At 54.0% G+C, this 115343-nt stretch carries 103 protein-coding genes and 2 pseudogenes (1 of these 105 running past the window's edge); 86 read left to right on the plus strand and 19 right to left on the minus strand.

Annotation, left to right across the window (positions count from 1 at the left end):
* Positions 1-44: 44 nt before the first annotated feature.
* Complete coding sequence (locus KVT34_RS04065) at positions 45-866, minus strand: MBL fold metallo-hydrolase (protein WP_217556806.1); 822 nt, start codon at positions 864-866, stop codon at positions 45-47.
* A 174-nt stretch (positions 867-1040) separates the two neighbouring features.
* On the opposite strand from KVT34_RS04065, the gene KVT34_RS04070 reads away from it, so the two are divergent.
* From KVT34_RS04070 to KVT34_RS04165, 20 genes are all read left to right on the plus strand, one after another.
* Positions 1041-2336 carry an MFS transporter gene (locus KVT34_RS04070; protein WP_217556808.1) on the plus strand — a complete coding sequence of 432 codons (1296 nt, stop codon included), beginning with the start codon at positions 1041-1043 and terminating at the stop codon, positions 2334-2336.
* A gap of 264 nt (positions 2337-2600) precedes the next feature.
* Positions 2601-4271, plus strand: coding sequence for an ABC transporter substrate-binding protein (locus KVT34_RS04075; protein WP_217556809.1), 1671 nt, complete (start codon positions 2601-2603; stop codon positions 4269-4271).
* 15 nt (positions 4272-4286) lie between these two features.
* A complete protein-coding gene (locus KVT34_RS04080; RefSeq protein WP_217556810.1) occupies positions 4287-5213 on the plus strand; it encodes an ABC transporter permease in 927 nt (308 codons plus the stop codon).
* A gap of 43 nt (positions 5214-5256) precedes the next feature.
* On the plus strand, positions 5257-6165 hold the full coding sequence (locus tag KVT34_RS04085) for an ABC transporter permease (protein ID WP_217556811.1): 909 nt from the start codon (positions 5257-5259) through the stop codon (positions 6163-6165).
* Between the two features lie 33 nt (positions 6166-6198).
* Positions 6199-8280 (plus strand): ABC transporter ATP-binding protein, encoded by a 2082-nt coding sequence (locus KVT34_RS04090; protein WP_217556812.1) that lies wholly within the window; start codon positions 6199-6201, stop codon positions 8278-8280.
* A gap of 31 nt (positions 8281-8311) precedes the next feature.
* Entirely contained in the window at positions 8312-8890 is a 579-nt protein-coding gene (locus KVT34_RS04095; RefSeq protein WP_309244058.1) for a GNAT family N-acetyltransferase, read from the plus strand.
* A gap of 17 nt (positions 8891-8907) precedes the next feature.
* Positions 8908-10551 carry an ABC transporter substrate-binding protein gene (locus tag KVT34_RS04100; protein WP_309244059.1) on the plus strand — a complete coding sequence of 548 codons (1644 nt, stop codon included), beginning with the start codon at positions 8908-8910 and terminating at the stop codon, positions 10549-10551.
* A 15-nt stretch (positions 10552-10566) separates the two neighbouring features.
* Positions 10567-11979 carry an amidohydrolase gene (locus tag KVT34_RS04105; protein WP_217556813.1) on the plus strand — a complete coding sequence of 471 codons (1413 nt, stop codon included), beginning with the start codon at positions 10567-10569 and terminating at the stop codon, positions 11977-11979.
* A gap of 148 nt (positions 11980-12127) precedes the next feature.
* Positions 12128-13138, plus strand: a complete 1011-nt coding sequence (locus KVT34_RS04110) for an ABC transporter ATP-binding protein (RefSeq protein ID WP_217556815.1) — start codon at positions 12128-12130, stop codon at positions 13136-13138.
* Positions 13135-14154 carry an ABC transporter ATP-binding protein gene (locus tag KVT34_RS04115; protein WP_217556817.1) on the plus strand — a complete coding sequence of 340 codons (1020 nt, stop codon included), beginning with the start codon at positions 13135-13137 and terminating at the stop codon, positions 14152-14154. Before KVT34_RS04110 ends, KVT34_RS04115 begins: the two co-directional genes overlap by 4 nt.
* A gap of 49 nt (positions 14155-14203) precedes the next feature.
* The gene (locus tag KVT34_RS04120) at positions 14204-15157 is read left to right on the plus strand and encodes an ABC transporter permease (protein ID WP_217556819.1); all 954 of its coding nucleotides are present in this window, start codon (positions 14204-14206) and stop codon (positions 15155-15157) included.
* A 12-nt stretch (positions 15158-15169) separates the two neighbouring features.
* Entirely contained in the window at positions 15170-16084 is a 915-nt protein-coding gene (opp4C, locus tag KVT34_RS04125) for an oligopeptide ABC transporter permease (RefSeq protein ID WP_217556820.1), read from the plus strand.
* 217 nt (positions 16085-16301) lie between these two features.
* Complete coding sequence (locus tag KVT34_RS04130; RefSeq protein WP_217556821.1) at positions 16302-17027, plus strand: response regulator transcription factor; 726 nt, start codon at positions 16302-16304, stop codon at positions 17025-17027.
* On the plus strand, positions 17024-18079 hold the full coding sequence (locus KVT34_RS04135) for a sensor histidine kinase (RefSeq protein ID WP_217556822.1): 1056 nt from the start codon (positions 17024-17026) through the stop codon (positions 18077-18079). The genes KVT34_RS04130 and KVT34_RS04135 overlap by 4 nt, the downstream gene beginning before the upstream one ends.
* A gap of 82 nt (positions 18080-18161) precedes the next feature.
* A complete protein-coding gene (locus KVT34_RS04140; protein WP_042225731.1) occupies positions 18162-19082 on the plus strand; it encodes an ABC transporter ATP-binding protein in 921 nt (306 codons plus the stop codon).
* Positions 19075-19809, plus strand: a complete 735-nt coding sequence (locus KVT34_RS04145; RefSeq protein WP_217556823.1) for an ABC transporter permease — start codon at positions 19075-19077, stop codon at positions 19807-19809. The genes KVT34_RS04140 and KVT34_RS04145 overlap by 8 nt, the downstream gene beginning before the upstream one ends.
* 15 nt (positions 19810-19824) lie before the next feature.
* Entirely contained in the window at positions 19825-20652 is an 828-nt protein-coding gene (locus KVT34_RS04150; protein WP_217556824.1) for an undecaprenyl-diphosphate phosphatase, read from the plus strand.
* A 106-nt stretch (positions 20653-20758) separates the two neighbouring features.
* Positions 20759-21718: an alpha/beta fold hydrolase gene (locus tag KVT34_RS04155; RefSeq protein WP_217556826.1), complete on the plus strand. Its 960-nt coding sequence runs from the start codon at positions 20759-20761 to the stop codon at positions 21716-21718.
* Between the two features lie 166 nt (positions 21719-21884).
* A complete protein-coding gene (locus KVT34_RS04160) occupies positions 21885-22997 on the plus strand; it encodes a DUF3626 domain-containing protein (protein ID WP_217556827.1) in 1113 nt (370 codons plus the stop codon).
* A 409-nt stretch (positions 22998-23406) separates the two neighbouring features.
* Positions 23407-24480 (plus strand): bifunctional 3-deoxy-7-phosphoheptulonate synthase/chorismate mutase, encoded by a 1074-nt coding sequence (locus tag KVT34_RS04165; RefSeq protein ID WP_217556828.1) that lies wholly within the window; start codon positions 23407-23409, stop codon positions 24478-24480.
* Positions 24481-24571: 91 nt separating this feature from the next.
* Here KVT34_RS04165 and KVT34_RS04170 read toward each other — a convergent pair whose 3' ends face one another.
* Together KVT34_RS04170 and KVT34_RS04175 are read right to left on the minus strand one after the other, a co-directional pair.
* Positions 24572-24745, minus strand: coding sequence for a hypothetical protein (locus tag KVT34_RS04170; protein WP_217556829.1), 174 nt, complete (start codon positions 24743-24745; stop codon positions 24572-24574).
* 96 nt (positions 24746-24841) lie between these two features.
* Positions 24842-25816, minus strand: a complete 975-nt coding sequence (locus KVT34_RS04175) for a copper amine oxidase N-terminal domain-containing protein (RefSeq protein WP_217556830.1) — start codon at positions 25814-25816, stop codon at positions 24842-24844.
* Positions 25817-26248: 432 nt separating this feature from the next.
* Here KVT34_RS04175 and KVT34_RS04180 point away from each other — a divergent pair, with 432 nt between their 5' ends.
* The 13 genes from KVT34_RS04180 (at position 26249) to KVT34_RS04240 (ending at position 40514) form a co-directional block, all read left to right on the plus strand.
* A complete protein-coding gene (locus KVT34_RS04180) occupies positions 26249-27673 on the plus strand; it encodes an RtcB family protein (protein ID WP_217556831.1) in 1425 nt (474 codons plus the stop codon).
* A 5-nt stretch (positions 27674-27678) separates the two neighbouring features.
* Positions 27679-28233 carry an RNA 2'-phosphotransferase gene (locus KVT34_RS04185; protein WP_217556832.1) on the plus strand — a complete coding sequence of 185 codons (555 nt, stop codon included), beginning with the start codon at positions 27679-27681 and terminating at the stop codon, positions 28231-28233.
* A 100-nt stretch (positions 28234-28333) separates the two neighbouring features.
* Entirely contained in the window at positions 28334-29527 is a 1194-nt protein-coding gene (locus KVT34_RS04190) for an MFS transporter (RefSeq protein WP_217556834.1), read from the plus strand.
* Between the two features lie 404 nt (positions 29528-29931).
* Positions 29932-30351: a DUF6985 domain-containing protein gene (locus KVT34_RS04195; RefSeq protein ID WP_483311421.1), complete on the plus strand. Its 420-nt coding sequence runs from the start codon at positions 29932-29934 to the stop codon at positions 30349-30351.
* A gap of 383 nt (positions 30352-30734) precedes the next feature.
* Entirely contained in the window at positions 30735-31397 is a 663-nt protein-coding gene (locus tag KVT34_RS04200) for a TetR/AcrR family transcriptional regulator (protein WP_217556835.1), read from the plus strand.
* 72 nt (positions 31398-31469) lie between these two features.
* Positions 31470-32663, plus strand: a complete 1194-nt coding sequence (locus tag KVT34_RS04205; protein ID WP_217556836.1) for an MFS transporter — start codon at positions 31470-31472, stop codon at positions 32661-32663.
* Between the two features lie 435 nt (positions 32664-33098).
* Positions 33099-34733: an AraC family transcriptional regulator gene (locus KVT34_RS04210; RefSeq protein ID WP_217556837.1), complete on the plus strand. Its 1635-nt coding sequence runs from the start codon at positions 33099-33101 to the stop codon at positions 34731-34733.
* Positions 34734-34901: 168 nt separating this feature from the next.
* A complete protein-coding gene (locus KVT34_RS04215; protein WP_217556838.1) occupies positions 34902-35702 on the plus strand; it encodes an alpha/beta hydrolase in 801 nt (266 codons plus the stop codon).
* Between the two features lie 6 nt (positions 35703-35708).
* The gene (locus tag KVT34_RS04220; RefSeq protein WP_217556839.1) at positions 35709-36689 is read left to right on the plus strand and encodes an ABC transporter substrate-binding protein; all 981 of its coding nucleotides are present in this window, start codon (positions 35709-35711) and stop codon (positions 36687-36689) included.
* Between the two features lie 28 nt (positions 36690-36717).
* Positions 36718-37725 (plus strand): FecCD family ABC transporter permease, encoded by a 1008-nt coding sequence (locus KVT34_RS04225; protein WP_042225754.1) that lies wholly within the window; start codon positions 36718-36720, stop codon positions 37723-37725.
* On the plus strand, positions 37718-38740 hold the full coding sequence (locus KVT34_RS04230; protein WP_217556840.1) for a FecCD family ABC transporter permease: 1023 nt from the start codon (positions 37718-37720) through the stop codon (positions 38738-38740). Before KVT34_RS04225 ends, KVT34_RS04230 begins: the two co-directional genes overlap by 8 nt.
* 15 nt (positions 38741-38755) lie before the next feature.
* Positions 38756-39610 (plus strand): ABC transporter ATP-binding protein, encoded by an 855-nt coding sequence (locus tag KVT34_RS04235; protein WP_217556841.1) that lies wholly within the window; start codon positions 38756-38758, stop codon positions 39608-39610.
* Position 39611: 1 nt separating this feature from the next.
* A complete protein-coding gene (locus KVT34_RS04240; protein ID WP_302695019.1) occupies positions 39612-40514 on the plus strand; it encodes an alpha/beta hydrolase in 903 nt (300 codons plus the stop codon).
* Positions 40515-40712: 198 nt separating this feature from the next.
* Here the strand turns inward: KVT34_RS04240 and greA are convergent, their stop codons facing one another.
* Positions 40713-41186 carry a transcription elongation factor GreA gene (gene greA / locus KVT34_RS04245; protein WP_217556842.1) on the minus strand — a complete coding sequence of 158 codons (474 nt, stop codon included), beginning with the start codon at positions 41184-41186 and terminating at the stop codon, positions 40713-40715.
* Positions 41187-41479: 293 nt separating this feature from the next.
* Here greA and KVT34_RS04250 point away from each other — a divergent pair, with 293 nt between their 5' ends.
* A complete protein-coding gene (locus tag KVT34_RS04250; RefSeq protein ID WP_254634521.1) occupies positions 41480-41881 on the plus strand; it encodes a dihydroorotate dehydrogenase in 402 nt (133 codons plus the stop codon).
* Positions 41882-41998: 117 nt separating this feature from the next.
* On the opposite strand, the gene KVT34_RS04255 is transcribed toward KVT34_RS04250, so the two are convergent.
* The 3 genes from KVT34_RS04255 to KVT34_RS04265 form a co-directional block, all read right to left on the minus strand.
* Entirely contained in the window at positions 41999-42472 is a 474-nt protein-coding gene (locus KVT34_RS04255) for a L,D-transpeptidase family protein (RefSeq protein WP_217556843.1), read from the minus strand.
* Between the two features lie 206 nt (positions 42473-42678).
* The gene (locus tag KVT34_RS04260; protein WP_217556844.1) at positions 42679-42933 is read right to left on the minus strand and encodes a helix-turn-helix domain-containing protein; all 255 of its coding nucleotides are present in this window, start codon (positions 42931-42933) and stop codon (positions 42679-42681) included.
* A complete protein-coding gene (locus KVT34_RS04265) occupies positions 42870-43232 on the minus strand; it encodes a sigma-70 RNA polymerase sigma factor region 4 domain-containing protein (protein WP_217556845.1) in 363 nt (120 codons plus the stop codon). The genes KVT34_RS04260 and KVT34_RS04265 overlap by 64 nt, the downstream gene beginning before the upstream one ends.
* Positions 43233-43397: 165 nt before the next feature.
* On the opposite strand from KVT34_RS04265, the gene KVT34_RS04270 reads away from it, so the two are divergent.
* Entirely contained in the window at positions 43398-43616 is a 219-nt protein-coding gene (locus KVT34_RS04270; protein WP_217556846.1) for a hypothetical protein, read from the plus strand.
* A gap of 105 nt (positions 43617-43721) precedes the next feature.
* On the opposite strand, the gene KVT34_RS04275 is transcribed toward KVT34_RS04270, so the two are convergent.
* From KVT34_RS04275 to KVT34_RS04285, 3 genes are all read right to left on the minus strand, one after another.
* Positions 43722-44198 carry a YbaK/EbsC family protein gene (locus KVT34_RS04275; RefSeq protein WP_217556847.1) on the minus strand — a complete coding sequence of 159 codons (477 nt, stop codon included), beginning with the start codon at positions 44196-44198 and terminating at the stop codon, positions 43722-43724.
* Positions 44199-44231: 33 nt separating this feature from the next.
* A complete protein-coding gene (locus KVT34_RS04280) occupies positions 44232-44798 on the minus strand; it encodes a helix-turn-helix domain-containing protein (RefSeq protein WP_309244060.1) in 567 nt (188 codons plus the stop codon).
* Between the two features lie 85 nt (positions 44799-44883).
* Positions 44884-46710 (minus strand): ABC transporter substrate-binding protein, encoded by a 1827-nt coding sequence (locus tag KVT34_RS04285; protein ID WP_217556848.1) that lies wholly within the window; start codon positions 46708-46710, stop codon positions 44884-44886.
* A gap of 240 nt (positions 46711-46950) precedes the next feature.
* Here KVT34_RS04285 and KVT34_RS04290 point away from each other — a divergent pair, with 240 nt between their 5' ends.
* The 5 genes from KVT34_RS04290 (at position 46951) to KVT34_RS04310 (ending at position 51252) form a co-directional block, all read left to right on the plus strand.
* Positions 46951-47190, plus strand: coding sequence for a helix-turn-helix domain-containing protein (locus KVT34_RS04290; RefSeq protein WP_217557272.1), 240 nt, complete (start codon positions 46951-46953; stop codon positions 47188-47190).
* Between the two features lie 30 nt (positions 47191-47220).
* Positions 47221-47739 carry a peptide deformylase gene (gene def, locus KVT34_RS04295; protein WP_217556849.1) on the plus strand — a complete coding sequence of 173 codons (519 nt, stop codon included), beginning with the start codon at positions 47221-47223 and terminating at the stop codon, positions 47737-47739.
* A 200-nt stretch (positions 47740-47939) separates the two neighbouring features.
* Positions 47940-49724, plus strand: coding sequence for an RNA polymerase sigma factor (locus tag KVT34_RS04300; protein ID WP_217556850.1), 1785 nt, complete (start codon positions 47940-47942; stop codon positions 49722-49724).
* A gap of 176 nt (positions 49725-49900) precedes the next feature.
* Positions 49901-50479, plus strand: coding sequence for a TetR/AcrR family transcriptional regulator (locus KVT34_RS04305; RefSeq protein ID WP_217556851.1), 579 nt, complete (start codon positions 49901-49903; stop codon positions 50477-50479).
* Positions 50480-50544: 65 nt separating this feature from the next.
* Positions 50545-51252, plus strand: a complete 708-nt coding sequence (locus tag KVT34_RS04310; RefSeq protein ID WP_217556852.1) for a YqeB family protein — start codon at positions 50545-50547, stop codon at positions 51250-51252.
* Between the two features lie 171 nt (positions 51253-51423).
* Here KVT34_RS04310 and KVT34_RS04315 read toward each other — a convergent pair whose 3' ends face one another.
* Positions 51424-52206 (minus strand): ABC transporter ATP-binding protein, encoded by a 783-nt coding sequence (locus KVT34_RS04315; RefSeq protein ID WP_217556853.1) that lies wholly within the window; start codon positions 52204-52206, stop codon positions 51424-51426.
* 151 nt (positions 52207-52357) lie between these two features.
* Between KVT34_RS04315 and KVT34_RS04320 the strand changes: the two genes are divergently transcribed.
* From KVT34_RS04320 to KVT34_RS04445, 26 genes and pseudogenes are all read left to right on the plus strand, one after another.
* The gene (locus KVT34_RS04320; protein WP_217556854.1) at positions 52358-53158 is read left to right on the plus strand and encodes a helix-turn-helix domain-containing protein; all 801 of its coding nucleotides are present in this window, start codon (positions 52358-52360) and stop codon (positions 53156-53158) included.
* A gap of 253 nt (positions 53159-53411) precedes the next feature.
* On the plus strand, positions 53412-54680 hold the full coding sequence (locus tag KVT34_RS04325) for a chitinase (protein WP_217556855.1): 1269 nt from the start codon (positions 53412-53414) through the stop codon (positions 54678-54680).
* Positions 54681-54977: 297 nt separating this feature from the next.
* Positions 54978-55991, plus strand: a complete 1014-nt coding sequence (locus KVT34_RS04330; RefSeq protein WP_217556856.1) for an ABC transporter ATP-binding protein — start codon at positions 54978-54980, stop codon at positions 55989-55991.
* Positions 55992-55999: 8 nt separating this feature from the next.
* Positions 56000-56779, plus strand: a complete 780-nt coding sequence (locus KVT34_RS04335; RefSeq protein ID WP_217556857.1) for an ABC transporter permease — start codon at positions 56000-56002, stop codon at positions 56777-56779.
* Positions 56780-56848: 69 nt separating this feature from the next.
* Positions 56849-57580, plus strand: coding sequence for an ABC transporter permease (locus tag KVT34_RS04340; protein WP_254634609.1), 732 nt, complete (start codon positions 56849-56851; stop codon positions 57578-57580).
* A gap of 175 nt (positions 57581-57755) precedes the next feature.
* Complete coding sequence (locus KVT34_RS04345) at positions 57756-58457, plus strand: response regulator transcription factor (RefSeq protein WP_217556859.1); 702 nt, start codon at positions 57756-57758, stop codon at positions 58455-58457.
* On the plus strand, positions 58454-59446 hold the full coding sequence (locus tag KVT34_RS04350) for a sensor histidine kinase (protein ID WP_217556860.1): 993 nt from the start codon (positions 58454-58456) through the stop codon (positions 59444-59446). The genes KVT34_RS04345 and KVT34_RS04350 overlap by 4 nt, the downstream gene beginning before the upstream one ends.
* Before the next feature lie 232 nt (positions 59447-59678).
* Positions 59679-60449: an ABC transporter ATP-binding protein gene (locus KVT34_RS04355; RefSeq protein ID WP_217556862.1), complete on the plus strand. Its 771-nt coding sequence runs from the start codon at positions 59679-59681 to the stop codon at positions 60447-60449.
* Positions 60424-62367: an FtsX-like permease family protein gene (locus tag KVT34_RS04360; protein WP_217556863.1), complete on the plus strand. Its 1944-nt coding sequence runs from the start codon at positions 60424-60426 to the stop codon at positions 62365-62367. Before KVT34_RS04355 ends, KVT34_RS04360 begins: the two co-directional genes overlap by 26 nt.
* 4 nt (positions 62368-62371) lie before the next feature.
* Entirely contained in the window at positions 62372-63376 is a 1005-nt protein-coding gene (locus KVT34_RS04365; protein ID WP_217556864.1) for a DUF418 domain-containing protein, read from the plus strand.
* A gap of 284 nt (positions 63377-63660) precedes the next feature.
* A complete protein-coding gene (locus KVT34_RS04370) occupies positions 63661-64422 on the plus strand; it encodes a DeoR/GlpR family DNA-binding transcription regulator (protein ID WP_217556865.1) in 762 nt (253 codons plus the stop codon).
* An 88-nt stretch (positions 64423-64510) separates the two neighbouring features.
* On the plus strand, positions 64511-65605 hold the full coding sequence (locus tag KVT34_RS04375) for an alcohol dehydrogenase catalytic domain-containing protein (RefSeq protein WP_309244061.1): 1095 nt from the start codon (positions 64511-64513) through the stop codon (positions 65603-65605).
* Between the two features lie 345 nt (positions 65606-65950).
* On the plus strand, positions 65951-67003 hold the full coding sequence (locus KVT34_RS04380; protein WP_217556866.1) for an ABC transporter ATP-binding protein: 1053 nt from the start codon (positions 65951-65953) through the stop codon (positions 67001-67003).
* Positions 66996-67875 (plus strand): annotated as a pseudogene (locus tag KVT34_RS04385) (carbohydrate ABC transporter permease). The gene KVT34_RS04380 and the pseudogene KVT34_RS04385 overlap by 8 nt, the downstream one beginning before the upstream one ends.
* A gap of 97 nt (positions 67876-67972) precedes the next feature.
* Positions 67973-68758, plus strand: a complete 786-nt coding sequence (locus KVT34_RS04390; protein ID WP_217557276.1) for a carbohydrate ABC transporter permease — start codon at positions 67973-67975, stop codon at positions 68756-68758.
* A 45-nt stretch (positions 68759-68803) separates the two neighbouring features.
* The gene (locus tag KVT34_RS04395) at positions 68804-70105 is read left to right on the plus strand and encodes an ABC transporter substrate-binding protein (protein ID WP_217556867.1); all 1302 of its coding nucleotides are present in this window, start codon (positions 68804-68806) and stop codon (positions 70103-70105) included.
* 30 nt (positions 70106-70135) lie between these two features.
* Positions 70136-70912 (plus strand): glycerophosphodiester phosphodiesterase family protein, encoded by a 777-nt coding sequence (locus KVT34_RS04400; protein WP_254634523.1) that lies wholly within the window; start codon positions 70136-70138, stop codon positions 70910-70912.
* Positions 70909-72000 carry a phage baseplate protein gene (locus tag KVT34_RS04405; protein ID WP_217556868.1) on the plus strand — a complete coding sequence of 364 codons (1092 nt, stop codon included), beginning with the start codon at positions 70909-70911 and terminating at the stop codon, positions 71998-72000. Before KVT34_RS04400 ends, KVT34_RS04405 begins: the two co-directional genes overlap by 4 nt.
* A 170-nt stretch (positions 72001-72170) precedes the next feature.
* Positions 72171-72278 (plus strand): annotated as a pseudogene (locus KVT34_RS04410) (DinB family protein); the annotation flags it as partial.
* A 178-nt stretch (positions 72279-72456) separates the two neighbouring features.
* Entirely contained in the window at positions 72457-73170 is a 714-nt protein-coding gene (locus tag KVT34_RS04415) for an AAA family ATPase (protein ID WP_483311427.1), read from the plus strand.
* A 164-nt stretch (positions 73171-73334) separates the two neighbouring features.
* Positions 73335-74396, plus strand: a complete 1062-nt coding sequence (gene rlmN / locus KVT34_RS04420) for a dual-specificity RNA methyltransferase RlmN (protein ID WP_217556871.1) — start codon at positions 73335-73337, stop codon at positions 74394-74396.
* 138 nt (positions 74397-74534) lie between these two features.
* Positions 74535-74714: a hypothetical protein gene (locus KVT34_RS04425; protein WP_217556873.1), complete on the plus strand. Its 180-nt coding sequence runs from the start codon at positions 74535-74537 to the stop codon at positions 74712-74714.
* Positions 74715-74893: 179 nt separating this feature from the next.
* Complete coding sequence (locus KVT34_RS04430; RefSeq protein ID WP_217556875.1) at positions 74894-75946, plus strand: FecCD family ABC transporter permease; 1053 nt, start codon at positions 74894-74896, stop codon at positions 75944-75946.
* Between the two features lie 31 nt (positions 75947-75977).
* Complete coding sequence (locus tag KVT34_RS04435; protein ID WP_217557282.1) at positions 75978-76997, plus strand: FecCD family ABC transporter permease; 1020 nt, start codon at positions 75978-75980, stop codon at positions 76995-76997.
* Between the two features lie 54 nt (positions 76998-77051).
* On the plus strand, positions 77052-78827 hold the full coding sequence (locus KVT34_RS04440; RefSeq protein WP_217556878.1) for an ABC transporter ATP-binding protein: 1776 nt from the start codon (positions 77052-77054) through the stop codon (positions 78825-78827).
* Positions 78828-78999: 172 nt separating this feature from the next.
* Positions 79000-79803 carry an ABC transporter ATP-binding protein gene (locus KVT34_RS04445; RefSeq protein ID WP_217556880.1) on the plus strand — a complete coding sequence of 268 codons (804 nt, stop codon included), beginning with the start codon at positions 79000-79002 and terminating at the stop codon, positions 79801-79803.
* A gap of 53 nt (positions 79804-79856) precedes the next feature.
* On the opposite strand, the gene KVT34_RS04450 is transcribed toward KVT34_RS04445, so the two are convergent.
* The gene (locus KVT34_RS04450) at positions 79857-81584 is read right to left on the minus strand and encodes an ABC transporter substrate-binding protein (RefSeq protein ID WP_217556882.1); all 1728 of its coding nucleotides are present in this window, start codon (positions 81582-81584) and stop codon (positions 79857-79859) included.
* Between the two features lie 155 nt (positions 81585-81739).
* Entirely contained in the window at positions 81740-82738 is a 999-nt protein-coding gene (locus KVT34_RS04455) for an ABC transporter substrate-binding protein (RefSeq protein ID WP_217556884.1), read from the minus strand.
* A gap of 308 nt (positions 82739-83046) precedes the next feature.
* Here KVT34_RS04455 and KVT34_RS04460 point away from each other — a divergent pair, with 308 nt between their 5' ends.
* From KVT34_RS04460 to KVT34_RS04475, 4 genes are all read left to right on the plus strand, one after another.
* Positions 83047-83946: a DMT family transporter gene (locus KVT34_RS04460; protein ID WP_217556886.1), complete on the plus strand. Its 900-nt coding sequence runs from the start codon at positions 83047-83049 to the stop codon at positions 83944-83946.
* Between the two features lie 125 nt (positions 83947-84071).
* Positions 84072-85304, plus strand: a complete 1233-nt coding sequence (locus KVT34_RS04465) for a family 16 glycosylhydrolase (RefSeq protein ID WP_254634524.1) — start codon at positions 84072-84074, stop codon at positions 85302-85304.
* A gap of 252 nt (positions 85305-85556) precedes the next feature.
* On the plus strand, positions 85557-86399 hold the full coding sequence (locus KVT34_RS04470; RefSeq protein ID WP_217556887.1) for an aldo/keto reductase: 843 nt from the start codon (positions 85557-85559) through the stop codon (positions 86397-86399).
* Positions 86400-86612: 213 nt separating this feature from the next.
* Complete coding sequence (locus KVT34_RS04475) at positions 86613-88121, plus strand: sensor histidine kinase (protein ID WP_217556889.1); 1509 nt, start codon at positions 86613-86615, stop codon at positions 88119-88121.
* Between the two features lie 274 nt (positions 88122-88395).
* Here the strand turns inward: KVT34_RS04475 and KVT34_RS04480 are convergent, their stop codons facing one another.
* Together KVT34_RS04480 and KVT34_RS04485 are read right to left on the minus strand one after the other, a co-directional pair.
* Positions 88396-88563 carry a hypothetical protein gene (locus KVT34_RS04480; RefSeq protein WP_217556891.1) on the minus strand — a complete coding sequence of 56 codons (168 nt, stop codon included), beginning with the start codon at positions 88561-88563 and terminating at the stop codon, positions 88396-88398.
* 99 nt (positions 88564-88662) lie between these two features.
* Complete coding sequence (locus KVT34_RS04485; RefSeq protein ID WP_217556894.1) at positions 88663-89823, minus strand: oxalate decarboxylase family bicupin; 1161 nt, start codon at positions 89821-89823, stop codon at positions 88663-88665.
* A 227-nt stretch (positions 89824-90050) separates the two neighbouring features.
* Here KVT34_RS04485 and KVT34_RS04490 point away from each other — a divergent pair, with 227 nt between their 5' ends.
* The 6 genes from KVT34_RS04490 to KVT34_RS04515 all read left to right on the plus strand — a co-directional run bounded on the left by KVT34_RS04490 (position 90051) and on the right by KVT34_RS04515 (position 96862).
* Positions 90051-91043: an AraC family transcriptional regulator gene (locus KVT34_RS04490; RefSeq protein WP_217556897.1), complete on the plus strand. Its 993-nt coding sequence runs from the start codon at positions 90051-90053 to the stop codon at positions 91041-91043.
* A 327-nt stretch (positions 91044-91370) separates the two neighbouring features.
* Complete coding sequence (locus KVT34_RS04495; protein WP_217556898.1) at positions 91371-92576, plus strand: MFS transporter; 1206 nt, start codon at positions 91371-91373, stop codon at positions 92574-92576.
* A 137-nt stretch (positions 92577-92713) separates the two neighbouring features.
* A complete protein-coding gene (locus KVT34_RS04500; RefSeq protein ID WP_217556900.1) occupies positions 92714-93262 on the plus strand; it encodes a GNAT family N-acetyltransferase in 549 nt (182 codons plus the stop codon).
* 214 nt (positions 93263-93476) lie between these two features.
* Positions 93477-94967: an FAD-dependent oxidoreductase gene (locus tag KVT34_RS04505; RefSeq protein WP_217556902.1), complete on the plus strand. Its 1491-nt coding sequence runs from the start codon at positions 93477-93479 to the stop codon at positions 94965-94967.
* Between the two features lie 46 nt (positions 94968-95013).
* A complete protein-coding gene (locus tag KVT34_RS04510; protein ID WP_217556904.1) occupies positions 95014-95610 on the plus strand; it encodes a TetR/AcrR family transcriptional regulator in 597 nt (198 codons plus the stop codon).
* A 304-nt stretch (positions 95611-95914) separates the two neighbouring features.
* On the plus strand, positions 95915-96862 hold the full coding sequence (locus KVT34_RS04515) for a chitosanase (protein ID WP_217556906.1): 948 nt from the start codon (positions 95915-95917) through the stop codon (positions 96860-96862).
* A 204-nt stretch (positions 96863-97066) separates the two neighbouring features.
* Here KVT34_RS04515 and KVT34_RS04520 read toward each other — a convergent pair whose 3' ends face one another.
* Complete coding sequence (locus tag KVT34_RS04520) at positions 97067-97927, minus strand: DMT family transporter (RefSeq protein WP_217556909.1); 861 nt, start codon at positions 97925-97927, stop codon at positions 97067-97069.
* Positions 97928-98256: 329 nt separating this feature from the next.
* Here KVT34_RS04520 and KVT34_RS04525 point away from each other — a divergent pair, with 329 nt between their 5' ends.
* Positions 98257-99027, plus strand: coding sequence for a DeoR/GlpR family DNA-binding transcription regulator (locus KVT34_RS04525; RefSeq protein ID WP_217556911.1), 771 nt, complete (start codon positions 98257-98259; stop codon positions 99025-99027).
* 290 nt (positions 99028-99317) lie between these two features.
* On the opposite strand, the gene KVT34_RS04530 is transcribed toward KVT34_RS04525, so the two are convergent.
* Positions 99318-100592: an MFS transporter gene (locus KVT34_RS04530; protein WP_217556913.1), complete on the minus strand. Its 1275-nt coding sequence runs from the start codon at positions 100590-100592 to the stop codon at positions 99318-99320.
* Positions 100593-100788: 196 nt separating this feature from the next.
* Between KVT34_RS04530 and KVT34_RS04535 the strand changes: the two genes are divergently transcribed.
* The 5 genes from KVT34_RS04535 to KVT34_RS04555 all read left to right on the plus strand — a co-directional run bounded on the left by KVT34_RS04535 (position 100789) and on the right by KVT34_RS04555 (position 108935).
* On the plus strand, positions 100789-101688 hold the full coding sequence (locus KVT34_RS04535; protein WP_217556915.1) for a winged helix-turn-helix domain-containing protein: 900 nt from the start codon (positions 100789-100791) through the stop codon (positions 101686-101688).
* A gap of 356 nt (positions 101689-102044) precedes the next feature.
* The gene (locus tag KVT34_RS04540) at positions 102045-103862 is read left to right on the plus strand and encodes an APC family permease (protein WP_217556917.1); all 1818 of its coding nucleotides are present in this window, start codon (positions 102045-102047) and stop codon (positions 103860-103862) included.
* Between the two features lie 262 nt (positions 103863-104124).
* On the plus strand, positions 104125-104736 hold the full coding sequence (locus KVT34_RS04545; RefSeq protein WP_217556919.1) for a biliverdin-producing heme oxygenase: 612 nt from the start codon (positions 104125-104127) through the stop codon (positions 104734-104736).
* Positions 104737-104758: 22 nt separating this feature from the next.
* On the plus strand, positions 104759-107314 hold the full coding sequence (locus KVT34_RS04550; RefSeq protein ID WP_217556921.1) for a diguanylate cyclase domain-containing protein: 2556 nt from the start codon (positions 104759-104761) through the stop codon (positions 107312-107314).
* A 343-nt stretch (positions 107315-107657) separates the two neighbouring features.
* Positions 107658-108935 carry an Nramp family divalent metal transporter gene (locus KVT34_RS04555; RefSeq protein ID WP_217556924.1) on the plus strand — a complete coding sequence of 426 codons (1278 nt, stop codon included), beginning with the start codon at positions 107658-107660 and terminating at the stop codon, positions 108933-108935.
* Positions 108936-109110: 175 nt separating this feature from the next.
* Here the strand turns inward: KVT34_RS04555 and hflX are convergent, their stop codons facing one another.
* Entirely contained in the window at positions 109111-110403 is a 1293-nt protein-coding gene (gene hflX, locus KVT34_RS04560; RefSeq protein WP_217556926.1) for a GTPase HflX, read from the minus strand.
* Positions 110404-110874: 471 nt separating this feature from the next.
* On the opposite strand from hflX, the gene KVT34_RS04565 reads away from it, so the two are divergent.
* The 4 genes from KVT34_RS04565 to KVT34_RS04580 all read left to right on the plus strand — a co-directional run bounded on the left by KVT34_RS04565 (position 110875) and on the right by KVT34_RS04580 (position 114082).
* Complete coding sequence (locus tag KVT34_RS04565; protein WP_217556928.1) at positions 110875-111927, plus strand: acyl-CoA dehydrogenase family protein; 1053 nt, start codon at positions 110875-110877, stop codon at positions 111925-111927.
* A 179-nt stretch (positions 111928-112106) separates the two neighbouring features.
* Complete coding sequence (locus KVT34_RS04570; protein WP_217556930.1) at positions 112107-112628, plus strand: TetR/AcrR family transcriptional regulator; 522 nt, start codon at positions 112107-112109, stop codon at positions 112626-112628.
* A gap of 72 nt (positions 112629-112700) precedes the next feature.
* Positions 112701-113663: an SDR family NAD(P)-dependent oxidoreductase gene (locus tag KVT34_RS04575; RefSeq protein ID WP_217556932.1), complete on the plus strand. Its 963-nt coding sequence runs from the start codon at positions 112701-112703 to the stop codon at positions 113661-113663.
* An 86-nt stretch (positions 113664-113749) separates the two neighbouring features.
* Positions 113750-114082, plus strand: coding sequence for a DUF3892 domain-containing protein (locus tag KVT34_RS04580; RefSeq protein WP_217556934.1), 333 nt, complete (start codon positions 113750-113752; stop codon positions 114080-114082).
* A 58-nt stretch (positions 114083-114140) separates the two neighbouring features.
* Here the strand turns inward: KVT34_RS04580 and KVT34_RS04585 are convergent, their stop codons facing one another.
* Positions 114141-115343: the 3' portion of an Ig-like domain-containing protein gene (locus KVT34_RS04585; protein ID WP_217556936.1), read on the minus strand. It continues 162 nt past the right edge of the window; only the last 1203 of its 1365 coding nucleotides appear in the window; its start codon lies off the right edge, out of view — the gene reads right to left on this strand; it ends in the stop codon at positions 114141-114143.

Below are 115343 nucleotides of genomic sequence, written 5' to 3' on the forward strand. Positions count from 1 at the left end.
CGCCAGGTCGCCCGCGCCAGGTCGCCCGCGCCAGGTCGCCCGCTCTATCCGCCGGCGTACTCGCTGCGGACGATCCGGACGTTCTCGTCGTGGCAGCCGTCCGTAAAGGCGGAGCGGTAAGCGTGCGAGTCCCGGAGCGCGAGCAGAGCGTCGCCGTCGTCAGCCTGAACGGCCGCGATCAGGCTTGCGAGGTAGCGGTCCGCGAGCTCCAGTCGGCGTTCCATTTCGGGGACGTCCCCGGTCGCCTCCCCGTGGCCGGGGACGAGCAGCTCCAAGTTATGGGCGCCGTAAATGTGCCGGACCGTGTCCAATGTCCCTTCATACGCTTTGGCGCTGTCATAAATGAAAGGAAGCTCGAAGTCCGACAAATAATCCCCCGCAATCAGTACGCCTAACGGCTCGACCACGGTCATCAGCCCGTCAGCCGTATGACCGGGCGCGAGATAGAAAGTCAGGCGGGTTTCCCCGAGCTGGAACACCTGGCCGTTTCCGGCCGCTGCGATATCAACATGCGGAAACTCCACAGGATAGCCTCTGTCGATATAGTGGCCGGCATCGAACGAAGTGATGAGGGCCAGCTTGTTTTCTTTGTCCGGGTGGTCGCGCAGTCCCTCGCTTCCGATCGTGACTGCTCCCGGGAACGCCTTATATCCGATGATATGGTCGAAATCGCCGTGGGTAAACAGCACATAAACCAGCCGGTCGCCCCGCACAGCTTCGACATGCTGCCGGATTTCTTCGATCTCCCGGGGCAGCCAGTTCGGATCGGCGATCAAGACAAGATCGTCTGTCACGATTACGGTCGAGGTTGTTTTGTACAACATGCTTTGAAAAACGGTTACCTGTTCGCTCTGGTATTGGATCATACGTTTCAAGATCTCCTTGCTTTATGGACGATTTACGCCCGGCATTTATGAGAAATTGTAGCATCCAAAGAAGGAGAAAGAAACCGGGGGAGCTTACTTTTTGGAAGCTCCCTTTTATTCACCGCCGGATGAAAAAAGATACCGCTTACTTGCGAAATGAGTTATGCTAGGAACATGATGAACTTTCTCAACGAATGGAAAACCCAACTGCTTCAATACAGCCGGAACATTCGTCTTTTTTTCGTGTTTATTTTCGTGTGGAATACGGGTCTCGGCATGTTCGGGCTCGTGTACAATTTGTACGTCCGCGCTCTGGGCTACGATCAGACGATGGTTGGACAGTTGGTCGGGATGACGGCCATAGCATCCGCAATCATATTAATCCCGGCAGGAATCATGAACGACAGATTCGGGCCCAAGCGGATCGTATCCGCCGGTCTCTTTTTTGTGCTGCTGGCACTCACCGCCCGCTCTCTTTTCGAGTTTAAAAACGCCCTGCTCATTACTTCGTTTCTCGGGGGAATGTCGCAGGCGGTCGTATCGGCTACGATTATTCCTTTTATGGCCAACAATTCGACACCCCGGCAGCGGGTGCACTTGTTCAGTTTCAACATGGCGCTGGGTATGTTCGCAAGCGTGGCGGGAAACATGCTGGGCGGCGTTTTGACGGATATGTTCCATTTTGCCTTCGGCATCTCGGAAGTGCTCAGCTTGAGAACGACTTTGCTGATCGGCGTCGGGACGATGGCGCTCGGACTCATTCCCGTGCTCTTGTATACATCGGAAGAAGCCGGAGAAAAAGACGAAAGGGAAGATGAAAGGACCGGCTCTAAACCCGGCTGGCGGCAAACGGCATCCAAGCATAAATCTTCGCTCCAGATTATCGCGCTGTTTGCGTTTCTGAGCTTGCTGTCCTCGACGGCGGGCGGGATGATTGTGCCTTATTTGAACGTCTATTTCGAGGATAGGTTTCATGCCTCCAAAACGATGATCGGCTTCACTGTATCGCTGGGGCAAGGGGCGACCGCGCTCGCTTTTCTGCTCGGCCCCGCCATTGCGCGCAAAATCGGCGAAGCGAGAGCGGTCGTCCTGCTCCAATTAAGCTCGATTCCTTTTCTGCTGATTACGGCATACTCGTCTAATTTTACGCTCGCCAGCGTAGGATACTTGTTCAGACAGGCGCTTATGAATGCGGCGAATCCTTTTTACAGCACGATCAAAATGAAGTACGTCGACCGCTCGATGCGGGGACTTGCGTCCAGCTCCGGGGAAGCAATGTTCAATCTGGGCTGGTTTCTGGCCTCTCCCGTCAGCATGGGACTTGTGGCGACGTACGGGTCTTACTACGGCTACGCCTACGCTTTCAGCATTACGGCCGTCGTTTATACCGTAATATGCATTCTTTTTCACGTGTTCTTCGGCAAAGAACGCTTCAAGCCGGCGGAGGAAGCCGAGCAGGCAGCGGGTTAACAGCCGATTTGAGCGGGATGCTTCCGAAAGGAAGTGTCCCGTTTTTTATTCCATGTCTTGATTGCCAAGGATTGACAGAAATAAAAGGGATAGCTATAATCATAACATACTAATATTATCGGTTTAATCAGATATCGACCAGGTCACTGGAGATACGGTCTTTCCCGGAGGAAAGCTGTGTCTCCTTTTTTTATGGGACAGGGAGGCCTTGCACCGGGAAAGGCGGCTGAGTGGGACTTAAACTTAATGAAATGGAGAGGACTTATGATTTCATCCAGACGTCATGTTCACAAGGCAGTTCTGACTGCACTTATTTTCGCGATATTGTCCGGCTGCGGGGGGAACGCGGGAAATACCGGCAGCGCAATCCCTCCGGCCTCTGAAAACGGAACAGCCGGGCAGCCGTCCGCCGTTCAAGGCGGCACGTTTACGTACGCGCTCGCCGGATCGCCGTCCGGACTCGATCCTAATGTAGTGCCCGCCGCACTCGATTACCGGGTGATGCGCTCCATTTACGACAGTCTTGTCGTCCAACTGCCCGACCAGTCCATCAAACCGTGGCTTGCCGAGGAGTGGACGATCTCACCCGACGGTAAAGAGTATACGTTCAAGCTGCGCAAGGACGTGAAGTTCCATGACGGAACGCCTTTTAATGCGGTTGCCGTTAAAGCGAATTTCGACCGGATCGTGAATCCGGCTACAAAATCCCGGTTCGCCGTTACCCTGCTGGGTCCTTATGAATCGTCCGAAGCGGTTGACGAATACACCGTAAAGGTGCGGCTGAAGTCGCCTTACAGCGCGTTTCTGAGTTCGCTCAGCCAAGCTTTTCTCGGAATCGTTTCACCGGCGGCCGCCGAGAAATACAAGGACCAGCTCACCAAAAACCCCGTCGGCACCGGCCCTTTCAAATTCGTGAGCTGGACCGAGAATTCGGCCGTCACGCTGCAGCGCAATCCCGACTACAAATGGGCGCCGGAACTTGCGGCCAATAAAGGCGCACCGTACATAGACAAGCTCGTATTCAAAATTATTCCGGAAGAGGCGACCCGGATCGGCAGCGTCCAAAGCGGGCAGGTTTCGGCCGCAGAGACGGTGCCTCCTCAAAATTTCGTCTCTTTGAAGAAGGACCCGAACGTGCAGCTTTTCCAGGCGGAGTCTTCGGGCATTCCCTACACGCTGATGCTCAATCAGGATCATGCGCCTTGGAACGAGCTGGAGGCCCGGAAGGCCGTCCAACTGTCGATCGACTTCGATGCCATCGTCAAGACTTTGTATCTGGGCGCTTATACGCGGGCCTGGTCACCGCTGACTCCGTCCGTGCTTGGCTATAATGCCTCCTTGGAAGGAGCTCAGAAACCAGATCCGGACGAAGCGGGCCGCCTGCTTGACGGACTGGGCTGGATCAAGGGAGCGGACGGAATCCGTGAGAAAAACGGCAAAAAACTGACGATCCGTTATATCGACGCGTCGCCGAATAGGGAGAAGCGCAACGACATTGCGGCGATGATCCAGCAGCAGCTAAAAAAAACCGGAATCGCCGTGGAAGTGGAAATTTTGGCCGATACGACGACAGCTCTGATGGTCAAGGGAACGAATGATCTGGTCGGCGTCAGCAATGTTTCGGGGGACCCGGACATTTTGCGGAGCTTTTTTCACACGAATGCCATCCCGAAAGACGGGAAGTGGGGGCACAACCATACTCACAAATCCGATCCGAAGGTAGACGCTTGGCTGGAAGAAGGGCTTAGAGAGCAGGACCCCAAAAAGCGGGCGGAGATTTACAAACAGGTTCAAGCGTATTTGATCGAAAATGCTTACGGATTCCCCGTGTACGTATTTCCGTACACCGTCGCAGCCGGGAAAAACGTGAACGGACTCAAATTCGATTCGCTGGGATATCCGTTATTTTACGATGTAAGTCTGAAAAAATCGTAACGGGGGGAAGCCGGATTGATTTACGCCCTTACAAGAAGACTGGTTTCTTCGCTGCTTGTCATAGGAGGCGCTTCGGTACTCGTCTTCATTATTCTGTACCTGCTGCCGGGCGATCCGGTGCTGATGATGCTGGCCGGTACGTCCGCCTCTGCGGAGACGGCAGCGAATCTGCGGCATCAGCTTGGCTTGGATCAGCCCGTGATCCGGCAATTTCTCGTCTATGCGGAAAATTTGCTGCGGGGGGATTTCGGGAAATCTCTCGTGAACGACGACCCGGTGCTCCCTAAAATTTTGGAGCAGTTTCCCGCAACGGCGCTGCTTACGGCAGCGGGCACCTTCCTGGCGGTTGTGACGGGAATCTGGCTTGGTGTGGTTTCGGCGGTTCATCGCAACAGCTTCATTGATTTTTTGGCCCGTATCGTGTCGCTGTTCGGAATCTCCATGCCGACCTTCTGGTCGGGCATCCTTCTGATTCTCGTTTTCTCCGTCCGACTGAACTGGTTTCCGGCCGTAGGCTCGGATGGGTGGGAGTCGCTTGTCCTGCCTGCGGCTGCTCTCGGGCTCGTCGGATCGGGTTTTATCGTGCGGATGGTGCGGAGCTCCATGCTTGAGGTGATGAACGAACCTTTTATTACCACCCTCCGTTCCAAAGGACTTAGCGAAAGAGTCGTCATGTACCGGCATGCGCTGCGCAGCGCTCTCATTCCGGCTCTTACCATGATCGGCATCCAGATCGGGGAACTTATGGCCGGGGCCGTCGTGATCGAAACGGTCTTTTCCAGACAGGGAATCGGCCGGCTCCTTGCGGGAGCCATTCTGTCCAAAGATCTTCCCGTCGTACAAGGCGTCGTTTTTTTTACCGCAATCGTGTATGTCCTTGTCAATGTGCTGGTGGACTTGTCCTATGTTTTCATTGATCCCAGAGTGAGAAGGGCCGTCTGATCCAGGCAGCCGTTAGAGAGACGCGTGAAAAAGGGGGAACGGTATGAAAACCGCAGCCGAAGTAAACTATGTGCCGGAACAGCTCACCCGGGAACGGAGCCGGGAACCGAAACAAAGCCGAAGAATACCGGGCTTTTTGCGCCAAGGGGATGTTCCGTATTATGCGGCGCTCTTAATCGTCTCGGCGATTGCGCTCAGCGCAGTCGTGCCGCAATGGCTGGCGCCTTATCCACCGGGGGAAATGAATGCGGACGCCCTGCTCCAGAAGCCGGGCGCCGCACACTGGTTCGGGACGGACTACTTCGGAAGGGATATGCTCAGTCTTCTCATCTACGGGGCCAGAGATTCACTTCTGATCGGCGTGGGCTCCGTTCTCATCGGCGGGACCGCAGGCTTGCTGATCGGCAGTCTGGCCGGTTACATCGGAGGCTTCGCGGATGGAATGCTGATGCGGATCATTGACGTGCTCATGGCGATACCGAGCTTGCTGCTGTCACTTGCCATTGCCGCCGCTTTGGGACCGAGTCTGCTTAACATTGTGCTGGCCGTCAGTGTGTCTCTGGTGCCCAAATTTGCCAGAGTTGTCCGCAGTCAGGTGATCGGCATTAAGAGCCGTCCCTATATCGCCGCATCCCGTTCGATCGGTGCGGGCGGGGGTCATATTTTCTTGAAGCATGTGCTACCTCATGTCTTTTCTCCGCTGCTCGTCATGGGAACGATAGGAATCGGATCGTCCATCCTGGTCGGCTCTGCGCTTAGTTTCCTGGGGCTGGGGGTGCTCAAGGAAATTCCGGACTGGGGAACGCTTCTTTCGCAGGGCAGAGGATATTTAACCGTCGCCTGGTGGAATGCGACTTTTCCGGGACTCGCGATTACGCTCCTGGTACTGGCCGTCAACCTGGTGGGAGACCGCTGGAGAGACGCGCTTGACCCCAAACAGCATGCAAAGTGAATGGGAGAAACACCCGGAGGGGAGGGGACGAACTTGGCAAAGCCGGTTCTGGAAATTGAGCGGTTGAAGGTGGAATTTACCAAAGATAACGAAAGTCTGACGGCGTTGTCTGAAGTCAGCCTGCATATAAGGCCCGGCGAGACGCTCTGCCTGGTCGGGGAGTCAGGCAGCGGCAAAACGATTTTGTCCAAAGCGATCCTCCGCCTCGTGGAATATGAGGGAGGACGCATCACGCACGGCACCATCCGGCTGGGCCAGGAAGATGTGACCCGGCGTCCGCAGAAGGGGATGGGCGCAATCCGAGGAAGGAAGGCCGCGATGGTTTTCCAGGAGCCCATGGCGGCGTTCGATCCGCTTTTTCCGGTCGGGAAGCAAATCGCGGAGGCGTATCTGCGGCATAACCGCAGCTCCTACAAGGAGGCGCTGAAACACGCGGCCCGGCTGCTCGGCAAAGTCGGCATCCCGGAGCCGGACCTGCGGATGAAGCAGTATCCGGGAGAGCTGTCCGGGGGAATGCTCCAAAGGGCGATGATTGCAATGGCCCTGTCCTGCGGTCCCGACCTGCTCATCGCCGACGAGCCGACAACGGCACTGGACGTAACGATCCAGTCGCAAATCCTGAACCTTCTGAAGGAGATCCAGAAGGAGTACGGCATGTCGATCCTGTTCGTCACGCACGATCTGGGCGTGGCGGCCGAGATCGCCGACCGTGTTGCCGTTCTGTACGCGGGCGGAATCGTCGAAGTCGGCGGGGCCGATACGTTGTTCCGGGCGCCGCTCCATCCTTACACGAAGGGGCTCATCGGCTCCGTCGCGGGTTTGGAGACTCCCCGGGGTTCCCGGCTTCCTTCCATTGAAGGAAGCATTCCCCCGCTGGCCGAGCCGCCGTCCGGCTGCCGCTTTCACCCCCGCTGCCCGCATGCCGTCCAGAGGTGCGCACAGTCCGCACCGCCTCTGGAGAAGATCGCGGGACGCGAGGCGGCGTGCTGGCTTGCCGGGGAACTCCGGCAGAAGGAGGATGCGCGAGCGGTGGAAGACTCGCCGGGCATCGTTCGGGAACGTGCGGAGTCCGAGACCGCCGTGATCCGGTCCGCAGCCGCCGTTTCCGCTCCGCGCGAGGAAAACGCCGCAGGCGAAGTCTCCGGCGCTGGGGTGCCGCTGTTTTCCGTACACGGCCTGCGGAAAACATACCGACTCGGGGGAGGGTTTCTTCGCCGGCCCAAGGGGTTGATCTATGCCGTCGACGACGTCACTTTCACGATCCGGGAGGGCGAGACGTTCGGGTTGGTCGGCGAATCCGGCAGCGGCAAATCGACTCTCGGCCGGACGCTTCTTCATCTGGAACCGCCTACGGAAGGCGAAGTTTTGTTTGCCGGCAAAGAGCTTTCCGCCATGTCCCCCTTAGAGCTGCGGAAGGCGAGAAAGCAGATGCAGGTCATTTTCCAGGACCCGTACGGCTCGCTCAATCCGCGCTGGACGGTCGGGCAGTGCATCGGCGAGCCCCTCGCCGTACACGGAACGCACCGGGGGAAGGAACGCGACGATAAAGTCGAGGAGCTGCTCGCTTCGGTCGGGCTGCCCGCTTCTGCGGGCAACAGGTATCCTCACGAATTTTCGGGAGGACAGCGTCAAAGGATCGGCATTGCCAGAGCGATGGCTCTGCAGCCCCGGTTTATTCTGGCAGATGAGGCCGTATCGGCGCTGGACGTATCGGTGCAGGCCCAGATTCTGAATCTGCTGCAGGAACTCCGGGAGAGGGAGAATCTCACGTATCTGTTTATCGGGCACGGCCTTCAGGCGGTCCGGCATATGTCCGATCGCATCGGCGTGATGTACCTCGGCAAGCTTGTGGAAACGGCCCCGAGCGATGAGCTGTTCCGCCATCCGGCCCATCCTTACACGGCCGCTCTGCTGGCGTCCGTCCCGAGGCGCGACCGCTTCGGCTCACGGGAGAGCATCCGGCTTGCGGGCGAAATTCCCTCCCCGGCCAATCCGCCGTCCGGCTGCCGATTTCACACGCGCTGCCCGGCGGCAACGGCTCTGTGCCGGGAAGTTCAGCCCGAATGGATCGAGGTCGGCCCGGCACATGCCGCAGCCTGCCACTATCCGCTGTAAGCTGTCTTCTACTAGAGGTTCTTAAGGTGAGGTGACGACATTGGGAGAAATTTTCCGGCTGGCTGGAGAAAACGACACCGGACAGCTTTTAACGCTTATTGAGGGGGCTTATCAGTCTATCCGGGACCTGAACATCGACTTTAGGGCGACCCGGGCCGATTATGACTTCGTCCGGACGAACAGCGTGGAGAATGCGTGCTACGTTCTGGAGCGAGACGGACGGATAAGCGCAACCCTTTCGGTGAAATACATGGAAGAAGTATCCGTGTACCCGTTCTTGTTTATGTTAGCCGTACACCCGGCGGAGCAGTCCCGAGGGGTGGGCAGCCGCCTGCTGCGATATGTCGAGGAAAAAATCGTGCGGGATACGCTTTTGTCGCCCGCTTCGACGCTCGCAACGTCCCGTAAGCATCCGTGGCTTCTTCCCTTTTACGAGCGGAAAGGCTACCAGCCCTTCTACGAGAGGGATCTTGGGACCGACGACAAACTGGTTTTCATGATCAAAAACCTTCGGAGCGGGTCCGGTGCGAACGGTGATGACTCCGTCCATTCGTCCGGCGAGGCGGGAGCGGAGCCGTATTCTTTTTCCGGGGATTTGAAGAAAATTTGAAGTGGAGGCATGTTAGGGTGAAAAAAAGACATCGGATTACTTGGCTGATTGTATGGGCCGCATTCATGACCGGTTTATCGGCCTGCGGGGCGCCTGCCGCCTCTCCGGCATCGTCGCCGAATCCGGGGGGAGAGCCCGGCAAAGGAGCGAACACCGGCGAAAAGACCGTGTACATCGGCATTGTGAACGCACCGATTACGCTCAGCCAGATTAACGATCAGGGCGACTCCGCCTCGGACAACGCGATTGCGCTCCTCAACGATTCGCTGCTGAATCTGAACGAGAAATTCGAATTTACTCCGAAGCTCGCGGAGTCCGTGGAGACGAAAGACAATCAAACCTTCGTCGTGGAGCTGAATCCATCTGCGAAATGGAATGACGGGAAGCCTTTTACGACGGCCGATGTCGCTTTTACGCTCCAGACCGCTCTGCACCCGAAAGTCGAGACGTACTTTAAGCTGAATTTTATCGAAGGGCTGAACAATGCGGGCAAGCTGGAGGAAGGGAAAACGGAAATCAGCGGCCTCAAAATCATAGACGATCGCACATTCGAAGTGCGGACGAAGACACCGGTCGATCCGCTTCTTTTCAAAGAACGGTTCGGAACGAAAGTATTTTTCCTGCCAAAGCACATCTTGAAAGACGTTCCCCCCGAACAGATCGCGACTCACCCCTACTTTCAGAAACCCGAAGTCACGATCGGGGCGTTCAAATTCGCCAATTTCGTAAAAGGCCAGTATGTGGAAGTAGTCAAAAATCCGAACTATTATTTGCCGCCGGCCAAGCTCGACAAGATCTTTATTAAAGTGCTTCCGGCCGCCAACTTGGTGGCGCAGCTTCAAACGGGCGAAATTCATATGAATTCGCTGCCTGTCGGTCTTATTCCGATCACGGAATACGAGAAAGTCAAGGCGCTGCCGAACGTGGAACTTACGACGAGCAATCCTTCCATTCCGCCCGAGCTCTTCTTCAACACGGCGACTATCGGCGATGCCCGCGTGCGCCAGGCCGTCGCTTATGCGATCAACCGCAAGCTTATTGTCGATCAGCTTTTGAAAGGCCAGGGCGAAGTGATTGACGGCGGCATTCCGAGCTATCACCCCAATTTCAACAAAGACATCCAGACCTACCCCTACGATCCGGACAAGGCGAAAAAGCTGCTCCAGGAGGCGAAATGGGACACGAGCAAGCCTATCCGATTCCTGATTCCGGTGGGCAATAAAGTGCGCGAACAGGCGGCGGATATTCTGGTCCAGAATTTGCAGGCCGTCGGTTTGAAGGTTCAGGTTCAGAAGTATGACTTTGCCACGCTGATCCAGAAGGTGCGCAAAAAAGAGTTTGATCTTACTATTTTCAACCGGGACTTTTATATTGAACCGAGCTCGTATTTCACTTTGTACAAAAGCGACAGCGCGAGCAATTATTACAGCTACAATAATCCGAAGGTAGATGAACTGATTACGAAAGGGGAAACGGAATCCGATCCGGCGAAGCGGCGGCAGATCTACAACGAGCTGCAGGCGGTCATCCATGAGGATGTGCCTACGCTCGCGGTTTACTCGGAGAAGCGTCTGCTTGCCGTATCCAAAGACGTTCTGGTCGGAAGACCCCGCGATATCGGGATGTACAACAATACAAACGAGTGGGATTTGAAAAAATAGAAAGGCGTGAGGCAGATGGGAAAGCGGGACTTGGTGGAGTGGCTGGACGGTCATGCGGAAAAATTCGAAGAGCTTGCGCTGAGAATCTGGGAACAGCCTGAAGTCGCTTATACGGAGGCGTACGCCTCGCAGCTGCAAGCCGCCGTGCTGCGGGAAGCGGGATTCACGCTCCGCTCGGGTATCGGGGGTGTCGCGACGGCGTTCGTTGCCGAGTTCGGCAGTGGAAAGCCGGTTATCGGCATCCTCGGAGAATACGACGCGCTGCCCGGTTTGTCGCAGAAGGTGAGCGCCGTACGGGAAGCCCTCGTACCGGGCGGACCCGGACACGGATGCGGACATAACCTGCTCGGCACGGCCGGCGTGGCCGCCGCCGTTGCTTTGAGCCGCCGCATCCGTGAAGAGAAGCTTCCGGGTACGATCCGGTACTACGGCTGCCCGGCCGAAGAGGTCATCTCGGGCAAGACGTTCATGGCCCGGGAAGGCGTGTTCGATGACCTGGACACGGCGCTCACATGGCATCCCGGCAGCAACAACATGCCGTGGAACGTGCCGACGGCGGCTCTTACGTCCGTCGAGTTTTCTTTCAAAGGCCGGGCGTCTCATGCGGGAAGCTTCCCGCATTTGGGCCGCAGCGCGCTGGATGCCGTGGAGCTGACGAACGTCGGCGCCAATTATTTGCGGGAGCACGTGGCGGACGGTTCGCGGATTCAGTACACGATCACGAACGGCGGACAGGCTCCGAATATCGTGCCGGAAGATGCGAGTGTCTGGTACTTCCTGCGGGGCTCCGGCCGGGATCACGTCGACGAGCTGCTCCGGCGTCTCCAGAACATCGCCCGCGGAGCCGCTCTGATGACGGAAACCGAGGTGACGTGGGAGATTAAGGCGGGCGCCTACGATCTGAACGTCAACCATACGCTCAACGATCTGCTTTATCGCCAGAAGGACGAGGCGGGTCCGCTTTCGTTCACGGATGAAGATATCCGTCTGGCCGCCGCCCTTGCGGATACGCTGCCTCCCGATATCCGGGAATCGTCGCTTAAGCGGGGGGAAGAGCTGGGGCTTCCCGCCGGGGAACTGCTGCCGGCCGGGTTTGTGAACGTGAAGCCGGCGCCCAAAACCTACGGCGGAGGCTCGACAGACGTCGGCGACGTCTCGTGGATTACGCCCGTCGGGCAGATCATTACCACGTGCGCGCCGTTTGGCGTGCAAGTGCATACGTGGCAGGCCACAGCGTCCTTCGGCTCGCCGATCGGCCTCAAAGGCATGCACCTTGCCTCCAAGCTCTTGGCACTCGGGGCCTACGAGCTGCTGACGGACGGCGGGGTGCTGCTTGCCGAGGCCAAGGCGGAGTTCCTACGCGCCACGAAAGGCCGCAGGTACGTGCCTGGCATCCCAAGTGACGTTCAAGCGCCCGTGCTTGTTTAAAGACTGTCGTGCGCAAGGCGCTGTGCAAGTCGTACGAATGCGGCTGTTCCGCCGTATGCGATTGATCGCCGTTTTGCGGCGCGGTCGTTACCACGGGAAGTTCTTGCTCGCGATAACGGCGAAATTTCGATAGAGGAGAGGTGAATGTATGCTGCCCGTGCTGGAAATCCATCGTCTTCAGACCGTTTTCAAGACGGGACAAGAAGAAGTAACGGCCGTAGATGAAGTCAGTTTTCAGCTTCTGCCCGGCGAAACGGTCGGGATTGTCGGCGAGTCCGGCAGCGGCAAAAGCGTGACGGCCCTTTCGGTCATGAGACTGCTCGGCAGAAGCGGCCGCATAGAGAAAGGGGATATCTTCTTCCAGGGAAGCAACTTGGCGCTGTCGTCGGATCCGGAGCTGAGACAGCTTCGGGGGCGGGACATGTCGATGATTTTTCAGGAGCCGATGAGTTCGCTTAATCCGGTTTTTACGATCGGAGAACAGCTTCTGGAAGTCATCCGGCGGCATATGGATTTCTCCCGCAAAGAAGCGCGGACCTATGCCATTGAAATGCTCGGAAAAGTAGGACTTCCCCGCGCCGAAGTCCTGATGAAATCGTACCCTCACGCGTTGTCCGGCGGCATGCGCCAGAGGGTCATGATTGCGATGGCGCTCGCCTGCAAGCCGAAGCTGTTGATTGCCGACGAGCCGACTACGGCGCTGGATGTGACCATCCAGGCTCAAATTCTGGAGCTGATGAAGCAGCTTCGCGAAGAGAGCGGGGCCGCCATTCTGCTGATCACGCACGATCTGGGTGTCGTCGCCGAGATGGCGGACCGGGTCGTAGTGATGTATGCGGGCCAAATTGTGGAGGAGGCGGATGTTTTTACGCTGTTCAGCGAGCCGCTGCATCCGTATACAAGAGGGCTGCTTGGCTCCATGCCGAGAATTAGCGGAGACGGCGGACAACTGGAGGCGATCCCGGGGACGGTGCCTTCCCTGAACCGCATGCCGGAAGGCTGCCGGTTTCATGCCCGGTGCGCGTGGGCTTCCGCCGTATGCACGCAAGAGCAGCCGGAACTCACCACTCTGGAGGGAGGCCGCCGGGTCCGGTGCTGGGTCTCTCAGGTGGAGGGCAGACTGCCCGAAAAGCCGGGCCGCAAGGAGGCTGCCTTATGAGCGTCCGTCCTGAAGTTCCTGCGGCGGACGATGCGCCTCTTCTTCAAGTCGAGCATCTTAAAACGTATTATCCCGTCAAAAGCGGCATTTTCTCGCGAACGACAGGTTATATCCGGGCAGTGGACGATGTAAGCCTGACTATCCGCAAAGGGGAGACGCTGGGCCTTGTGGGAGAATCGGGCTGCGGTAAATCGACGATCGGCCGTTCTATCGTGCGGCTGGAAAACCCGACTTCCGGGCGGATTCTTTTTCGGGACGAGGATATTACGACCAAGACCCGGAGGCAATTAAAGCCGGTAAGGACGCGGCTGCAAATTATTTTCCAAGATCCGTACTCCTCCCTGAATCCCCGCAAAAGAGTAAGCGAGCTGCTGTCCGAGCCGTTTATCGCCCACAAGCTTGCGGATAAAAAAGACATTCCCGCGCGCGTCGGCCGTCTCCTGGAACTGGTAGGGCTGCCCCGCGGTTCGGGAAACCGGTTCCCGCATGAGTTCTCGGGAGGGCAGAGGCAGAGAATCGGCATCGCCAGAGCGATTTCGTTCGAACCGGAGCTAATCGTGTGCGATGAGCCGGTTTCCGCGCTCGACGTGTCGATCCAGGCCCAGATTCTGAACCTGCTCGGCGATCTGCAGAAGGAATTGAAGCTGACCTATTTGTTCATCGCTCACGGGATCGGGGCGGTCAAGTACATCAGCACCCGAATCGCGGTCATGTATCTGGGCAAAATCGTTGAAATCGGAAACAAAGAGGAACTATTCCGGAATCCGAAGCATCCGTATACCCGGATTTTGCTGAATGCTTATCCGCCGCCGGACCCGGAAGCGCGTTCGGCGGGCCGGCTCTTGATCCGCGGCGATGTGCCGAGTCCGGAACACCCGCCATCCGGCTGCCGGTTTCATACGCGCTGCCCGTATGTCCGGGACTTGTGCAGAACGGCCGAGCCGCCGCTGGGCGCCGAAGCTCATGCCGCCGCCTGTCATTTTCCGCTGGACGGACCGGCAGATCACCCCTTTTGAAAGAAGAGGATAACGAGCCGATGGCAAGAGAAAGGAGGGAGCCTCGCTTATGCTTCCGTATGCGATCCGGCGGATTCTGATTGCCGTTCCTGTCTTGTTCGGCATCACGGTCATTAATTTCTTCCTGATCAACATGGCTCCGGGTAATCCGGTCGATATGCTTATCGATCCGACGATGCCCAAGGAGCTGCTCGACGCGCGCAAAGAACTGCTGGGCCTTAACGATCCGCTGTGGATGCAGTATGCCAAGTGGCTCGGCGGCCTGCTTCGCGGAGAACTGGGGTATTCGTTCAGCTCTTACGCCCCCGTAAGCACTCTGATCGCCGAAAGACTGGGGCCCACGCTGGGACTTGCGGCGGCATCGCTGGCTCTCGGTCTACTGATCGCCGTTCCCGTCGGCATTATTAGCGCGGTCCGGCAAAATACGAAATTTGATTATTTCATGACGGGCCTGTCCTTTATCGGGACTTCGATCCCGCAGTTTTTTTTCGGGCTCAGCCTAATTTATATTTTTGCCGTCCAGTTAAAAATTTTGCCGACGGGAGGCATGTACACGCTGGGAGCCGGCGGGGGCGCCTGGGATCTGATCCGCCATATGATTCTTCCGGTCTTTGTGCTCGGCGTTTTTATCGCGGGCAAGAAGGTCCGGTACGTGAGGGCGAGCATGCTTGACGTGCTGAAGCAGGATTATTTGCGGACCGCCCGGGCCAAAGGGCTGCATCCTTTTATCGTCACGAACAAGCATGCGCTCCGGAACGCGCTGATCCCGATGATTACCGTCATCGCGATGGAAATCCCTCTTCTGCTCGGAGGAAGCATTCTGATCGAGCAAATTTTCCAGTGGCCGGGGATCGGCCAGTTAACCATTCAATCGATCCTATCCAGAGATTATCCCACCCTCATGGGGCTGAATCTGGCGGCGGCTTGTATCGTACTGGCAACGAATTTGTTGACCGATCTTCTGTACTCCGCAGCGGATCCGCGCATTCGTTACAATGGATAGGAGGTGGAAGCTGTGGCACTGACCGAATGGAAACTGGGCGAAACGAATTTCAGCAGCGGCACGGCAGAGACGGAAGCCGAGCCCGATTCGCCGCGGCCGTGGCGGCAAGCTTTAGGGAAGTTCAAGCGGCACAAGCTGGCCGCAGCCGGATCAGTCGTGACTCTGCTGCTGATCGCCGCGGCTCTGCTTGCTCCGGTTATCGTCCCGTATGATCCGAAGGAAGTGACGGGCGTCTTCTCGGCGGCCCCTTCCGCGGAGCATTGGCTGGGTACGGACCAGGTCGGGCGCGATGTATTCAGCCGATTGGTTTATGCGACCCGCGTTTCACTGATCGTCGGTTTCGCTTCGGTATTTCTGTATGTGACTTTCGGGACGCTGGTCGGTCTGGTTTCGGGTTACTTCGGAGGCTGGCTGGATATGGCGATCATGCGGATAACGGACATGTTCATGGCGTTCCCGTTTCTGATGGTCATCCTGGTCGTCGTAGCCGTACTGGGCTCGGACATGCGCACGATCATTCTCGTTCTGGCTTTATTCTCGTGGCCGGGCGTCGCACGTCTGGTCAGGGGAAGCGTCCTGACGATCAAACGGCTGGATTATGTCAGGGCAGGCGTAGCCTTAGGCTACAGCACACCCCGTATCCTGCTGCAGCATATCCTTCCGAACGCGGCCGGCCCCGTTATCGTCCAAGCTACGTTCGGCATTGCTTCCGCCATTATGAGCGAGGCGGGACTCAGCTTCCTGGGCATGGGCGTCCAGCCGCCGACCGCCAGTTGGGGCAATATGCTCACGGACGCCCAGTCCCTGACGGTGCTGACGGAGCAGCCCTGGCTTTGGATTCCGCCGGGTGCGATGATTCTGCTCGTCGTTCTGAGCATAAACTTTGTCGGGGACGGACTGCGCGATGCCCTGGATTCCCAGCCGTAATCGAATATTTCCGCACGAACCTCTTTTCCCGTCTCCGGCGGGATGAGAGGTTTTTGAAGATTGTGTGCCGCCGCCCGCTTCCCGAGTTTCGGAGAAAAGGGCTTTTTGCGTTTCTTTTTACGGATCTGCATATGGGTCGGTTTATTGGCTTTTAAAGGAGATTTCGGTAAACTGAGTGTACAAGAAGAGGTAAAATTGTTGCGGAGCAGGTGTATGGATGACGGGAATTCACATTCTTATTGCGGACGACGAGAAAGAAATCAGGGATCTGCTGAAGACGTATCTGGAAAGAGAAACTTACATGGCCGACACGGCTCATAACGGGGAAGAAGCGCTCCGGCTTGCGGAGGAACGCACCTATAGTTTAATCGTGCTGGATCTGATGATGCCGAAAGTGGACGGGATCGAGGTGTGCAGAAGACTTCGCCAGACGTCGAACGTGCCGATCCTCATGCTGACGGCCAAAGATCAGGAAGTGGATAAATTAGTCGGACTGAGCATCGGAGCCGACGATTACATCACCAAGCCGTTCAGTATCCACGAGGTGATCGCGAGGATCAAGGCGCATTTGCGGAGATACAAAGTGCTGGGCAGCGAAAACAACGAGAATAGCGAGAATGGTCCCGCAGCGGAAAAGGCTTTGACATCCGGCGGCTTGAAACTGGACCTCAAAACATTCACGCTGTACAAAGACGGGGAAGAAATCGCGTTAACGGCTAAAGAATTTGAGCTGCTGAAATTTTTTATGACACATCCTGAACAAGTTTTCACCAAAACCCAGATTTTCCGCCAGGTCTGGAACAGCGATTATCTGGAAGACGATAATACCGTCATGGTCCATATCCGCAAGCTGCGGAAAAAAATCGAGGAAGATCCGTCCGAGCCGAAAAGAATCGTAACGGTCTGGGGGATCGGCTATAAATTCGCGGGTGAGCGAATATGAAAAGAGATCCCGTTAAGCTGCTGGGCGCGATCCATTTGATTGTACTGGCGGTCCTGGCCGGGGTTACGGCAGTCGGCACTCCGAGCGCTTTGACGAGCGGGGTGCTGTTTGCCGCGCTTTTTGCGTCCGCGGCGGGGCTGCTCATCTCCAGATTCCGTTATACCGCCAGACTCCGGGACGTTAACCGTCAATTGGCGAGGGCGCTTGCAGGAAACGTGAACACCCGGATTTTGGCGAACGACGATCCGGCGCTGAACGAAGTCATTTTCTCGGTCAATGAATTGATCGGACAGCTCGATAAGCTCCAGGTTTATACGATCAAAACCGAAACGGGCCGCAAAAGGTTCCTCTCGAATATTTCGCACGATATCCGCACTCCGCTGACGTCCATCATCGGCTACATCGACGCTTTGAGAGACGGCGTGGCGGGAAGCGAGGAACAGAAGCGGCAGTATTTGGATGTGCTGGCCCGTAAATCCGGTGCCTTGAAGAAGCTGATCGACGAAGTATTTCTGCTGGCCAAGCTGGACGCGGACGAGATCCGGCTTCAACCCGTCAGGCTTGATCTGGCCGAAACCGTGCGCGAAGCCGTAATCGAGTTCCTGCCGGAACTGCATCAAGCGGGGCTGGAGCTGGTTCTGCAGCTCCCCGAGGAAGCTTGTCCCGTTGTCGCGGACCGGGTCTGTCTTCTGCGGATGCTGAATAATCTGATTCAAAACGCCGTCAAGCACGGAGGAGACGGGAATAAGCTCGGACTGGAACTGTCCTCTGCGCAGGGGAAGTACTGCCTGACGGTCTGGGACAACGGAGCGGGTATTCCCGCAGAGGAGCTCGGCCTCGTCTTTGAACGGATGTACAGGACGGATGCGTCGAGAAGCCGGGCCGGCGGCGGGAGCGGTCTGGGGCTGGCGATTACGAAAGCCCTCGCCGAGAAGCATGGAGGAACCCTGGGAGCGGACAGCGAGCCGGGCGTACGGACCGCTTTTTACCTGACACTGCCGGTAACGGACAAGGGGCTACAGACGGCGGACGACATTTTAAGAAACAATTAAGAACTTGTTAAGAGGCATTTAAATTCGGCTGCTTATCCTGAATACGGACAGAGAAAAGAACCATACGGAGCAGGAGGGAACCATGAGCGCCATTATCCGAACAACGGGTTTGACCAAAACTTACGGAGACCAGAAAGCGGTCGACCGCTTGGATCTGACCGTGGGACAGGGACAAATTTACGGCTTCCTGGGACGCAACGGAGCGGGGAAAACGACCACCATCCGGATGCTGCTGGGATTGATTAAACCCACGGAAGGACAGATCGAACTATTCGGTGAAAATTTGTTCAAACACAAACGAAATCTTTTAAGGAGAATCGGTTCGATCGTCGAACATTCGGGCTTTTACGAAAATTTGACCGGAGCCGAAAATCTCCTGATCAACGCGAGGCTGATGGGAGTCCATAAGAAGACGGCGATTCAGGACGCGCTTGAAATCGTCAGCCTCCACCAGGAGCCGAAAAAACTTGTCGGACAGTATTCGATGGGCATGAAGCAGCGTCTCGGCATAGCGAGAGCCGTCCTGCATCATCCCGAGCTTCTCATTCTGGACGAGCCGACGAACGGTCTCGATCCCATCGGGATCAAAGAAATCCGCAGGCTGATCAAATCGCTCGCCGAGGAGAGGAAAATGACGATTCTCATTTCCAGCCACATTTTGCCCGAAATCGAGCAGTTGGCCGATCAGATCGGAATTGTTCACCAGGGACGACTTCTGGAGGAGGTTTCCTTCGAAGAACTGCGGAAACGCAACCGCAAACATTTGGAGTTTCAAGTGTCGGACGATAACAAGGCGGCCATGCTGCTGGAAAAAGAGCTGGACATTCACGATTACGAAGTCCGGGGTGAAGGCAAAATCCGCGTCTATTCCCATATCGGCCGTCAAGCCGCTCTGAACCGGTTGTTCGTGGAGAACGGCATCGACGTGTCCCGTCTCACGATCAGTGAAGACAGACTTGAGGATTATTTCATCAAGCTGATAGGAGGCGGAACGATTGGTTAATCTGCTGTATACCGAACTGCTGAAATTAAAACGCGCGAAAATGTTCCTGGTCAGCGTCATTGGAGCCGCTGCCGCGCCCGTCCTTATGTTTATCGGCTTTCTAAACATGAAAAGCGAAAAACCGGACACATCCGTCACGTACGAGATCTCCTTCTACAACACGAATATGTATGTGCTGCTGCTCAGCGGGACTCTCTTGTACGGCGTTATAACGGCTTACCTGTTCAACCGGGAATACGTGGAGGATACGCTCAAAAATTTGCTGACCATTCCCGTTTCGCGCACGAGCCTGCTTTTCAGCAAACTGCTTATGCTGCTGATCTGGATCGTTGCGCTAACGCTGATATCCTGGGGATTTACGTTTGTATTCGGACTGATCGGCGGATTCGACGGGCTTACGATCGACGTTATCCTGTATTCGCTGGGCCGGTATCTCATCGGGGCAGTCCTGCTCTTTTTGCTGTCGACCCCTTCGATTTTCGTTACGTTCTGGTTCAAAAATTATGTGCCGACGATTATTTTCACAGCTATTGCCACCATGACGAACGTAGCTCTTGTAGATAAGAAGTACAGCGCACTGTTTCCGTGGTCGGCGGTTCACGTCGTCGCCAACAAAGCGTATGTGCCCGAGTATCCGGTTCTGTACTCTGTTCTTGCCATTCTGGCTGCGTCTATCGCCGGATTGGCGGCAACGATTATTTATTTTAACAAATCGGATATTCAATAAAAGGAGCATGCGGCTATGAATTTATGGGAACTTTTTGCGGCGTTTATACTCGGACTGGTCGAAGGGCTTACGGAATTTGCACCGATTTCTTCCACCGGTCATATGATCATCGTGGATGATGCCTGGTTTCAGACCAAGGATTTGTTTACTCCCCAGGCGGCCAATACTTTCAAGGTCGTCATTCAGCTCGGTTCCATCCTGGCCGTAGTCGTTCTGATGCGGGACCGTTTTATGAACCTGTTCGGCTTGAAAAAACTGCCGGGCCAGGACAAGGGAGGCCCGCGCCTCAATCTTCTTCAAGTCATCGTGGGACTTATTCCTTTCGGCATTCTGGGCCTTCTCTTCGAAGATTATATCGACGAGTATCTGTTTTCCACACGTACGGTCGTCATCGGGCTTGTACTCGGAGCCGTTCTGATGCTGATTGCGGAATGGCGGCGGCCGGTCGTCCCCAAGACCGATACGGTGGACCGGCTGACGTATACACAAGCGCTGGGCATGGGCTTGTTCCAGTGCCTTGCCATGTGGCCGGGCTTCTCCCGTTCGGGTTCCACGATATCCGGGGGAGTGCTTCTGGGGCTGAGCCACAGGGCGGCGGCCGATTTTACGTTTATTATGGCCGTTCCTATCATGGCGGGTGCAAGCTTTTTGAAGCTGCTCAAAAGCTGGGACTCGATTCCGTCTGAGGCCATCCCTTTTTTCGCCGTCGGCTTTGTAAGCGCCTTTCTGTTTGGCCTGATTTCCATCCGCTTCTTCCTGAAGCTGATCAACCGGATCAAGCTCGTTCCGTTCGCGATTTACCGGCTCGTGCTGGCGGCAGTCATTTACATGGTGCTGCTTTAGACGGCTAAAATTGTGGTTGTTTTTTGTTTCAACCGGGTGATATGATCAAGGTAGATTAGGAACAAACCTCCAATTATACATATACAAGAGGGAAGGGAAGTCCGAAATGCCGTTAATTGATCTGCCATTGGAAAAGCTGCAAGAGTACCAGGGAAGAAACCCGCGTCCGACGGACTTTGACGAGTACTGGGCGCGCGCGCTGGCCGAATTGGATTCCGTAGACCCTCACGTGGAGCTGGTTCCGTCGGACTTTAAAGTCCCTTACGCCGAGTGCTTCGACCTGTATTTTACCGGTGTAAAAGGGGCCCGGATTCACGCCAAATACGTGAAACCGAAATCGGACGGCAAACCGCATCCGGCGGTTCTTCAGTTTCACGGCTATACCGGCCATGCCGGAGACTGGCTGGAGCGGCTTCCGTACGCCGCGCTCGGCTATTCGGTAGCGGCGCTGGACGTACGCGGTCAGGGCGGGAAGTCGCAGGATATCGGCGGGATTGCGGGCAACACGCATCACGGTCACATTATCCGTGGACTGGATGAGCATCCTGACGAGCTGCTGTTCCGCCATGTTTTTCTGGATACGGTCCGTCTGGCGCGGATCGTGATGGATTTCGAGGAAGTGGACGGCAGCCGCGTCGCCACGATGGGCGGATCGCAGGGAGGCGCGCTGGCGCTCGCTTGCGCGGCACTGGAGCCGCGTATCCGCAAAGTCGCTGCCAACTTCCCGTTTCTGAGCGACTACAAGCGCGTCTGGGAAATGGATCTGGCCAAGGACGCTTACGCGGAGCTGCGTACGTACTTCCGGTTCTTCGATCCGCAGCACAAGCGGGAAGACGAAGTGTTCTACAAGCTGGGCTATATCGACATCCAGCATCTGGCTTCCCGGATTACGGCGGATATTTTGTTCGGCATCGGCCTGATGGATACCGTATGCCCGCCATCCACGCAGTATGCGGTGCTTAACAAATTGAAGGCGCCGGTACAGCTGGAAATCTACCCCGATTTTGCCCACGAGGGGCTTCCGGGTATGGGCGATAAACAATTTATGTTTCTGCAGCAGCTATAAAACGACCGCAAAGGCCGGGGGATTTTTCCCTTGGCCTTTGTTGTGTTTCCGGCCTATAATCTGTAATAAGTGAGACCTGCAGTGAGTCAGACATAATCACGGATGCATGAGGATGTTTGCGGGAAGTCAGGTATCATCAAAGAAAAATGCGGAGGGGGGGTTCGCGATGACGGAGCTGAAACGCTGCCAGGAGCAGGCACTGAAGTCTGTAGAGGCGAAAGCAGCAGCGGCGGAGCCGCATGCGAGGAAGAGGGCGGCCAGGATTTTGCGGGAGGCCGCTTACGACGGTATGTCCGCGGACGAGCTGTGCGCAGCGGTTTTGGCCCGCTCCCGCGTCACGCTGAATTTTCACCCGGACCGGCTCATCGCGGGCGGCCTTACCGTTGCGGAAGGGCTGCTGCGGGACGGCGAATACCGCAGCCAGTTCGAAACGCGCATCTCCAGCGGCGGCCTGAGCGCTTACCCGGGCGGGGACCGCGACCGCTGGGAGCGAAGCCTGTTCGCGGGCGCTTATCAGGCGGAGGGAGCAGAGTCGTACGACCGGCCGAAATACGGCGCGCTGAACGTGATGCGCTACGCGGACGGGGCGTCCCCGCGCTTCGGGTCCTGCCATTTCCGGCTGAAAGCCGGCGTCATGGACCGGTGCACGTTTACATGCGGGGACAGTCACACGAAGCCGGAACACGCGGGTACCCGCAAGGTGTTTATGCCGGTGCTGGCGGCCCTGCTCGAAGAGGTGCGGACCACAGGCTCCACGCTCGCTTCGGAAGTGCATGATGCGGGGGCGTTTGCAGCCCGCTGTCTGAGCGCAGCGGAGCCTGGCGGCAAAGACGGGATGCCCGTTCCGGGTGCCTCCGGCGGAATAGGCCGCGCCCTCGACGCCTACGTCGAATCGCAGATACACGGGGCGATCCGCTTGGATTCGGACGTGGACGCGCTCGTCGCGGACCCGTCCTTTCAGGGCACCGCCACCGGCGCGCAGCTTGACGCGCTGAGCGAGGCTCACGGCATTCCGCTCTATTGGCATCCCGGCTTCCGGCTTGCCGCCGGATCGGTGCCGGAAGATTTCCGCGGACCTGTTATGCCCCCGCTTGCACGGCGGGTCGCTTCGTCCTACGGGACGGAGGCGGCGTCCCGGGACGTGTTCGATGCGGCCGCGATCGGCAGAGCCGCGGCCAGCCTGCATCGTCAGCCGGAATCGTGGGCGGACTTCGGGACCCCGGACGAGGTGCTTCAATATTTGAAGCAGCTTTGGCACGTGCTCGTCCGCTATGGCTGAACGCCGGGCGGGGAGGTTGCTTTATCGCGGTAATGCAACCTCGCATTAAACCGATAGCTTGCTTTTATTTTTCCCCTTGAAGTAGAATGAGTAAAATTACTTGTTGAACAGGCTGAGAAGGAGAGAGTAAGCGGATTGACATTTATGACAGGAACGGACCGCCACCGACTGAGAGCGTCCGAGAAAATGTCCCCGCCGAAGTTCACTCCGGAGCCGGCGCCTGATGGAACAGCCGCAAGCGGCTTTCTCTAGGGTTGCCCGTATTCCCTTCGTTACAGGGCCGAAAGTGAGAGGACCGAGCTTTTTTATGCAGCCCGTTCTCTCGAATAAGGGTGGTACCACGACTTCTCGTCCCTTGCGGAGGAGAGGTCTTTTTTTATTTTCTGGACATAAAAAAGGAGAGATTACGATGGCACAAGGAAATTTAGATACACTGCGTGAACGGCTGGATACGATTAACGGCCAATTGCTGGAGCTGCTTTCGGAGCGGGCTGAAATCGTTCAGGAGATCGGTCTGGAGAAAGAACGCCAAGGAGTCCCGAAATTCGATCCCGTCCGCGAAAAGAAAATGCTCGATGAACTGGTGGCGCTCAATAAAGGCCCCTTCAGCCATGAGACGGTCCGGCATCTGTTCAAGCAGATTTTCAAGGCGTCGCTTAACTTGCAGGAGGAAGGCCAGAAGAAACATCTGCTCGTAAGCCGCAAAAACAAGAGGGAAGACACGATCGTCACGCTCGGTGACGGAATTTCGGTCGGAAACGGCAAGCCCGTCATGATCGCCGGTCCTTGCTCCGTCGAAAGCTACGAACAGGTCCGTCAAGTCGCGGCCGTTCTAAAAGAAGCCGGCGTAACGGTCATGCGCGGAGGGGCGTTCAAGCCCCGTACATCTCCTTACGATTTCCAGGGTCTTGGCATCGAAGGGCTGAAAATTCTTAAAGAAGTGGCCTCCGAATTCGGTCTCAAAACGATCAGTGAAATCGTCGACCCGGCGCATATCGAAATCGCCTGCGATTACATTGATGTGATTCAGATCGGCGCGCGCAATATGCAGAACTTCGAGCTGCTTAAAGCGGCCGGCGACGTACGTGTTCCCGTCCTGTTGAAGCGGGGGTTAGCGGCCACGCTCGATGAATTCCTGAACGCCGCGGAGTACATCGTGTCCCGGGGCAATACGCAGGTGATGCTGATCGAGAGAGGGATCCGCACCTACGAGAAGGCGACGCGCAACACGCTCGACATTTCGGCCGTGCCGATCCTCAAGCAGGAGAGCCATTTGCCGGTGCTTGTCGACGTCACCCACTCCACGGGACGAAAAGATATTTTGGCGCCCTGTGCGAAAGCGGCGCTTGCCGCAGGCGCGGACGGCGTGATGGTCGAAGTTCACCCGGACCCGGCAACCGCCCTTTCAGACGCAGCGCAGCAGCTTAATTTCGAGGAATTCGCGCAATTCTACAAAACGGTAACGGAGTCCGGCCTGTTTTAGAGACACGGGCCCGCTTAGCGGAACAGGTATAAAAAGAACCGACCGAGCGCTTTCTTTCTTGGGAAAGAAGTGCCGGCCGGTTCTTATTTTTTTAAACGAGACGGTAATCGTCTATTTTCTCGCCGTCTTCCCAAATTTCCAGGAACAGCGCGTCGCAATCTTCGAAATCTTCCGGTTTAAGCGCCATGGCCCTCTCTTCGTCCGGCGTCACGCACACATTCTCCGTACTCTCTCCGTTAAACGAAAGAACCGCATAGATCTTCATCGTGTATTCTCCTTCTTCTATATAGCTTAGCGTTTGCGTCCTCCTGCCATTATAAATTTCTTGATCGTTTTAAGCAAAACAATGAGGAGTGCTTCATTATTTGGGACGCGAATAGATCAGGCCCATTTTATATTCCGGCTCTGTCAGCGTGCCCTCATTGGTAAAGAGCAAAGATGCTTTGTAGGTATCTGCCTCGAATTGGTTGAAAATCGTTAAATTTTCCGATCCCATGGCCATTTCGATCATCCCTCTGCGGTCCTTGCCGTAGATTTGTTTATAAAAGGATTCCGCAAGATCATCCGACCATATCAAGTAGTCTTCGTCGTCTTGCCGGTAAAAGGCGGACAGTGTCCCGGAGATTTCCCCGTACATATCGTAGATCTCGTCATAGGTAGAAGACAACACGGGAAGATAAGCGACTTCCGTTAGTCCGGAGGAGTTGAATTTGAAAGCCAATTGGCTGTCGTTTTCCTCAACAAACCGATTGTGATAGAGCACGAAATCGTAACCGCCTTTGTCGCCGTTGTATTGAATGTACGGCTTTTGATTCAGTGTAGCCTGAACCTCGGCCGGGCTCATTCCCCAAGTCCAATTAAAATATGGATCGCTCACCGTAGCGCTGTTGCCTGATCCGCGCTCCGGGCCGCTGCGGATAACGATTTGGCGTGCGGATTCGTTCCAAGTTACTTGATTGCCTGTAGCTTCGCCGATAAATCTCAAAGGGACGATTGTATTGCCGTCCACATTCGCCGGAGCTGCCTCCAAAACCTTGGTTTCACCATTGACGGCTGCATTTTTGTTGTTTATTTGCAAGACGATGGACAGCCCGTCTTTTCGGCCCGTAACGGTGTTGGTTTTGGAGTCCCACTCTACGGTTAGGCCCAGTTCTTCAAAAATAGGACGAAATTGGACGAGAGTTACCCCCGATTCAATCGCGGGTTCGACGTCGAAATGGACCCGCTCGTTTTGTATGAAAACTTTTACGGGTTCTTGGGCAAATACGCTGCCTGGCATTGCGACAGACGCTGCAAGCAGAGTGACTAGAAGTGCGGATTTTACTTTCCTGTTCAAAATAAATGTCCCCTTTTCCTATGTGAAAATCTTTCGTAATCGTCTCATAGTTAGATAGGACTTTCAACCTATATTTTGGAAATGAACTAGGTTAATAACTGATTTTATTAACGTATTAATAAATGCCGAAACCATTATAATCATTTTTTCCCAGTGGTACGGATTGACAATTTGCCGCAAAAGACCGTATGATGGGTACAATTATTCGAAAGGAGGCCGGAAACAATGACAGTTACCATCTCGCACACTCAATTGAACAGAGAAGTCCATTTCACCGGTCTCGACGGGATCATGTGAAAGTTGGTCAGGCGCGTGCTTTAACGCTTGCGAACCTGAATAACAGTGCTGCAGACAGCCATGGACGCGAAGTCCATGGTTTTTTTGCGTTTATTTTTTAATTTAAGTTTCTCAATCAAGAAAGGAAGTCTATCTATGAAAGAAAACTATTACCGTCAAGTAAAACTGCCCTCGGGGACCGTACACGTGTATGCCGGACCGTCCCTATATGAGGCGCTGGACTATAAAGTATTCGAAATGGCGAACAACAATTTGCAAATCCCGAACGGGGTTTATATGAGTTATACACCGGACGTTCACGTCGGAGTCGGCACCTGCATCGGCACTACGGCCGTCTGGAACAGCGAGGACGGGTATGTATCCCCCTCCATCGTGGGGAGCGATATCGGCTGCGGCATGAGGGTTCATCTGACGAATCTGCATAAGGACGAACTGAAAGATTTGAAGCTGCGGAAGAAGCTGGTGCGCACGATTGAGAAGTACTTGCCGGTCGATGCCCATACCCGCGGACATTTTTCCGATATTCGTTTGGAGACAGTGGTGAAAAAAGGGCTTCACGGCCTTCCGAAAAAGTACATCCCCGACGGCTATACACCGCGTAAAGCCAAATCGCTCACTCACGTCGAATCGAGCCGCTTCGGTTTTGACGAGAATTCACTGAATCGGCTGCCGGAAAACGTCTGGCACCGTTCTCACCGCCAGCTCGGAACGCTGGGGGGAGGCAATCATTTCGCCGAAATCCAGTCGGTGGAAATCGCGGAAGAAAACCGGGCGACGGCGGAAGCATGGGGATTGTTTGACGGTCAGGTGATCGTCATGATCCATTCCGGATCGCGTGCGTGGGGCGGCTCGGTCAGCCAGCTGTGCGGCAGCGACATCAAACGAATGATGCGGGCCGAAGGTATGGGGACAGCCGATCCCAATCTGCTGTTCGCCTCCTTGGATCACCCTTTGGCCGTGCAGTACACGGATCTGATGTATTCGGCACTGAACTATGCGGTCGTAAATCGTCATCTTATCGCATATGCGGTTCGCGAAGCGGGCAAAGACGTGTTCGGTTCCAAATTCGAGTTGGCCACCCTGTACGATCTGATGCACAACTACGCTTGGGAGGAAGATACGGAAGAGGAGGGCCGCCGGGTATTCGTCCACCGCAAGGGGGCTACGCGCGCGCTTCCCGCAAATCATCCGGATAATCCCGAACCTTACGCCTCGACGGGTCACCCCGCGTTAATTCCGGGCTCGATGGGAACTTCTTCTTATATTATGGTGGGTGCGGACGGAGGAAAAGCCAATTATCATTCCATCTGCCACGGAGCGGGGCGAATCCGGTCCCGAAGCGCTACGAAAAGGCTCGTAACCGTAGATGAATTTTCCGCCAGTATGCGCGTCGGTATGGAGGACGAGGTTGTCGTGAACCAGCGTTCCCTCGAAACGATTCTCGACGAATCGCCGCAGGCCTATAAGGATGTGGATCAAATTATCGAAAGCGTCGTCGGCGCGGGCCTTGCGTCCGTCGTTGCCAAGTGCAAGCCGATGGCGGTTATAAAAGGAGTTTGAGAAAGATGCCGGCTTCAAAAGAAGATACGCGTTTAAGCAAGCTGATGAGCAAAATGTTACGGCATACGCCCGGAGATTTCGGGCTTATCCTCGATAAGGAAGGATTCTGCCGTTTGGAAGACTTTTTGACCGTTTTGAATCGGGTGTCCGGTTTCAAAGATGTTCGTCGCGAAGATATTCAAAGAGTAGTCCGCGAAAGCGAAAAACAGCGGTTTGAGATTGCGAAAGACTCTATCCGGGCCAGATACGGGCACAGTCACGAACGAATTACGTACGAGGCGTCTGAACCACCTGCTGTCCTTTATCACGGAACGAACCGGAAGGCCGTTCCTCAGATTATGACCGACGGGCTCCTGCCCATGTCCCGCCAATACGTGCACCTGTCCGAAGGGCTGCATTTCGCTTCTTTGGCGGGAAGGAGGAGGGGAGAACTCGTCATTCTCGAGGTGGATACCGCCCTGGCCGGACAGAAAGGCGTCCGGTTTTATTACGCCGGGAACGAAGTGTGGCTGGCGGACCGGATTCCGGCAGCATGCTGCCGGCCGATTGCCGATCAATAATCGGTATCAGTCGGACGTGCAAGGGTGGAGTTTATTCGATAAGCGTGCTAACATAAATCATTGTCTTATCGAATAGCGGAAAGGGGATCAACCGGACATCATGAATTATGCACAACTTGCGGGAAAAACGGAAACGGCCAAGGACCGGTTCCCGCTCGCGCTCATTTCCTTAACATGCGGTGCCTTTGCCATCGGAATGACTGAATTTGTCATTATGGGACTGCTGCCCAATGTGGCAGGGGATCTTCATGTCTCCATCCCGCATGCGGGTCAACTGATTACGGGCTATGCGCTCGGAGTGGCGGTCGGAGCCCCGCTGCTGGCGGTCGCTACGCACCGTCTGCCGCAGAAAATGCTGCTCTGCCTGCTGATGGTGCTGTTCATCCTCGGCAACACGGTAGCTGCCATCGCCCCGAATTACGGCCTGCTGATGGGGGCGAGGCTGTTGACCGCGCTGGCGCACGGCACTTTCTTCGGCGTCGGCTCGGTTATCGCCGCCAATCTGGTGAAGCCGCACCGCAGGGCGGCGGCTGTCTCCATTATGATGGCGGGACTCACAATCGCCAATATCATCGGCGTTCCGTTCGGCACGTTTATCGGCCAGAATCTGGGCTGGCGGGCATCGTTCGGGGCTGTGGCCGTGATGGGCGTTATTTCGCTCATCGGAATCCTGGCCCTGATTCCGGTCATTCCCCGGGAAGAATCATCCAGCCTGGTCCGGCAGATCCGGGCGCTGGCGCAGCCGAGACTGCTGCTCGTTCTTCTTACGGGAGCGATTGGCTGCAGCAGCCTGTTCACCGTGTTCACTTATATCGCCCCGCTCTTGGAGCAGGTGACCGGTTATGCGGAGCACAGTGTGACGTGGATTCTCGTTTTATTTGGCTTCGGTGTTACTTTCGGCAATATTCTGGGCGGAAAGCTGGCGGACTGGAAGCTGATGCCGGTGATGATCGGCAGTTTCGCCGTACTGGCGCTTATTTTGGCGGTCTTTGCCTACACGGTTTATTTGCCCGCTGCAGCTGTGGTGACGATTTTCATATGGGGCGTCGCCGCTTTCGGTGTGCTCCCCGGTCTTCAGGTCAAGATTATGACGCTGGCCAAAGACGCCCCCGCCCTTGCTTCAACGTCCAATCATTCGGCCTTGAATCTCGGCAATGCCGGAGGAGCTTTCCTCGGCGGAATGGTCATTAACCAAGCCGGCTTATCGACGCTTCCTTGGACCGGAGCGGTATTGTCGCTGATCGGCATGCTGCTTGCGCTCTGGGTGTTTGCACTGGACAGAAAAACGGCCTGATCTCACCAAGCGGGACTACTGGCCCGTTGAAATGTAAAGCAGGCTTTGAGAACGTAAGTCAGGGGTTCTCTTCCGTGCGACGGGATGCCCGCGCATACGATACATGTGGAGTGCTGCGTGTTGCTGGTGAGAAAGTAGTTTGAAGTCACATTTACCTAAAAACCATAACCTTTAGAAAAAGCTCAAAAAGATAATTTTGAGCTTTTTTTACGAAATAAAAGTGGTATAAATGAGAATGTCAAATCTACTGCAAAGTGGTTTCCGTCAGTTCCCTTTTTACCGCTATTATATTTTTTTAGGGGGGATATCTAATTAACGGAAAATTCCATTTAGAGAATGTTGGGAAAGAGGATGACATTTACGCATCAAACGGAGAAGCTACTTCAGGATTCGGTTTGTTTGTTTTGTCTAATGAACGCATAGAATACCATTTTAGAGAGGAAGACATGAGTTTAGACGAAGCGGAGTCATATATCGAAAATTATTTAAATAATCTACCCAATGAAACTGTCGACGAATTATGCAAAAAAATGTGCGCTTGGAAAGATACTATACTGACAGATTGTTATCCAGATATGAAATGCCCAGATGGTTTGTCGGATGCTCAGGGCAGGGATATCTTACGTTTTATTTCAGTAAGCGATATTTATATCTACAGAAATCCTTATGATAAAAATGATCCCCTATTTGGAGCAAGCGTTTGGGCTGGTATGGAATGGGGATTTGAAGATGGTATTGAAATTATTATCAAAGGCAAGGAAGTTCTTGAAGTACGTGAGTTTTTAGGTTATGGAGAATATGCAATTTGGGAAGAAAACGACTAGGTGCAGACCATAATTATGCGTTGTATAAAGGATTATTTACGGAAAAGGACATTCAACTCATATATCCTTTGAGAAAATAAGAGAGCAAACACCATACCTACGGACACATATATGTTTGTTGTCACTGTCTACTCGTCACATGTGGAGTGTTGCTCACTGTTGGTCAGGAAAGTCTAATAGTTGAGGTGTAGTGGCGTATTCAGCAACGGAGCGGGAGAAGTCCCGCTTCTTTTTTTGACCATAAGTTCAGCTAGGGGCGGCTATTGATAGCCGTCCTTTGTTGTACCCCATCCATTTCTTAGCATAAAGGCAATTGCTTCTGGGCCGAAGTTAAGGCTTGTCCGTAGTGTCCCGAGAAAATAATTACGCTAACGAGCAGTTTAATGGAACCGGATTGGAATCATACTAAAAATACTGGACTATTCATTCCTGAAATATTATACTGTTCCTACAGAGAGGAGGGAGTAACCATCGGACGTACAAAAGAGTTTGACAAGGAGCGCGTACTTCATGAGGCTATGTTAGTTTTTTGGGAAAAAGGTTACGAAGCGACAAGTATACCGGATTTATTAAAAGCAATGGGATTAAGCAGATCAAGCTTGTACGAAACATTTGTGGACAAACAGACGCTTTATGTTGAGGCCATACACCATTACAAAAAAATAGGTCAAAATAAAAGAAATCTCTTGGTAAATGCGCCGTCTGCGAAAGTTGGAATCCGGCAGTATTTTGATCAGCACATTACTTCCGCATTTAATGAGGATTTGCCAAAAGGTTGCTTGATAACAAATGCAACCATCGATATGGATTCACCGGATGAAGAACTACGTAGATTGATACGTGACCGATTTGAGGGATTGGAACAGTCTTTTTATGAACTTTTACATAAAGGACAGCAGACAGGAGAAATCGACCCCAAAAAAGATATAAAAGTGCTATCGCATTTACTGCTTAACCTCAATCATAGTATAAATGTAATTTGCAAAGTAAAAAATGACAAGAAAGTCGTTCATGACATGATCAATACTGTGATTGAGATGCTCTAACATATTTTTTTTGATCTTATCGGAACGATCGTTCCAAAAAAATCTTCTGTAACGATTGTAAAGGAGCTTGCTATGAGTTTAAGCGCAGACCAAAAAGTTGAGAAATCTGTTTCGTCTTGGATCACCCTCCTTCTGGCAATTTCGTGCGGTGTAATCGCCGCTAATCTCTATTATGCACAGCCCTTGGTGGGACCAATCAGTTCAGCAATCGGGTTATCTGCAGAGACTGCAGGGCTTGTCGTCACACTTACCCAGATTGGTTACGGTATCGGCTTATTATTTATCGTCCCATTGGGAGACATTCTTGAAAACCGACGGCTGGTAGTAGCATCGCTGCTCTTCACTGCAGTCGCTTTGACGGTTGCGGCAGTAGTGAAAAATGCAGCATTATTCCTCATAGCTTCACTGTTTATTGGGGTAGGATCAGTCGCAGCTCAAGTGCTGGTACCTTATGCAGCGCATCTATCGCCTGATGCCTCGCGCGGACGTGCAGTTGGTAATGTCATGAGCGGTCTGTTACTCGGTATTATGCTTGCACGGCCTGTATCGAGTTTGGTGGCAGATCTTTTGGGCTGGCACGCTGTATTCTTCTTGTCTGCCGCAACGATCTTTGTTCTTGCACTCTTATTAGCAAAGGCGCTGCCTGCAAGGAAGCCGTTGCTAAATGTACAATACCCAACCCTTATGAGCTCCATGTGGCAGTTACTCCGAACGACTCCGATCCTGCGCCGTCGAGCGATCTATCATGCTTGTGTGTTTGGGACATTTAGCTTGTTCTGGACAACTGTTCCTTTGATATTGAGTAGCCCCACTTTTCATTTTTCTCAAAAAGAAATTGCATTGTTCGCTCTAGTCGGGGTATCTGGGGCGGTTGCTGCACCCGTGGCAGGACGTCTTGCGGATAAAGGTTGGATTCGACCTGCCACAGGATTAGCGTTAGCTATTGTTATCATTTCTATATTGCTTCCCCTGATGATTCAAGGCGGTTCGACAGCTGCAGTTGCAAACCTAGTCGTTGCAGCGATCCTTTTAGACATGGGGGTTTCTGCTAATCTGGTTCTTGGACAGCGTGTTATCTTTTCATTAGGGGCAGAGTTTCGCAGCCGATTAAATGGATTATACATGGCCATTTTTTTTCTTGGCGGTGCTTTAGGGTCCGCCTTAGGTGGGTGGGCATATGCCTTAGGTGGCTGGAATGCAGCGTTGTGGATTGGAATAGCTTTTCCGATCATCGCGATGATTTATTACACGACAGAAAAAAATTAATTATATCTATAAATTATTGAACTTTAATGCTGAGGGGATGAAAGCTGTCATTTCGTTCAAGATGACAACCAACCAGAACCATATTAGAATCGAGAAAATCCTTATAAATCAAGGCATAAGAGTGCCGCAGCAGATGGAAAATAAATAGCCTATGCCTCCGCTTTGGAAAACATCTTGAGAGGGGGGCGAAAAGGTTAAAGCCGCATACGGGCAGGTACCGTCGGAACAATTGAAGACCACGCAGACATGTGCGGTCTTTTTTTCGTTAGGATAAAATTAATTTCTGACCCAAAGAAACCCCGTTCTCAAAGAACGGAACATCTGCTATAATTAAATGATATTGAGAATCATTATCACAAGATTTTCATCTCGGTATATTAAACCCGCCAGACTCGGGAACAGAACGATATTCCAACAGATTGGGAGGAGAAACAGTTGAGTAACTCTGTAACCGACAACGAAAAAATACGTCCGGGTTTATCGGCAGCCGTTGCGGACGCTTCCTATAAAATACGTCAAGTTGAAGCAATCAAGGCCGGGGACAGCTGGGAAATGGATTACCGGCTCATTGATCAGCATGTGCTGATCGTCGTTACGGCCGGCGAAGGTGCTTTGAAACGGGACGGCAGTCTTAGCCGCCTGGAAGCAGAGAACATACATGTCTGCTTGCCCGGCGAAGTAATCGGAATGAAGACGGAGGCAGGCGGCCTGGAGCTGACATGGGTCGGATTCGACCTTTTTTATGAGGACGGGACGGGTGAAGGATGCCGGAAGGGAACGTGGTACGAGCCGCAGGTGCTGCCCGTTCATTCTCTTTCGCATTTTTCCGTGCTGAGCGAGGCGCTTTCTACCTACTGGCACAGTGCCGATCCTTTCGACCGGCTAAGAGCCCAGGCGGCATTTCTTGAACTGATCCATTCGATCTCCGCTCATATGCGGGATGAATCTCCCTTGGATGCCCGAAGCGCGTTGGAACGCACCCGGCACTATATCGAAAATCACTACCAGACCAACATCACGATTGACGAGCTCGCACGAATGGCGGAAGTATCGCCGAAATACTATGGGGATTTGTTTAAAAAAACATACGGCCTCAGCGTAATCGACTATTTGACCGAGCAGCGGGTTAACCGCGCCAAGCAGTTAATGGCGTTATCCCAGTCCCGCCTGAAGGACATTGCTCACGTAGTGGGCTATCAGGACGAGTTTTACTTCAGCCGCAAATTCAAACAGGAAGTGGGCGTCTCGCCCACGGTTTATATGAAGAACCGCCGCAAGAAAATCGCGGTCCATCATTCGCATCTGATCGGCCAATTGCTGGCCATTCATCATCTACCGTATGCGGCGCCCCTTCATCCCAAATGGACCGGCCACTATTATGAGAACTATCGTTCCGATATTCCCGTTCATCTCAGCGCCTACCGGTACAGCGAAGACTGGGAGCACAACATCGAGAAGCTGCGTGAAACGAAGCCGGACCTTATCCTTTCGATGGATACCCTTAATCCGGGAGAAAAAGAACGCCTGGAGCAGGCGGGAAAAGTGCTGTATATTCCCGATCGCGGGGCGGATTGGCGGGAGCAGCTGCTGCTTATCGCCGCTCATCTGGACCGGACGGCCGAAGCCGAGACATGGCTCGGTAAATACGACCGCCGCGTGGAGTCGCTCCGCGGCAGACTGCGTAAACGGACGGGAGAAGAAACATTTTTGCTGATCAGCTTACATAAGCAGGAGATCCGGGTATGCGGAACCCGCAGCATGGGAGACGTGTTTTTTCACGAGCTGGGTATGAAGCCGGCTTTTGATTATAACCGGGACCAAATCAATGTGCCGATTCTGCCGGAGCAGCTGACGGAGCTGGATGCGGACCATATCCTCGTCAATGTCTGCCAGGAAACGGAGACGCTCCGGCGTTGGCAAGATCTGCAGGCGACGGCTCTTTGGCGGGATCTTCACGCGGTGCGGCAGAACCGGGTTTACGAAATCCCCTCCGATCCTTGGCGGGAATATTCGGCTTCCGGGCACGAGCGTATTCTGGGTGAAGTGGAAAAGCTCTTTTTGCGGAAATAGTCCAGTTTGAATTCCGTGTATTGTCCATGTCCCGGCAAAGAAACGTGGGTTATAATTTCAATTGAGAATTGTTATCAATACAAATATCCAAAAAAGAATCTCCCTCTTTTTTTTGTTATTAAGTGATAATGATTCTCAGTTTTACAAAGTGAGCGTCGGGGGAATGGCATGGAAAGCAGTAGAGAAAGAGGAAGTCTGGAGCGCCAAGTCTTTCAAGGCAGGACGCTGACCGTTTATACGCCGCCGTCCTACGGCTTGGCAGACAAGCGTTACCCGGTTGTATACGTCAACGATCCGTCCGATTATATGGATACGGTCACCAACTTGGCGGTTGTCCGTATGGAAGAGCTTTTCCGGGAGAGGAAGCTGCCGGAACTGATTCTCGTCGGTTTGGAGCCGGATGAGCGGCTCGATGAATATACGCCTTGGCCTGCGAAGGCTCTGGTGGAATCCGTCAAAGATTTCGGCGGCTCCGGCAAAAAATACCTGGATCTCATCGTTCATGAGCTCAAGCCTTATATCGACGGCCGGTACGAGACATTGGCGGGACCTGCCGGCACGGCGATGATCGGCGCTTCGCTCGGCGGTCTGATCTCGATGTTTGCGGCGTTCGAGCATCCTGCGGTTTTCGGAAGAATCGGCAGCATCTCGGGGTCCTTCTGGTATGAAGGCATCACCGAGTATATGCGGGGGCATAGGATTGCCGACGAAGGCCAAAGGTTTTATATGTATGTGGGGGATCAGGAGGGCGTCGGGAAGAAGACGATTCAGAGTGCCATGATGGCCAGAACCCGGCAGGCTTACGCGCTGCTTGCGGATTCCGGTTTTAACGGTGCCAGGCTGCGCCTCGTTATCGGCGAAGGCGGTCATCACCTCGTTCCCGTGTTCGTGGAACAGTTTCCCGAAGCTTTGAAGTGGATTTTCGGTATGGATACAAACACATTTTTTCCGGATACGGAGAGGGGTTAGAGAAAAATGAAAAAAACATGGGTGGCGGCCGGTCTGGTTGCCGTAACATTATTATCTTCCGCATGCGGAGCGCAAAAAGAGGCGGCCAAGACAGGCGGCGCGGAAGCGACGAAAAGCCCGGCGGCAACAGCGGCGGGTACGAATGAAACGCGCAAAATTACATATCTCGGCAAAGAATATACCGTACCGTCCAAAGCGGAACGCATCGTAGTGGCCGGTTCCTTCGAATCGATGGAAGACGCACTCGTGCTCGGCGTGAAACCGATCGGGGCGAATTCGGTCGGCGGCAAGTTCCCCGATATGTTCAAAAGCATTACGGACAAGGCGGAATCCGTGGGCGAGAAAACGCAGCCGAATCTGGAGACGATTCTGAAACTGAAACCGGACGTCATTCTCGGTTCCACCAAATTTCCGCCTGAAATGATGGAAAAGATGAACAAGGTCAAAGTCACGCTCCCGATCTCCCACGTTTCGACCGATTGGGAAGCGAATCTGAACGTGCTGGCGGAACTGACCGGTAAACAGGATAAGGCTAAAGAAGCGATCGAGAAATACAAAAAAGAAGCCGCTGCCGCGAAAGAAAAACTCGGCACTTCGCTGAAAGATAAAAAAGTGCTTGCGATTCGGGTGCGTGCGGGCAGCATCGCCATTTATCCGGCCGGCGTGTTCTTCAATCCGTCGCTGTATACCGATCTGGGGCTCGCCGTTCCGAACGAAGTAAAAGAGGCCAAGGCGCAGCAGCTGATCTCGCTGGAGAAATTGTCCGAAATCAATCCGGACTATATGTTCGTCCAATTCTCGGAAGACGAGAATAAAGAGCAGCCGAAAGCGCTGGAAGACCTCGAAAAAAATCCGATCTGGCAAAGTATCAACGCTGTGAAAAACAAAAAAATGTTCGTCAACGTCGTAGACCCGCTGGCGCAGGGAGGAACGTCGTACAGTAAGATCAAGTTCCTTGAGGCCGCTCTTCCAAAGCTTACCAACTAAATTTCAAACACAAAGCGAGTAATCCGATATGAAAAGAAGTCTGGCAAAGCCTCAATGGATTTTATGGGTTTCACCGGTGATCATCGTATTCACCATTGTGCTTTCCGTTCTGTACGGGGCCAAACAAATTCATCTGCAAACGGTCATGGACGCCCTGTTCCATTTCGATCCGGGTAATGTCGATCATCAGATTATCCGGACCTCCCGTTTGCCGAGAGTAGTGGGGGCGCTTCTAATCGGAGCGTTCCTTGCCATATCGGGCGCACTCATGCAGGGGATGACAAGGAATTATCTTGCATCCCCTTCCATCATGGGGGTGACCGACGGCTCGGCGTTTGTCATTACGCTTTGCATGATCTTTCTGCCCAATTCGTCTTCATTGGATATGATCTTCTATTCCTTGATCGGCTCCGCGCTCGGGGTCGGCATCGTATTCGGGCTTGCCTCGCTGCTTCCGAACGGATTGACGCCAGTGCGGATGGCGATCGTCGGCACCGTCATCGGCACGTTTCTCAGCAGCGTTTCGGCGGCTCTTTCCATGTATTTTCAGAAGTCGCAGAACATAAGCTTCTGGTACAACGCGAGACTTCATCAACTGGAACCCAAGCTGATTCTGCTGTGCATTCCATTTGCGATCGTCGGTCTTATCGCGGCCTTCCGGATTGCCAAATCGATCACGATTCTCTCGCTGGGAGAAGAAGTCGCCATCAATCTGGGACAGAGAACGCTGTTGGTCAAGATCGTCGCGATGGGCGCGGTCGTTATTCTGACGGGGATCTCGGTAGCTCTGGCCGGCAAAATCGGATTTGTGGGGCTGATTATTCCCCATATTACCCGCTTCCTGATCGGCATCGACTACAAGTGGGTGATTCCGTGCGCGGGTGTGCTGGGCGGCATTTTCCTGGCTTTGGCGGATGTGCTCAGCCGCTTCCTGAATTATCCGTACGAAATGCCGATCGGTGTCGTGACCGCTATTATCGGCGTACCGTTTTTCCTGTATCTGGCAAGGACGAGAGGCGGGGAAAAGCATGCCTAAACAATCGTTCAGCCGCTATATGCTGGTCGTTCTTATCGGCATAGGCCTTATCTTGATCGCCGCTTATACAAGCTTGACCAACGGTTCTTTCGACATCACGGTCGAGGACGTGGTGAATACGCTCCTCCGGATCGATCCGAATCCCGAGAACGATCTCGTCATTCTCGAATTCCGGCTGCCGCGAATTGTGATCGCGGGACTGGTCGGCATGGGCCTCGCGATTGCGGGAACCGTGATTCAGGGAATTACCCGCAACGGGCTGGCGGACCCGGGCATTCTCGGCATCAACGCCGGTGCCGGGGCGGCCATCGTTATCTTCATGTTCTTCTTCCAGGGCAAGCTGCATGGTACGGGCTGGTGGGGCATTATGACGATGCCTCTGTTCGGACTGGTCGGCGGGCTCGCGTCTGCCGTTCTCATCTATCTCTTTTCCTGGAAAAACGGACGGATCGATTCTCAGCGCTTGATTTTGACGGGAATCGCAATCGGAGCCGGATTCAGCGCGCTGGCTTTGTTCCTGACGCTCAAGATGGATGCCAAAGATTTCGAAATGGCCGCCGTCTGGACGTCGGGCAGCATTTACAACGCCAACTGGAAATATGTCGTTTCCGTTTTGCCGTGGCTGATTATCCTGATCCCGCTTATACGCAGGAGCGCGTACACCTTGGATCTTTTCCAGCTCGAAGAGAGCAGCGTGAAAAGTCTGGGGGTAAATGTGGAAAGGCAGAAGGGCATTCTTCTGCTGGGCAGCATCGGGCTTGTCAGCGCGTGCGTTTCCGTGTCCGGGGGGATCGGCTTTATCGGGCTGATGTCGCCGCATATCGCCAAACGTCTGGTCGGCGTTCATCATAATCGTGTTCTGCCGGTCAGTGCGGTTATCGGAATGCTGCTCGTGATCGGATCGGATTTTATCGCCAAAACGGTATTTATGCCGGTCGAGCTGCCTGTAGGCGTCATGATTTCGATCATAGGCGTTCCGTATTTTATTTACCTGCTGTTTAAGGCCAAAGCATAGAGGGAGTGTTCGTCCTTGAGTATCATACGTGTGGAGAATCTGGAAACGTGTTATGAAAAGAACAGCGTATTCCGTGATCTCAATTTTGAGGTGAGGGAAGGGGAGGTCACCACCATCATCGGGCCGAACGGCTGCGGTAAATCGACGCTGCTAAAAACGATCGGGCGCATTCTGAAGCAGAAGAACGGGAACGTTTTTTTCCGCGGACAAAATTTGAATACGATCCCGACCCGGAAGATTGCCCAGCATATCGCGCTTCTGCCGCAGAATCCAATCGCCCCACCGGAGCTTAAAGTGGAGGAACTCGTTTCGTACGGACGCTATCCGCACCGCAAAAACCTGAACAGGCTGTCTCCCCAAGATAAGGAAGTGATCGAGTGGGCGCTCACGGTCACGAATGTGGCCTCTTTCCGGGATCGGGAGATCGGAAGCCTGTCGGGCGGACAGAGGCAGAAAGTATGGCTGGCGATGGCTTTCGCCCAGGATACGGAAGTGCTGCTGCTCGACGAACCGACAACCTTCCTGGATATGGCCCATCAGCTGGAAGTTCTCCAGATCGTAGAGAAAATGAATATGGAGCGGAAGCAGACGATCGTCATGGTGCTTCACGACATCAACCATGCGGCCCGGTTTTCTCATCGGATCGTCGCCATGAAGAGCGGGCAAATTATCGCCACGGGACATCCCCATGAAATCATCACCAGGGAAGTGCTGAATCAGGTCTTCCATATCGATGCCCGGATTATGCTGGACCCGGAGAACGGGGCGCCCGTCTGCTACGGGTATGAAAGCTATTTGCGCAACAAGGCGGCTTCGGCCGCAGGCAGCACGGAACCGCAAAAAGAAGCGGTAAGCGAAGGAGTGAGATAGATTGAGTACAATCAACCGAGAGTATGCAGAACCCGGAGGGGCGGCAGCGGGGGTCCTGGAGCGCGTGACGATGCCGCGATCCGAGCAGCGTACGATGCGGTCGCGCGCGGAAAACCGGGAATACCGGATTTTCATCGCCGTCCCCGAAGGGGAAGCGCCCCCATCCGGATTCCCCGTGGTGTACGTGCTGGACGCCAACTCCGTCTTCGGCACGATGGTGGAGGCGGTCCGCGTCCAGTCCCGGGCGCCGGAGAGAACCGGCGTTATTCCCGCTATCGTGGTCGGTATCGGCTATCCGACGGACGGACCGTTTCATCCCGCACGGCATTACGATTTTACGCGTGAAATCCGCCTGGAGGATTTGCCCTTCAAGCTTCGGGCGGGAGAGCGGCCTGAGCATGGGGGAGCCGAAGCCTTCATGGGATTCATCGAAGACGAGCTGAAGCCGCGGATCGAAGAGACCTACCCTATCGACCGCAGGAGGCAGACAATCTTCGGCCATTCGCTGGGCGGACTTTTTGTGCTGCATATGCTGTACGCCAAGCCGGAAGCGTTCCAATGCTACGTAGCGGGCAGCCCCTCCATCCACTGGAATAAGCGGGTGCTGCTCGAAGAAGAGCGGGCTTTCGCGTCCAAGCTGTCAGCCTCCGCCGGAGAGCCGACGGGTGAGACTGCGGATATAAAGCTGTTCCTCGCCATCGGGGAACTGGAGAAATCGCATCATACCGGAGGCGGAGAGAATGCGGCCGAGCTTTGCGAGCGGCTTTCGGCATTAAGCGAATACGGTATGCTGACCGAGTTTAAGGAGTTCGAGGGAGAGGGGCACGTCTCCGTGCTGCCGCCGCTGATCAGCCGCGCCGTCAGGTTCGCGCTGCGTCCCGAACCCGCCGACCGGCAAGCGTAGCGGATTTTACGTGACCGTCCACCGCAGCGGTCCGGCGCCGTCCGAAGCAAACGCAACGGCTGCATTCGGACTGAAACGGAACATAAGCAAACGCAACGGCTGCATTCGGGCTGAAAGGGAACATAATGAGAGGGGGCTACCCGCGGAGTCATTTGAGATGACTCCGCGGGTAGCCCCTTTTTTGCCGGCAATGGGCGATTATTTCGCTCTGATTTCGAGAAGCTCGTATTTGATGACTCCGACCGGAGCATCCACGCTGATAATACTGCCGACCGATTTCCCCATCAGGGAGACCCCCAGCGGGCTTTCGTAAGAAATTTTATTGTCGGCTACATCCGCTTCGGCCGGGCCGACGATCCGGTACTCCACTTTTTCGGAAAATTCGATATCGTTCAGCACAACAATAGAGCCTACTTTAACGGTAGACGTATCCGTATTGTCGGAAACACGGGCTTTCTTCAGCATCCGCTCAATCGTAATAATCCGGGTTTCCATAAAGGCCTGATCGTCTTTTGCGGAGTGGTATTCGCTGTTTTCTTTTAAATCCCCGTAGCTGATCGCGGTTTTGAGGCGCTCTGCGAGCTCTTTGCGCTTCACGGTTTTGAGCTCTTCCAGCTCCTGCTCCAGCTGAGCCAGTCCTTCGGGGGTTAAAATCACTTCTTCTTCTGCCATGTAAACATCTCCTAAGGGTACCCAATCTTTTGATAACAGGTGTTTCTTGCATTGTACACTATATAAAGCAATCATGCGAACCTCAAGCGGGAAAAAGTCATCTTCTTTTATTTTGGTACCGCAGCGGGCATCCGGGATATGGTGGCTTACATGCGGACAGAGGGGCAGAAGGAAAGATCTTCACGAGAGGATCGGAACTTACCCGGGCTGCACCGCCTGAACGTACTACGGGAAGTCCGCTTGCACGGTCAAGTCCGGCTTCCCGATTTTGTCTGAAAAGGGGAGGAAATCAGTTGATTTATGAAGCCTTGGTGAAGCCAATGTTCTTTAGAAAGGAACCTGAGGAAGCTCACGATTTCGTCCTGCGGAATTTGCAAAGAATCCAGCGGCAGCCCGGGCTTCTGTATCTGATTGAGAAGCTGTACGGGGTCAGGAAGGAGCCCGGTCTGGCCAGCGAACTGCTTGGAACCCGTTTTCCCAGTCCCATCGGTCTTGCTGCGGGTCTGGACAAAGACGCCCGGGCCGTGCCCGCGCTTTCTTCGATGGGATTCGGATTTATGGAGGTGGGCGGCGTCACGCCCGTCGGTCAAGCGGGCAGCGACCGTCCGCGTCTGTTCCGCCTGCCCGAACGTCCTTTATTTATAAAGGACCGGGGATCAACCGGCAGTGCAGCAGCGAGCTGCTCGATTTACTGAAGCGGGACGGGTTTGCCAGCCTGTCCGAAGCGGTCGGGGCAGATCATGCGGCCGTTAGCGGTGCATGACGGGAAACAAGGCAAAAAGGCGGGGAATGTTCCCCGCCTTTTTTTGCCGTCAGATGTTGTTGACCGTTAGCTTGCCGCTGCCGCCGACGGATTTGATTTTGTTGATCAGCGCATTCTGGTTGCTGTTGGAAAGACGGATACAGCCGTAAGTCGGTCTGAGCGGGTACCACGAAGCGGACGAATCCGTGGAAGCATCGCCGCCGTGGATCATAAACCCGGACCGGCCGTTATTCTTGGCGATAAGCGCGTTGCCGCTCGTCGGATCGAGATTGACCCGGCTGTACGGGCCGTACGAGGACGTAGGCGTCCCGGCGCCGATGACGGAAGCGGCATACTCGCCGGTAGGCGTATCGGCATTCGTCATCTTCCAGTTGGCGTGATTGTTGTTGTTGGCGGGATCGTTCGATCCGCGTCCCAGCGCTTCGACCGGACCGAAGACAAGCGCTCCGCTTCCGTCGTACATTTTCAAGGTTCCTTTGTTGTCGCGGTTGGCAGGGAAATTGGCAATAATATGGTAACTCATAGAATCAGCCTCCAAATAGAATGTAGACGAGAACCCGATGGAGCCGCAGCGGGCAGGAAGGACTCCTCCTCCGTTTTCCGCCGCCTCGTTTTCCCTCTCATCTATGTAGGTAAAGGGGGGGCCGTTTTAACAACCGGAACTAAAAAAATCTCCTTCGGAAAGGAGATTTTTCTGAAACTTAGCCGCTCGCCGGGATGGCGCTTTCGTCAAGTCTTGTCCGATTCTGCGCCGCAAGAAGGAGGGACGTCATCGCTTTGTTTGACCAGCGCGATAAAGTCCGTCACGATGCTTTGGACGGCATCTTCGCGCGACATCCGGATGTAACGGCTGATTTTCAGAATATCGTCTTCGAAAACTTGCAGCAGCCGGAGCATGGCTTCGGGATCTCCGTCCTTGCTTAGCCTGACGAGATGGAGGAATTCTTCGTCTGAGATAGGAAGCGGAGCATTTTCCTTTTCCATTTATTCACCGCCTGTTGGGTCATATTAAGGTCCTTGGCGACCTGTGCTTCCGTCTTATCCTGAATGAAAAGCTCGTGGAGGACGATTCGGCCCGTCCGGGAAGGGAGAGATTGGATCAAGGCGAGCATGTCCAGCCTGCTGTCGGAGCTTTCGGTAAAGCTCCCGGCCGTAAACGAGTAGGCGTTGTCTGAAACCGAATATTCACGGTTGCTGATGACGCGGGCTTTATATTGGATACGCCAGCCGATCCGGTACACTTCCTTTCTGTATTTCTCCACCAAAGTAGACTGCTGAGACATAAAAAATCACCCCTTCGTCTTTATCTAATAGGGTAATTCCAGCCGTTTTTTTACAACTGTTTTTAGAACATATGTTCTTATTATTCTCTCTTTATTATACCTTATTTGTTGTAAAAAAGACACGTTTTTTACCTATAAAATGAGACAGAAAGGAGGGAGAAAAGGATGGATCTGAATATCGAGAATCTGGTTTCTCTGGCGACCAATGTCGGCTTTCCGGTTACGCTCTGCTTCGTTTTGCTCCGTTATGTTCTGCAGACGATGGGCGAAAAGCTGGATAAGCTGGACAGCTCGCTGAACAAATTGTGCCGGCTGATTAAAGAGATCGATGCCCGGGCCGACCGGGGACGCGGCAGAGAGGACAAGAACGGCACGCAGCCGTAAAAAAAGATGAGCCCACAGGGACTCATCGAATGCAGGAAACCCCCTGTCGGGTGAGACAGCGGGTTTCTTTTTTTGTTTAGGAGGTTCATCTAGACGGGTGAACGGCTATTTCACGGAAACAAGTTCTCCTTGGGTAAAAGAAACCAGGTCATCGGCCGTTAGCTGAAAAACCGCCTTGGGATGGCCGGCGGCTGCCCAAATCGTCTCGTACCGGAATAGATCTTCGTCAACCAAGGTTAGGATGGCTTCCGTATGGCCGAGCGGAGGGATGCCCCCGATCACATACCCTGTCGATTCGCGGACAAAATCCGCATCGGCTTTGCACAGAGTGTCGCCGACTTTTGCGCCGATTGCTTTCTCGTTAATGCGGTTGATTCCGCTCGCTACGACAAGAAGAGGCTTGCCGGTGCTTTCAAGACGAAAAACAATGGATTTGGCGATTTGCGCGGTTTCGCAGCCGATGGCATCGGCCGCTTCCTGCGCGGTCCTAGCATTGTCCGGAAGTTCAACGACTTTGCCGGTATGACCCAGCTCCAGCAGCTTGTCCTGGATTCGCTGGGCACTTTCCTTTAAAGATGACATCTTTCTTCTTCCTTTCCTAATCAGAATAGCCGGTTACAGATCGGCATAGTACATCATGACGTGAAGGACGGTTTCCTGCCCGGAGTGATTCTTGTAACGATGCGGCACATGGCCGGAGAACCGGATCGCTTTGCCTTGCGACAGGGTGTAGGACTCGTCCCCCAGCTGCAGGGTGAAACTCCCGGAAACGACCGTAATGTACTCGTGTACGCCCTCGTTATGGGGAGAAGAGAAATAACCTCCGCCGGCATCCAGAACAATCGTAAACGTTTCGAAACGTGTCTGCGCGTCAAAAGGGAAGAGTACGTAAACCCGGCACTTTCCGTCGTCTTCCGAGAGGACGGGAGAGGCCGAGGGGGACACGACCGATACGGCAAGGTCTTCCTCCGCAATCAGGGAGGAGAAGGATACATGCAGGCCGGTTGCGATTTTCCAGACCGTGGTGATGGTCGGCTGGGAATCCCCCCGTTCGATTTGATAAAGCATACCTTTGCTGACGCCGGTCAACTCGGAGACTTTATCGAGGCTCAGGCCCTTTTTTTTACGGATTCTTTCGAGATTGTGCCCGACAATAACATGAATGGGGTGTACGGAAATCACCTCGTCCTCTATGAGAGAAAGTCAATATATTGAATTAATTATATAATATATTAAACAAAAAATAAAGCGTCGAGAGCTATGAATTTCAGGAGTCTTCTTCCAACGGCCAGACGCGGGTTTGCGAGGGGGATGGTTGAATCCACACCCTCGAGATGTCGATAAGCCCGAACGAGTCCATCTGCCTGCCTTGCAAAGAGTCATGCAGATGGACTTTTTTGATCACATGACAGCCGAAGAGCAGCCAGTCGTTGTCTTTCAAGGTTCGCTCGGCTTCCCGGAGAAGCTTCATCCTGGAAGGTTCGGGAAATCCGGCGAAACCTTCCAGGATACGGTCCAGCAGGCCGAGCTGCTCCTCGGTGAGCAAGTGATGGAGGTAGTTGGAGCGGTTCTTGTAGTAGCTGATCAAGCCCCACTCCAGATCGTCCTCCAGCACTTCCTCCGCCGCAAGCAGGTCAGCTTCGGCGGCTACCCGGCTGCGCTCGAAACTTTGCATCGGCTGCAGGGTGAGCGGGAGCCCGGCCTGCGCGCAGCGGCTCAGGAGCCAGCGGGTTTCTTCCTCTTCCTCTTTTTTGCTCATAAAAAAGAGCTTAAGCGGCTCGCCTCGGTAGCCGGACTTCCGAAGCAACCGGACGGCTTCTTGGAGTGGCGCAGCCTCGAAGGAGGCTCCCTCGCTCTCGCTTTGGAGGAAACTGTCCGCCGGAGCGATCCGGTTGCCCTTCAGCTCCGCCACCATCGCGGCCCGGTCGAAAATGATCCTCAACGCTTTGCGGAAATCGGCGTTATGATGGATGCCGGGCTTGCGGAAATTGAACAGCAGGTAGCGGGACCCGGCTGCCGGATTGATTAAATTGGCCTTGAGCTCAGTCTGCCCGGATTCCGTGCCGATGGCGGTGACGGAGTCTTTCTCGTTCCCGCTGATTTGATAGCGCCGCTCGTTGGACGTATCTTCCGGCAGCAGGAGCAGCTCCACACGGTCCAGAAGAGGACGATGCCCGTAGTAAGCGTCGAACGCATTCAGCACAAGCAGCCGTTCGTTTTGTTCGGCTATCCGGAACGGTCCCGTCCCCGTCAGCCTATGAGAGGCGGGATCGAGATCGGCGGGTAGAATCGAAAACTGAACGGAGCTCAGGATATGGGGAAAAAAAAGGCTGCTCCGGCACAGCTTAAAGGTCAGCGTATACTCGCCGTCCGTTTCGATTTCGCCGATATCTTCGCACAGCCATGCCGAATGGGGCAGCCGTTTCAGCCTCCGCACAGTGAACAGTACGTCCAGAACCGTCAGGATGCGGCCGTGATGAAAGCGGACTCCTTTGCGCAGGAAAAAGGTCCAGCGCGTGCAGTCGTCGCTGCTCTGCCAGGCATGGGCCAGGCCGGGAACGAACCGGCCTTCGGCGGGTTCGTACGCGATCAGGCGGCTGCACACCTGGCTGATCAGGTAGGACTCGAACGTGGTGAAAATATATGCGGGATCGTGGGTCTCCAATTGCTTGTTATGCGTAACCCTGAGCACATCGAGACGGGCCCCGCCGCTTTCCTCGACCTGAAAGCCGAGGTGCGAATCAAGCATCGTTCTCAGCCGGTGTTTCAGAGAAACAGGCAAAGCGTCCATCGACAGTAGGTCGATCGCTTCTTTCAGCTTGCCTTTGTTCATCAGCTCCCGGAATAGGGGAAATACAGCGTCTTCCGGCTCTTTCAACAGCGTCAGGCGAGAAGAGTTCCCGCGTCCCCTTCCGGGCTGCCAGCGTATGTACTGCTCGTCCTCCAGCTTTCTAAGGATGAATTTCACATTGCGCGAAGAACAGCACAACAGGTCTGCCAGCCGCTCGACGGTAACGGGAAACGACCCGTCTTCGGACTTTTCCGATCCGGCCAGCAGCGGATAGAAGCGCAGAAAATGCTCGGTTATGTTCATGGCGGACTCCTTTTATACAAAGGTGAAAAACGTCATAGATTCTCATTCCATACTTTCTCCTTTTGTACTTCATTATACAGGATTATTCAGCTCGGTTGGTGCGGAAATCGGGTTTTGGATCGGTAGAAGTTAAAAAACGAAAAGACGAAACGTCGTCTTCTCAGCAAAACCCGCATATGATATATTAGGTAATACCTAAATAATTAAGGCAATGCCTAATATGTACTAGGGGTGAGTGTTCTGCTGATTTGGATGTTAAGGAAAATCATGGCGGAAAGAGGGCTGTGGACCGGTGCGGCGCTTGCCCGCCTTCTGAGGGAAAAGGCCGGTTACGACTTGTCGGCTCCTTCCATCTCCGCTCTTCTGAATGAATCGCCCAAACAGATGAAAGCGGACACGCTTGATGCCTTGTGTACCGCGCTCGATTGCACGCCGGGAGATTTGTGGGTTTACAAGCCGTCCGGCAGAAAAGGCGCATAAGCTGGCAATATTCAGAAGGAGATGAAGTCAATGGCCGTGAAAACGATCCTTCCTTTCGGAGATCCCCTGCTAAGGAAAGAAGCGAAGCCCGTTACGGAAGTTAACGCGAGAGCGCTCAAATTGCTGGATGATATGACGGATACGCTGTACGCCGAGGAAGGAAGGGCGGGATTGGCCGCTCCTCAGGTGGGCATTCTGCGCCGTGTCATTGTCATGGACTGCGGGGAAGGTCTTATTGAGCTGATAAACCCGGAGATCGTGGACATGAGCGGAGAACAGACCGGCCCCGAGGCGTGTTTGTCTTATCCGGGATATGCTGGAATCGTGAAGAGAGCAGACTATGTGAAGATCACGACGCTCGACCGGAGCGGGAACACGATTGAGCTGGAAGGGGAAGGCTACTTGGCGCGCTGTATTCAGCACGAGATGGACCACTTGAACGGCATTCTTTTCGTGGACCGTATCGTCCGGAACCGGTTTTATCAGGAACAGACGGGGCAGCCCGCGGATCTTGCCGAGGTTATCCGTCTTACGAATCGGAAGTTTTAAGCTGTGCTTACCGGAAAGGCAGCCGGGAACTCAGGTTCCGGGCTGCTTTTTTTTTGAAGGAAGAATGAACAGATACAACCGATAATCGGATACAGCAGAAGCCGGATCGGTCTTGCCCATCGTTTGACGAAGTTCTGTCCGGATAAAAAAATCGGGTTTTCCGTCATTTTTGTCAGAAAAAGTGCCTTTCCCGAGTCTGTATGACAGGTCAACTTTTTTGCGAGGTGCTTATCTTGAATCACTCCACGACGAATTTAAAAAACTGGGAACAGATGGATGACAACAGTCTGGTGCAGCGGGCGCAGGAAGGGGAGCGGGAGGCGTTCGGGGAACTGGTCCGGCGGCACCGGTCCCGCATGTACGGGTATGCGCGGACGATTACCCGGGAATCTTTTCTGGCGGAGGACATTGTCCAAGATGCGCTGGTGAAGGCTTTTCTGCACCTGGGCACTCTGGTCGAGGCCGATAAGTTCCTGCCCTGGGTACACCGGATTGTGCGCAACCAGGCGTTCACCCGGCTGAAACAAACATCGGCCCGGGAACGCGTCTTCTCGCAGCTTGCCCCAATGTGGAAGGATACGGGCGAAGAATCGCGGGAATGTGGGGACCTGGACCGCATTCTGGACCGACTCGGCCGCACGGCCTCGGATAAAGCGGATTCGCAGCTCACCCCCGAAGAGACGTACATGCAGAAGGAGACGCTGGAGATCCTGACCGGAATCGTCGGCTGCTTAAAACCGCGGGAACGGCGTATTTTCGAGTCGCATTTCTTCGACCAGCTCTCTCCGCAGGAAATCGCCGGGCTGTTCGAACTCTCCTCCGCGAATGTATACCAGATTATTAGCCGTTCCCGGAAAAAAGTGATGCAGGAAAGAACCCGCATAACGGTTGGCTCCTATATGAGCACGAGAAAGGATAGGGGAGATATGAAAACGGTTATTGTTCCGGATCATGAAAGTTTCACGGAGGCGCAGAGCTGGACCACGGCGGCGGACGCCCTGTACGCGATGCTGAAAGCTGCGGGCGAGACGCTGTCCCATTCGATGGTTATGGGACTTACCGGGCATGCGTTCCGGCTTAACATCGTGCCGTCCAGCGTTCATATTGCGGGCCCGACCGCCTACAGCTTTGCGGGGGTTCTTTCCAAGGGATTGGAGAACATCGGCTATCAATCGTCTTATGTGGACGGGATGAGCGGAACGCTCGGAACGAATGCGAATCTTCTTGACCCGGTGCTTTTGGGCAAAGAAGCGATGGCCAAACGCGGCATCAACCAGGCGCTGCCCGAAGCTCTCGACTTGATCCACCGTTCTCTCGACAGGGGCATACCCGTGCTGGCCTGGGACTTGTTCCTGCCCGAATTCGGGCTGATCTACGGATACGACGACGAGCGGCATTTACTTCATGCGTATGAATGCGGCAAGAAGGATACGCTGGAATACGACAATTTGGGGCGCAGTGTGAAAGAGGAGATTTTCGTGCTGGCACTCGCCGATTCCACCGGTACGACCTTCAAGCAGCGGCTTGGCCGGGCGATGAACATGATCGTGGACCATTACGACGGAAGAGAACGGGACGATTGTACCGGCTCGGTAAAAGGGCTGGCGGCGTATGATGCCTGGATCGCAGCTTTCCGGGGAGGAGAAATCGAACCCAATGGAAATGCCTACAACATTGCGGTCGTAAGGGACGCGCGGACTCATGCCGTCCGGTTTCTGAACGAAGCGGCGGAGCAGTGGCCTCTAGCCGAAGAAACTGCGGCAGGTTTTGCGGATGTTCCGGTCCTCGCGCACAAAGCGGCTCAGAAATACAAGGAAGCGCTGGAGCATTTCTCCGTTCTCAAAGAGCTGTTCCCGTTCCCACAGGGCGGCGACCCTAACGAATCGGATGCTTCCGCCAAAGCGATTTCCCTGTTGGAACTCATTAAAGAACGCGAACAAACAGCGGTCGGCTATCTCCGCGAACTGTCGGATCTGCTGCGTTAAAGGAAAGCTTCCTCGATTAGAACAGGAAAAGCCGCCGGATATTCGGCGGTTTTATTTTTGCTTAAGATGGCGCACGACAAAAAGAGGGTTTCAGTGTGGAAAGTGTTGTGTTATAATTTTACCTATCGGTAAGTAAAAAATAAAAGGAACAGGCTAGCGATGAGGGGGAAAAATCCATGTCCAACAATCAGACCCACCAGCAAATTCTCGAAGCCGCCTTCAAACTGTTTGCGGAACACGGCATTGATAAAACAAGTCTCGCCATGATTGCGGCCGAAGTCGGGATTACGAAGCCCGCCATCTATTATCATTTTTCTTCGAAAGAGGCGTTGATCGCGTTTATTTTCGAGGAAACGTTCCGGGACTATATGTTTTCCCATTACTTCAAGCTCGACGAATTTACTAAAGAAAATTTTCAGACGCTGCTTGTCGAGAACGGGTTGAAAATGCTCCCGCAGGAAGAAGAAGAATACAGCGTCCTGCGGGTTTTGAACGAATTTCTGCTGGCTGTAAGCCGTCAGGACGTCTACCAGCAGCGGCTGTATGACATTGAAAAAGACTTTCTGCTGGGCTTCACGGCCTTAATGGAAAAAGGCGTGGAACTCGGCGTCGTCGCTCCGGACAAAATTTCGGCCAAAGCTTACGTGCTTGCGCTTGTCATCGACAATTTAAGCAACTTCATGCTGATGGGCTTTAACCCGGATGTGAGAGAAGTCTGGGGGGAAGCTGTCGCCGGCGTTTTGATCCGCCCCTGAAAACTGGCGGGTGTATGAACAATTGTACCGCTCGTGTTTATTTTAAGCAAAGCAGGTGATGTCTTATGACAAGCTTACATACACAACCGCAGCAGGTAACGGTCGGTCTCGACAACGCGTCGAGGATCATTCTGCTTGCCGGTCCGGTCCTTCTGGGAAGCGTTCTGGGCTACTTTATCCCAAGCCTCGCCAGACTGGCGCTCAAACTTCCCTGGATCCCGTATCAGGGTCCCATTGAAGCCATTACTTCTTTTCACGGGCCTTTGGTCAGTCTTGTTACAGCTTTGCTGGGTGCGGCTGCGGGGTTGTGGTTTACGGGGGAGGCGTTTAAGGAAATCGTGTTCGTCACCCTCTCGGAGCATGAAATTCAGTTGAAAAAGAACGGCCGCGTGCAGACGATTCCCAAAGAATCGGTCCGGCTCGTATTTATGGACGGCAAGCAAATGGTTATTCTGGGAGAAGGCGGCCGGGAATTGGCCCGGGAAACGTACGAAGCTCCCGCGGAGAGCCTGCCCGCCGCTTTGCGGCCCTTCGGCTATACCTGGTCGGGAGAAGGGGACCCGTACAAAGAGCGGTACGCGAGGTGGGTGCCCGATATGCCCGGCGTCAGCCCGCCCGTCAATGCGCTTCTGAAAGCGCGCGAACACGCGCTGCAAAAGAAGGAGAAGGAAGAAGCGGCGGATCTGCGGCGCGAAATCGCGAGGCTCGGCGTCGTTGTCCGGGACGAGGGAACACGCCAGTACTGGCGCGGAACGGACGAAGGACACGGTTAACCCGCGTCCTTCACCGTACTATGCCGGATGCTTCCCGGCATCCGGCTCTGTTCGCCCGCATGCGCGCGGGGCTGCCTCTCTGAGACGAGCGCAAGGTGTCGCGCGACGATTGTCTCAGAGAGTGAGAAACCGCGGCGAGTTGATTTGCGGGCAGGGGCAGGGCGGTCAGATTCACGGCACGCGCACGTAAAAACGCTCGTCGTGATTGTCCACCCGGACCGGCGCTTCGAAAAACTCGCTCAACGTCGCGGTGTTCATCAGCTCGCCGGTCTCGCCCTGGCGCACGACTTCGCCTTTCCTGAGCAGCAGCGTGTGTCCGAACACCGGAAGAATTTCTTCGGTGTGGTGGGTCACGTAGATCAGGGTCGGCGTCTCTTCCTGCCGCGTCAGTTCACGGATGCTCTCCAGCAGCTTCTCGCGCGAAAACAGATCGAGCCCGTTGCACGGCTCATCCAGAATGAGCAGCTTCGGATCGGCCATCAGCGCTCTGGCGATGAGAACTTTCTGCTTCTCTCCCTGGGAGCAGGTCCGGAATTCGCGGTCCCACAGATGCAGGCAGCCCATCGTTCGCATGAGGACTTCGGCTCTGTTTAAGTCTTCTTCCGTAAGACGTTCGTACAAGCCGATTGTGGCGTACTTGCCGCTGATGACGACGCTTTGGGCTTTATCCGCCCCGTACAGCTTGTCCTGCAGGGAAGAGCTTACCCAGCCGATCGACTGCCGCAGCTCCCTCAGGTCGATTTCGCCGAACCGGTGCCCGAGCACGGTAACGCTGCCGCGGGTCGGCCAGATATAGCCGTTAATGAGATTGAGCAGCGTCGTTTTGCCCGACCCGTTCAACCCGAGAAGCGCCCAGTGCTCTTGGGGCCGAATCGTCCAGTTGACACTCTTCAGCAGTTCCTTGCTGCCTGTTTTCCAGGTAACGTCTTTAAGCTCGATGATTGCAGTATTCATGGCTATCCGTCTCCATTTTCGTCAAATTGCGGGGATGCCCCGTAAGCTTTTTATTTATCATAAAGAGAGATGCGGCCGCTGTCGATACCGATTGTGCCGGATCCGCGTCTAAAAAAAGCAATTTTCGCTATTGCTGAGGAGGTGCAGGCCCATGAAGCTGGAAATGACCACTAGTCGTCTCGAATTGTACAAATACGAGGAATCGTACGTGAACGAACCGCACCGCCATCCCGACTGGTTCCAGATGACGATCCCTGTCCGCGGAGCCTGCGAGTTTACGCAGTCCGGCATGACGTACCGCCTGGCGGAAGGGGAAGCGCTGATCCAGCGTCCCGAGGAGGAGCATCATTTCAGGACGGGGCCGGGGGAGAGCGTGCTGATTGTCAAGCTGCACGGGAGTCTCTTGCCGGTGCCGGAAGACCGCGGAAACCGGTTCGACGTAAATCCGGCCGAAGCGGCCGAAAGATTCGGAGTCTGGACGTCGGAGATGATCAATTCCCGGAACGACGAGAGCCTCCGGGCCGCCGAAAGCCGTGTCGTGCATGAGGTGAGCCGAATGCTTGAAGCGGGGATGCCTCCGGCGCCCGGACACGCTGCGGACACGGATCTCATCCGTACCATAGCGGACCCCCATTTGCGGGACGCCTGGGACTACATACGGGCGCATTACAAATCCGCGATCCCCGTGGAGACACTGTCGGCCATTGCCCTGCAAAGCCGGTATCATTTTATCCGCTCCTTTAAAGCGGCGACGGGATTGACTCCCCACCAGACCATTCTGAAGCTAAGAATGCAGGAGGCCCGGCGGCTTTTGATAAGCACAACCGAAACCGTCACGGCGATCAGTGCGGGACTGGGTTTCTCAAGCGCAAGCCAGTTTTACCGGGCGTTTTTGAAGAACGAGGGCAAAACGCCCGAACAGTACCGCCGAGAAACCGTATCTAACCGTTGATTGACCCGAAAAACGGCCGCACCCGCTGCCGTTTTTTTTTGCGTCTGTCACCGGCTGTTGTCTGCTTTTATACGAATACAGCCTTTTTTCGGCCAATCCCGCCTCTTTTATCTCGGTAATTGACTGCTTATGCAACGCGTTGCTTAGTTAAATGGTCCCGATTTCGTTAGGATTATAAGACTATATACATAAATATCCATTTTCCTATAGATTAGTAATGCAAACAAATATTTATAGTTAAAGGAGAATGATGATGTCACATTGGAAATATCCGCTCTCTACCAAATTTATGTATCGGGCCCTCTGTCTAGCCTTGGGAAGCGCCATTTTGTTATCACCTATGCAAGCGCTTGCAGCATCAGAAACGTCGCATGCCGTTGAGGCGGGAGCTTCTTTTTCCTCTCATAAATACGAAAATGATAACGCTTACAGAAAAGGCGGTAAGCATAAGCGTTTGACTCAGGGGAGCCAGCTCGAGGTCGGTGAAAGCCGTGTTCTCAGCTCCAAGGAAGTCCGTAAAGAATGGGACGGCATCGAGCCGGAATACGGACCGGATAAGGCCGTAGAGGCTGTCAAAGCGGTACTGCCGCAAAAGGACTACGAGGAACTGTTTCCGTATCGGCTTGGCTCGGCCCAGTGGCATGAAGCGGCCAAAGGGAAGGAGTACTACAAGGAAAATCAGACCGATTATTTCTCTTACGACAACCTCATTCAAGCCGTAACCGAGGCGGCGAACATCAAGTACAAAGTCAGCACGCGGAAGGGGTCCAAAAATTCGCAGGAGGTTTTCCGGCTTGACAAAGAAGGGAAGACGGAAACGTTAGTCTCCCGTTCGGCCGACTTCAATTCGGAAGCCAACCGGAGCAAAATCATCGAAACCGAAATCGTGGACTACGGCACCTTCCTGAAAGAAGGCACGAAGAAAAACCGCAAGCGGGAGCTTGCCGCTTTCCTGGCCCATCTCTCCCACGAGACGGGCGGCGGATGGGATGGAGCTCCGGGCGGACCGCTGCGCTGGGGGTTGTTCTGGAATGAAAATATCGCCGGCCGAACGGGACAGAATATGTCCAATTTCGTCGATCCCGACAGTTCCAAGCTGTACCCGGGCTTCGGGGAAAAGCGTTATTACGGACGCGGGCCGATTATGCTCAGCTGGAACTTCAACTACGGTCTGTTCAGCTCGATCATTTACGGAGACAAGAACATTTTGCTTAAAAATCCGGAGATCGTGGCGGCCGAAGGCAAAATCGGTTTCATGACGGCGATTCTGTTCTGGATGACGCCTCAGGCGCCGAAGCCGTCCGCGCACGATGTCATGATCGGCAGGTGGAAACCGTCGAAAGAGCTGGCCGAGAAAGGGCTTAAGCCTGCCGGTTTCGGCATTACGACGATGGTGCTTAACGGGCTGGAAGCCAATCAGCCTGAAACCCGCCGTGCGGCCCATTACCGGGATATTACGAGCCGGATGGGCGTCGATATCTCAGGGGAGAAGCTGGATACGCTGGGAATGAAGCCGTTCTGACGAAGCGAGAGTTTGCAGACACGCGAAGGCTGCCGGGAAACCGGCGGCTTTTTTTTTGCATTAAAAAACAATAAAATACTTCTTATTCATTGAATTCTACAAGAAATAGTTGTTTTATCATGTATGAGAAAGACATACAACAAATTATAATCTGTGTAAAACTATGCTAATAAATTGTAAATACATACAAAGATTTCAGAAAATAATAGGTTGAATATTTAGGGGGAGAATGTATGGGCACCGATAAGGAATGCTGGTTGAATGCACCATTCATAGATTGTACAAACGGAGATGACTATGAACATCATCCAGGTTGATCGCATTGTAAAAGAATATAAAACGAACAAACGGTTTCACGGACGGTTCGGGGCTTTAAAGACACTATTTTCCAAAGAGTACGAACGCACCAAAGCTGTCAATGACATTACCTTTACAGTTGCCAAAGGCGAGTCGATCGGTTATCTGGGGCCTAACGGTGCCGGTAAATCAACGATGATCAAAATGATGACCGGTATTCTCGTCCCTTCTGAGGGAAACCTGCTGGTTTTCGGACTGAATCCGCATAAGCACCGCAGGGAGATTTCGAAAAAAATCGGCGTTGTATTCGGACAAAGAAGCCAATTGTGGTGGGATCTTCCGGTTGTAGACTCCTTTGAGCTTCACAAGCATATTTACGGAATTTCAGATAGGGACTATTTAAATAGGCTCGAACAATTCACCTCCATGTTTGATATGGCAGAATTTCTCCATAAACCTGTCCGACAGCTTAGTCTCGGACAACGGATGAAAGCAGAGATCGCCCTGGCGCTGCTGCATTCCCCAGAAATTTTGTTTCTGGACGAGCCGACGATCGGTCTGGATGTGATGACCAAGCATAACATCAGGCAGTTTCTTCGCAAAGTGAATGTGGAAATGAACGTGACGATTCTTTTGACGACACACGATCTAAAAGACATTGAGGAGATTTGCAACCGTATTCTGATCGTCAATCAGGGAAGCTGTGTGTTTGACGGTACAGCCGCAGAGCTCAAGAAGCTTCACCTCGGACAATGCAGCAAAAAAATCATTCTCGAATTCAACGCCGACCCCGGCATCATCACACTGTCACACGCAACCCTGTTTAAGGACGAGGGGATTCGCAAGCATTTCGAGTTGATTCCTTCCGATACCGGTGAACCCGTTTCGATCATGACCGTGCTCAACAATCTTTCCTGTGTGAACGACATAAAAGATATTTCTATCGAGGATGTCGGCATTGATGAAGTCATGCGCGCCGCTTTTGTAAACTACAGTCAAAAAGATCAAAAGTGAGATGGCCAATGAAAAAATATGTTTCGTACATGCAGAAATCTTTTTTTCTCTGCTTAAGCTACCGCTCAGAGGTGTGGCTGCGGATCTTAGGTAATGTTGTAATCATCTACATTCAGGTATCCATATGGTCTTCTCTTATTCGCCATGCCGCACACTACGGATTCACATTGGAGGACATGATCGCTTATTCGATCGTAACTACGGCGGTGACTAACTTGCTGATGACCCATGTATTCCGGACGGTGGACAGTAAGTTAAAAACAGGCGATATTTGTATGGATCTGCAGAAGCCGGTCGTTTTTCCGTTCTACTTGTTTTTTTATCAGCTGGGCATCACGGCGTTTCAAACGCTATTTACGACAATTCCGTCCGTCGCTTTAGCTTTTTTATTTTTTGGTTTCCAGCCGCCGGAACTAGACAAACTTATTCCTTTCCTATTCAGTGTTCTCCTTGCGCTTTTGATTTCATTCCTGTTCGGGTATTTAATTGCGCTGATCTCATTTTGGTTTCTGACGACATTTGCTCTGGAATGGACATTCGGCGCCCTCATGCTCATCTTCTCCGGCTCATTTTTACCGATATGGTTTTTTACGCCGGTCTGGGCCAAAATAGCGGAAGCACTCCCGTTTCAGTACTTGGGATTTATTCCGAGTGCCATCTATATGGGAAAAGTAGCGGAACCGTACATGGCGCTGGGCAAAGGCGCGTTGTGGGCGCTTTTTCTGTTACTGGTCGTGAGCTTCTTATGGAAGAAGGCTGTAAATCGACTTGAGGTTCAAGGCGGATAGAGAAGAGAGGGAAGTCTGTTGACCGTTCGTTTGTTTTTTCACTTTCTTCGGATTATATTTAAAAGCCGCATGGAATACCGTGCCGATTTCTTTCTCGGCGTGTTCGGTCAAATATTAGGATACGCCGCTGATTACGTGATTCTCTGGCTGTTAATACAGTCTTTCTCAACGATAGACGGGTGGACTTGGCCGGAACTCGCGTTTTTGGTTAGCCTCAACATATTGAGCTATGCAATTGGCGCATCATTCACTTACACTCCGACGGCTAATATGGAAGAACTGATCCGAACAGGAGACTTTGATAAATATTTGACCAAACCGTTGAATACATTGATGTATTTGATTGCGAGCCTGTTCAATTTCGGATATATCGCGCATATTACGATTTCGTTGTCCATTCTATTATGGTCCGTAACCGCGCTTCCCGTGCAATGGACGTTTCTTAAAATCTTGTACCTGATCTGTATCTTAATCGGCGGGGCCATGATTCAGGCGGGAGCATTGATATTAGTCAGCTGCTGGGGCTTTTTGTTCACAAAGTCACAATATTTGTTCAGTTTGTATTTTAAAATGAAAGAATTCATCTCCTATCCTATGTCGATCTACGCGCCGTTTATTCAAATCTGTTTGACCTGGATTATTCCGTTGGCTTTTATAAATTATTACCCTTCCTTGTTCTTGCTCGGAAAGCAGGAAGGGGTTCTGGTTTACCTGACTCCTCTACTCGGACCCGTCTTTCTCACAGTCGTGATTAAGCTGTGGTTTGCCGGCGTGAACCGTTATCAGGGAACGGGAAGTTAACGCTCAGGAAACCTAAGGCTGCTGATACCATCACCTTCGTGGATCGGCAGTTTTTTTGCGTGGCTTAAAATAATTCCCAAGGGATGCCGCCCCGCTTTGCACCTCTTTTGGCGGCATGGTAAGGTAAAGGAAAGCTGCTGCGCTATTTAACTGCTGAAGAGGTTGTGAAGCTGTCATGTATAAAATTTTCATCGTGGAAGATGACCCGAAAATCGCCGGCCTTCTGCGTTCGTATCTCGTCAAGTACGGATACGAAGTGGACGAAGCGGAAGATTTCGGCCGCGTTCTGGACGCGTTTTTGGCGTCAAGGGCCCACCTGATCCTGCTGGACGTCAATCTCCCAAGCTATGACGGATTTTACTGGTGCCGCCAGATCCGTGCCCATTCCGTTTGTCCGATTCTGTTTATTTCCGCGCGGGACAGCCAGATGGACCAGGTGATGGCGCTGGAGAACGGGGCGGATGATTATATAACGAAACCTTACGACATGGAAATCGTTCTGGCCAAAATCCGCAGTCACCTGCGGAGAGCTTACGGCTCGTATGCTCAGACTCAGGAGGAAAGAACCGTGCAGTGCGGTTCACTCGTGCTGTATCCGGAGCGGTATGTCGTCAGCGTGGAGGGCCGGTCCGCCGAATTGACGCAGAAGGAATCGGTGCTGCTGGAGGCGCTGATGGAGAAGCAGGGACGCGTCGTCGGCCGGGAACGGCTGCTCGACCTGATGTGGGAAGATCAGCATTTTATAGACGACAATACGCTGAACGTATATATCACCCGGGTCCGCAAAAAGCTCAAGGAACTGGGCTGCCCGCAAGCCGTGGATACCGTAAGAGGGGCCGGGTACCGCTTCGGCGCGGCGCCTCCCGGACAAGTATGAGCCTGTTCTGGAAAGACCACAAGCCGCTGCTGCTGTTTTATCTGGTCCAGATGCTGCTGGTGCCCGTGCTCTACTGGCTGAGCGGGGAAGGCCGTCCGCCCGGGATCGTACTTTACGGGATGGCGATCAGCTTCGCCGTGCTTCTGCTGTATCTCCTTTTCCGGTATTGGCAGCAAAATGCGCTCTACAACAGCCTGGACAATCCTTCGTCCGCCGCGGACGACAGCTTTGAGATTCCGGGAGACTCGGCGCTCGCGGAGGCGTTCCGGGAAGTGCTTCGCGCGAAAGAGCGGATGTATGAGCAGCAGCTGCACGCGTATCAAAGCAAAATGGACCGGCACATCGAGTTTATGAACCGCTGGGTCCATCAGATGAAGACCCCGCTGTCGGTCATGCAGCTCACGATCCGGGAGCTGGAAGACGAGCAGATGCGGAGCCTTCAGGAAGAGCTCGACCGCATCCGGAAAGGGCTGGAGATGGTGCTCTACACCTCGCGGCTCGACCGGTTCAGCGAAGATTTCCGCGTGGAAACGACGAACCTTCTGCGGGTGGTGGGCGAGTCGGTAGCGGAAAACCGGCGGCTCTTCATCCGCAAAGGGATTGCCGCGAAGCTTCACATCGACGAGAGTCTGGAGGTGTACACCGACCGGAAATGGCTGCGTTTTATGCTCGGTCAGATTTTGACCAATGCCGTTAACTATTCCGCCTCGAAAGGGGACAGCGTCTTCATTGCCGCTTTCAGGAAGGGAAACGCCACCGTGCTCGAAATTACGGACCAGGGGATCGGAATTGCCCGTGAAGACTTGAAGCGGGTGTTCAATCCGTATTACACGGGCCAGAGGGGCAGGCAGTACCACGAGTCGACGGGAATGGGCCTGTACCTGGTCAAAGAGATCGCCGGGAAACTCGGACACGCCGTGGAGCTGGAATCGGAGGCGGGTGCCGGCACGACCGTGCGGATCCTTTTCCAGCCGGGACTAAGAACCTGACCGGAGGCCACCGTGCAAGTAGGGCGCTGCAAGCTGCAGCGCTCTTTTTTTGCCCGTGGGGGCGGCCCGCGAATACTTCCGAACGGAAAGGCGAACATAATCTTACAGCGATTGTAAGGATGCGTTAAGGTAAATCCATAGCCGGTTAGCCCACTATTTTGTACAGTAGGGGTAAGCTAGCTGATTCACGAACAGAAACCGGACAGAGTATTCCGGGACAGGAGTGAGAAACATGGATATTTTACAAGTAAAGGCTCTCCATAAAACGTATCCGGGCAAAGTCGTGACCCATGCTTTAACGGATATTCATTTAACGATCGGGAAAGGCGAGTTTGTCGGAATCATGGGCCCATCGGGAAGCGGTAAAACGACACTGCTGAACATGGTGTCGACCATTGACCGGCCGAGTTCGGGTGAAGTAAACATCAACGGACAGAATCCGTACCTGATGAAGAAAAAAGACCTCGCCGCGTTCCGCCGCAGGCAGCTCGGCTTCGTTTTTCAGGATTTTAACTTGCTGGACACATTAACGGTTGCGGAGAATATCGTGCTCCCGCTGACGCTGGACAACCGTAAGCTGAGTGAGATGGACCGCAAGCTGGAGGAAGTCGCCGCGCGCCTGGGCATTACGGATATTCTCGGCAAACGCGTGTACGAGATATCCGGCGGGCAGCGCCAGCGGACGGCCATCGCGAGGGCCGTCATCACTTCGCCGGTTCTGCTCCTGGCGGACGAACCGACGGGCTCTCTCGACTCCAACGCCTCGCGCGTCGTGATGGAGTCTCTTGCGGAGATCAACGAGCGTGAAGGCACAACGCTTATGCTCGTGACGCATGACCCGCTCGCGGCGAGCTACTGCCAGCGCATCGTCTTTATCAAAGACGGGAAGCTGGCCGCCGAAATTCACCGGGGCGACAGCAGGCAGACGTTTTTCCAGAACATCATCGACACACTGTCTTTCTGGGGAGGGAATACGAATGAACTTTCCTCGATTCGCGTTTAATAACGTCAAACGCAACGGCCGGGCTTACTTTGCCTATTTTCTGAGCAGCGCGTTTATGGTGATGATTTTTTTCACGTATGCCGTATTCATCTATCATCCTCAGCTCGACCGTTCCCTGATGGGACCGATGACCCGGGCCGGAATGCAGTTCGCCGCGTATGTCGTGTTCATTTTTTCGTTTTTCTTCGTTCTGTATTCCATTAGCATGTTTCTTAAATCCAGGAATAAGGAATTCGGCATTTTAACGATTCTAGGTGCGGACTCGGGCCAGATCAACCGGTTGATTTTCCTGGAAAACATCCTGGTCGGAGCCGCCTCCATCGTTACGGGCATTTTCAGCGGGATTTTTCTGTCAAAGCTGTTCCTGCTCATCAGTATGAAAATGACGGGCATGGAAAATTTGCCGTTTTACTGGCCGATCTGGGCGATTCTTCTGACCGCGGGCAGCTTCGCTCTCTTGTTTCTCGTTATTTCCGTGCTGACGCTGTTTTTTATTCGTAAAAATAACGTTCTGGAGCTTCTGAACGGAAGTAAAAAGCCTAAAAAAGAGCCGAAGCTGTCGATCTGGCTCTGCCTGCTCGGTATTGTTCTGCTCACGGCAGGCCTTCTGGCGCTGCGGATCGGGGAACTGGCACCCGGCAATATCTTTATAGCGGCGGTAACGGGAATCGCGGGCACGTATTTCTTTTATTCGCAGCTGACCGTGCTGGCTATCCGCGCCGTGAAACGCAGCCGGAAGAGAGTGTGGCGGGAAACAAGATTACTGTGGGTGTCGGAGTTCAGCTACAAGCTCAAAGATAACGCCAGGATGTTGTTTCTGGTGACGGTCGTAACGTCCGTTTCCTGCATGAGTGCGGGCTTCGTCCTGTCCTTCGAGCAGGAGAACCGGGCTTATTATTTAAACAATCCCACGGCCATTCACTATACATCTTACGAGCCGGATAACTCCGATAAAGAATTGAAAGTTATAAACGGCATGCTGAAGGACGCGGGAACGGCTTACAACCTGCTGGAGACGGACTCCTTTTATGCCTTGCTCAAAGGAAAAAAAGGTTCCTATGTGGATCTCGTATCCGTGAGCGAATTTAATAAGGTCACAGACGCTTTCGGCAAGGGGCAGCTCGGACTCGAAGCCATAAATACCGGGGAAGCCGCGGTTATCTATACGAAAGAAACGGGAGCGGCGGACATACCGGCGGGACCGGTCGAATTGGAGAAACTGCCGGGTACTTTGCAGGTGAACCAGACGCGAAAAATGGAATCGCTGGCTTCCCTGTACAGCTCGGGAGCGGCGCTTGTGCTGGAGGATCAGGAGTTTAAGCGGCTTAAAAGCGCTTCCGAACAAAGTAGTTCGTTCCGTTCCCGGAACTTTGTCTATTTTGTTCCGGAATGGAACACGGGCAAACTGCCCGGATTAGACAGCCCGGAAACGCTGGTCGGCAATAAACTGCTGGCCTGGCACGACGAGCTTCAGAAGAAGCGTGAAACGGACAGCTTTATCACGGTCCGGGCCCAGAACTTCTTGGAGACGCAGCAGGCCACATCACTGTTCCGGTTTATCGGAGTGTTCATCGCGCTTATTTTCTCGATATCGACCGCAAGCTTTCTCTATTTCAAGCTTCATACGGAGCTGGCGGCGGACAGTCAGATGTACCGCGCGCTTTCGAAGATCGGCCTCAGCGCCGGCGAAATGAGAAAATCGGCGACGGTTCAAATCGCGCTGCTGTTTTTTACGCCGATCGTCGTTTCAACCGTTCAGACTGTTGTCGTTCTGGGACCCGTGATGAACCGGTTCGGCGTTGCCAAATCGCTCGGTCCTTCCCTAATCGTATCAGCCGGTTTCCTCGCCGCGCAGGCGGTATACTTCCTCATTGTGCGTTCGCGCTATGTGCGTACCTTGAACAAGTGGATGGTCTAAATTTATGAAGATAGACAAAAATGTCAGAGGCGCTAAACGAATTGAAACGCTGGATTATTTAAGAGGGTTTGCGCTGCTCGGAATCATTTTCATTAATATCGGCCAGTTGGTTTTCGCGACAACGGACAGAACCGCCGCGTATACGGCTGTCAATACGTTTATGAACATAGCTGTCAGTCACCGTTTTTTTGTTATCTTTTCCTTTCTTTTCGGAGTAGGATTTTATCTCTTCGTATCCCGGGCGAAAGAACGGGGAGACCGTGCCATGCTTTTGTTTACGCGGAGGCTCCTGCTGCTGCTGGCGATCGGTCTGGTGCATCACTTCTTCCAGCCCGGAGAAGCACTTTTGATCTATTCGATCCTCGGGTTTCTGCTGATGCCTTTCTTTAAGCTCAAACCGGCCGTCGTGTTTTTGACGGGTTTTATCCTGACAATCGCCGGATGTTTTACGGTGTTTCTTCTGGAAATCTGGGGACTGTTTCTGCTTGGACTATGGGCGGGACAGATCGGACTTTTCCGGCAAACGGACCGCTACCGGCGCGGTTTTCTCATTACAATGACCGTGTCCTTCTTGTTTCTTGTCCCGTCTTACTATGTACAGGAAGAAATTCTCGAGCGGACGGGGATGGTCGATGTGGCCTTTGCGGCAGGCGGTCTTTCGTTCAGCGTGTTTTACGTCACGGCTCTTACACTGATACTTAGGAGCCGTCTGGCTCAGCGGTTGCTGGAGCCCCTTAAGTATCTGGGGAGAATGGCGCTGACCAATTATCTCATGCAGACCGTGATAATCTTGTCGCTGAGCGCGCTCTTTAACTGGCCGGAGCGAATACATTCCAGTCAACTGGCTTTGACGGCAGCGGGTATCCTCCTGATCCAGATGGCCGCGAGCACGTGGTGGTTCCGCTATTACCGCATGGGACCCGTAGAGTACGTGTGGCGGCTGGGGACGTACGGGAAAAAATCCGTCCGGCATTCCTCCGGTATGAGCGAGACGACTGTAAAGGGATAACTCTTTCCGATGTGCACCTCAATTGTTAGACACATTCTAACAATTGGAGGTGCATTTTTTTGGCGTTTCCTTTCAGCAGCATAGAATCAGTGCCTTAAGAACCTTATCTAACGAAGCTCATGGCGAATCAGAAGGAAAGGATGAGAGAAAATCATAAAAACTCAGTTGATCGGTATTGACAATCTTGTTTTTTACAGGGTAAGCTAAACATGCGCGAATGAGCATAAATGAACAATATTGAACATGAATTGCGCATTTCATTTTTGAAGGAGAGTGGCTTAACGGTGCTGGCTGCGGAAAGGAAATTAAGAATCGTTGAATATGTCAGGCAGCATAGAGCCGCATCGGTCGCAGCGCTTGCGTTGGAATTCGGCGTCCACGAAGCGACGATCCGCCGCGATTTGGCGGAGGTCGAGCAGGAAGGGCTGCTTAAACGGACGCACGGAGGCGTGATTGTGGAGCAATCCGCTCACAACGAGCCGTCTTTTAACGAAAGAACGAATGTGCAGCTGGAGCAGAAAATGAGAATCGGCCGGTTGGCCGCAAGTCTGGTCGAGGACGGGGACCATGTTATCATCGATTCCGGCACGACTACCCTGCATATCGCGAAAAATTTGGTCCACCGCTCCAATATCACGGTCGTGACCAACGATATCAACGTGGCGGCCGAGCTGCGCGATTCTCCCGGCGTGAAAGTCACGGTAACGGGCGGGGAGCTGTATCCGTCGAGCTATATGCTGAACGGGATGTTCACGGATCACGTTCTCCGCTCGCTTCACGTGTCCAAGGTGTTCCTTGGAACTCCCGCCATTCATCCGAAGCATGGCCTGATGCATCCCGAAGCCCAGCTCGTACTGGCGAAACAGGGGATGATCGCGGCGGCGCAGGAAGTTATTGTCGTCGCCGACGAGACAAAAATCGGGAAGCTGTCCCTGCACAAGGTCGCGCCGATAGGGAGCGTTCATACGCTCATAACCGGCAAAGAGGTGCCGGAATACGACCTGAAGCTGTTTCAGGATTCCGGCGTTCATGTGATGACCGTCTAACTTCCGGTGAACCTTTCGGGGTCGTCTTCCCGGCGGCCCGGAAATTTTCATAGAACCGCACAATTTGAAAACGGAGGTGTGATCGTTAGTGAGTATTGCCGCAGCAGAAACCGTAAAATCGCGGACTTTCCGTCTGACGGAGCCGCACATTGTGAAGGAAACGATGGTGCGGAGAGCCGTACCCGACGGTTTTGCCGTCGTGGAGCCGACGATCGCCAGTATCTGTCACGCCGATCTCCGCTATTTCGGAGGCGCTCGGAAACCGGAAGTGTTGGCCCGGAAGCTGCCCATGGCCCTGCTGCACGAGGGCATCGGGAAGATCGTGGAAGGAAGCCGCACGGATGCGCAGCCCGGACAGAGGGTTGTGATCGTCCCGAACTTGCCCGGGAACCTGCTTCTCGAGCTTCCTCCCGAACAATGCTGTCCGGCCTGCCGGGGCGAAATCGCCGATAACTACTGCAGCCGCGGGAAGTTTCTCGGAAGCGGGACGGACGGCATCGCCCAAAGCCGGCTAGTCCTGCCGGGCGCATGCGCGATCCCGATTCCTCCCGCCGTGCCGGACGGGATTGCCGTGCTCGCCGAGCTTTGCAGCGTATCGTACAGGGCACTGCGGCCTGTGAGCCATCTGCTTCCCCGCGCGCAGGTAGCGGTGTTCGGGGACGGGCCCGTCGGCTATCTTACGGCCGCCATGCTGCATCACGCGTTCGGCGTGGGCCGGGACCGGCTGACCGTATACGGAGCCGTCAGGGAGAAGCTCGACGAATTCGCGTTTGCTCGTACGCGGATGGTCCAGGAAACCGATTTTGGAGCCGTTGACAAGGCGGAACTGGTGGTGGAATGTACAGGCGGGAAGTTCAGCGAAAGCGCGCTTAATCAGGGAATCGACCTTCTGAATCCGGGAGGGCATCTCATTGCGATGGGTGTAAGCGAAGAGCGGGTGCCGATCAATACAAGGGATGTGCTGGAAAAGGGGATCACGCTGTACGGCAGCAGCCGCAGTTCCGCGAAGGATTTCGAAGAAGTGCTGAAAGTGATGGAAAAGCCGGAATGCCAAGCTGATTTAAGGCGGCTGCTTCCGGAAGAATATGTGGCGGTGAGCCGGGCAGACGACTTCGCTGGCGCAATGGAATCTGCTTTGGCCCACCGGGACTGGAAAAAAACAATCCTCGACTTTCGCTGGTGACACAGCGGAAGCCGTACCCGGATTGTACCACAGAATCCGGCGGTTGTTAACGGCACGGAGGCTTGCCGGCCGGAGAGCGTTTTTCCGGTGTCCGGACAGGACCGTGCCGCTTGCGCAAAGCAATTATGTAAGCGCTTAATTTATTATGCGTTGGCATGGACAGACTTGTGTGGTTCTACTCGATTTTCTTTAGATCAAGTTTACTTATTCTTCATACGGCAATGACATTAAGCAAACATAACGCGTTTACAATCAAAAATGATCACGAATGAACAATTTTGCGCAAATATGAAAGTGATTAGATTAGAAAGCAGCAAGAGTGAAAATTGACGGGGAGGACTGTTCGTGGCATCCATTGAATTTTCGCAGGTGACGCAAGCCTTTGACAAGAACGTCATCATCAAAGATTTGAACCTGAAAATCGAGGACGGAAAATTCACGGTTCTGGTCGGGCCGTCCGGCTGCGGAAAAACGACCCTTCTCAGAATGATCGCGGGACTCGATTCCCAGACGGCCGGTTCGGTACTTATTAACGGCAAAGACGTGACGCGCGTCGCGCCCGGACAGAGGGGAGTGGCCATGGTTTTTCAAAACTATGCGATTTATCCCACCATGTCGGTCAGAGAAAACATCGAATTCGGCTTGAAAAACAACAAGGTCGGCAAGGAAGAACGCACGCGCCTTGTGGAGAGTATTTGCGAGACGGTCGGGTTAAAGCCGTATCTCGACCGCAAACCTTCCACCCTGTCCGGCGGTCAACGGCAGCGGGTCGCCTTGGCTCGGGCCATGGTCAAGAAGCCTTCCGTCTTCCTGATGGATGAGCCGCTGTCCAATCTGGACGCGAAGCTCCGTGTGCAGATGCGCATCGAGCTTATCGAAATGCACAAGAAGCTCGGCACGACATTCGTATATGTGACGCACGACCAGGTCGAGGCCATGTCTATGGCAGACACAATCGTGCTGATGAATCACGGACGCATTCAGCAGGAGGCCGCACCGGAGGTCGTATACCGGCAGCCGAGCAACCTGTTTGCGGCCCAGTTTATCGGCGTTCCGCCTATGAACATCGCTGAACTGGGCGTAGAGAACGCCAAATTCGGCTTCCGCCCGGAAAGCGGACGATTGTCGACGCACCGTCCCCAAGCCGATTATGTCGTCCGCGGGACGATCGTCACGAGGGAGATGCTCGGCTCCGAAACGATCTATCAGGTAAAAACGGCGGCAGACACGTTTATGATCAAATGTACGGAAGACCTATTTAGCGCGGATCAGGAGGTTTATGTCGGTGTCGAAGCTTCCGGGATCTTTTTCTTCGGGGCGGATGAAAACCGGATCGATCCGCATGATGTCCGGTTCAACGCCTATATGAACGTGCTTCAGGGACAGCGAAATGGATAGGAAGAAACTGTGGGAGATTTTGCGTCCGTATGTCATGATTTTTCCGGCTATGGCCGGTATATTCCTGTTCGTCATTTATCCGGTTTTTTATCTGATGAAACTCAGTTTATACAAGTACAACCTGCTCAATAAGGACAAAAGCAAGTTTATCGGGCTGGACAATTTCAAGCAGATTTTGTCCCGCGAAGACTTTTACGGCGCGCTGGGCAATACGGTCGTATATACGGCGGGCGTTGTGATTTTTACCCTGGTGATCTCGCTGCTTATCGCCGTCTGGCTGAACAAAAAGACACGCTTCAACGCGATCGTGCAGGCGGGGATTTTTACGCCTCATATTATCTCGATCGTTTCCGTGGTTGCTTGTATGGATGTGGCTGATGGAACCGAGCCACGGGATGCTGAACTACGTGCTGAAGCTGGCAGGACTGCCGCCTTCACCGTGGCTGCAAAGCTCCCGCACGGCGATGTTCTCGGTCATTCTCGTCTCGGTCTGGCAAAATATCGGCTATTACACGCTTATTATCGTAGCCGCTCTGCAGAGCATACCGCCTACCATTTATGAAGCGGCGGCGCTCGACAATGCCAGCAAATTCAAAGTGTTTACGAAAATCACCCTGCCGCTCATTTCGCCGCAGCTCTTTTTCATCCTGATCATTATGACGATCGGCTCGTTCAAAGTGTTCGATACCGTCAAAATTATGACCGGGGGAGGGCCGAACAGCGCCACGACTACACTCGTGTATTACATCTACGAATTCAGAACGAACAGTATCGGATATGCATCGGCAACCGGGGTGGTGCTTATGGCGATTATCGCCGTCCTGACGTTCGTCTACTTCAAGCTGCTTTCGAAAAAAGTCCACTACCAGTAGACAATGAATTTCTTGCCGGCTGGTTTTATTAGCAAAAGGGGGTGCGCATGCCTTGAAAAAGGAGCCGCTAACAGTCGCCCGGACGTTCGGGGGGGTGATGAAAGCCGTTATCCTGATGATCTTTATTGTCCCGTTTTTGTGGATGATCTCCACTTCGCTTCAGACGTTCCAGGAAACGCTGGCTTTCCCGCCGACCTGGTTCCCGTCCGTGCCGCAGTGGATCAATTTTGCGGAGGCGATGAAGGCGGGGCCGTTTCTGACCTATGCCAAAAACTCCGTGATCATTACTTTCACGATTATTGTCGTGCAGATGATCGTCATGATTCCGGCCGCATACGCGTTCGCGAAATACAAGTTCCGGGGCAAAGAGTTTATGTTCGGCCTGGTGCTGCTGGCGTTTATGATTCCGGGGCAGGTGACCTTCATTCCGGTTTATCTGATGCTCGCGGATTGGGGGCTGATCAAATCCCTCTGGCCGCAGATTATCCCGTTCATGTCCAACGCGTTCGGTATCTTTCTTCTGCGTCAGTATTTTATGCAAATCCCGCAGGAGATCATCGAATCCGCCCGTCTGGATAACGCGAGCGAGTTTAAGATTATCTGGAAAATCATGATTCCCATGTCCATGCCGGCTCTTGCCACGATAGCGCTTTTCAGCTTCGTCAGTCATTGGAACGATTATTTCTGGCCGCTGGTCATGACCGATTCGGCGGCGGTCCGTCCGCTTACGATGGGGATCGCCATGTTGAGGGAAACGGAAGGCATCAGCAACTGGCATATCATTATGGCGGGGAATGTGGTTCTGGTCGTTCCGATTCTTATCGTGTATCTTTTTGCATCCAAGCAGATTGTAAAAGCGTTCGTTTATTCCGGGATTAAATAGCGGAATATTTCATAAAAATCGATCTTTCAAACGGAGGAATTCCATATGAGGAAGAAATTATCCGCGCTCGTTTTATCGGCAGCCGTCTTTACAGGCTTGCTATCGGGCTGCTCGGGCACCGAAAACTCCCAGGGTACTGTTGCGGGCGAAAAAAATCCGACATCTGCGTCCGGTAAAACAACGGTTCAGTTCTGGCATTCCCTAGGCGGGAAAAACGGGGATTATATCAGCGCGATGATCAAGCGTTATAACGAATCCCAGGATAAAATCGAAGTCGTCGGCACGTTTCAGGGCTCGTACGACGAGACGGTTACAAAGCTGCAGCAGGCGGTCGCGGCTAAAACGGGGCCGGACGTCACCATGCTGGAACGCGCTTATGTCGAAATGTTCGCGGATTCGGAAGTGCTGGAAGACATGGCGCCTTTTATGAAAAAAACGGGTCTTAAAGAAGAAGATTTCACGCAAGGACTGATGGGGCACTCCAAATTCGACAACAAGCTGGTGTCGCTTCCGCTAAACCGTTCGACGCCGATCCTTCATGTCAACAAAACGATGCTGGACGAAAAAGGACTTTCCGTCCCCAAAACATGGGAAGAGCTGAGAAAAACGGCAGAAGCGCTTGTCGTCAAGGAAAACGGGGAGTTCAAACGCTACGGCTACAGCATGCCTTACGACACGTGGTACCCGATCGCGATGATTTCCCAGGCGAAGGGAAAATTTTTTAACGACGAGGCCACGTCCATCGGATTCGCCGGGGGAGAAGGGCTGAAGACGTTTAAGTTCCTCAAAGACCTGCAAAGCACGGGAGGCTTGTACTACCCGCCTGCACAGGATTCCGGCAACATCGTCAATCAGATGTTCACGAGCGGCAAAATCGGCATGATGTTCCAGTCGACCGGCGTCATCGGAAGCTTGAAGGACAGTGCCAAGTTCGATTATGTGACGGCGTATATGCCGATGGACCAGACTTACGCGACACCGACGGGAGGAGCGAACATCGCCTTGATGGCCGATTCCAAAAACAAGGATGCCGCCTGGGAATTCATTAACTGGACCATGACCGATCCGAAAGGGGGGCTGCAGTTTATTTTGGACTCCGGTTATCTTCCTTTTACCCAAAAAATGGCAGAATCGCCGGAAATGAAAGACCTCTGGGCCAAAGAGCCTAACCGAAAAGTGGCTTACGATCAGCTGCAATATGCGGTCGATACGAACAAGCACGTCGCGTGGACACAGGTCATGCAGGAGTTTTTCAAAGCGATGCAGGCCATTATGTACGACAACAAAGATATTCAGACGACGCTGGATACGTTCAAGAAAGAAACGGAGCGCATTCTGAAAAAGTAAAATTTTATACCGAAGGGAGTCTATACCTTTATGAACATGGCGTCTGCTTCTGAAATAACCTCCCGGCTGCTTATCGCCGCACATAGGGGCTGGAAATCGGCTTATCCGGAAAATACGCTCCTCGCGTTCAAGGAAGCGCTGCGTCCCGGTGTCGATATGCTGGAGTTTGACCTCCGGCTTTCCAAGGACCGGACTGTCGTCGTTATTCACGACGAGACGGTGGACCGTACCACAAACGGAAGCGGACGAGTCGGCGATCTTACGCTTGAAGAACTCAAACGGTTGGATGCGGGCGGCTGGTTCGGCAAGGAATACGAAGGTCTTAAAATTCCGACGCTGGAGGAACTGTGCGTGCTGCTCGCCGACTATCCCGATGTCCTGCTGAACGTGGAAATTAAACCGAGTCCGGACGGGATAGAGGCTGCCGATGCGGCTGTCGCCATACTCCGAGAGTACGGTTATCTGCCACGCTGCTTTTTTACAAGCTTCGATGCGGCTATCGTCACTCATCTTTATGATACGTACGGGCTCAGGACGCAGGGCTTTCCCGGCGAGCAGATGTCCAATTACGTGGAGGGTCCGGAGGGAACGATGTCCAAAATGTGGGCGGTCGGAATCAGCATGAAGCTGCTGACCCCGCAGCTGGTGCGGGAGTTACAGGACGCCGGGCTGAAAGCCTGGTGCTACTGCCCTGACACGGCCCGGCAGGTGTATTACGCGCTCGGATGCGGGGCCGAGCTGCTGACCGTCAACGACTTGCTGCCTGCTTTGGAGATCAGGAAGACTATAACCGGAGGTGCAGGATGAAATCGTACGATCTGTCGGGCAGCATGGTTCGTCGCCGGGGAAGGTCCACCTCAAAAAGCTTGGCCAAATTTGCGGTCGCCGCTCTGATTTTCACCCTGCTCCCCTGGGCGATGCCCGGAGCGAATGCGGCGTCTCTTACCTCCCGGATGTTTGATTTGTCGGCTCCGGCCGTTGAGCGGATCAAAGACAAACCCTTGCACAACGGCACGGTGATGCAGTCATTTGCTTTCGATAACGTCAACCGGCATATTTACGCGATCCAGCTTATGGCCGGCGGCCAGCAGCTTCCGGGGGAAGCGGCGCCGGTCAGCGGCTCCGCGCGCGATGCGGCGGGTGATCTGGTTCTGACCCGCCTGGATTCCACCGGCAGCGAGCTCGGCCACATGGTACTGAAAGGCTTCGGGCATGGCGTGCAGATCGGCGTGGAAACGGTCGGCGCTAAAGCGTACTTGTGGACGGAAACCGATGCCGTCACGGAAGGCAGCAGCGGCTGGGGCACGCAAATCGCCCGTTTTCCGTTCGAAAACGGCAAAGTGCTGACACCGGCTTCCCCCGAGCTGCGGAAGTTCCGGCTCGTGGAAGGAGCGGACCGGACGACCGTCAACATCGACGAAGCGAACGGACTGCTGACGATGCGCTACCGGCTGAACGGCTCCTTCCGGTTCGGCGTGTACGATCTCGAATCGGTCAAGAGAGGCGAGTATACCCCGCTGGCCGATGTGCCGCAGCCGATGGTCGGCACCTTCCAGGGCTTCGCTTCCTACGGTGACTACTTGTATCTGCTGGAAGGCAATTCGTACGGCTCGCCGGGATCGTCTCCGCCTGCGGGCAATACATACTTGACGGCCGTGGATTTGAACACGGGAGCGGTCAAGGACAAGCAGCTCGTCTCCGCCGGAAGCTCCATGACGTTCCGGGAGCCGGAGGGCTTGGCGATCTCGTTCGGAAATCCGTGCAAGCCCGGTAAAGCGGAGCTTAACATCGGATTCGCTTCTGACTTCACGCCGAAACGGCTCGCCAACATCTTTTACCTGGACCGGCTTCTGCCGGAGGCGGCCCTGGTCAAGGGGCACGTCCCTTATAAATAGAAGAAAGCGGACCGGGAGGTCCGTTTTTCTTTGTGCTATTAATGAAGAAATGCAGGAAAAACTATTTGCTTCCAGGATGCGGAGGGATTTCATGAAGCTTGAACGTCTCGATCCATAATCTACATGCTGCTGAATCATGATGTGGTGTCCCCTTCGGTTATGGCCGAGAAATACAACGACACGGAACTTACCACAGGGGAAATCTCTCGGCTATGCTGCGCCAAATCGGCCAGTCTTCCATTATGACCGAATATGCGTTATACTGGTACAATGAATAGTACGTGAACGGAATGAGGATGCGACTGACGCGTCCTTTTTTTAATGAAGAGGGCGGTTGATTTGCCCAAATCTCCGATCAATCAACCTGCGAATCCGCAGAATAGCTGAATGCGCAGGCGAGGAGGATGCCCCATGCACATCGAAAGCGATGACCGGTTTCTCCGTCACATCGAGCTGATGAGGGACAAAGTCCCCTCCTGGAAGCGGTATCCCTTCGATCTCCATGCGGTCCGGGGCTTGGACCGACTTGTTTTTCACCCGAAGGTAACGTATATCGTCGGCGAGAACGGCACAGGCAAGTCCACGCTTATGGAAGCGATAGCGACGGCATGGGGGTTTAATCCGGAAGGCGGGACGCTGAATTTTTCTTTTGCCACAACCCCCACGCATTCCGAGCTCCACGAGTACATCCGGCTCTCCAAGGGCGTAAGGAAAGCTCGCGACGGGTTCTTTTTCCGGGCGGAGAGTTATTATAATCTGGCTACGAATATCGACGAGCTTGACGCGGCTCCATGCTCCCAGCCTCTCATCAAAGACTCGTACGGGGGCGTTTCACTTCATGAACAGTCGCATGGGGAATCGTTTTTTGCCGCTTTTGTTCACCGTTTCGGCGGTCAAGGCCTTTACATTCTGGATGAACCTGAAGCCGCGCTGTCTCCGCTGAGACAGATGGCCATGCTTGCGCGCATGCACGAGCTGGTGGGCCGGAACTCCCAGTTTATCGTTTCGACTCATTCTCCGATCCTGATGGCTTATCCCGATGCTGTGATGTATCACCTGTCTGCGAATGGGATCGAAGAAACAACGCTCGAGGAGACGGAGCATTATGTGATCATGAAGCGATTTCTGAATAATAAAGAAAATATGCTGCGGGAATTGTTCGGCGAGTAGTGTGAGGTGGACGGAGCGGACGGGGGCAGCCTATAAAATGGCAGATGTTCTAAAGCCCTTGTGTTACGTTTGGAATTTTGGCACAATGATAGAATGTAAAGCTGTGATCGCCTTTTGGCGAGGATGAAACCGGCTGATATGTTTTGCTGAAAAGAGGAGTACGAATGAACAAACCATCCATCTATGGATTAACATTTGATCAGTTGACCGCCTGGCTGCAGCCCTACGGGCATAAGAAATTCCGGGCTTCCCAGATTTGGGACTGGCTGTACCGGAAACGCGTGGCGAGTTTCGCCGATATGACGGACGTGAATAAAGATTGCCTGGGACTGCTGGAAGAGCACTTTGTCCTCCAGACGCTGGAGGAACACGTGAAGCAGGAATCTTCCGACGGGACCGTCAAGTTTCTGTTCCGGCTTTCCGACGGAAACCTAATCGAAACGGTGCTGATGAGGCACAAGTTCGGGTTATCCGTCTGCGTCACGACCCAGGTCGGCTGCAATATCGGCTGCAGCTTCTGCGCGAGCGGCCTGCTTAAGAAGAGCCGGGACTTGTCCGGCGGCGAAATCGTGGAACAAATCATGAAAGTCCAGTTCTATCTGGATAAGGCAGGCAAGGAAGAGCGCGTAAGCCATGTCGTCGTAATGGGGATCGGAGAGCCGTTTGACAATTTCGAAAATCTGTCCGATTTCCTGCGTGTCATCAAAGACCACAAGGGACTTGCGATAGGCGCCAGACACATCACAGTCTCTACAAGCGGGCTTGCCGACAAAATCGTCGAGTTTGCCGATTCGGATCTTCATGTGAATCTGGCGGTTTCGCTGCATGCGCCGAACAATGAGCTGCGTACGCGAATCATGAAAATCAACAAAGCGATTCCCATTGAGAAATTGATGGAAGCGATTGATTATTATTTGGGCAAAACCAACCGCAGACTCACCCTGGAATATATTCTGCTTAAAGACGTGAACGATGCCCGGGAGCATGCGGAGGAACTGGCCGAATTGATCGGAGACCGCCGTTCGTTGGTCAACGTTAACCTCATTCCGTACAATCCGGTCGATGAGCACAGTCAGTACCAGCGGAGCGAGAAGGAATCCGTGCGCGCTTTTTACGATATTCTGAAAAAGCGGAATGTAAGCTGCAGCGTGCGGCTGGAGCATGGAGCGGATATTGATGCCGCCTGCGGGCAGTTGAGAAGCAAGCAGATCAAAGCGACCGGTTAAAGGAAGAAGCCGGACATAAAATGAATCGGAAACATAAAGCGTATCCCTGCCGGGATACGCTTTTTTTGGCGGACCGCGTGCAGTTTCCGGTGTACGATCGGATACGGGGGCAGCGCAGTTGCAACGGGCGAAGCGGGATTGCTGCAGGGAGGGGATTGTCTGCCTTATGCGGAAATGAATTTTTCTTCGCTGGAGTCGATGGACCGGCAGCTTCACGTGTACGGCAGATCGGTTTATATTATAGAAGCAATTGCGTCAAAGCTGTCCGGAGGGGCGGCTTATTTTCGTTGGGAGAAGGACAACCGTCCAGCCACTTAACGGCTTGGTTTTGGATAACGGGGTCCGCGGGCCGCAAAACTCTTCTTTTTTGTACAAAAAAATTCTCGCTTTTGTCCATTGCCCAGAAAAAGGATGTCGCTTAAACTGAATTTTGTGATAATGAGAATCAATATCACTGATAAATGCATCGCCAAATACTAACGTACAGGGTGGCAGGTATGATTCAGCAAAATGCAGCAAGGGAAACGCAAGCAGCTTCATCCGTTCCGCTTCGCACCCGTCCGCTGGCCGCAGCCCTTATTCTCACAGCGGGGATTCTCCTCCTGGTATTGGGGATAGGGGTATCGGTTTCGTTCGGGGCAGCCGACATTTTATTCTCGACAGTGTGGGAAGCTGTCTTTCATTTCAACCCGGAATCTACACAGCATCAGATTATCGCCGATCTGAGGATGCCGCGCGTGCTGGGCGGCGCCATGGTAGGGGCGAGCTTCGCGGTAGCCGGAGCGATCATGCAGGGCATGACGAGGAACCCCCTCGCGGACTCGGGCCTTCTCGGCCTGAACGCGGGCGCGGGCTTTATGCTGGCGCTCTGCTTCGCTTTTTTTCCGGGCATGGCTTATTCCAAGATTATCCTGATGTCGTTTCTCGGTGCGGCCGGCGGGGCCGCGTTGATTTACGGGATCGGCTCCATGGCCAAAGGCGGCTTGACGCCGTTGCGGCTGGTTCTCGCGGGAGCGGCTTTGAGTGCGCTTCTTTCCGCGCTGAGCGAAGGGATTGCCTTATATTTTCATATCGGCCAGGACATCGCTTTCTGGTATGCGGGAGGCGTAAGCGGAACTACGTGGGTTCAGCTCAAGGTCATGCTGCCGTGGTTTTTGGCCGCGCTGCTGGGCGCCATCGTGCTCTCCCGTTCGATTACAATGCTCAGCCTGGGGGACGAAATCGCCAAAGGATTGGGGCAGCGGACCGGACTCGTTAAACTGGGCGGCACGGTTGTTGTTCTCATCCTCGCGGGAGCGTCCGTCTCCGTTGTCGGAGCGGTAGGCTTCGTCGGGCTGATCATTCCGCATCTGACGCGCTATCTGGTCGGCGTGGATTACCGCTGGATCATCCCGTGCTCCGCGGTGCTCGGCAGCCTGCTGGTCGTCGTGTCCGATCTGGCGGCCAGAATGATCCATCCCCCTTACGAAACACCCATCGGGGCGTTGATCGCACTAATCGGGGTTCCGTTCTTCCTCTACCTGACGCGCAAAGAAAGGAGGGAGCTGTAACGTGAACCTGAATCTGGATTACTCGCCCATTATGGCCCATGAGAAAAAGCGGAAAAGAAAAAATATCGCGATTCTCGTTATTTTCGGATTGCTTCTTGTTCTTACGTTTGTCATCAGCATGAACATCGGCTTTATCCGGCTTTCGCCCATGGAGCTTTTTAAAACGCTCATCGGAGAAGGATCGCGGAAGCAATCCTTGATCCTGTTCGATTTCCGGCTTCCCCGCATTGTGCTTTCGATGCTTGCGGGGGCGGGCCTGGCGATATCCGGGGCCATTTTGCAGGGCATCTCGCGAAATGCGCTGGCCGATCCCGGAATTCTGGGCATCAATGCCGGAGCGGGGCTGGCGGTTCTGCTGTTTATCTGCTTCTATCCCGCTGCGGCCGCAGCCCCGGTCTTCCTGCTTCCCGTACTCGCTCTGGCGGGCGCGGGCGCGACGGCGGTGCTCATTTATACGCTTGCGTTCAAGCGTAACGAAGGGCTGTCTCCAACCCGGCTCCTGTTGTCGGGTATCGCCGTGGCGGCCGGAATCAGCGCCGCCACGATCGTGCTGACGCTGCGGATATCTCCGGAGAAATACCAGTTCGTAGCCACTTGGATGGCGGGAAGCATTTGGGGTACGACCTGGAAGTTTGTGCTCGCGCTCCTGCCCTGGATCATTATCCTGTCGATCTACGTATTCTGCAAAGCGCGGGTGCTCGATGTGCTCAACCTGGGCGATCAGCTGGCCTCGGGACTTGGCGCTCCCGTGGAGAGGGAGCGGTTCCTGCTCCTCGCTTCCGCCGTCGGTCTTGCGGGCTCCTGCGTTGCGGTAAGCGGGGGAATCGGCTTCGTCGGGCTCATCGCCCCGCATCTGGCCCGCAGACTGGTGGGACCGGGCCACAAAGTCCTTCTCCCGGCCGCAGCCCTTGCCGGAGCGCTGCTTGTATGCGCAGCCGACACGCTCGGCCGCTGGGTGCTGCAGCCTTCCGAAATGCCTGCCGGAATTGTGGTCGCGGTCATCGGCGCTCCTTATTTCTTGTATCTGCTTGCGCGGTCCAAGACGGAGTAGAGGAGCCTGCCGGCTTCTGCCGCCAAGGATGGTTTACAGAAAGAGAGGTGCTTTATGCTCCGCCGTTTTTTTGCCTACTACAAACCGTACAAAGGCTTGTTTATGCTCGATTTTAGCTGCGCAATTATAGCCGCCTTACTTGAGCTCGCTTTTCCGCTGGCGGTCAACCGGGTCATCGACGATCTTCTGCCGAGCGGCAAATGGGAGTGGATCGCATGGGGGTGCGTAGGCCTTCTCGGCATTTATGTGATCAGCGCCGCCCTGAATTACGTCGTCACTTATTGGGGGCACAAGCTCGGGATCAATATTGAAAGCGATATGCGCACCAAACTGTTCAACCACGTGCAGAAACTTTCTTTCCGCTTCTTCGATAACAACAAGACGGGGCATCTCGTTTCGAGGATGACCAACGATTTGATGGATATCGGGGAGATCGCCCATCACGGGCCGGAGGATTTGTTTATAGCCGTGATGACCCTGGCGGGGGCATTCGGCATTATGCTAGGCATCAATTGGAAACTGGCTGTTCTGACTTTTATTATCGTGCCGGGAATGATCTTGCTTTCGCTGTATTTCAGCCGCAAAATGTCGCTCGCTTTCGATAAAATGTTCGAATCCATTGCGGATTACAACGCCCGGGTGGAGAACAATGTCAGCGGCATCCGCGTCGTTCAAGCTTTTACGAACGAGAATTATGAAATCGCCAAGTTCGCTTCCAACAACGGGCAGTTCAGACGGAGCAAGCTTCTGGCTTACCGGATTATGGCCTGGAATTCATCTATCAGCTATCTGCTGATGAAAATCATTTCTTTGTTCGTTCTGCTGTGCGGAACATGGTTTGTGCTGGCGAAACAAATGAGCTATGGCGAATTCATTGCCTTCGTGATGCTTTCGAACGTGTTTCTCGGACCGATCAAACAGATCAATTCCGTGATTGAAATGTATCCGAAAGGGATCGCCGGTTTCAAAAGATATCTCGAAATCTTGGAACTTGCACCCGATGTCGCCGATGCTCCGGATGCGCGGGACGTTGACCGGGTTGCCGGTAATATCCGGTATCGGAATGTGAGCTTCGGATACGAAAACAAGGAAAAGGTGCTGGAAGGACTGAACCTGTCTATCCGGCCCGGGGAAACGGTCGCTTTCGTCGGCCCTTCGGGTGCGGGTAAAACGACCTTGTGCAGCCTCCTTCCGAGGTTTTACGAAGTGACGGGCGGCGCCATCACCATTGACGGCATCGATGTCCGTGAGATGAAGCTGGAATCGCTGCGTTCCCATATCGGAATCGTCCAGCAGGAAGTGTTCTTGTTCGACGGCACCATCCGTGAAAATATCGCTTACGGCAAGCTGGGGGCTTCCGACGGAGAAATCCGGGAGGCGGCGAAAAGAGCCCAGCTCGAAGAGCTGATCCTATCCCTGCCCGAAGGGCTGGATACGCGGATCGGCGAACGGGGAGTGAAGCTCTCCGGCGGACAGAAGCAGCGGCTTTCCATCGCACGCATGTTTTTGAAAAATCCGCCGATCTTGATTCTCGACGAGGCGACTTCGGCACTGGACAGCGAGACCGAAGCGGTCATTCAGGAAGCGCTCTGGGAGCTTTCGAAAGGACGGACAACGCTGATTATCGCGCACAGGCTCGCTACGGTGAAGCATGCCGACCGGATCGTCGTAGTCTCGAAAGAGGGCATCGCCGAACAGGGAAGCCACGAAGAACTGCTCGCCGGGGGCGGTGCCTACAGCAAGCTGTACGCGGCGCAATTCGGCGCCGAGCTGCTTAACAAGCTGGGAAGCGCAATGCCGCGCGAAGAACGAGCTGCCGGCACGGTTTAAGATCACGCTTCGCGTACTTGCCGGGTGAGGCCCGGAGTTGGAAGCGCAAGCTTTATCCGGCGGCATATGTCTCGTTGTTTTACATAAAGAGCAGACGAGAACTTACGGGATTACAGGGAAGGACGCTGGTCGTCTCCTATACGGAAAAGCAAAACCAAGGAGGGAATATCCGATGACGTTAGTACAGGAAAGGCTGCATACTTCCGGCCTGCATATCGGTTACGGGGATCTCAGTATCGTAAACGATCTGAACATTTCCATTCCGCAGGGTAAAATAACCGCACTGGTAGGCGCGAACGGTTCGGGGAAGTCGACGATCCTGAAAACGATGGCGCGGCTCATGAAACCGGCTTCGGGCGGCGTGCTGCTCGACGGGGTGTCGATTCACAGCAAATCTACGCGGGAAGTGGCCAAAGAACTGGCCATTCTGCCGCAGAATCCGTCGGCGCCTGCCGGGTTGACGGTTACGGAGCTGGTCGCTTACGGCAGGTACCCCCACCAGTCCGGATTCGGCACGGTTAGTTCGGAGGATAAGCGCGTGATCAGCTGGGCTTTGGACGTAACGGGGATGATGCCGTTCCACGCAAGACCCGTGGATCAGCTTTCCGGCGGGCAGAGACAGCGCGCCTGGATCGCCATGGCGCTCGCCCAGCAGACCGATATTCTCTTCCTGGACGAACCGACCACTTTTCTGGATATGGCCCACCAGCTTGAAGTTCTTCAACTGCTGCATAAGCTGAACAGCGAGGAGAAGAGAACGATCGTGATGGTGATTCACGATCTGAATCACGCTTCCCGGTACGCCCAGCATATCGTGGCCATCAAATCCGGCAGCGTGATTTGCGAAGGTTCCCCCGCTGACGTGATGAACCAAGATATGCTGCGCGAAGTGTTTTCGATTCATGCGGACATCGTAACCGACCCGCGCACGGGAGTTCCGCTGTGCCTGCCGTATGAACTGGCGCCGGAAGCGTGACAAGGCCCTGTACGAAACAAAACCTGCCGATCTATTTGTGATCGGCAGGTTTTTCAGCTTTCTTCTGGTTTGCGGCCGGGTCGTAAGCCGCCATGAGGGGGGACGATCTGCTCTTGGTCGAGCAGACGGGGGAGTTCGTCGAGGAATTTCTCCGTCGTCGTGGCGTCTGCGAAGTTCCACTCGTCCGCTTCGACCGCGCAGCAGCGGCCGCTTCGGACCGCGCGAAGCTCCGTCCAGAGAGGAGACTTCATGAACTCGGTGGCGGCGCTGCGGCTTCCGGTATCTGCGGGGAGCAGCATAAATATCCGGTCGCCCGCATAATCTTTGATCTCTTCCGGCAGAAGTTCGAGATAAGACAGTTTCTTATCGAGAAGTCTGCGCGTCCTGCCCGCAGGCCGGAAACCGTCCGGATGATAGAGCATGGAGGACAGCCCGATGGTGCCCATCACAAAAAAGCGGTCTCTTGCGAATGTGAACACGGATGCGGTCTCGTCCGGCTGCAGGGAGGCCTGAAGCCGGCTCCACATGGCGGCGGCTTTCTTCTCATAGCGGGCGAGCCAATTTTCCGCTTCCCGGCGTCTGCCGAGAATTGTCCCCAGCAGTTCGATCCGCTCGTCAAGCGGGGCGAAAGAGTCAAACGTGAGCGTGGGTGCGATCCCGCGAAGCGTGTCATATTGCGATTCGTCATCGCTGGAGACGATGATAAGGTCGGGTTTCAGCGCCTCGGTCACGGCGGGATTGATCGGGAAGCCGATATCCTTGACGGGAGACTTAAGGCGGCCGGTCTGATTAATCCACGGATAGCCTCCGCCTATGGCTTCCACGCCGAGAACGGCGAGATCGCCGAATGTTTCCCCATTGTAAATGATCCTGCGGGGGAGTGCCGGAATCTCGACCTCATGACCCGTCCAGTCTTTAATACGGGTCCGCTTTTGCACGGATTGGCTGTATTGTCTCGGTGTAATGCCGGTCACCTGCCGGAATCGGCGGTTGAAGTAATATTCGTCGGCAAAGCCGACCCGTCTCGCGATTTCCCGCAGAGGTTCCCGTGTAGCTTGAAGCCATTCCTTGGCTTTCTCGATTCTAAGCTCATTGAGGTAATCCAAGGGCTTTTTCCCGGTCAGCTCCTGAAAGATCGTGCTGTACTGCCAATGGGGGACACGGGCCTGCTCAGCCAAAAATTTTACCGTGATGGGCCGCCTGTAATGCTCCTGAATGTAGCGGATGCTGTTCTCCACCGCGTGTGTGCAGCTTGAAGGCTCGGGGCTGCTCACGTTGTGTTCCAGCAGGAAGCCCATCAATTCCTGAAACTGAAGCTGCCGGTAAAAGTGCTGAAGTTCTCCGGACGGTCCGGACGGTTCGGACTCCGTCAGCAGATCGGCAAGACGCACGGCTCTGGCGAAAGGATAGACGGACCATTCCACGCGGCCCCGAACGAGCGGTTTCAGGTACAAAGCCGTATGGGAGCCTCGGGAGTAAACGATCCGGCACGTGATACGGTAGTACGTCAAGGACCGGTCGCTGTCCATCCTGAGCCGGTAGGAAGTACCGGGCGGAATCATATAGCATTTGTCGGGAGCGCAGAAGAAGGTTTCATCCGCCACTCGCAGCGTGCCGGTGCCGGCGCTGATGAGCAGAAGAGTATGTATATCCGGTTTTTCGTTCCCGTCAAATTCGGGCACCGCCGCCGGTTCGCAAGTACCGGGTATGATTTTGTCGGCGGCCGTGAACTGGAACAGGAGAGAACCGAGAGAAAGAGAGCCGGATTCCGAAAGGGTCATGATATCACATCCTATATGAAATTGATAATCATTATCAATCAAGTCCATTGTAACTAAAACAAAGAAGCTTTTCAACAGAGGTTGAAAGCTTCTTTTTAAATGAACCGCTGGGTTGTTACGCTGCGGAAGGGCGTTTGCCGTCAGGGCAGGAAGGCTTATTTTTTGAGCAGAACCGGAATTTCGTTCAACAGCCATTCCCGCGTAGCCGCGTCGCTGCCGGACTTGAGAATGTCAAGCGTGTAGACGTGTCCGTTCTTCACGGCCGGAAGATCGAGCCAGATCCGGCTTTTCAGAAGTTCTTCCGTCGACTGCTGCGCTTCTTTGTCTACCGGGGTCAGAATAAAAATCCGGTCCCCGGCTATTTTGGGAAGTACCTCCGGTGAAATTTGCTTGAAGCCCGCTTTTTCGTCCAGCACATCCTGGATCGGCGGAGTCGGCAGAAATCCGTTTTTGTCGTAAAGAACCTGGGAGAGTCCTGTGCTTGCCATCACAAACAGCCGGTTGCCGGGATAATAAGTGAAAACGGAAGCCGTCTCGCCGGGTTTTATTCCCGCGTCACGTAGGGTCTTCCACATCGCTTCCGAACGTGTTTCGTAATCGGCCACCCATTTTTCCGCCTCGGTTTTTTTGCCGAGAAGATCTCCGAGCTGAAGAAGCCGCTCCTTCAGGGGCAGGAACGTATTGAACATGAGCGTAGGCGCGATTTTGCTTAACTGCTCGTATTCTTTCTCGTCGGTACTGCCCGTGAGGATAAGATCCGGGCCCAGCTCCAGCACTTTCTCCAAGTTAATGGGAAAACCGATGTCCGTAATGTTCTTATGCTTGTCCGCATATACCGTGCCCGTGAGCCAAGTGGTTGCCGTCCCGACGGCCTGTACGCCCAGTGCGTCCAGATCGCTGAACGTCTCTCCGTAAAAAATGACTTTCTTGGCGGCGACCGGAATTTCGGCCGTATGCCCTTTATAATCCGTAACCTTGCGGGGAGAAGCGGCGGATTTATCGGCAGCGGCGGTGGGGGTGCCGGCAGGATTCGCGGTTTGGTTGCTTGCGGTATCGCCGGTTTTCTGGGAACCGGAGCCGGCGCATCCGCTTAATAAAGCGGCGCTTAGTATCGCCGTGAAAAATAAGGTAGAAACAGGTCTTGCCAGGTTCATGAGTGGGTCAGCCTCCATCGGTCATATATAACGATAATGAGAATCATTATCGGTTGATGTTATCATAGCGTACCCGGATGCGGCCGACAATGGACAAATCCGTGAGGCGGCTTTTGATTTTGTACAAAAACGTCGGCGAAGTCCCACACGTTCTGCCGAAAAAGGATGACAAGGTCATTTTAAATCGCAATTGGATGAGCAAACAGCCGAATCATCGTATTCTTCCTTCACATCCATCCTTCGGTCCCCATCTAACCGTATCTGTGCTAAGATTTTCTCAATAAACGAATGAGAGAGGGGAACACAGGATGAACCCGATAAAATTTGGCAGTCTTGTCGTTACAGCCACGCTTCTTATGGGGTCTTCCTTTGCAGTCGGCAAAATGGGACTCGCCTACGTTTCGCCGCTGCTGCTTGTGGGAGTCCGTTTTACGCTGGCCGGGGCTCTGATGGCCCTGTGGGTCTTGAGCACAAGAAGGCGAATGCCGCGGACAGCCGCGGGGTGGGGGCGGATCGCCTTGATAGGGCTTTTTCAGACGACGGGAGTGATGGCGTGCATTTTTCTGAGCCTGAGAACGATATCCGCCGGAGAGTCGTCGCTGCTAACCTTTGTGAATCCGCTGCTGGTCGTGCTGCTGGGCACTCTTTTTCTCGGGATGAAGTACCGGTGGTCCCAGTGGGCCGGCGTTGGGATCGGATTTCTCGGAGTCGCGGTGACGCTCGGGCTGCAGCTGGATTTAAAAACAGGCACCCTGTTCGGGCTGGGCTCCGCCGTATTCTGGGCGGCCGCGACGCTGCTCGTCAAACGCTGGAGCGCTTCTTTCGACATCTGGGTTATGACCGCTTTTAAAATGCTGGCCGGCGGGCTGGCGCTGCTTGTACTTGGTCTGCTGATGGAAAAGCCGCTTTTTGTGCTGAATGCGGTTTCGATCGGGATCATTCTGTATCTCGCGGTACTGGGTTCCATTGTGCAGTTTGCGGCCTGGTATTATCTGCTGAGCAGGGGAGATCCCGGAAAGACGAGCGCGTTTCTTTTTCTGGCCCCGTTTTTCGGCGTGCTTTCGGGCTGGCTGCTGCTGGGCGAGGCCGTCCGCTCCTATGTGTACGGGGGAGGTCTGCTGATTCTCGCCGGCATCTTTCTCGTAAACTGGGCGCCTGCCAGAACCGGTGCCGGGTCGGCCCGTTTTGAAGAAGACCGTTCCGCTTGATCAGCCGAGTGTCCGGTTCCTAAACCAAAATATGGAGAATAAACCTGTAATCCGGAACCTGTTTTTAAGGGCGGGAAGGCAGTATGATGAACACGGGATTGCAATTAGGAAAAGGGGGATCATGGATGATGAACCGCAAGCGGCTTTCCTTGCTCTTATCCGTATTTCTGCTTCTCAGTCTCTTCTCGTCCTTTGTGCTCGGCGGGACCGCCGGAGCTTCTTCCGCCAGCAATTGGGTGCCGGTCTGGAGCGATGAATTTAACGGTCCGAACGGATCGGGACCGGATTCTTCCAAGTGGAATCTGGAAACCGGAGCCGGCGGCTGGGGAAATAACGAGCTGCAGCATTATACCAACCGCACGTCCAACGCTTATCAGGAAAACGGGAATCTGGTCATTCAGGCGCTAAAAGAAAACTATAACGGCTCGGGGTACACGTCCGCCCGTCTCACGACGCAAAATAAATTCAACCTGAAATACGGGCGGGTGGAAATGCGCGCCAAGCTGCCTTACGGGAAAGGAATCTGGCCCGCTTTCTGGATGCTGGGCAAAGACATCGGTTCCGTAGGCTGGCCCGCCAGCGGCGAGATCGACATTATGGAATATGTCGGCGCCCTGGAGCCGAACCGCGCGTACGGCACTTTGCACGGACCGGGCTATTCCGGCTGCTGCGGCCTCTCCGGTTCGTATCTGCATCCGAAGAATTTGAGCAGCGACTACCACACGTTCGCTTTGGAGTGGGAGCCGGGCGTGTTCAAGTGGTTTGTGGACGGCAAGCTGTTTCACACGAGAACGCTGGCCGATGCGGGCACGAATGACTGGGTGTTCGACAAGGAATTTTTCTTCCTGCTGAACCTCGCGGTAGGGGGCAACTGGCCGGGTTACCCGGACGGCACGACGGTCTTCCCACAGAAATATTACATCGACTATATCCGTGTATGGCAGCGCGCGGGAGGTTATAACGTCGTCGCCCTGAAATCGGAAGCGAACGGAAAATACGTGACTGCCGAGCATGCGGGCGCCAGCCCGCTGATCGCCCGTTCTCAGACCGCCAGCGGCTGGGAGAAGTTCGAGCTGGTCGACCTCGGAGGCGGCAAGGTCGCCCTGAGAGCGCTTATCAATAACCGGTACGTTTCCGCCGACAATGCGGGAGGAAGCCCGCTCATCGCGAACCGGGAAACGATCGGCACCTGGGAGACGTTCGAGCTCGGGAAGACGGCGGACGGCAAGCAGACGTTAAAAGCGCTGGCGAACAACCAATATGTGTGCGCCGACAACGAAGGCGCGAGCCCGCTGATCGCGAACCGCGCCACGGCCAGCAAGTGGGAGAGTTTCGTATTGGTGAAGCAGAATCCGTAAACGGCCGATTCCCGGCCAAACGGATAGGCAAAGACAGGACTTTCCCTGGAGTACGGGGAGACTCCTGTCTTTTTCGTGCCGGTAAACCGGCAGGAAGCGAATACCGCAAGTGCGGACCAAGGTACTTTGAAGTGCCTAAGGTGCGCCAAAGTACCTATCGAACTTTAAAGTGCGTACTTCACGAAGGGGTAAGCATGGGGCATAATAGGACATGTTACATGTAAAGCTTACTCAACAGGAGGTCATCCAAGAATGACTAGACATCTGCAAGATACAACTACCCTGCACAACGGAGTTAAAATGCCTTGGCTCGGTCTCGGCGTTTTTAAAGTAGAGGAAGGCCCTGAATTGGTAGAAGCCGTTAAAACGGCTATCAAAAACGGGTACCGGAGTATAGATACGGCCGCCGTATACGGCAACGAGGAAGGGGTCGGCCAAGGAATCAGGGAAGGTCTGGCCGAAACGGGTCTTTCCCGGGAAGATCTTTTCGTCACTTCGAAAGTCTGGAATGCGGACCAAGGATACGAGTCTACTCTTCAGGCGTTGGAAGTCAGTCTGCGGAAGCTCGGCCTTGACTACCTCGATTTGTACCTGATCCACTGGCCGGTCCAAGGGAAATACAAAGACACGTGGCGCGCCCTCGAAGCCATTTACGAGTCGGGCAAAGCCCGGTCTATCGGAGTCAGCAACTTCCATGTCCATCATTTGCAGGACCTTCTGCAGGATGCGAAGATCAAGCCGATGGTCGACCAGGTCGAATTTCATCCGTGCTTGACCCAGGAAGAACTGCGGGCTTACTGCCGCGAACAGGGAATCCAGTTTGAAGCGTGGTCTCCGCTGATGCAGGGCGAGCTGCTGGATAACGCGGTTCTGAAGGGCATTGCGGACCGTCACGGCAAATCCGTCGCGCAAATTATTTTGAGATGGGATCTGCAAAACGGCGTGGTCACAATCCCGAAATCAACGAAAGAGCACCGGATTATCGAAAACGCAAGCGTGTTCGATTTCGAGCTGACGGCAGATGAGATGAGCCGGATCAGCGCCTTGAACGAAAACAGAAGAGTCGGTCCGGACCCGGACAACTTTGATTTCTAAGCATAAATTTTGCTCGAAAATCCGAGCGGATCAGCGCGTCCCGATGCTTTGCCGTCCGGCTTATGCACCGGGAGCGAGACGCTGTGCGATTCCTAAAAGCCGTCCTTGGACGGCTTTTTTGCTGTTTCGGCTCCCGGGGAGCAATTTTTAGGTTCTATTAAGTTGTTTTTAAGATTCAAAGCGGATAATCAAGGAAAAACCCCGGAGGAAGCTATGTCTATACGCATGCGGCTTACTTTGTTATACTCGGGTATTCTTTCCGCTACCTTGCTGCTGTTTGGCATCGTCTTGTACAGCTTTCTGCAGATTTATTTTATTAATGACCTTAAAGATTCGCTCCGAGAGCAGACGGATGTGCTGCAGGAGAGCGTCACCTATAAGCTGAAGGTGGATCCGCTGGGCTCTGATCTGGACATTCAGCTCGATCATGTCGATACTGTCCAATCGGGCATGTACCTGCAGCTCGTCAATTTGATTAACGGCGATAAGGCGAGGACACGGAATTTGGGCCAAGTGGAACTGCCTTTCTCCAAAGATGCCGCCGGTAACAACAAGGAGGGCTACTACATCACGGAAGAGGTCCAGCAGACGCCGTTTCTCATCTACAATCAGCCGCTGCTGTTGAACGGGAAGCTCGTGGGTATCCTACAATCCGCCTATAATATCGGCCTGATCGATAAATTTCTGTCCATCCTCCGGCTTGTGCTGATTCTGCTTTCGCTGGTGGTCGTCTGCACGGCTTCGTTCATGGGTTGGCTCTCCTCCAAGCGGGCGCTGAAGCCCGTATACGCCTTGATTGAGGCGACCCGCCAAATTCAGAAAAGCGACGATCTCGGCAACCGGATCGCCGTTAAACAGACGGGAGACGAAGTCAGTCTGCTGGGGACGACCATCAATGGCATGCTGGAACGCATCCAGCACATGTATGGGGAACTGGACAAGTCTTACATGACCCAGCGGAGGTTTGTGGCAGACGCTTCCCACGAATTAAGAACGCCTTTGACGACGATAAGCGGCAATGCGGAATTTTTACAAAAGGCTTGGCTGTCGTTCCGGCAGTCTCCGGAGCAGAGAATAGACAAGGACCAATTGGAGCTTTCAATCGAAGCCATTCACGATATTGCCGACGAGGCGGGCCGGATGGGGAGGCTGGTGCACAATTTGCTGACTTTGGCGCGTGCCGATTCGGGGCTTCATCTGAGAAAAGACAGGCTGAACATAAGCTCCGTCGTCCAGGATGTCATCCGCAAATCCCAGGTGCTTGCGAAATCCGCCGAGTTTCAAGCCGGCCCGCTGGACGGTCTGGAATCTTTGCACGTTGTGGGCGATAGGGATTACCTGCAGCAGCTTTTGTTTATTTTCGTGGAAAATGCATTCAAGTATACCGAAAAAGGCTGTGTGAGGTTCTTCGCAAGGGCGGCGGGAGACCATGCGGAGCTTATTATCGAGGACACCGGAATCGGCATGGACGAATCGGATATTCCGCATATTTTCGACCGGTTTTACCGGGCAGATCCTTCGAGAGGCGAAACGCCGGGGACCGGGCTCGGTTTGTCGATCGCGAAATGGATCCTGGAGGAACATCGCGGCACCGTCGAGATCCGAAGCCGCCGGAGCGAAGGAACCCGTTTTACGATCCGGCTTCCGGTCGTGTCCGCTATCCGTGAGGAAGGAAGAATGCCCGCCTTGAGTGAAGCTGCTTCCGCGGGGATCGACGGATAATCAGCGTTCTAAAAACGGGAAAAGCCGCTGAAGCTTCAGCGGCTTTTTTTGTGCGAGTTGCAAGGAGGGCTGTCATATAATTAATGTCATTAATAAAATTGATTAATGACGTTAATCGAATCGTTGTCTTATCCGGCCATAGACTTACACCAAAGCGTGTCTTGGCCGTCAGAGGTGTAATCGAGGACAACGTCGTCCGGGCAGTTTGCAGCCTCCTCTTTCGCTGCGGAATGAAGGGAGACCGCATAACTTTCCGGGTCGATGCCAAGGGCATTTAAGACACCGGCCGCTTTCTTTTTGCTTGTTCATCGTTTTCCAGCGTCTGCGCATCCGTTGTAGTCAGCTTGTCGGCATTCAGATAGGTAAAACTTCCGATGGACGGCTCGATGGTGAAAGTAACCTCTTTGGGATTGGTTTCGCCCGCACTTCCTTTTTCCGTCAAAATAATCGTAATTTGCCGCCAACCACGCCTTCGGCTTTCTGGGGGAGGGTTACTTCGAATTGCTGCGTTTCGGGATACAGGACGCCGATCCGGCCGGAATCACGATGAGACGACGGGCCGCTTCCGTTTGTGCAGCGAGTCGAGCAGTTCCGGTCCCGCGTGCAGGTTATCGCGGACAAGGTCCCGCGGAGTGAGCGCCATCCATTGGTTAAGCGAGACGTCCGCGAACCGGTCGCTTTTGAACATTTCCAGAAACCAGACGGTCTCTTCACCCGTGTTCTGGATATAGTGGCCGTAGGCGAACGGGACGTACCCGACGTCGCCCGCCCGGTAGTCGAAAGTGCGGGCGGAGCCGTTCCCGCCGAAGACGGTCATCCGCGCCCGGCCGGACAGGTAGTACTGCCATTCGTCCTGGTTGGGATGCCAGTGCAGCTCGCGCATGCCGCCGGGCTTCAGCTCGACCAGGGCGGCGGCAACCGTTACGGAAACGGGGAAGTTGGAAGAATCCACGATCCGCACGCTGCCTCCGGGCATGACCTCCGGCGTTTGCGCCAGAAGCCTGTGCTTGAAGCTTCGGGGAACGGAGCCGTAGGGCGATTCGATTTCCTGGGAGGCAAGAGAGCCGGGAACTTTGTCCTGGAAAATATATACCTGCCCCGACGGAATTTTCCCGAAAGCGGTCTCGCTCACCCCGAAATTAGCTGCGAGAACATCCGGCGGCGTGTGGGCGAACCAGTCCGAGATGGACAAGGTGTTGAGATCGGAGAAGTTCCCGTCGTCGAAGACGAGCAGAAATTCACACCCTGCCTCCAGCCCCTGGATGGAGTGGGGAATACCCGGCGGGAAATACCAGAGGTCGCCTTCGCCCAGATCGTCAATGAAATTGCGGCCTTTCTCGTCCACCGCCGTAATTCTCGCTTTCCCCGTCAGCATGTACGCCCACTCGGCCTGCTGGTGCCAGTGCAGCTCGCGCACACCGCCGGGGGTCAGCCGCATATTGACGCCCGCAAGCGTCTTGGCGACGGGAAGCTCACGGACCGTAACTTCACGGGACCAGCCACCGTGATTGAGCTGCATATGAGCGTCCGAGAACGAAAATTTCATGTTCGGGATCAGACCCGCATCGGTAGCGGGAGGGACCAGCATGTTCGGATTTTCCAGATCGCGCAAAATATCGCGCGGACCGGGGTCGGAGGCTCCCGCACCGTCGGCCCGGATGGGTTGGGGGATTTGTACCCCTTCTTTTACCGGCTTGCTCATGACATCCGCTCCTTTGTTCAGGCAAGGAAGTTCTCGCCAAGCTTATCAAGCCTATACATATGCGGCACCGTTTGTCCGTTAGTTATGTAAAAACGCCTCAGGACTGCCCTATATGGCCGAAGCCGCTTAAGCTGCGGGGTTGCAAAGGAAGCGGAAATTTCCTACAATGAACACAAAACTTCGTTGATAATAATTCTCAATTATAACGACGAAAGGGGGGATCGCTTATGCCATCGTCCATACAAATCCATACGATGCATGATTATTTCGACCGTTTTTCCGAGCATATGGGGGGAGAGATTACCGGCAGCGGCGGGGAGCGGACGCTTCTGCTTTCTCCGAGACTGGGAGAGGGGACTCTGACCCGGATTCCCATTAGAACGGGTATGGAAATTGTCATTTCGGATTTCGAATTAATCCGTGATCTTAAAGTGCAGGTTCACGGGGCTTACAGCCTGTTCGAGCTGAACTATTGTCTGGAAGGGGACATTTACTGCGCCTGGGAAGGAAAAGAGCTGCATACCGGCAGCCTCAGCGGCAATGTCTTTTTTATGGAGAATACGAACGTGTATATGGAGAAAAAAGGCGGCGTCCGCAACCGGACGGTGGAGATCCGGCTGCATCCCGAGCTGCTGCTCCGCTGTGCGAGAGGGCCCGAAGAGACGGAGCAGATCCGTCAGCTGCTTTCGCGCAGCCGGGGCAGGATCGGAAGGTTTACGGATACCCCGCTTATCCGGCAGGGGGTCAGGGATCTTTTGCAGTCCGGACGGCTGGGGAGTATGCGCAGATGGTACGCGGAAAGCAAAGCGATGGAGCTGATCGCGCTGATCAGTCAGCCGGAAGACGGCGTTAAGGAAGCTTCGGGGATCAGCCTGACACCGGACGACCGGAACCGCCTGGCGGAGGCGAGAAGGCAAGTGTTGGACCGGCTGGATAGTCCGCCGTCTATCCCGGAGCTGGCACGGTTGTGCGGAGTCAATGAATACAAGCTGAAAAAAGGCTTCCACACGCTGTTCGGGACGACGGTTTATGAACTGGTACGCAGAGAGCGGATGAAAAGAGCGGCCGAATATATGGACCGGGGCATGAATGTGAGCGAAGCGGCCGTTCAGCTCGGGTACGCGAACATGAGTAATTTCACGGCCGCGTTCCGGAAACAGTTCGGTTTGAATCCGGGACAATACCTCAAACAAGCCAATCAAGAACGAGTCCGGCTGTGAGGCTGGCGGAGGAGGCGTTCGAGCCCGGGCCCCTATCGTCCTTGGCATACTTTCCGAGTAAAGCATGTTGTGCCCTGTTCGGCAATCCGTGTTCGTGTTCGGCCCGCGCAACTCCCTATGTGCGTCTTAACCCGGTACTCGGCGGACCGCTGGCTTAACCCGATTACCCCCTAACGATCCCTTTGCTGCTTGCGGCAAAGGGATTTTTGCCGTACCTGCTCCTTAAACAGGCAAAATTGCTTCGCGGGCAGGTAGCGGGCTTTTCCGGGCTTGAACGATAATGAAAAACGTACGAATGCCGTTCGACCGGGAAAGGAGACAAAGTTTATGAAAAAACGGTTTGTGCTTATTTTTTTGACCGTGCTGGCCGCTATGACTTCAATCGCGACATTTAATCCGATCCTCGGGCTGCTGGCCAGAAGTATGGGGCTGAGTGAAATCCAGACCGGCAGTCTGGTATCGGTAACGGGCTTGTTCTGGATCACGGGGACATTCCTGTGGGCAAAATGGGCGCGAGCGGGCCGGAAGCCGGTGATGATTGGGGCCCTGCTCGGTTATATTGCGACACTGGCGGCGTTTGCCGTCCTATCCGACCTCACCCGCAGCGGGGAAACCGATCCCACCGGGCTCTATATTCAACTGCTCTTCCTGCGGGCGGCCGGAGGCTTCTTCTTCGGAGCGATTCCCGCTATGGCGCAGAACTATCTCATGGAGTGGACGACGGCGGAAAACCGCGCTTCCGGAATGGCGCTGTTCGGAGCGGCGAACGGGCTCGGCTTCGTCCTCGGCCCCGCGCTCGGCGCCCTGCTGACGCCTGTCGGTCTGACGGCGCCGATGTACGCTTCCGCCGTGCTGCTCACACTGACGGCGGCCGCATTCTGGCTGATGATTCCAGGAGGCCAGCCGGCGGTTACCGGTACCCACGCCGGCAAGCTGTCGGCTGCCGACCCGAGAATCTCGCTGTACCTGGCAATCGGGCTGGCCTTGTCCATCGTCATGATTATTCTTCAGGTGACCTGCGGCATTTTCATCCAGGACCGCTTGTCCGTCACCTCACAGGACGCCGCGCGGTACATCGGCCTCGGGCTTTCCTCGGCGGGGGTACTCGTGGTCGTCATCCAGCTGCTGATCGGCCGCTATCTGAAGTGGCCGACGGGCAGGCTTCTGAAGATCGGCCTGTCGTCCCTGTGCGCGGCCTTTCTGCTGTTCTTGTTCTGGCCCGCGATGTACCTGCTTGTTTTCCTCCTGTTCGGCATCGGCATCGGGTTTACGCTCCCCGGTTACATTACGGCGGCATCGCTTGCGGTCACAGAGGAGGAGCAGCCGTCCGTCGCTTCTTTCACGGCGGCGGTACAAGGCGTCGGCTCGTTTGCGGGACCGTTGACGGGAACGCTGCTCTACTCCCTGCACACATCGGTGCCTTATGCCGTCTGTGCGCTGCTGACAGCCGCGTTTGTCCTGGCGGTGGGGGCTCGGACTCGCCGGGGCGCTGTCCGCCAAGCTGCTTCCGCTCCGCCTGACTGGACCCGTTAAAGGTAGGCGCTTAGGCAGCCCTTTCTCCTGCTCCCGCCCTTGCCGCAGCCCGCTGTTAGAAATGCCGCAGCCGGTTATGGTACAATCACGTAGCCGGACGAGACGGCAAATTATACAAGCTGAAATAGAGGTGCTCTATGCCGAATATGATTCTCTTAAACGATCAGGTAAGTCCTGATATCAAAGCGAGTATAGCCGGAACGGAACAATATCCGCAAATTGAGCGGCTGATGGTGGAGACCGCGAAATGGCTGCGGAGCAAAGGATCGACCCAGTGGTCGGGACTGCTGTCGGGCAGTGACGATCACGATATGGCGGGTGCCCTGGAACGCGAAGAGGTAGTTGTGTTCAAAGCAGCGGAAGGCACCCTTCTGGCGTGCGCGATTCTCCAGCAGGAAGCGGAGGACTGGGACCGCAAATTATGGGGGCTGGCCCCCGGGGAGACCGGCACGTCAATTTATCTTCACCGGCTGACCGTTAACCGCGGGCACGCGGGCAGAAACCTGGGCAAAGCGGTGATGAATTGGATCCGACAGGAAATGTCGTTTCCGGGCAAAGACCGGATTCGTCTGGACTGTATCGGCAGCAACGAGACTTTAAACGCCTTTTACAAAACGTGCGGCTACACGTATATCGGCAAGTCGGACGGGTTCAGCCTGTACGAAAACATGCTGCCCGTGCGTTGAATTTTCCGCTTTCGTTCCCGTCCTTCAAAAGAGGCGGGAATTTTTTTTATTTCACGTTCCGGTCTGCCACAAACGAAACCTATTGACAAATGGAAAAAACTTGCTTATTCTGTAGTTGACTGAATTAGTCAATCATAAATCATGGCAGTGAGGACGATTGTTTTTTTTTGAAAGAAAATTGACTGGACTAATCAATCAACGAATAGGAGCGAAAATGATGAATACGTATGATATTGGGAATCGTGAGAAAAGAAGAGCGCTTGTAATCGGCGGGAGCATAGGGGGATTGTTAACCGCAAGAGTACTCGCGGATTTTTATGAAGAGGTGCTTGTGATCGACAAAGACGAATTTCCCGCGGAACCGGCCGACCGTTCCGGAACGCCGCAAGGCTACCATCCTCATCGTTTTACACAGCGCGGGAAGACGATCGTCGAGCGGTTTTTCCCCGGCTACGAGGAGGATCTGCTTAAACTGGGCGCGCTGTCTTCATTGAACAAAACCGTGACGAACATGAACGAATACGGAACGATCAGCGGCCCTTATCTGCGCAATGACCTTAAGTTCAGCAGAGCGCTTCTGGAGTGGGTGATCCGCGAGCGGGTGAAACGCATTCCCCAAGTGTCCTTTCTGCCGGGTCATGAGGCGGTTCAGCTCATGAGCACTCCCGACCGGAAGAAAGTGACGGGCGCAATTATACGTGGAAAGAATAGCGGCGGAGAAGAGACGCTCTGTGAAGCGGATCTCGTTGTCGATACGAGCGGACGGCTATCCAAACTGACCAAGTGGCTGGAATACATGGGGCTGGAAGTGCCCGCCTCCGATTATTTGAACGTGGAGCTCGGTTACAGTACCCGCAGGTATCGGGTGCCGGCCGCTAAGGAGCATCTGCTCAAGGAGTGGGATGTGATTAATATTGCCGGGCAGCCTGCTGCAGGAACGTTTACGGGTGTTTTGTCCTTCATCGAAAATAACGTGGCGGAAATGCTGCTGTACCGTCCGGGTGGGCAATACCCGCCAACGAAAGAAGACGAATACGAAAAAGCGGCCGCGAACCTCCCCGACCCGGTCATCGGTGAAATTCTCGGAGAGCTGGAACCGGCCGCGCCTCCGAGAGGATTCCGCGTGCCTCAGCTCTACCGCCGGCATTTCGAGCAGATGACGGACTGGCCCGCGGGGCTGCTGGTTCTCGGCGACGCCTACTGCATCTACGATCCGATCTTCGGGCAGGGGATGACGGTGGCGGCCATCGAAGCGGAGACCCTAGAGGCCTGCCTGCGGAAGCAGAGTCTGGCGCCGGCGCCTTCTCCCGCGTTCGAACGCAGCGTGCTGCGCGGTCTCCAGGATGTGATTGAGCCAGCCTGGTGGCTGAACTGCGCGGCCGACCTCCGCTGGGAAGGCGTAACGTACTCGGGTGCCGCGCCCCTAAAAGGAATCGAGTTCGGGCGGAAATACATGAATCTCGTGCTGAAATACGCGACCGCGGAGAAGAACATGAAATTTTTCGGGCTGTACTGGGCCGTCAATACGCTCAGCTTGCCTCCGGGTCAACTGTTCCATCCGGACATTGTACGAGAGGTGCTGTCTTCCTCGGAGGAAGGCAGAAGGCTGCTTGACGAGCTTCTTGCGGAAGGCGCCGGTTCCCTGGACGCCGCACTTGAAGAGATTGTCCCGGCGTTTTCCGAAACGGCTTACGAAACAGTCTGAAAGGATGCTATAATTTGGGCATCAGCACGTGAAGTGGAGGATTACAGTGGCACCATTAAACGATGAGCAGTTAAATCAGATACGGGATGAACGCAGAATACAGATTATGGGGGCCGCGCTTCGCGTTTTTGCGAGAAGGGGAATCATCGGCACGAAAATGAGCATGATCGCCGCGGAGGCCGGGATCAGTCACGGTCTGCTCTACCATTACTTTACTTCGAAAGAAGAGTTGTTTACTACACTTGTCCAAGGCGCAATGGAAGCTTCACAAGAAGCGATGAAGGAAGTTTACCGGCTTCCGGGTACACCGCTTGATAAGATCAGGAGTTTAACCGAAGAGATGCTCGATAAGAGCGGTGCGCTTTATTTTTTGCTCATTCATCAGGCGCGGACCTCGGAGGGAGTACCGGATAAAGTAATTCAGCTCATGCGGAATTACTCCTTGGATACGTATGTGGAGGTGCTGATGCCGTTGTTCCGGGAAGGGCAGGATCGGGGCGAGCTGGATGCCGGCGATACGGAGGAAATGATCGCGTCTTATATTTCCGTATTGTCGGGACTTATGGTAGTGACGGCCGACGGGAACGATGACTATCGGATCCCTCCGGTAGATCGCCTGCTAAGGATGATCACGAAACGGTAAGACCGTCACTGTCGCAGTCTGCACTCGTCCAGGGACGGCGAAGTCTCCTGCAGTACCGCTTAAACTGCGGCTGACCGCCAGAGGCGGTGTGTTTTATAAAGGCTCTCGTCCGGGAAAGCGGCGGGAGCTTTTTTACGCGGTCGAGGCTCTTCACAATTAACAGTCAACAAATCATTTACAAATTCTTCAAACAGGCAAAAGAGGAATAGGGCGCCGGACAACCGAATATGTTCGGAGTAAGGAGGCCTTCCTTTTTCAAAAGTTAAAGCGCTTTAACTTATCAGGATTCCAAGGAGGAATGAACTTGCAAACAAAACAACCGGTATCCGTACGTAAACGGGTGAAATCAGGTATGAAAGCTGCTTTAAGCGTCGGTTTGGCGAGCGCGCTTCTGCTGACGTCCGTCTTGCTGCCCGGGAACGCTCTCGCGAACTCGAATCCGGCAGAAGGAGAAGCATACGCAGCGCCGGCGAGCTCCCACGACTCTAACTTTTCTCCGGCTACTCTTCAATTTTTGAAATCGAAGACCGGTCTGGACGGGGAGCAGTGGGACAACATTATGAAACTGGTGAACAAAGCCGAACAAGACTCGCTGAAATGGACCGAGTACTATGGGTATTGTGAAGACATCGACGATGACCGCGGATATACGATCGGTATTTTCGGGGCGACGACAGGGGGGCCCAACGATACAGGTCCGGACGGACCGGCGCTCTTCAAGGAATATGACGCTGTAAAGGGAGCCGCAAACCCTTCCGTGCAAGGGGCGCTTGCCAGAATCGGAGTTAACGGTACGATGAAGGGGTCGATCCTGAAAATTAACGATAGCGAGAAAGTTTTCTGCGGCAAAATTAAAGGTCTGGAGAACGATCCGGCCTGGAGGGAAGCCATGTGGCACACGTTCTATAACGTGTATATCAAATACAGTGTCGAGCAGGCGCGCCAGCGCGGATTTAATTCGGCTCTGACGATCGGATCTTTTGTGGATACGGCTTTGAATCAAGGGGCCGAGGGAGATTCGGGAAGTCTGGGGGGCATTCTGGCCAAATCCGGCAATAGCACGAACGAGAAAACATTTATGACGAACTTCTACGCCAAACGTACGCTGGTAGTGGACACGAACGAATACAACCAGCCTCCCAACGGCAAAAACCGGGTGAAGCAGTGGAGTTCGCTTCTTAACATGGGAGAAACGGATTTGAAAGATGCGGATGCGGCGGTTAAAAAAGTAACGGGCTGGACGATGAAGTAAACGCAAAAAAGCGGCGCATGCGGCCGAGCCTGGAGACAAGGTTCCTTCCGGAACCGGATCTCCGGGCTTTTTACGGTTCAAGCGCCTTGAATTTAGCCCAGCAGGCTCTCATGTTGCCATGCAGAAGCTGGCGGGAACGGGTATGCCGTTCACTTGCGGAGACAGGCGGACAGCCGGCGAAGCGTCAGCAGACGCCGGTTCTATTCAGCCGAAAAATCCGATCAGCATGATCCCGGCGGTTATGACCAGGGAGCTTAGAATCCGCAGGGTACCCTGTTTTTCCTTCAGGACGAAAATACCGAGCAGGGTGGCGAACACGGTTCCGATTTCACGGACGGGCGACACATGAGCGACCGGCGCATAGGCGAGCGCGAGCAAAAACAGCAGGTAGGAGCCGGTATTCAAGACGGCGCCGAGCACAATCCGTTTCCCGTTGAGCTTCCATTCGGAAGCGAGCTTCCGGGACGACAGGACCGCCGGAGTTAATCCGGCCGCGAAGCCGATATTGCTAACCGCCAGCAGGGTAAGCGGGGAAACATGCTGCAAGTTGATTTTATCTACAAGTACGTAGGAAGTCGTGCATAAGCCGACACCCAAGGCCATCAGCACGGGGGCCGGCGAGAATCCTTCTCCACGTGCGGCGGATTTGCGAGTCGGCAGACCGCTCAGCATGACGAAGCCGAGAATCATGCAGAGAAGGCCGATCCAGCCGGGAACGGACAAGGATTCCCCCAGAAAAGCGACGCCGAATGCCGGAATGAGCAGGGTGTTGGTGCCTCTCATGATCGGATACACTTGGGACAAGTCTCCCATCTGATACGTGCGCGACAGCAGCAGTCCGTAGACGGCCTGGAGCACGGCTGAGGCCAGTAGCAGGGCCCAGGCCCCGGTATCAAGCGATGCGCTCCTTAATTCCCCGATGGATGGGGGCAAAAGGACAATGACGGCGATCATGGCGATGGACCATAAAAAAACACTCTTGTTGCGGCTGCTTTTGGCAAACAGGCTCCAGATTGAATGAGTGAGGCCCGAAAGCATGACGAGTAAAAGGGCAAAAAGAATCAAGGTATCATCTCCGTAGTTGTCATCACTCCGGCGAAATTGGTTTTGAATTGTTTTTAGCCGGGTGAAGTTGTGTGTGATATCATGAGGCAATATGATGATTTATGTGGTTTTGTATGTAATTGTAGGCTTGTGTTCTCCATCTGTCAACATGTAAATCAAACGTTGTAATAGCCTGGGTTCTTTTTAGGATTATAGGCGGAAAACATGGATAAGCACTTCTAAATCCTGCGTGTTGCGGAAAGTTGACAGAAGAGAAACCAACTTTTACACTGTATAAAACAACATCATTCAACATAGGAAATGGAACTAATTGTTACCGGAGGCCGTATATGTCCTTAACGTATGAAGACAGAAGGAGCACGATCTTAAAGCAGCTGGACATGGAAGGAAAAGTACAGGTTCACCTGCTTTCCGCAGAATTTAACGTCTCGACGGAAACGGTCCGCAGGGATTTGGATCGTCTGGAGAAAGAAGGCAAGCTGCGCAAAGTGTACGGCGGTGCCGTAAAAGTGAGATCCGACCGGGTCGAGCCGCCGTTTCTTAAGCGCGCGCAGATGATGCAGCGTGAGAAAGCTTCCATCGGCAAACTCGCGGCTTCGCTGATCGGGGAAGGTGAGACCGTCATTTTGGATAACGGGACGACGACGATCGAAATTTTGCGTCATCTCCGGAACCGTCCAGACGTGACGCTGATTACGCATTCCGTGCCGATACTGGCGGCTGCGATGGATACGTTTGCGGGCAAACTCATTTTTGCCGGAGGCGAAATCAACCGGCATTATCAGGCCGCAACCGGCGCTTTGACGGATCAGCTGCTCGATCAGTTTAAGGTGAACAAAGCTTTTATCTCGGTTGGAGGGATATCGCTGGTTGACGGTATTACCGACTATCATTTGGACGAAGCCGTTCTGTCCCGGAAAATTATGCAGCGGGCGGAGGAGTCCATTCTCGTGGCGGACCACACGAAATTCGGCGTGACGACTTTTGCCCGTGTGTCCAAGCTGGAGGAAGTTTCGATGGTAATTACCGATCCGGGGTGCCCGCGGGACTGGATCGACAGTGTGGAAGCGCTCGGAATCGAAATGCGGATAAGCTCATAAGAAGCGGCACGGACGTACTTCGGATCGGGTAACCGTGCCGATCGGAAAAGACAGGAGCGAATAAGCTCCTGTCTTTTTTTGGTCGTTCAGGCGGGTCCCTTCGCCAACGGCTCAAGGCCGGACATCAGCGAACGAGACTACGCAGTCCGGCAAGGGCGGGCGGATTTCCGCCAAGCGGGTGACCGCCCGCCCCTGGGACGCCGGATCGAGCACCGGGATCTCCGCGCGGGTGTGAAATATCAGAGGAACCGCGTGCCTTAGAGTGGTTGTTGTTGACTGCAACGGAGCCCTTATGCGGCTTGCCTCGCCGCTTGCTCCGCTCTTTTCTTCGCCAGAGGGGGAAGAACGAGCAGGTAGTACACGCCTAGAGCCAGTTCGGCCACCCCCACGACATAGAAAATGGACTCGACGGACATGTGCGCCGGAAAGGCGTGGGCGATCCATGCCTGCATAGCCGTGAAGGTCAGCATCATAATCGGCTGAATGAGCGCTTGAACCCGGCCCATCATACGGGCTTCGGTCACCTGGGCGAGCCAGCCGAAGAACGCGACGTTGCACAGCGGGATAGACAACGCGTACAGCAAGTACAGCGCCATGAACGTCACCGTATCCGAGGCCATCGCCTGCAGGAGATGGGTAAAGGCGCCCAGGAAGAAGCTGGCGATGATCATGCCGTACAGCGGGATTTTTCTGGCCAGCCGCACGGAAATGATACTCCCGAGCAGCATGCCCGCACCGAGTACGGCCGTCATCCCGACTTGGAGGGATTCGTAAGTATCCGGGGCCAGCTTGTACTTGAGGCTGAACAGATACATGACGCTGCCGCCTCCGTTTGCCAGCCCGAGAATAAGGATGCCGGCCAGAAGCGAAAGCACGATGGAGTGGTCCCGGACGTAACGGAGACCGCTGACGAAGTCTTGGCCCACTTGTTTGAGTTTGAGCTGCCGCCAGGAAGCGGGCCCGTTAGGCTGACGCACTTCCTGAGGGATATTGCAGCGCATGATCAGCACGGCGGAAATCACAAAGCTGACCATATCGATCGCGACCGATCCGAGGATTCCGTAGTGCCAGTAGCTGACTGCCCCCAGGCCGGTGCCGAGCAGAACGAACGCGCTCATCAGCATCTGATTCATCCCCATTGCCGCAGGCATTTGCGCCGGATCCAGCACGCCCCGCACCAAGGCCGCATTCGCCGGATGAAACATTTTACCGACGGCGCTTCGGATGAACAGGACGGCGAAAACGAGAGGCATCCACCCCCACGCTATTGCGCCTAACAGGAGCAGGCTCAGCCCGGCATTGACGGCATCGCAGCTTACCGCGATTTTTTGCCGGTCGAAACGGTCCGCCGCAACACCGGTTAAGAAGAAGAGAAACAAGGTGGGGAGGGAGTACATCATTTCCGTCAGGGTCGCGTAGGCCGGCTGCGTGCCGAACTTATCCAGCATGTAGAAGGCAAATGCCGTCAGCCCCGTAACCGAGCCGATTTGCGACAGCAGCTGCGCCCCGAAAAGATGGGCATAATTGCGGTTTTTGAACAGGCCGAGCAGAGTATCCATTTGCATGATTCGGGCTCCTCTTATTACCAGGGTGAGTGATGGTTATAAAATAGCATAATTAGTTCAATGAAACAAGAACCAAATTATAAGTCTGTAAATTATGAACTAAATCTAAAGTACCTAAATCCGAAACCGTTGGGATAAGTCTGCCGGATATGGTACTCTTATCGTATCGAAGTTTGCGAGAGGAGCTTTAAAAGAAATGGCCTATCAGATCGAAACCGCGTTCTCCCCGGTTCACGAATGTCTGCTCAGTTTCCTTTTATATAAACGAAGACAAAACATCAAATATTTGTACGTCGGACCGTCCTGGCTCCAGCAGATCCGTGACGTGATGGAACCTGCTTATCTGGATAAGCTGGACGCGCTGGACGATCTTACGTTCGTCGATCTGCTCTCGGTGCTTGTGGATCAATGTCCGGATGCAGCTTCTATGGAGACTTTCTTGGAATGGGTCAACACTCTTTCGGCGGGTGAACTGTACGAACGGCTCGCGTCTTATATGGCGGACGGCAAAAATCCTGTCTGGCTCCATTTGGGGGAACAAAGAGATTTGTTCACGGAACTGCTCGCTGTCTGGCAGGGGAAATATATGGCCCATTGGAGGGGCATGGATGCTCTGAGAGATGGAGCGCGGGAGGTAGAAGAGGCGGTGCGCACAGGCAAGAAGCCGGAGGATATCGTGGAGACTTTCGTGACCGGAATGCGGATCGAACTGACCCCGATTCGGAAAGTTCATCTGATTCCGGCCTATCATTTCCGGCCTTTGCATACGTTTGCCGTCCTTAAAGACAAGATCAACATTTTATATCCGCACAACATCGAGAAGCCCGATATCTTCACCGTTTCCGCGGCTGCCAAAGCTTTGTCCGACGAGAAAAGGCTGGAGATTCTGAAACTTTTGTCGGTTAAAAGAAGATCTTTCACAGATATAACGAAAGAGATCGGCGGGGCAAAGGGCAACGTTCACCATCATCTTATGACATTGCGCATGGCAGGACTTGTCAGTGTCCATCTTACCGACGAAGCCACATTTCTGGCCTTACGGCCGGGATTGTCGGAGAGATTGAAGCAGCAGGTGGATCATGTTTTAAAAGGCTGACCCGGCAATGCGAAGCAAAACCCGTAAATCGATCAGATAACGAGCCGTAGACGGGCGCGACCGAAGAAAAGCTTTTTTTTTCCATGCAAAACGATCCCATTCGCCCGATTTTCCGAACCATTTTTCCGTCCTTCCTCCCCGCAGATGGCTATACTTAGTTTTGCTCAACCCGTTTTCTATACTTCGTATCCCGACACCGCCGGAATTTCAGTGTTCCCGCGGTTTTTTGGTCCCGAATTTTTTTGTTTTTAATCGGATATCCCGGCGTTAAAAATAAAATAATAACCCGAAAAGCGGGACATACGCTGTGAGACAAAGACGTTCAGGGCAGAAGAAAATGGAGAGGAAGTATCGCCATGGTCGGTAAATTTAAAAGATTGCTAATCGGACGCCCTATGAAAAGCGCGGAAATCGAAGGAGAGAAACTGAACAAGCTTAAGGCGCTTGCCGTCCTGTCTTCCGATGCGCTGTCTTCGGTCGCGTACGGGACCGAGCAGATCCTCATCGTCCTGATGGCCGCTGGTTTTACAGCACTCTGGTATTCGGTTCCCATTTCCCTGGGTGTACTCGGTCTGCTGCTTATTCTCATTTTGTCCTACCGGCAGACCATTTTTGCTTATCCTACCGGGGGCGGCGCCTATATCGTCGCGAAAAATAACCTGGGCGTTCATACCGGACTGCTGGCCGGCGGCTCGCTGCTCGTGGACTACATTCTAACGGTAGCCGTGAGTTCTTCTGCGGGAACCGACGCCATTACGTCGGCGTTCCCGTCCCTGCACGATCACCGGGTGCTGATCGCGCTGACGATGATCCTCTTTCTGACGATCATGAACTTGAGAGGCATCACGGAATCCGCATCGGTGCTTGCTCTGCCGGTTTATTTATTCGTCGTTTCGATCTTTGTGCTGATTATTTCCGGCGTGGTCAAATATTTCACCGGCGGCGTTCATGCAGCTGTGCCCGAGATGAGCACGACCGTGTCGAATATCAGCCTGTTCCTGATCTTGAAAGCATTCAGTTCGGGCTGTTCGGCGCTGACCGGAGTCGAAGCGGTCTCGAACGCCATTCCGAACTTCAAAAAACCGGCCGAACGCAACGCGGCGGCGACACTGGTCATGATGGGCACGATTCTCGGCGCCATGTTCATCGGGATCAGCCTTCTCGCGTACTGGTACGGCATTGCGCCCAGCGAGAAGGAAACCGTCGTTTCGCAAATCGCGAACGCTACCTTCGGCCGCGGATTTATTTATTACTTCATTCAGGGCGTAACGGCGCTGATCTTGTTTTTGGCCGCCAATACGGCGTATTCGGCTTTTCCGCTGCTTGCCTTTATGCTGGCCAAGGACAAATTCATGCCCCGCATGTTTATGGTCCGCGGCGACCGTCTCGGATTTTCGAACGGGATTATCAATCTTGGCGTCTTGTCCGCGCTGCTCGTTATCGTATTCAACGGGAATACCGAAAACCTGATCCCTCTGTACGCCTTGGGGGTGTTTATCCCCTTCACGCTTTCCCAGCTCGGGATGATGGTCCGCTGGATCAAGCTGAAGCCGTCCGGCTGGCTCGGTCGCTTTATCGTCAACACGATCGGCATGTTAACGACGTTAACGATTTCCCTGATCTTTGTTTTCACGAAGTTCAGCCAGATCTGGATGGTGTTTTTCTTCCTGCCGTTTGTCATCTTTATTTTTATCCAGACCAAACGGCATTACGAAAATACGGCCGACCAGCTCCGCATCGACCTTGCCCGCGACAAACCGTTGATCAAAGGAAACACGATTGTCGTTCCGATCGCCGGAATCACTCAAGTCGTGAAACAATCGCTCGGCTACGCCAAATCCGTTACGGACAACGTGGTGGCCGTCTATGTCGGTTTTAACGATGAAGAGATCGAGCGCATGGAGAAAAAGTGGGAAGAGTGGGACCCCGGCGTGCGGCTGATCGTACTTCGTTCGAGCTACCGCAGCATTATCCGGCCGCTCATCAAGTTTGTCGATACGGTGGAGTGGAAAACGGCGGAAACCGACCACATCACGGTGCTGATTCCGCAGTTTATTACCAAGCACTGGTGGCAGCACATTCTGCACAATCAGACCAGCCTCCTGCTTAGAGCCTACTTGTTTAACCGCAAAGATGTGGTCATCTCAACGGTTCCTTATCACTTGAACAAGTGAAAAATAACTCGAAAAATCCGCGGGACACGCGGATTTTTTTATTTCCGGGGAAAGTATGCGATAATTTCCCGGTCAGATCCCGCGCCGCTGCTTTGGTGAGGGAACCGCCACTTCAAACAGCTGCTTCGCTGAAGAATGAAGACGGGAACTAACCGATATTTTGCGTAAAAGCGCGGGACTTTTTTCGTGCGTTGTAAAGGCCTGTGTGCTTTTATCCCGGGCTTTTGCTATCATTATAAAAAAAGAATAAGGGGAAATTATAATGACAACTACTATCGTCAGCCGGTTAAGAGAAGAAACGGCGCCCTTTCACGACCAGATCGAGCAGAACCCGTATGCGAAAGCGATTATGGATAAATCTTTAACACTCGAAACTTACAGGATGTATCTTGAGAAATTTTACGGCTTTATTGTGCCGTCGGAAAAAGCGTTGAGCGCACTGCCCGAATGGGAGGAACGGGGTTTCGATATCGAATCCCGCCTGAAAACGCCCCTTCTCGAAAACGATTTGGAGCAGCTCGGCCTGACGAAGCGGCAAATCGAAGAACTGCCCCGGTGCGGCAATCTTCCGGATGTCTCCACACTGCCCCGCGCCCTCGGCTATTTGTACGTGCTGGAAGGCTCCACGCTTGGCGGGCAATTGATTACAAAGCAATTGAAGGCGATTCTTTCGGTAGACCCTGAAGTGAACGGACGTTATTTCAACAGCTATGGAGCGGAGCTGCGGACCAAATGGAGCGAATTCCGCGAGTTTCTTTTGGAGAATGTGAAAGCAGAAGAACAGGATCAGGTCCTTGCCGCGGCCAAAGAAACCTTTATCCTCCTGGATCAATGGCTAAAGGAAACCCATGGGAGTCATGCGGCTGTAATTTAAAAATTAAGGGACGGATACCTATATGACAGATAGAAACAAAGCGAAAGATCCGGAGGTTCTGAACCGGACTCTCTTAACGGAGGGCAATTTCACCTCCCCGAATGAAGAGATTGACCTGACCAATTGTGACAAGGAGCCTATTCATATTCCCGGCCTTATACAGCCGCACGGTGTCCTTCTTGCCGTTACCAACACGACGGAGAAGCCTTTAATCGTCCAATGCAGCCGGAACGTCGATCTCTTGCTGGGCCGCACTGCGGAGGAACTTCTCGGACGGCCGCTGGAAGAGGTTGTGGGGAAGGCGCAGCTTGCCGCTATGCAGAAAGAACTTGGAAGCCGGACGTTTGATCCTTCCAAGCTTCATTATATGAATATCAGTATAGAAGTCGGGGGCGACCCCGTCTCTTTTTACGGCATTATGCACGAAAGCGACGATCTGCTTATTCTTGAGCTTGAACCCGCGTCTGACAAGGAAGAGCCGGTCTTTCAAGACTACGAATGGATCCAGACATTCTTCTGTAAAATGAAGCGGGCGGGTAACCGGATCGAAGCCAGCCAGATGGCCGCGGAACAGATCAAGGAGATGCTGGGCTACGACCGGGTGATGGTGTACGAATTCGACGAAGAATGGAACGGCAAGGTGATCGCGGAAGCGAAAGAAGAGGGGCTGGAACCGTTTTTGGGCCATCACTATCCCGCATCCGACATTCCCAAGCAGGCCCGGGAGCTGTATTTAAGAAACTGGTTGAGGATGATCGTCGATGTGTACTACAAGCCGGTTGAAATTGTTCCCACGCTTCATCCCGCTACAGGCAGACCGCTCAATCTCAGTTTATCCGTGCTGCGGAGCGTATCCCCTCTGCATATCGAATATTTGCAGAACATGGGAGTAGGAGCGACGACGACGATTTCGCTTATTCACGACAATAAGCTGTGGGGCCTTGTTACCTGCCACCACTATACCCCGAAATATATCACGCACCGGGTCCGCAATCTGTGTAACTTCCTGGGGTTTTTCTTCTCCAGTGAACTGTATCAACGACAGCAGCTCGACGACTATCAGACCGAAATCGAACTGAAGACGATGGCGAACCGGATTTCGAATATTTTTATCGGAAATACCAGCGCGAATCGCGTCATGGAGCAGCTTAAGCTCGAGGAAAGATCGCTTCTCCAAGTGATGAACGCATCCGGTGTCGCCGTCTGCTATAAGGATAAGCTGGCATTATTCGGCGGCACGCCGGAAAAAGAGCAAATCCGGGAACTGGCGTTCTGGATGTCCAGGCAAGCCGACGATTGCGAATATCACACATCCCGGCTCAGCAAGGAGCATCCGCCTGCGGCCGCGTACAAAAAGACCGCTTCCGGGGCGCTCTACCTGTCTCTATCGTCGGACGGCAAAGATTATATCATCTGGTTCCGCCCCGAGGTCGTCCAAATCGTCAATTGGGCGGGCGATCCTGCCAAGGCCGTGCTTAAAGAGAACGACGGCGTCCGGCTGTCTCCGCGCAAATCGTTCGAGAAATGGAGACAGGTTGTCGAGTCGTCGTCTCTGCCATGGAAAATCCAGGAGCTGCGGGCGCTGCCCGACCTGAAATCGATCGTTCTTAAACAGACAGAAAACCAGATGAGGCAGGCGGAGGAACAGGCTCAGCAAAATTCCCGTATTCTTAAGGAAAACGAGAAAAGGTATTTGCAGCTTATGGAGCTTTCACCCGTTGCCTTCTTCACGATCACGGAAAACCGTGTCGTGTATTGCAACGAACAGGGTGCGGAGCTTTTCGAAGCCGCCAGTCCGGAAGAACTGATCGGCAAAGCGGTGGCGGATTTTGTTCATCCCGAATTCCTTCCGGTTTTGCAGCGGAAAATGGCGGAGCTGGACGCCAACGCGCTTTCGTTGTTTTCTATGAGCGGCAGATACGTAACCGTGACGGGAGGGGATCTGCAGCTTGAGATTACGATGGCGAGCGTCGTGTACGGCGGCAAGCCTTCCCTGTTTGCCATCGCGCGGCGCAAAGAGGAAGGGGGGAAAGAGGTGTTCTCGGAAGTCAGCAACCAATTGCAGACGTTTATTAACACGGACTCCCTGACCGAAATGCCTAACCGCCGCTTCTTCGACGAGTATCTGAGGAAGGAGTGGAAGCGCGCCGCAGGCGCAGGATTGCCGGTTTCCCTGATTCTGATGGACATCGACCATTTCAAAGCCTACAACGCTTTGTACGGCTATCAGGGCGGAGACACCTGCCTGCAGTGGATGTCGGACATTCTGGTTGCGATCGGCAAGCCGAACGAAGCGGTAATCGCCCGGTACGGCGGTGGGACGTTCGTCCTCCGGCTGGAAGCTGCGATTGAGAAGGCCGTCGATTTGGCGGAACAGATCCGGCTCGGTGTTCTCTCCATGAAAATCCCGCAGACTCATACCGACAGCGGCGATTACCTCACCGTCAGTCTGGGTGTGTCATCGGCTTATCCGAAGCCGGGCAGCGGTGAGGACGATCTCGTCTATGCGGCGGAGCATGCGCTGCAGAATGCGAAAAACGAAGGCAGAAACCGAGTATCGGTTATCCAACCGGTATAAAGCGCACGATAGAAAGACCCTGTAAAGCCTATGAAGGCTCTGCAGGGTCTTTTGTCTGTGAAGGACGTGTATGCGGCCCCTATCGTGTAGGTGCCGATCCGGAGCACGCCTACCGGGAGGGCTGCATAGGATGCCTGATGAGAAGAAAATTTTAAAGACGTTTAGGAAACGGCGCCCCGACGTAATAATTACATACAATAGTTTAGAAAATAGGTGAAAATCGGGTCTCATAGATAGGTTTGACGGTTTACAAGCGGAAGAGAAGGGACTATAATCAAGTTAATATTTTGCGTGAGAGAAACATTTATGCACGCAGGTAACTTTTAGGCAAGAGGTGAGTACTATGGCTGAGCAGGGCATCACGAAATATAAACGAATACCTCTTAACGCGGAATCCGTTTTGAACGGGGACGTGAAGGGACTTAAACGATTACTTCCTTTTCTGGGGCCGGCGTTTATCGCAGCGGTCGCTTACCTGGACCCCGGAAATTTTGCAACCAATATTACGGCGGGTTCGAAGTATGGCTATCTCCTTCTCTGGGTGATTGCCGTGTCGAATCTGATGGCGGTTCTTATTCAGGCTTTATCGGCGAAACTCGGCATTGCGACAGGCATGAACCTGCCGGAAGTCGCTCGTGAACGGTTTCCGAAGCCGGTCTCGATCTTTTTGTGGATTCAGAGCGAGCTGGTTATCATCGCAACGGATCTGGCCGAATTCATAGGTGCGGCCTTGGGCCTGTATCTGCTGTTCGACATTCCGATGCTGCCGGCCGCGCTGATTACGGCGGTAGGCTCATTCGCCATTCTTGAACTGCAGCGGCGGGGGTACAGATCCCTGGAAGCCGGAATAGCCGGCATGATCCTGATTGTCGTCTGTTCCTTTGCGCTTCAGGTGATCAACGCGCAGCCGGATGTCGGGGCTGTCGCCGCGGGGATTATCACTCCGAAATTCCAAGGGGTCGACAGCATTTTGCTTGCGGCGGGGATGTTGGGGGCTACCGTTATGCCGCATGCCATTTATTTGCACTCGTCTTTGACTCAGAAACGGATTGTCGGCAAGAACGAGCAAGAGAAAAAACGGATTTTCAAGCTTGAATTTATCGATATCGTCCTGGCGATGGTGATCGCGGGCGCGGTAAACATGGCGATGGTCATTATATCCGCCGCCTTGTTTTTCAAAAACGGACTCGGTGTGGAGGAACTCGACGAAGCGTTCCACAAGTTTTACGAGCTGGCCGGTCCGGTATCCGCCGTATCGTTCGGTCTGGCCCTCTTGATAGCGGGTCTTTCCAGCGCATCCGTCGGAACGTTAGCCGGGGACGTAGTCATGCAGGGCTTTATCAACAAACGGATTAATTTATATCTGCGCCGAGCCATTACGACCATTCCGCCGCTGGTTATTATCATTCTGGGAATCGATGCGACCAGAGCGCTTATTATGAGCCAGGTTGTGTTATCGTTCGGCATCGCATTCGCGCTGGTGCCCCTTCTGCTCTTTACGAGCAACCGCTCGATTATGGGAGGCCTCGTCAATCAGCGCTGGACGACGGTGCTCGGTTGGATCATCGCCGCAATCGTTATTTTACTAAATTTGTTTCTGGTGGTTACGACATTCATTTAACCGGCATGAGCCGTGCAAGCCGCACTTATGAAGCCTCTCTGAATCAGGGAGGCTTTTTTCATTGAGGGAACTCGAATGCAAAAGAAAAGATACCCGTCACCGCCCGTGTCAAGCGGGAAAGCTAGGGGTATCTTTTTTCGTCATTTCGTCGACGGTTCTGCTGAAAGGTATTTTTCTAATTGTCCGGGTATGCCTGGCCGTCTGAAAGCGGAATATAGGAACCCCGGTAGCGTTCCAGAACGGATTCCGGGCATTCCACGGTAAGCCGTGCGCCGTCCGCCTCGTAGCGGACAGAACGGACGCGGGCGTATTCATTGAAATAAGCGGCCACGTGGCTCTGATCGTAAGGAACGAGCAGCTCGCAATGAACCTCGTGCCGGAAGATGCGCTCCCGGATCTGCTCCGTCAATTCGGAGATTCCGGCTCTTAGTTTGGCGGAAATCACGACATGGCCGTTATCCGCACTAGGAAACTCAAGAGAGGACAGGTCCGCCTTGTTGTACACGATCAGCTTCGGGATATGATCGGCTCCAAGCTCCTTGAGCGTTTCCTCCGTGACCGCCATCTGCTGTTCGTACACCGGGCTGGAACTGTCGACGACATGAAGCAGCAAATCCGCTTCCGCAACTTCTTCCAGCGTAGAGCGGAACGCTTTAACGAGATGGTGGGGAAGCTGGCTGACAAATCCGACCGTGTCGGTCAGCAGGAACGATTTACGGTCCTGCAGCCGGATGCTGCGCACGGACGTCTCCAGTGTGGCGAACAGCCGGTCTTCCGCCATAACCTGCTTCCCGGGGCCGGGATTGAGCGCCTCCATCATGGCGTTCATCAGACTGGATTTGCCCGCATTCGTATAGCCGACGAGACAGACGACGGGAACTTCGGTCTTGCGGCGTTTCTTGCGCTGGGTTTGGCGGTGGCTGACGAGCTGCTCCAGTTCCTTCTGAAGCATGACGATCCGCTCTTCGATTCTGCGCCGGTCCAGCTCCAGCTTCGTTTCCCCTGCGCCTCTGTTCTTAAGGCCCGCACCGCCGCCTTGGCGTCCAAGCGACTCGCGCAAACCGACCAGACGGGGGAGCATATAGTGGAGCCGGGCAACCTCGACTTGCAGCTGAGCTTCTCTGGTACGGGCTCTCTCCGCGAAAATCGCGAGAATCAAGGCCGTCCGGTCCATAACGGTCCGGTCTAAAGCGGCTTCCAGATTGCGCAGTTGCGAAGGCGTAAGCTCATCGTTGCAGATGACGAGATCGGCGCCGTGCGCTTCGATCAGTTCCTGCAGCTCTTCGATTTTTCCTTTTCCGATATAGTGGGAAGGATTGCTGCGGGCGAGCTTCTGGGTCAGCATACCGGCTTCTTCGATCCCGGCCGCGGCGGCCAGATTAGCGAGCTCTTCCATAAAATAGCCGAAATCCTCGCGGTTACCCGGATGAATCCCGATAAGAATTGCTTTTTGTTTGTGTCGTTCCAAACCAATCATCCTCTCGATAGCAAAATAAAAACAGCACAAGAATAGTTCCTGTGCCGGAATACAAGAGAACCGGGCATAGAAATCGCGCGGATTTCCTGCCCTGCGGATATATAGGGTCTATAGATGAACCTCTTCGTCTAACCGATCGAGGGTTACCTGTAAAATGACAGACCTATCCCGTAGTCCTCTGCACACGACACACAGAGTCTTTGACGCCATCCTTAGATGTGCAAAGATCTGACCCGGATAAAATCCACCACACGTAACGCCTCCTTTGATAAGTTACATTTACTTTATCACAGCCGCCGCCGTCTTCCGAGGGACAGTTCTCTTTATAGCCGTTCTTTACAGGCCTTATAAAAGCGCCCGGGAGCAAATCGCCGTGAACGATGCACCATCCCGTGTTAGAATACATAGAGCCCAAAAACCAAAAAAGTCCATTCAAAACACAACCAAAAGGAAGCGGTATCTATGATATTCACCCAAGAGGAAGTACAGCGGATCAGAGAACAATCGCCGGTGATGGAGTCCGAGGGAGCTCTGACCGAAGAACTGCTTAACCTGATTTATCAAAACAGATGGTTTAAATTGTTCGTCCCGGACGATTTGAACGGTAGGATGTCTTCTCTACCGGACGCTCTCCGGGTTTTCCAGGAGTGTTCTCGCGTAGACGGAGGTTTAGGCTGGCTGGTGACCATCGGAGCGGGCGGCGGATTTTTCGCTTCGTTAATGAAGCCGGAAGTCGGAGCGGCCTTGTTTGCCGATGAAAAAGCCGTCGTTGCGGGCAGCGGCGCGCCAACCGGTACGGCCAGGCGGGTCGAAAACGGCTATCGGGTGAGCGGCCGCTGGAAATATTGCAGCGGCGCGGCCCACGCCACGATGTTCACCGCTAACTGTATAGTTGAAGCGCCGGAAGGGGTGGAACCGGGAGAGAATGCGGAAATCCGTGCGTTTATTTTCACGCCGGATCAAGTCCGTATTCACCCGGACTGGAATACATTCGGCCTCAAGGCGACCGGGAGCCACAGCATTTCCGTTGCGGACCTGTTCGTCCCGGACAAAATGACGTTTGTGTTCACGGAAGTACACGCCTATGGAGACGAGCTTATTTACCGGTACCCGTTTATCCCGTTTGCCCAGGCTTCTTTTGCCGCGGTTGCCCTGGGAATCGCCGCTCATTTCGCTGAAGCGGCCCGCGACTATATCCGCGTGAAGGAACGGAAAGCGAACGTTCAGAGGAAGCTGGAAGAGCAGGAGGCCCTTCTGAGCAGGACGGAATCCGATTTCTATTCGGCAATAACGCGCTCGTGGGACGAGCTTGTCCTGAACGGAAGTTTGTCCGAGGCCGGCGAGAAGCAGGTGTCCGAACAATGCCTGAGCGCCGTACGCAGCGTGCTGACAGGTACGTTTGAACTCTTTTCGCTGCTGGGTTTGTCGGCGGCCATGGAAGACAGTCCGGTTAACCGGACATGGAGAGATCTGCAAACCGTATGCCAGCACAGCCTGCTTTTGCCGGAAGCATAAGGCACGCACTCCTTTCATTCGTACTGAGACGGAACCCAAAAGAGAGTCAGACTGTAAGCAGTCTGGCCCTTTTTGTTAGATAATACTTGCAAATCCGTACGGTGTGGCATATGATGGATTTAAATTAGTGATTGGCCAATCAATAACTAGAATTAATTCAGAAGCAAGGAGCTGTCTCTATGGTCAAAAAAAATACATCCTCCGCGAGCCGCCGGACCGATATCGTGTCGGCCGCTATCGAAGTATTTGCGGAAATCGGCTATTACCGGGCGACTACGGCACAGGTTGCGGAACGCGCAGCCATTTCCCAGCCGTACGTGTACCGTTTTTTCACCAAAGAGTCCTTGCTCGTCGAAGCACTTGAAGTATCGTGGCAGCGGATAGAAACGGCATTCCGGCAAGTGCTGGAATCGGCTTCGCCCGACACGCTGGAGAGAGGTTTCATTGAAGCGTACGAAGCCATTTTGGCCGCTCACGGGAGCGAAATTTTGCTTCAAATGCAGGCGCAGACGATCCGGGAGGAAGCCGTCCGCAAGACGATGCAGGAGGGGATGAGCCGCATTAAACGGCTTGTGTTGAACGCTTTTGAAGAGGCGGGGATGGAAGACGCGGAACGGCGGACATCGGATTTTCTGGCCAGAGGCATGCTGTGCAATGTGTCGATGGCGATCGGGTTACCGGACCTGATGCTAAAAAAATAAAACAGGCATCGGAAAAATTTTTTTTGACAAGCAGTAATTGGTCAATCAATAACATATAAAGGAGCGGTTATTATGAAAAAAGCGGTTGTTTTGGGTGCGACAGGCGGAGTGGGAACGACTCTTACGGAAGAATTGGTCAAACGGGGGATAGAAACGGTCGCTTTCGGCCGTTCCTTCGCCAAACTGGAAAAGCTGAAGCTGGAGCTGGGAAATCCTCCGAATTTAAAACTGGTGAAGGGAAATGCTTTCGACTCCGCCGATATCATCAAAGCCGCGGAAGGCGCCGATGTTTTGTTTCACAGTGCGAACGTTCCTTACAATGAGATGGAATCGAGACTTTTGCCTCTTGGCGAAGCCGTTATGAAAGCGGCCGAGCACTTGGCCGTTAAAGTTGTCGTGGTGGACGGAATTTATCCGTACGGCAGGAGAACCGGCGCGGCGAAGGCAGAGGAGGATCACCCCAAACAGCCGCATACGCGTAAAGGCAAAGTGAGGCTTGCGTACGAGCAGATGATTTTCGAATCCCGCTGGAAGAGAGCGAAGCCCCTTATCGTTCGGCTGCCCGATTACTACGGTCCTTCCGCGCAGGTTTCTTATCTTTCCGTTACTATGGAAGCGATAGCCGCCGGGAAGCCGACTGTTTTTATCGGCAATATGACTGTTCCGCGGGAGTATGTGTATTTGCCGGACGCCTCCAGGATGATTGTCGAGATTGCCGGCCGTGACGGTACCGAGGGCCAGAACTGGCACATTCCGGGACCGGGGCTTTTGTCGGGAAAAGAACTCGTTCAACTCGCGCAGCGGGCCAGCGGCAAACGAAAGGCGGTATATCCCCTTGGACGCGTGAGCCTGTCATTGGCGGGTCTTTTTAACCCCGTGCTGAAGGATATCGTCGAAATGCTTTACTTGACCGAAGAACCGTTCGTATTGAGCGGCCGGAAGTATGAACAGGAAATCGGCCCGATCCTATGGACGCCTCACGAGAAAGCTGTCTCCGATACGATTCACGCTCTGATGAACCGAAATAAAGCGTAACTATCCATACTGTAAAACCTGTCCGCGGTTCGCTGCCTTTTATAAAAGAAAGTCAAAATAGGCATGCTATATCCGAGGTGATTCCGATGAATGAAGGACTGACGAATAATACCGATTTCGAAGCGATTTACGAAAATTACAAGCAGCAGGGAGAGTTACAGGCCGTTCAGGAGCTGACGGAATCCGCAGCCTCGGACGGTTTGGAATCGATCGTGGCTGTCCGCAAAAACGAAGACGGGGACATTATCGCCGTCAAAACGTCCTCCGGCCGCGAGCTCGACTATGTCTCCGCCTTGAATGAAGCCAAGTCCGGCAACCTAGCCCATGTAGACGTGTTTCACCGGTACGGCCGCGATATTCTCCGCAGCGAGCCCGATGGAATTAAGTCGAACAATCTGGATCAGCTGCCTCCCTTTTAGGCAGCATGCATAAGAGAAGAGCCCGACGAGGTCGGGCTCTTTTTTACGTGCGAAGAAGTTAATGAGGGCTATAAATCGAATAAGCGAAATGATACAGCGAATTATCGTTGGCATTCAGTTGTGTTCCGCCGGAATATACGAGAAGAGGGATAATATCGTAATAGTGAGTTGAAGCGTAGCCGTAGAACACATTTTGTCCGATGGCAGGCTGTATTCCGTTGATCGCTACGCTGAAGGTTCCGTTGCTGCTCGTCGTACCCGTTCCGCTATAAATTTTGTTGTTCAGTTTGGTTTGTATATAGACGGTAACCGGAGCATTGAAAGCGGGTGCTCCCGAAGCGTCTTTGGCAATGCCGGTCACCGTCATGTAGTTCTGAATTCTCCATTTGTTGCCTTCCCCGTAATTGATCCGTTGTCCGGCGTCGACATTCGGTTCCGATTTGATGCTTACGATTTCGACCGAAGCGGGTGCTTTGTATTCACTGAAAGTAAGTGAATACGGAACGGAAGCATTAAACGAATTCAGGGATACTACCCGCAGATAATAGGTGCCGGGTGTCAGGGAGGCGTCCACATCTTTGTTCTGGTCCACTGTGCCGAGCGACCCCAAATTCTGATTGAAAATCTGCAGTTGATAGGTTGTGCCCGGTGCGTTGTTGGCCAGTTTGATATGGAAAGATTTTGCGGCGGTAACGGTATATTTGATCCAATCGGCGTCCAGGCTGTTGTCGATCGTCTGGCCGCTGACCGTAAACGTATCTGTTTTCTGCTGGGCATGCCAGATGTTATCGTCCGGCTCAGCCGCATCGTAGGATGGCGATTCTACAACCGTAAAGTAATAAGACGTGTTGGCATCGAATCCCGTGTAGGCCGAAACCGCGAGGAAGTAAATACCTGCGGGTGCTATCCGGCTGATTTGTTCATTGGATTGAGGACCGTAGGAGGAAGTCCCCTGCTCGACCAAACTGCTCGTTGCCGGGTCGTAGCGGAATAAGTGAAGATCGTAATCAATGGAGGCGGAAGGAATCGTTTGAAGATAGGCGGTCAGTTTGCCCGGAGCGTTCGTTTGGAAGACGTACCACCGCTGTCCGCCCTCTTCCGTAATTTTATCCGCATAAACAGCTCCCGTTACGACTTGTATCGCATTGTTCGGGTTGTTATTGAGTGCGGCATTCACGTTTACGGATAATCCTTGACCGCGAGCCGCTTTATCCAGAGACAGAGGAGCTTCAAGAGGCTTGCGGGTTTCCGGCAGAGCATC

Source organism: Paenibacillus sp. GbtcB18, assembly GCF_019091125.1.
Lineage (GTDB): Bacteria > Bacillota > Bacilli > Paenibacillales > NBRC-103111 > Paenibacillus_F > Paenibacillus_F chitinolyticus.

Bases quoted from the DNA above. Each gene is read 5' to 3' on its own strand.
- KVT34_RS04580 (WP_217556934.1), top strand. From the start codon at position 113,750: ATGAATGAAGGACTGACGAATAATACCGATTTCGAAGCGATTTACGAA.
- KVT34_RS04185 (WP_217556832.1), top strand. From the start codon at position 27,679: ATGCCGGCTTCAAAAGAAGATACGCGTTTAAGCAAGCTGATGAGCAAA.
- KVT34_RS04505 (WP_217556902.1), top strand. From the start codon at position 93,477: ATGATGAATACGTATGATATTGGGAATCGTGAGAAAAGAAGAGCGCTT.
- KVT34_RS04170 (WP_217556829.1), bottom strand. From the start codon at position 24,745: ATGAAGATCTATGCGGTTCTTTCGTTTAACGGAGAGAGTACGGAGAAT.
- KVT34_RS04450 (WP_217556882.1), bottom strand. From the start codon at position 81,584: ATGACCCTTTCGGAATCCGGCTCTCTTTCTCTCGGTTCTCTCCTGTTC.
- KVT34_RS04345 (WP_217556859.1), top strand. From the start codon at position 57,756: ATGTATAAAATTTTCATCGTGGAAGATGACCCGAAAATCGCCGGCCTT.
- KVT34_RS04120 (WP_217556819.1), top strand. From the start codon at position 14,204: ATGCTTCCGTATGCGATCCGGCGGATTCTGATTGCCGTTCCTGTCTTG.
- KVT34_RS04335 (WP_217556857.1), top strand. From the start codon at position 56,000: ATGAAAAAATATGTTTCGTACATGCAGAAATCTTTTTTTCTCTGCTTA.
- KVT34_RS04180 (WP_217556831.1), top strand. From the start codon at position 26,249: ATGAAAGAAAACTATTACCGTCAAGTAAAACTGCCCTCGGGGACCGTA.
- KVT34_RS04070 (WP_217556808.1), top strand. From the start codon at position 1,041: ATGATGAACTTTCTCAACGAATGGAAAACCCAACTGCTTCAATACAGC.
- KVT34_RS04140 (WP_042225731.1), top strand. From the start codon at position 18,162: ATGAGCGCCATTATCCGAACAACGGGTTTGACCAAAACTTACGGAGAC.
- KVT34_RS04475 (WP_217556889.1), top strand. From the start codon at position 86,613: ATGTCTATACGCATGCGGCTTACTTTGTTATACTCGGGTATTCTTTCC.
- KVT34_RS04075 (WP_217556809.1), top strand. From the start codon at position 2,601: ATGATTTCATCCAGACGTCATGTTCACAAGGCAGTTCTGACTGCACTT.
- KVT34_RS04390 (WP_217557276.1), top strand. From the start codon at position 67,973: ATGAAAGCCGTTATCCTGATGATCTTTATTGTCCCGTTTTTGTGGATG.
- KVT34_RS04260 (WP_217556844.1), bottom strand. From the start codon at position 42,933: ATGGAAAAGGAAAATGCTCCGCTTCCTATCTCAGACGAAGAATTCCTC.
- KVT34_RS04555 (WP_217556924.1), top strand. From the start codon at position 107,658: ATGGCTGAGCAGGGCATCACGAAATATAAACGAATACCTCTTAACGCG.
- KVT34_RS04275 (WP_217556847.1), bottom strand. From the start codon at position 44,198: ATGTCATCTTTAAAGGAAAGTGCCCAGCGAATCCAGGACAAGCTGCTG.
- KVT34_RS04575 (WP_217556932.1), top strand. From the start codon at position 112,701: ATGAAAAAAGCGGTTGTTTTGGGTGCGACAGGCGGAGTGGGAACGACT.
- KVT34_RS04110 (WP_217556815.1), top strand. From the start codon at position 12,128: ATGCTGCCCGTGCTGGAAATCCATCGTCTTCAGACCGTTTTCAAGACG.
- KVT34_RS04435 (WP_217557282.1), top strand. From the start codon at position 75,978: ATGGCCCATGAGAAAAAGCGGAAAAGAAAAAATATCGCGATTCTCGTT.
- KVT34_RS04495 (WP_217556898.1), top strand. From the start codon at position 91,371: ATGAAAAAACGGTTTGTGCTTATTTTTTTGACCGTGCTGGCCGCTATG.
- KVT34_RS04430 (WP_217556875.1), top strand. From the start codon at position 74,894: ATGATTCAGCAAAATGCAGCAAGGGAAACGCAAGCAGCTTCATCCGTT.
- KVT34_RS04215 (WP_217556838.1), top strand. From the start codon at position 34,902: ATGGAAAGCAGTAGAGAAAGAGGAAGTCTGGAGCGCCAAGTCTTTCAA.
- KVT34_RS04365 (WP_217556864.1), top strand. From the start codon at position 62,372: ATGAAGATAGACAAAAATGTCAGAGGCGCTAAACGAATTGAAACGCTG.
- KVT34_RS04550 (WP_217556921.1), top strand. From the start codon at position 104,759: ATGACAGATAGAAACAAAGCGAAAGATCCGGAGGTTCTGAACCGGACT.
- KVT34_RS04105 (WP_217556813.1), top strand. From the start codon at position 10,567: ATGGGAAAGCGGGACTTGGTGGAGTGGCTGGACGGTCATGCGGAAAAA.
- KVT34_RS04270 (WP_217556846.1), top strand. From the start codon at position 43,398: ATGGATCTGAATATCGAGAATCTGGTTTCTCTGGCGACCAATGTCGGC.
- KVT34_RS04135 (WP_217556822.1), top strand. From the start codon at position 17,024: ATGAAAAGAGATCCCGTTAAGCTGCTGGGCGCGATCCATTTGATTGTA.
- rlmN (WP_217556871.1), top strand. From the start codon at position 73,335: ATGAACAAACCATCCATCTATGGATTAACATTTGATCAGTTGACCGCC.
- KVT34_RS04305 (WP_217556851.1), top strand. From the start codon at position 49,901: ATGTCCAACAATCAGACCCACCAGCAAATTCTCGAAGCCGCCTTCAAA.
- KVT34_RS04225 (WP_042225754.1), top strand. From the start codon at position 36,718: ATGAAAAGAAGTCTGGCAAAGCCTCAATGGATTTTATGGGTTTCACCG.
- KVT34_RS04570 (WP_217556930.1), top strand. From the start codon at position 112,107: ATGGTCAAAAAAAATACATCCTCCGCGAGCCGCCGGACCGATATCGTG.
- KVT34_RS04155 (WP_217556826.1), top strand. From the start codon at position 20,759: ATGCCGTTAATTGATCTGCCATTGGAAAAGCTGCAAGAGTACCAGGGA.
- KVT34_RS04525 (WP_217556911.1), top strand. From the start codon at position 98,257: ATGTCCTTAACGTATGAAGACAGAAGGAGCACGATCTTAAAGCAGCTG.
- KVT34_RS04360 (WP_217556863.1), top strand. From the start codon at position 60,424: ATGAACTTTCCTCGATTCGCGTTTAATAACGTCAAACGCAACGGCCGG.
- KVT34_RS04230 (WP_217556840.1), top strand. From the start codon at position 37,718: ATGCCTAAACAATCGTTCAGCCGCTATATGCTGGTCGTTCTTATCGGC.
- KVT34_RS04300 (WP_217556850.1), top strand. From the start codon at position 47,940: ATGACAGGTCAACTTTTTTGCGAGGTGCTTATCTTGAATCACTCCACG.
- KVT34_RS04535 (WP_217556915.1), top strand. From the start codon at position 100,789: ATGGCCTATCAGATCGAAACCGCGTTCTCCCCGGTTCACGAATGTCTG.
- KVT34_RS04115 (WP_217556817.1), top strand. From the start codon at position 13,135: ATGAGCGTCCGTCCTGAAGTTCCTGCGGCGGACGATGCGCCTCTTCTT.
- KVT34_RS04160 (WP_217556827.1), top strand. From the start codon at position 21,885: ATGACGGAGCTGAAACGCTGCCAGGAGCAGGCACTGAAGTCTGTAGAG.
- def (WP_217556849.1), top strand. From the start codon at position 47,221: ATGGCCGTGAAAACGATCCTTCCTTTCGGAGATCCCCTGCTAAGGAAA.
- KVT34_RS04330 (WP_217556856.1), top strand. From the start codon at position 54,978: ATGAACATCATCCAGGTTGATCGCATTGTAAAAGAATATAAAACGAAC.
- KVT34_RS04455 (WP_217556884.1), bottom strand. From the start codon at position 82,738: ATGAACCTGGCAAGACCTGTTTCTACCTTATTTTTCACGGCGATACTA.
- KVT34_RS04285 (WP_217556848.1), bottom strand. From the start codon at position 46,710: ATGAACATAACCGAGCATTTTCTGCGCTTCTATCCGCTGCTGGCCGGA.
- KVT34_RS04565 (WP_217556928.1), top strand. From the start codon at position 110,875: ATGATATTCACCCAAGAGGAAGTACAGCGGATCAGAGAACAATCGCCG.
- KVT34_RS04490 (WP_217556897.1), top strand. From the start codon at position 90,051: ATGCCATCGTCCATACAAATCCATACGATGCATGATTATTTCGACCGT.
- KVT34_RS04355 (WP_217556862.1), top strand. From the start codon at position 59,679: ATGGATATTTTACAAGTAAAGGCTCTCCATAAAACGTATCCGGGCAAA.
- KVT34_RS04350 (WP_217556860.1), top strand. From the start codon at position 58,454: ATGAGCCTGTTCTGGAAAGACCACAAGCCGCTGCTGCTGTTTTATCTG.
- KVT34_RS04315 (WP_217556853.1), bottom strand. From the start codon at position 52,206: ATGAATACTGCAATCATCGAGCTTAAAGACGTTACCTGGAAAACAGGC.
- KVT34_RS04150 (WP_217556824.1), top strand. From the start codon at position 19,825: ATGAATTTATGGGAACTTTTTGCGGCGTTTATACTCGGACTGGTCGAA.
- KVT34_RS04445 (WP_217556880.1), top strand. From the start codon at position 79,000: ATGACGTTAGTACAGGAAAGGCTGCATACTTCCGGCCTGCATATCGGT.
- KVT34_RS04400 (WP_254634523.1), top strand. From the start codon at position 70,136: ATGAACATGGCGTCTGCTTCTGAAATAACCTCCCGGCTGCTTATCGCC.
- KVT34_RS04220 (WP_217556839.1), top strand. From the start codon at position 35,709: ATGAAAAAAACATGGGTGGCGGCCGGTCTGGTTGCCGTAACATTATTA.
- KVT34_RS04540 (WP_217556917.1), top strand. From the start codon at position 102,045: ATGGTCGGTAAATTTAAAAGATTGCTAATCGGACGCCCTATGAAAAGC.
- KVT34_RS04065 (WP_217556806.1), bottom strand. From the start codon at position 866: ATGATCCAATACCAGAGCGAACAGGTAACCGTTTTTCAAAGCATGTTG.
- KVT34_RS04470 (WP_217556887.1), top strand. From the start codon at position 85,557: ATGACTAGACATCTGCAAGATACAACTACCCTGCACAACGGAGTTAAA.
- KVT34_RS04255 (WP_217556843.1), bottom strand. From the start codon at position 42,472: ATGAGTTACCATATTATTGCCAATTTCCCTGCCAACCGCGACAACAAA.
- KVT34_RS04485 (WP_217556894.1), bottom strand. From the start codon at position 89,823: ATGAGCAAGCCGGTAAAAGAAGGGGTACAAATCCCCCAACCCATCCGG.
- KVT34_RS04205 (WP_217556836.1), top strand. From the start codon at position 31,470: ATGAGTTTAAGCGCAGACCAAAAAGTTGAGAAATCTGTTTCGTCTTGG.
- KVT34_RS04310 (WP_217556852.1), top strand. From the start codon at position 50,545: ATGACAAGCTTACATACACAACCGCAGCAGGTAACGGTCGGTCTCGAC.
- KVT34_RS04320 (WP_217556854.1), top strand. From the start codon at position 52,358: ATGAAGCTGGAAATGACCACTAGTCGTCTCGAATTGTACAAATACGAG.
- KVT34_RS04165 (WP_217556828.1), top strand. From the start codon at position 23,407: ATGGCACAAGGAAATTTAGATACACTGCGTGAACGGCTGGATACGATT.
- KVT34_RS04130 (WP_217556821.1), top strand. From the start codon at position 16,302: ATGACGGGAATTCACATTCTTATTGCGGACGACGAGAAAGAAATCAGG.
- KVT34_RS04530 (WP_217556913.1), bottom strand. From the start codon at position 100,592: ATGCAAATGGATACTCTGCTCGGCCTGTTCAAAAACCGCAATTATGCC.
- KVT34_RS04500 (WP_217556900.1), top strand. From the start codon at position 92,714: ATGCCGAATATGATTCTCTTAAACGATCAGGTAAGTCCTGATATCAAA.
- KVT34_RS04265 (WP_217556845.1), bottom strand. From the start codon at position 43,232: ATGTCTCAGCAGTCTACTTTGGTGGAGAAATACAGAAAGGAAGTGTAC.
- KVT34_RS04415 (WP_483311427.1), top strand. From the start codon at position 72,457: ATGAGGGACAAAGTCCCCTCCTGGAAGCGGTATCCCTTCGATCTCCAT.
- KVT34_RS04325 (WP_217556855.1), top strand. From the start codon at position 53,412: ATGTCACATTGGAAATATCCGCTCTCTACCAAATTTATGTATCGGGCC.
- KVT34_RS04200 (WP_217556835.1), top strand. From the start codon at position 30,735: ATGGAACCGGATTGGAATCATACTAAAAATACTGGACTATTCATTCCT.
- KVT34_RS04545 (WP_217556919.1), top strand. From the start codon at position 104,125: ATGACAACTACTATCGTCAGCCGGTTAAGAGAAGAAACGGCGCCCTTT.
- KVT34_RS04085 (WP_217556811.1), top strand. From the start codon at position 5,257: ATGAAAACCGCAGCCGAAGTAAACTATGTGCCGGAACAGCTCACCCGG.
- KVT34_RS04340 (WP_254634609.1), top strand. From the start codon at position 56,849: ATGGAATACCGTGCCGATTTCTTTCTCGGCGTGTTCGGTCAAATATTA.
- KVT34_RS04440 (WP_217556878.1), top strand. From the start codon at position 77,052: ATGCTCCGCCGTTTTTTTGCCTACTACAAACCGTACAAAGGCTTGTTT.
- KVT34_RS04465 (WP_254634524.1), top strand. From the start codon at position 84,072: ATGATGAACCGCAAGCGGCTTTCCTTGCTCTTATCCGTATTTCTGCTT.
- KVT34_RS04395 (WP_217556867.1), top strand. From the start codon at position 68,804: ATGAGGAAGAAATTATCCGCGCTCGTTTTATCGGCAGCCGTCTTTACA.
- KVT34_RS04460 (WP_217556886.1), top strand. From the start codon at position 83,047: ATGAACCCGATAAAATTTGGCAGTCTTGTCGTTACAGCCACGCTTCTT.
- greA (WP_217556842.1), bottom strand. From the start codon at position 41,186: ATGGCAGAAGAAGAAGTGATTTTAACCCCCGAAGGACTGGCTCAGCTG.
- KVT34_RS04405 (WP_217556868.1), top strand. From the start codon at position 70,909: ATGAAATCGTACGATCTGTCGGGCAGCATGGTTCGTCGCCGGGGAAGG.
- KVT34_RS04190 (WP_217556834.1), top strand. From the start codon at position 28,334: ATGAATTATGCACAACTTGCGGGAAAAACGGAAACGGCCAAGGACCGG.